Raw genomic sequence first — 113,465 nt, forward strand, 5'->3', positions numbered from 1 at the left:
CCCTGAGCCCGATCAGAATCTGTTCCAGCGAGGGCGCCAGTTGCCCCGCGCCGAGCAGCAGCGTGGCGGGCTTGTCGGAGAAGGTGTTGACGATGTCGGCGCCGTCGGCCAGCGCAAGCCGGTAATGCAGTGTGACATGGGAACCGGGCTTCACTTCGGATAGATCGATGATGCTCATGAATGACTCGTGTTCGTCGGCGCCCGAACTGGCCGAAAGGCCCGGCGCAAAGCCAATATTGTAAGTCACCTGAGCGCGCAAGGCTGAAAGTGCGACGACGTCGCGCACACGCACGCCGCCAATGGAGTTTCGATCATGCTGTCACCCTGCCCCGTCGCCCCGGCGACCGAATGTCGCGACACCGCCGAAGCCACGGCCGCTGCGGCCCGCCGTATCGGCACCGCCGAGCTGCCGCGCAAGCGCCGCCCGCGGAATTGGCGCCCCGACCTGCCGCGCGAGCGGCTGCTGGAGCGCGGCCCGGACTCGCTGACCGACGCCGAACTGATCGCGCTGCTGCTCGGCACCGGCGGCGGCGGCCGCGACGTGTTCGCCAGCGCCCGCGCGCTGCTCGCCCGGTTCGGCGGCTCGCTGCGCGACATGCTCGACGCGGAGCCGCACGTGTTCGCGACACACCCCGGCATCGGCGCGGCGCGCTCCGCGCTGCTGATCGCCGTGACCGAGATCGTGCGACGCGCGCTGGCCGAAAAGGCACGCACGCGCACGCTGATCGATTCGCCGGGCGCCGTCGAGGACTATCTGCGGCTGCGAATCGGCACGCGTCCGTACGAGGTGTTCGTCACGCTGTACCTGGATGCCCGTCACTGCCTCATCGACGTGGAAGAAAGCGCGCGCGGCTCGCTGACGCGCATGGCCGTCTATCCGCGCGAGATCGTGCGCCGCGCGCTCGCGCTGAATGCCGCCGCGCTGATCATCGCGCACAACCACCCGTCCGGTGCCGTACAGCCGAGTGCGGAAGACCGCCGCCTGACGCGCGCGCTGCACGACGCGCTCACGCTCGTCGACGCAAAGCTGCTCGATCACGTCGTCGTCGGCACAGCTGATACATTTTCGTTCGCACGCGCCGGTTGGTTGTAGACTGTGGCCCGGCACCCCACCCCGGGGGCGCCGCAACGACGAAGCGAAATTGGGTTTGATTTTTCGGAACTTTTTCTGCTAGAATCGTCGTCTGTCTTTTTTCCAACCAGTTCTAGCCATCGAAGGGCCTTGTCTGTAAAGGCTTCGGCGTTCTGAGTGCAGCCATGGATCACGTGGCGGTGCGATGGAACCTTCATCGGCGATCGAACCCCGAATTTAGCGTATTAGGAGTGCTCTCATGGCACGCGTATGCCAAGTAACTGGGAAAGCGCCGATGAGCGGCAACAACGTTTCCCACGCAAACAACAAGACGAAGCGCCGCTTCCTGCCGAACCTGCAAAACCGCCGGTTCTGGGTGGAGAGCGAAAACCGCTGGGTGCGCCTGCGCGTTTCGAACGCCGGCCTGCGCCTGATCGACAAGAACGGCATCGATTCCGTGCTCGCTGACCTGCGCGCACGCGGCGAAGCCTAAGCCCAAGGAGCATAATCATGGCAAAAGGCGCACGCGACAAGATCAAGCTCGAGTCGACCGCTGGTACGGGTCACTTCTACACGACCACGAAGAACAAGCGCAACATGCCGGAAAAGATGGCGATCAAGAAGTTCGATCCCGTCGTCCGCAAGCATGTGGAATACAAAGAAACCAAGATCAAGTAATCTCCGGTTTCTGCTAGCCTGACGGCGACCGAAAAGCCCCGCACATGCGGGGCTTTTTGTTTTGCGCGCACGCGCGAGCCCGACGCGGTATGCTCTCCCCTTTCCGCGGTCACGGCCGACGGAACGCACAAGATCTAAAGCGTAACGATGGAGATGCAGCATGAAATTCGACGTGGCGATCGTCGGCAGCGGCCTGGCAGGGCTGTCGGTCGCACTCAACCTGGCCAGCACGCGACGTGTCGCGCTGATCGCGAAACGTTCGATGATGGAGGGGGCGAGCGATAACGCGCAAGGCGGCATCGCGGCCGTCCTCGACTCGGCGGACAGCATCGAGAACCACGTCGACGACACGCTGGTCGCCGGCGGCGGACTGTGCGACGAAGGCGCGACGCGCTACATCGTCGAGCACGGCCGCGAAGCGATCGAATGGCTGATCTCGCAGGGCGTGCCGTTCACGAAGGACGATGCGGCCGAACTCGGCTTCCACCTGACGCGCGAAGGCGGCCACAGTCACCGCCGGATCATCCACGCGGCCGACGCGACCGGCCATGCGGTGCTCGCGACGCTGTCCGACCGCGCTCGCCAGCATCCGAACATCACGTTCTTCGAAAACCACCATGCGATCGACCTGATCACGTCGGATCGGCTCGGCCTGCCCGGCCGCCGCTGTCACGGGCTGTATGCGCTCGACGTCGACAACGACCGCACGATCACGATCGAAGCGCCGCACACGGTGCTCGCAACCGGCGGCGCCGGCAAGGTCTACCTGTACACGACGAACCCCGACACCGCGACCGGCGACGGCATCGCGATGGCGTGGCGCGCGGGCTGCCGCGTGTCGAACATGGAATTCATCCAGTTCCACCCGACCTGCCTGTTCCATCCGTATGCGAAATCGTTCCTGATTTCGGAAGCCGTACGCGGCGAAGGCGGCCTGCTGAAGCTGCCGGACGGCACGCGCTTCATGCCCGCGCACGATCCACGCGCGGAACTCGCACCGCGCGACATCGTCGCGCGCGCGATCGACTTCGAGATCAAGAAGCGCGGGATCGACTGCGTGTATCTCGACATCAGCCATCAGCCGGAAGCGTTCCTGCGCGAACACTTCCCGACGATCCATGCGCGCTGCCTCGAATTCGGCATCGACATCGCGAAGCAGCCGATTCCAGTCGTGCCGGCCGCGCACTACACGTGCGGCGGCGTCGTCACCGACCTCGCGGGGCGCACCGATCTCGCTGGCCTGTATGCGGTCGGCGAAACGTCGTACACGGGGCTGCACGGCGCGAACCGCCTCGCGAGCAACTCGCTGCTCGAATGCCTCGTGATCGGCCGCGCGGCCGCCGAGGCGATCGAAGCGGCCGGCTTCGACGCCGAAGCGCCGGCCACGCTGCCGGCGTGGGACGAAAGCCGCGTATCGGATGCGGACGAGGAAGTCGTCGTCGCGCACAACTGGGACGAACTGCGCCGGCTGATGTGGAACTACGTCGGCATCGTGCGTACCGACAAACGCCTCGAACGCGCGAAGCACCGGCTGTCGCTGCTGCGCGACGAGATCCACGAGTACTACGCGAATTTCCGCGTGACGCGCGACCTGCTCGAGCTGCGCAATCTCGTCGACGTCGCGACGCTGATCGTGAAGAGCGCATACTCGCGCCGCGAAAGCCGCGGACTGCACTACAGCCGCGACTGGCCGCACACGCTACCGAAGGCGCTGCCGAGCGTGCTCACGCCGCGCTTGCGCCGCCGCTGACCGGTACACCCTCCCCGGCTGCCACACACAGAAAAAAAGCCGTTGGCGGTTGCGCGCCAACGGCTTTTTCGTCAGACGGTATGACACGCGGTCAGTCGATGATCCGCATCGAATAGTCGGTCGCGCGCACGTCCTTCGTCAGCGCGCCGATCGAGATGCGGTCGACGCCCGTCTCCGCGAACGTGCGCACCGTATCGAAATTGACGCCGCCCGACACCTCGAGCACGGCCTTGCCGGCCGCGACGCGCACCGCTTCGCGCATCATGTCGAGCGTGAAGTTGTCGAGCAGCACCGACTGCGCGCCATGCGCGAGCGCCGTGTCGAGCTGCGCGAGCGTCTCGACTTCGACCTGCACCGGCACGCCCGAATCCAGCGCGAACGCCGCATCGAGCGCTTCGCCGACGCCGCCGGCTGCCGCGATGTGGTTTTCCTTGATCAGGATGCCGTCGTACAGCGCGAGACGCTGGTTCTCGCCGCCACCGACCCGCACCGCGTACTTCTGCGCGAGCCGCAGGCCCGGCAGCGTCTTGCGCGTATCGAGAATCTTCGCGCGCGTGCCTTCGACGCGATCGACGTAACGGCGCGTCGCGCTCGCGACACCCGACAGCAATTGCAGGAAATTCAGCCCGTTGCGCTCTGCCGTCAACAGCGCGCGCGCCGGCCCTTCGAGTTCGCAGACCGTCGAATCCGACGTCATCCGGTCGCCTTCGCGATAGTGCCATTGCACGGTGATCGACGGATCGATCCGCGCGATGACGGCCTCGAACCACGGCACGCCACACAGCACCGCTTCCTCGCGCACAATGATGCGCGCACGGCGCCGCTCGCCGGCCGGCACGAGGCGCCCGGTCTGGTCGCCGGTGCCGACGTCTTCGGCGATCGCATCGGCGACGTTGCGCGCGATCGCTTCGTCGAATGCAACGCCGTATTGTGCGCGGACGGCCTCGAACAACGGGGAGACTGCGCCAGTCATGCAGCCCCCACGTTCGCGAACAGTTGCTGGTCGCGCTGCAGATCGCCGCTCGCCTGCACGCGCTTCTTGTGCGCCGCTGCGAAATCGAGCATCCGGTCGATCGGCAGACGCGCGCGCACGCCGATCGCGGGATCGACGAAGATCTCGTTGTGACCGCGTTCGAGCACGTCGGCGAGGTTCGCGAGGCCGTTCATCGCCATCCACGGGCAATGCGCGCAGCTCTTGCAGGTCGCGCTGTTGCCGGCCGTCGGCGCGGCGATGAAGGTCTTGCCGGGCGCCGCGAGCTGCATCTTGTGCAGGATGCCGAGATCGGTCGCGACGATGAAGTGCGTCGCGTCGAACTTCACGGCTGCGTCGATCAGCTGCGTCGTCGAGCCGACGACGTCCGCCTGTGCGACGACGTTTTCCGGCGACTCGGGATGCACGAGCACCTTTGCGTCCGGGTATTCCGCGCGCAGCAGGTCGAGCTCGATGCCCTTGAATTCGTCGTGAACGAGGCACGAACCCTGCCACAGCAGCATGTCCGCGCCGGTTTTCTTCTGGATGTAGCTGCCGAGATGGCGATCGGGTGCCCAGATGATCTTCTCGCCGCGCGCGTGCAGGTCGGCGACGATCTCGAGGCCGATCGACGACGTGACCATCCAGTCCGCGCGTGCCTTCACGGCGGCGCTGGTGTTCGCGTAGACGACGACGGTGCGGTCGGGATGCGCATCGCAGAACGCGGAGAATTCGTCGACCGGGCAGCCGAGATCGAGCGAGCAGGTCGCATCGAGATCGGGCATCAGTACGCGTTTGCCGGGGCTCAGGATCTTCGCGGTTTCGCCCATGAAGCGCACGCCGGCGACGACGAGCGTCTGCGCGTCGTGGTCGCGGCCGAAGCGAGCCATTTCGAGCGAATCGGCGACGCAACCGCCGGTTTCGTCGGCCAGCTCCTGCAGTTCGGCATCCACGTAGTAGTGAGCGACGAGCACGGCCTTTTCACGGGCGAGCAGTGCCTTGATGCGCGCCTTCAGTGCGGCGCGTTCTTCGGCGGACGGTGCATCGGGCACTTTGGCCCACGCTTGCCCGACGCCACAGACGGTCCCTGCCGAGACCGGCCGGTCGTACTCGACGGATTTGATCGTCGATTGCATCTCCATATCTCCTGTCGACCAGAGTTAGCGCTTTAGCGCTTACTCTGGTCCCATGCTTCGCGGTCGACCAGAGTTGGCGCTTCCGCACCACCCCCAGCCCCATCCTCTACATTCGCCCCGGGGCGCCACGTCGACACGCCCCCAATCCTCACACGACTTCCGGCACCTCCGGCCGTCCTTCGAAAACCGGCCGCCCCAAAGAAAAAACCCCGCCAACGCGGGGTTTGTGACGTCCTGAGATTCTAATCGATTTCGAATCAGGCGTAGCGACGCAGGCGCGTCGCAAATTCCTGCAGCGACTTGATGCCGCTTTGTTCTGCGCGATGACACCAATCCTGCAATTGCGCGAGCAGCTGTTCGCGCGACGCGGTCGAGCGATCCCAGATCGCGGCCAGATCCTGGCGCAGCTGGAAGTACGTATGCAGCTTCTGGCTGTTCGCGAAGATCTCCGGCAGCAGCTTCTTCTGCGGCTCGTCGAGGCCGTCGGCATCCTTGTGGAACCACTTGCGCGCGCCGCGCATCAGCTGGTACTTCTCGCCGCCGATTTCCTTCAGGTGCGCGAGTTCCTGGCGGTACGCACGCTTCACGGCCTTGCCGTAGCGCGCCATCACTTCGTAGCGGTTCGACAGCACGGCCTGCAGCGTTTCCTGGTCGAGCACCGTCTTCGGCTTGTTCAGGCGCGGCGTCGGCGCGACCTTCTTCACCTTCGCGAGGCCAAATGCCGACATGATGCGGATGTACATCCAGCCGATGTCGAACTCGTACCACTTGTTCGACAGCTTCGCCGACGTCGCGAACGTGTGGTGGTTGTTGTGCAGCTCTTCGCCGCCGATCACGATGCCCCACGGGAACAGGTTCGTGCTCGCATCGGCCGAGTTGAAGTTGCGGTAGCCCCAGAAGTGGCCGAAGCCGTTCACGACACCGGCGGCCCAGAACGGAATCCAGACCATCTGCACGGCCCACACGGTCAGGCCGATCACGCCGAACAGCGCGACGTCGATTACCATCATCATGCTGATGCCGAGAATCGGATACTTCGAGTAGAGATTGCGTTCAAGCCAGTCGTTCGGCGTGCCGTGACCAAACTTGCGCATCGTCTCTTCGTTCTTCGCTTCCGCGCGATACAGTTCCGCGCCTTCGAGGAACACCTTCCAGATGCCGCGCGTCTGCGGGCTGTGCGGATCTTCCTCGGTCTCGCACTTCGCATGATGCTTGCGGTGAATCGCGGCCCACTGACCCGTCAGCATGCCGGTCGTCATCCACAGCCACAGGCGGAAGAAGTGGCTCGCGATCGGATGCAGCTCCAGCGCGCGGTGCGCCTGGCAGCGGTGCAGATAGACGGTCACGCCGATGATCGTCACGTGCGTGACGGCCAGCGCGAACAGCGCGACCTGCCACCACGAAAAATGCAGGAGCCCGTGGGAAAGAAAATCGAGCAGGGAATTCAACAAGGCAGTTACCTGTGATGAGAGCGACGCCGGCTCGCGCAGGCGTCAGAAAAATGAAAGCATACCGCGTGTAGACCGGAATTTTACTTCAACCGTTCCAAGTCTTTGTAAAAAATGAATATTTTCTTGTCTTGACGCAACGCGGACAGTCCATCGACGGACCCGGAAGGCTCCACGATCCGGTTCTGGCCGCCGAACTTGCCCGATTCGGGCTCGCGCGCCGTGCCTAAGCCGCCGACGCCTGCCCGTCCACCGGGCCGCCGCCGGCCACGGGCACGCCGTCGGCCACCACGCCGGTCGTGGCAAAGCCCTCCGGCAGGCCGACCACGCGCACTTCGCGCTGCGGAAACGGGATCGAGATCCCGTGCTCGCCGAAGAGCCGCCAGATGTTGCGGTTCACGGCCGAACGCACGCCCGACGTGCCCTTCGCCGAATCCTCGATCCAGAAGCCGAGCTCCAGATCGATCCCGTCGGCGCCGAAGCCGACCAGGTACGGGGTCGGCGCCGGCTCCGCGAGCACGCGCGGCACGCCCTCCGCGGCTTCCGCGAGCACCGACAGCGCCTGCTCGACGTCGCTCGTATAGGCAACCTGCACGGCGACCTTCGCGTAACCGCGCGTCAGGTACGACGACTGGTTCTGCACGACGTCGGTGATCAGCTTCTCGTTCGGGATCAGCGTCTCGTTGCCGTCGAGGCCGCGCACGACCGTATAGCGCGTGCGGATCTGCGTGACGACGCCCTGCAGCCCGCCTACGCTGATCGCATCGCCGAGCCGCAGCGAGCGATCGAGCAGGATGATGAAGCCCGACACGTAGTTGCTGGCGATCTTCTGCAACCCGAAGCCGAGGCCGACGCCCACCGCGCCGCCGAACACCCCGAGCACCGTCACGTCGATGCCGACGAGCGACAGCCCGATCAGGATCGCCGCGAACACCAGCAGCGCGCGGCCGACCCGCGACAGCACGACCTTCAGGTTCGCGTCGAGCGTGCTCGCGCGCGCGAGGCGCTCCTCGAACACCGAGCCGAGCCACATCGCGACCATCAGCGTCACGCACACCCACAGCGCGCCGGAGATCACCGACAGCAGCGTGAGATGCGCATTGGCAACGCGGAACTGCACGCTGTCGAGCCAGCCGAGCACGTCGCGCTGGATGCCGAGCACGGTCAGCACCATCGCGGCCCACACGACGGTCGACACGATCTTCTCGACGATCGACAGCCACGCATGCGAGTGTCCGTCGCGCGCGAACACACGCCGCGCAAAGAAGAACAGCACGTAGATCAGCCCGATGCCGAACAGCGGCACGAGCGCGAGCGACAGCAGCGACGTCGACATGAACGGGTCGAACGCGAGCTGCGCGACGCCGACGAAAATGCCGCCGAACAACGGGAACAGCGCGCGCTTCAGGCTTTGCGCACCCGCACCGGGCACGCGCCCGGCCGCCCTGCGGCGCGCATCGATCCGGCCGTGCACGAAGCGCGCCGCCACCCATGCGAAACACAGCGCGCCGACGAGGATCGCCGCCTGCCAGATCATCACCGGCTGGTGGAAATCGCGAATCACCGAGGCCAGCCGGTGCGACAGCAGGCGGCTTTGCAGACTCTCCATCGTCCGTCCGGGTCGCTGTTACTGCGCGCGCCGTTCCAGCACCGCGGCGAAGAAGCCGTCGGTCGCATGGCGGTGCGGCCAGAGCGACAGGTAGTCACCGGTCTCGATTTCGATGCGCTGGTCGGCCAGCACCTTCTGCGCGGGCACCAGCACGAAGTCCGGATGGTCGGCCAGGAACTGCTCGACGATCGCCTCGTTCTCCGCGTCGAGCACGCTGCAGGTCGCGTACACGAGCCGGCCGCCCTTCTTCACGAGACGCGCGGCGCTCGCGAGGATCGACGCCTGCTTCGGCGTGAGTTCCTCGATCGACGTGCGCGTCTGGCGCCACTTGAGGTCGGGGTTGCGGCGCAGCGTGCCGAGGCCACTGCACGGGGCGTCGACCAGCACGCGATCGATCTTGCCGGCAAGCCGCTTGATCTTCGCATCGTGCTCGCTGTCGATCAGCACCGGGTTCACGTTCGACAGCCCGCTGCGCGCAAGGCGCGGCTTCAGTTTCGTGAGTCGCTTCTCCGATACGTCGAACGCATACAGGCGCCCGGTCGAGCGCATCATCGCGCCGAGCGCGAGCGTCTTGCCGCCTGCGCCCGCGCAGAAATCGACGACCATCTCGCCGCGGCGCGGCGCGACCAGTGAGCACAGCAGCTGGCTGCCCTCGTCCTGCACTTCGATCTGACCCTCCTCGAACAGCTTCAGGCGCGTGAGCGCCGGCTTGCCGACGACGCGCACGCCTTGCGGCGCGAACGGCGTCTCGCCCGCATCGATCCCGTTCGCGCGCAGCGCGTCGATCACCTGGTCGCGCGTCGCCTTCTGCGCGTTGGCGCGCAGGTCAAGCGGCGCCGGGTAGTTCAGCGCGGCGGCGAGCTGCGCGAGTTCCTCGGCGTCGAAGCGGGCCGACAGCGCCTGGTAGATCCAGTCCGGCAGGTTGGTGCGCACGCGCACCGGCAGGCTCGCCGGATCGATCTTCGACACGTGCTCGAGCCACGCGGCCTCGGTGTCGGATACGAACGGCTTCAGCGCATTGCGGCCGAGCGTCTGCATCAGGCCGAGCAGCGTCAGGCGCCGCGCGGGGCTGCCCGTGCCGCTCTCGGCGAGGTGCGAAAACTCCATCTTCCGGCGCAGCACCGCGAACACCGCCTCGGCGATCACGCCGCGCTCGGCGTGGCCGAGCTTCGGGTGCGCGCGGAAGAACCGGCTCGTCGTCGCGTCCGCAGGGCCGGTGAACTTCAGCACCTCGGCCAGCAGGGTCTCGGTCTGGCCAATCAGGAATCCGTGCAGCTTCATACGCCCTCGCTCTTTTCGGTATGCGGTTGATCCGCGAAAATCCAGCGCGCCTCTTCCGGCGCCACCACTGCCCGGCCGTTCTCGAGGCGCAGGCGCCCCTCGACGAACCAACGCACCGCACGCGGATACAGCACGTGCTCGACCGTCAGCACGCGCTGCGCGAGCGCCGCCGCGTCGTCGCCCGCACGCACGGGCACGGCGCCCTGCGCGACGATCGCGCCGCTGTCGAGTTCGGGAATCACGAAATGCACGCTCGCGCCATGCAGCGCGACGCCGGCATCCAGCGCCTGCTGGTGCGTGTGGATGCCCTTGAAGCTCGGCAGCAGCGACGGGTGGATGTTCAGCAGCCGGCCCTCATATCGTCTGACGAAATCGGGCGTGAGGATGCGCATGAAGCCGGCGAGCACGACGAGATCGGGCGCGAAGCGGTCGATCTCGGCGGCGAGCGCCGCATCGAAGCTGTCGCGGCCGTCAAACGACCGATGGTCGACCACCGCGGTCGCCACCCCGTGCGACGCGGCAAAAGCCAGGCCGGCCGCGTCGGGCCGGTTGGCGATCACGGCGGCGACCTCGGCCGGCCAGCGTTCCTGCGCGCACGCGCGGACGATGGCCTCCATGTTGCTGCCGCGACCGGAAATCAGGATCACGAGTTTTTTCATCCGCGAATTTTACCATTCGCCCCCGCGTTTCCCCCCTTCTCGGCCGCCGGGCCGCCCGAACGTTTATAATCTTCTGCTTTGCGGCATCCCACCGCCCATTCCCCGACGCTGCATCCGCTATCGTGAAAGTCTTCCGCGGCCTGCCCAACGCCGAGAGCCGCGCGCCGTGCGCGCTGACGATCGGCAACTTCGACGGTGTCCATCGCGGCCACCAGGCACTGCTCGCGCGCGTGCGCGCGGCAGCGGACGCGCGCGGCCTGCCCGTGTGCGTGATGACCTTCGAGCCGCACCCGCGCGAATTCTTCAATCCGGCCGGCGCGCCGCCGCGCATCGCGATGCTGCGCGACAAGCTGGAAGCGCTGCGCGACCACGGGGTCGACCGCGTCGTCGTCGAGCACTTCAACCACACGTTCGCGAGCCAGTCGCCGCAGGCGTTCGTCGAGCGCACGCTGGTCGGCGGGCTGCACACGCGCTGGATGATGGTCGGTGACGATTTCTGCTACGGCGCGAAGCGCGCAGGCACCTTCGACACGCTGAAGGCGGCCGGCAAGCAGTACGGCTTCGAGGTCGAGCAGATGGGCACGGTCGCCGGCAGCGATGGCACGCGCATCTCGAGTTCGGGCGTACGCGCCGCGCTCGCCGCGGGCGATCTCGATGCGGCCGCGCAGGCGCTCGGCCACGGCTACGCGATCAGCGGCCACGTCGCGCACGGGCTGAAACTCGGCCGCGACCTCGGCTTCCCGACCCTGAACCTGCCGATCGCGCACAAGCGGCCGGCGCTCGCGGGCATCTTCGTCGTGCAGGTGCACGGCCTGGGCCCCGCCCCGCTGCCGGGCGTCGCGAGCCTCGGGCTGCGCCCGACCGTCGACGATTCCGGCCGCGTGCTGCTCGAAGTCCACCTGCTCGACTGGCACGGCGACGCGTACGGCAAGCTCATCCGCGTCGAATTCCTGAAGAAGCTGCGCGACGAAGCGAAGTTCGACGATCTCGAGGCGCTGTCGCGCGCGATCGCGCTGGACGTCGCGAATGCGCGCGCGTACTTCGTCGAGCGCGACCACGCGCCGGGCAGCCGCGCGACCGGCTTCTCGACATCGGCGACCGACCGAATTAGCTGATCCGGACGGCGGCGCCTGGCGCCGCACCCTCGCGCCGCCCACTCGCGCGCATCCCCGATTCACGACGCACGAGCGTCCCCCGATTTAGATAGCGATCCCATCATGAGCAACAAGAAAGCCGATTCGAAACCGCAGGCCAAGTATCCGGTCAACCTGCTCGACACGCCGTTCCCGATGCGCGGCGACCTGCCCAAGCGCGAACCGCAGTGGGTCAAGGAATGGGAAGAGCGCGGCATCTACGAGAAGATCCGCGCGGCCAGCGCAGGCCGGCCGAAGTTCATCCTGCACGACGGCCCGCCGTATGCGAACGGTGACATCCACCTCGGCCACGCGGTCAACAAGATCCTGAAGGACATCGTCGTCAAGTCGCGCAACATGGCCGGCTTCGACGCGCCGTACGTGCCCGGCTGGGATTGCCACGGGATGCCGATCGAGATCCAGATCGAGAAGCAGTTCGGCAAGTCGCTGCCGGCGGCCGAAGTGATGAGCAAGGCGCGCGCGTACGCCACCGAGCAGATCGAAAAGCAGAAGGTCGGCTTCAAGCGCCTCGGCGTGCTCGGCGACTGGGCGAATCCGTACAAGACGATGAACTTCGTCAACGAGGCGGAAGAGATCCGCGCGCTCGGCAAGATCATCGAGAAGGGCTACGTATATCGCGGGCTGAAGCCGGTGAACTGGTGCTTCGACTGCGGCTCGGCGCTCGCCGAGGCGGAAGTCGAGTACAAGGACCGCACCGACCCGACGATCGACGTGATGTTCGCGTTCGCCGAACCGGAAAGGACCGCGCAGGCGTTCGGCCTGCCGACGCTGCCGCGCGCCGAGGGCGGCATTGTGATCTGGACCACCACGCCGTGGACGATCCCCGCCAACCAGGCGCTGAACCTCCATCCGGAAATCGTCTATGCGCTGGTCGACACCGAGCGAGGGCTGCTGATCATCGCGGAAGAGCGCGTCGAAGCCTGCATGGCCGACTTCAAGCTGACCGGCCGCGTCGTCGCGACCGCGCCCGGCGTGAAGCTCGCGAACCTGCGCTTCCACCACCCGCTCGCGCCGGCCCACCCCGGCTACAAGCGCACCGCGCCCGTGTACCTCGGCGACTACGTGACGACCGACACGGGTACCGGCGTCGTGCACTCGTCGCCTGCTTACGGTATCGAAGACTTCCAGTCGTGCAAGGCGCACGGGATGACCGATTCGGACTTCATCAACCCGGTGATGGGCGATGGCCGCTACATCGAATCGCTACCGCTGTTCGGCGGCCTGTCGATCTGGGACGCGAACCCGAAGATCGTCGACGCGCTGAACGCCGCCGGCTCGCTGTTGCGCAGCGAGAAGTACACGCACAGCTACATGCACTGCTGGCGCCACAAGACGCCGATCATCTACCGCGCGACGTCGCAGTGGTTCGCCGGCATGGACGTGACGCCGCGCGACGGCGGCAAGACGCTGCGCGAAACGGCACTCGAAGGCGTCGACGCGACCGCGTTCTACCCGTCGTGGGGCAAGCAGCGCCTGTTCAGCATGATCGCGAACCGTCCCGACTGGACGCTGTCGCGCCAGCGCCAGTGGGGCGTGCCGATGGCGTTCTTCGTGCACAAGGAAACCGGCGAGCTGCATCCGCGCACGCTCGAGCTGCTCGAGGAAGTCGCGAAGCGCGTCGAGCAGTCGGGCATCGAGGCGTGGCAGTCGCTCGACCCGCGCGAGCTGATCGGCGACGACGCGAACATGTACGAAAAGAACCGCGATACGCTCGACGTGTGGTTCGACTCGGGCACGACGCACTGGCACGTGCTGCGCGGCTCGCACAAGGATCAGCTGCAGTTCCCGGCCGACCTGTACCTGGAAGGTTCGGACCAGCACCGCGGCTGGTTCCACTCGTCGTTGCTGACGGCGTCGATGATCGACGGCCGCGCGCCGTACAAGGGCCTGCTCACGCACGGCTTCACGGTCGACGGCGAAGGCCGCAAGATGAGCAAGTCGCTCGGCAACGGCGTCGACCCGCATGAGGTCGCGAACCGCCTCGGCGCGGAAATCATCCGCCTTTGGATCGCGTCGACCGACTATTCGGGCGAGCTCGCGATCTCCGAGGAAATCCTGAAGCGCGTGACGGAAGGCTATCGCCGCATCCGCAACACGCTGCGCTTCCTGCTCGCGAACCTGTCGGACTTCGACTTCGCGCAGCACGCGGTGCCGGTTGAAGAATGGCTGGAGATCGACCGCTATGCGGTCGCGTTCTCGCAGCAACTGCAAACGGAACTGCTCGGCCACTACGAGAAGTATGAATTCCACCCGGTCGTCGCAAAGCTGCAGACGTACTGCTCGGAAGATCTCGGCGGCTTCTACCTCGACGTGCTGAAGGACCGCCTGTACACCAGCGCGGCCGATTCGCGCGCACGCCGCTCTGCGCAGACGGCGCTGTACCACCTGACGCACGGCCTGCTGCGTGTGCTCGCGCCGTTCCTGTCGTTCACCGCGGAAGAGGCGTGGAAGGTGTTCCAGCCGGCCAGCGACACGATCTTCACGGAAACGTACTACGCGTATCCGGAAGTCGCCGGCTCGGCCGCGCTGATCGAGAAGTGGGCGTTGCTGCGCGACGTGCGCGGCAACGTGACGAAGGCGCTCGAGGAAGCACGCACCGCGAACCGCATCGGCTCGTCGCTGCAGGCCGAAGTGGCCGTGCATGCGAGCGGCGCGCGCTACGACGCGCTCACGAGCCTCGGCGAAGACCTGAAGTTCGTGCTGATCACGTCGGCGGCGACGGTCGTGAAGGTCGACGACGAAGCGCAGGAAAGCGTCGACGTCGCGGCGTCGAAGTACCAGAAGTGCGAACGCTGCTGGCACTACCGCGAGGACGTCGGCGCGCATGCCGATCATCCGACGCTGTGCGGCCGCTGCTTCTCGAACCTGTTTGAAAACGGCGAAATCCGGAGCGCTGCTTGAATATGGCGAAAACTGTGTCGAAGCCGGCCAGCGGCGCGCTCGCGCCCTGGCTCGGCATTTCGCTGATCGTGATCCTGTTCGACCAGTTGTCGAAGATCGCGATCCTGAAAACGTTCGCGTACGGCGCGCAGCATGCGCTGATCTCGTTCTTCAACCTCGTGCTGGTGTACAACCGCGGCGCCGCGTTCGGCTTCCTGTCGACCGCAGGCGGCTGGCAGCGCTGGGCGTTCACCGCGCTCGGCATCGGCGCGACGCTCGTGATCTGCTTCCTGCTGAAGCGTCACGGCCAGCAGCGGCTGTTCAGCCTGTCGCTCGCGCTAATCCTCGGCGGCGCGCTCGGCAACGTGATCGACCGGCTGATCTACGGTCACGTGATCGACTTTCTCGATTTCCACCTCGGCGCCTGGCACTTCCCGGCGTTCAATCTCGCCGATTCCGCGATCACGGTCGGCGCGGTGCTGCTGATCTACGACGAACTGCGTCGCGTGCGCGGCTCGCGCTGAGCGCGCATACTCGGTGTCGACGGCCGGCTTCTCGCCGGCCGTTCCGTTTGACCCCTGGAGACCTGAGTTGGCACACGCAGAACTCGCTGGAAAACACCTCGTTCTCGGCCTGACGGGCGGCATCGCCTGCTACAAGATCGCCGAGCTCACCCGGCTGCTGACGAAGGCAGGCGCGACCGTGCAGGTCGCGATGACCGAAGCCGCCACGCAGTTCATCACGCCCGTCACGATGCAGGCATTGTCCGGCCGGCCCGTCTACACGAGCCAGTGGGACACGCGCATCGACAACAACATGGCGCACATCGACCTGTCGCGCGAAGCCGACGCGATCGTGATCGCGCCCGCGTCGACGGATTTCCTCGCGAAGCTCGCACACGGGTTCGCGGACGACCTGCTGTCGACGCTGTGCGTCGCGCGCGACTGTCCGCTGCTCGTCGTGCCCGCGATGAACCGGCAGATGTGGCAGAACCCGGCCACGCAACGCAATGCCGCGCAACTGCGCGCCGACGGCGTGTCGGTGCTCGGCCCCGATTCGGGCGCGCAGGCCTGCGGCGAAGTCGGCGACGGTCGCATGCTCGAACCCGAGGCGATCTATGAAGCGATCGTCGCGCACTTCGCGCCGAAGGTGCTCGCGCACCGACGCGTCTTGATCACGGCCGGCCCGACGTTCGAGCCGCTCGATCCGGTGCGCGGCCTGACGAACCGCTCGAGCGGCAAGATGGGCTTCGCGCTTGCGCGCGCCGCCCAGCAGGCCGGCGCGGACGTGCACCTCGTCGCGGGGCCGGTCGCACTCGACACGCCGTGGGGCGTGTACCGCCACGACGTGCAGACTGCCCAGCAGATGTACGACGCGGTCATGCAGGCGGTATCCGACGCGGACATCTTCATCGCGGTGGCCGCGGTCGCCGACTGGCGCGTCGACCAGCCCGCCGAGCACAAGATGAAGAAGGCGGCCGACCGCAAGATGCCGGCGCTCGCGTTCGTCGAAAACCCGGACATCCTCGCGTCGGTCGCGGCACTGCCCGATCCGCCGTTCTGCGTCGGCTTCGCGGCCGAAAGCGGCGACCTCGACGTGCACGGCGACGAGAAGCGCAAGCGCAAGAACGTGCCGCTCCTGGTCGGCAACCTCGGCCCGCTGACGTTCGGCCGCGACGACAACGAAGTCGTGCTGTTCGAGGCAGCCGGCCTCACACGCCTGCCGCGCGCGCCGAAGGACGAGCTCGCGCACGCGCTCGTCGCCGAAATCGCGAAGCGCCTGCCCGACAACCGCCTGATCTGATCCCCTGCGCGGCGGCACGCGCCGCCGCGCCCTTCCCGACCGATTCGACGACCGCATGAAACTCGACCTGAAGATTCTCGACGCGCGCATGCGCGACTACCTGCCCGCCTACGCCACCACTGGCAGCGCGGGCCTCGACCTGCGCGCGTGCCTCGACGCCCCTGTCACGCTGCAGCCAGGCGAAACGACGCTGGTGCCGACCGGCCTCGCGATCCATCTCGCGGATCCCGGCTACGCGGCGCTGATCCTGCCGCGCTCGGGCCTCGGCCACAAGCACGGGATCGTGCTCGGCAACCTCGTCGGCCTGATCGACTCCGACTACCAGGGCCAGCTGATGGTGTCGACGTGGAACCGCGGCCAAACCGAGTTCGTGCTGAACCCGTTCGAGCGGCTCGCGCAACTCGTGATCGTGCCGGTCGTGCAGGCGCAGTTCAACATCGTCGACGACTTCGCGCAGAGCGATCGCGGCGAGGGCGGCTTCGGCAGCACCGGCCGTCACTGAACGGCGCAATACAAAAAGGGGCCTCGCGGCCCCTTTCCTTTTTAGGCTTCCGGTCACCGATCGGCCGTCTGCACGATCCGCGCGGGCACCAGCTCGCGTCGCCGCGCCTGCGCAACGCCGGCGTAGACCACCATCGCGACCAGCACCCCCAGCAGCACCGCCGACGAGCCGACCGTGCCGAGCGCGAGTCCGCCCTTGTCGACCGGCTTCGTCAGTAGGTCGCCGACCGTCGCCCCGAACGGGCGCGTGAGCACGAACGCGGCCCAGAACAGCAGCACGCCCGAGATCCGCGTGAAATAGTGCGCCAGCACGATCACCGCGAGCAACCCGCCGATCAGCAGCGCGCCGCGGCCGAAGCCTAGGCCCGAGCTGTCCGCGAGGAAATCGCCGAGCGCGGTGCCGAGCGTGTTCGAGAACAGGATCGCGATCCAGTACAGCAGCTCGACCTTGCGCGTGCGGATCAGGTCGACCGACAGCGATTCGCCACTCAGGCGCCACACCGCGAAGATCGCCAGCAGGATCGCGACCAGGATAGACGCGCCGGCCGCATAGCCGAGGCCGAGCGTGCGGTCCATGAAATCGGACATCGTCGTGCCGGCCGTACTGGTCGCAACGATCACGGCCCAGTAGATGGCCGGGCGATAGCCGGTCGTCCTGAGCTGCGCACCGAGCGTGACGAGAAAGAAACCGAACAGCAGGATCGAGCTCACCGCGTAGCCGACGTTCAGCGTCATCGATAGCAGGTCGCCGCCGGTTTCGCCGAGCGTCGTCGCGCAGATCTTCATGATCCAGAATGCGAGCGTGATCTGAGGAAGCTTGTTCATTCGAACCCCTTTTGCAGATGGCGACGGGCTGGCGTGCGCCAACCCGTATCGCGGACAGGTTCGAATGTAGCCGCCGCCGGCTTAACGGAACCTTAGCGGCCTTGCACCGCGTCGCCGCGCGCTTGCGCACGGCGCGCGCTCATGCGTCAACGCGCGTGCTGGTGCCGGTAGTGCAGCGCGTACGCGAGCGTCAGCAGCACGGCAAACACGACGCCGACCACCATCGTCATCCGGAATTCGCGCGTGAACGCGGTCGTGAGCAGAATCGCGCCGACGAGCCCCGCACCGAGCAGGCTGCCGAACGGGTGTCCCCACATCCGGAAGGCGAGCGCCGGGCCGCGATATCGCGCGCGAAAGCGCAGGTGCGTGACGAAGATCATCAGCCACGTGAACAGCGCGCCGAACATCGCGATCGCCATCATCACGGTGAATGCCGTGTCGGGCGACAGCGCGACCAGCACGGTCGCGACCGCGACGCCGCTCGTCGAGATCCACAGCGCCGCACGCGGTACGCCGTTGTTGCCGAGCCGGCCGAACACCGCCGGCGCGAGCCGCGCGCGCGACAGGCTGAACATCATCCGCGTCGTCACGTAGAGCTGGCTGTTCATCGCCGACAGCGCCGCGATCAGCAGCACGAAGTTGATCACGCCGGCCGCATACGGCACGTGCGTCGCGGCCATCACCTTCACGAACGGGCTTTCGTCCGTGCCGGCCTGCGTCCAGGGCACGATCGCGAGCATCAGCGACAGCGTCAGCAGGTAGAACAGCACGAGCCGGAACACCGTCGAACGGAATGCACGCGTGACCGCGTGCTGCGGATCGCGCGCTTCGCCCGCCGCGATCGCGACCGCCTCGATACTCATGTAGCTGAAGATCGCGACGATCACCGCGACCCAGGTACCCCACGGCCCCTTCGGCATGAAGCCGCCGTGCGCGGTGTAGTTCGCGAAGCCGATGCCCGAAGCCGGCGGTGCCGACCACACGAGATACGCGCCGAGCACGATGAACACGACGATCGCCGCGATCTTCAACAGCGAGAACGCATATTCGACCGAACCGTACAGCGTGACGCTCGCGAGGTTCACCGCGATCAGCAGCGCGGAAAAGCCAATCACCCAGTACCAGCCGGGTACGGCCGGGAACCAGTACTTCATGAACACGGCGATCGCGCTGATCTCGGTGCCGATCGCGAACACGACGGCGAACCAGTACGCATAGCGCACGAGAAAGCCCGCGAGCGGGCCGACGTAGTGCTCGGCATACGCGCCGAACGAACCGGCCGTCGGATGCGCGACCGTCATTTCCGCAAGCGCGCCCATCAGCAGCAGCGCGATCAGCGCGCCGATCGCATACGAGACCAGCACGCTCGGGCCCGCGAGCCCGATCGCGAACCCGCTGCCGAGGAACAGCCCCGTGCCGATCGCGCCGCCGATCGCGATCATCGCCATCTGCCCCGACGTCAGCGCATGGCGCAAACCCTGTTCGCGCGCGACGATGCTGTCGAACGACCGTTGTTGTTGTGTCACTGCGTTGCTACTCCCCTGCACCACCATTGCGCCACCGGCGCCAGATAAAACGAAACGGCGCGGAGAACTTCCCGCGCCGTTCGCATGAACAACGAATTATCGCTTACTCGACTTCGACCGTCTCTTCGTTCGGCTTGTGCGGCGGATTCGCCAGCTTGTCGAACGACAACTGCACCTTGTCGTTTTCGTCGACGTCGACCGTCACATGCCCGCCGTTGACGAGCTTGCCGAACAGCAGTTCGTCGGCCAGCGCTCGGCGGATCGTGTCCTGGATCAGCCGCTGCATCGGCCGCGCCCCCATCAGCGGGTCGAAGCCGTGCTTCGCGAGATGCTTGCGCAACGCGTCGGTAAAGAGCGCGTCGACCTTCTTCTCGTGCAGCTGCTCCTCGAGCTGGATCAGGAACTTGTCGACCACGCGCATGATGATTTCCTCATCGAGCGAGCGGAAGCTGATGATCGAATCCAGGCGGTTGCGGAACTCCGGCGTGAACAGGCGCTTGATGTCGGTCATCTCGTCGCCCGTCTCGCGGCGCGTCGTGAAGCCGATCGTCGCCTTCTGCATCGACTCGGCGCCCGCGTTCGTCGTCATGATGATGATGACGTTGCGGAAATCCGCCTTGCGGCCGTTGTTGTCGGTCAGCGTGCCGTGATCCATCACCTGCAGCAGCACGTTGAAGATGTCCGGGTGCGCCTTCTCGATTTCGTCCAGCAGCAGCACGCAATGCGGCTTCTTCGTGACGGCTTCAGTCAGGAGGCCGCCCTGGTCGAACCCGACGTAGCCCGGCGGCGCGCCGATCAGGCGGCTCACCGCGTGACGCTCCATGTATTCCGACATGTCGAAGCGGATCAGCTCGATACCGAGCGTGAACGCGAGCTGGCGCGCCACTTCGGTCTTGCCGACGCCCGTCGGGCCGGAGAACAGGAACGCGCCGATCGGCTTGTCCATCTTGCCGAGGCCCGCGCGCGCCATCTTGATCGATGCGGCGAGCGCGTCGATGGCCGGATCCTGGCCGAACACGACGCTCTTCAGGTCGCGATCGAGCGTCTGCAGCTTGCTGCGATCGTCCTGCGACACGCTCTGCGCCGGCACGCGCGCGATCTTCGAGATGATTTCCTCGATCTCGCTCTTGCCGATCGTCTTTTTCTGCTTTGACTTCGGCAGGATGCGCTGCGCGGCGCCGGCTTCGTCGATCACGTCGATCGCCTTGTCCGGCAAATGACGGTCGGTGATGAAGCGCGCCGACAGTTCGGCCGCGGCCGACAGAGCGCCCGACGAATACTTGACGCCGTGATGCTCCTCGAAGCGCGACTTCAGCCCGCGCAGGATCGCGACCGTCTGCTCGACCGTCGGCTCCGTCACGTCGACCTTCTGGAAGCGCCGTGACAGGGCCGCATCCTTCTCGAAGATGCCGCGATACTCGGTGAACGTGGTCGCGCCGATGCACTTGAGCGTGCCCGACGACAGCGCCGGCTTCAGCAGGTTCGACGCGTCGAGCGTGCCGCCCGATGCGGCGCCCGCGCCGATCAGCGTATGGATCTCGTCGATGAACAGGATCGCATGCGGACGCTCCTTCAGTTCCTTCAGCACCGTCTTCAGCCGCTGCTCGAAGTCGCCGCGATACTTGGTGCCCGCAAGCAGCGCGCCCATGTCGAGCGAATACACCTGCGCGTTGGCGAGGATGTCCGGCACTTCGCCGCGCGTGATGCGATAGGCGAGGCCTTCCGCGATCGCGGTCTTGCCGACACCGGCTTCACCGACGAGCAGCGGATTGTTCTTGCGGCGGCGGCACAGCACCTGCACGACGCGCTCGACCTCCGGCTCGCGCCCGATCAGCGGATCGATGCGGCCATCCTTCGCCATCTGGTTCAGGTTCTGCGTGAACTGTGCGAGCGGGGTTTCCTTCTGCGCGTTCGCGTCCTCGCTTTCCGCATTCGCGTCGGTCGACTTCGCGGCTTCGCCGCCGTTCGTCTTCGCGATGCCGTGCGAAATGAAGTTCACGACGTCCAGGCGCGTGACGCCCTGCTGCTGCAGGTAATAGACGGCATGCGAATCCTTCTCGCCGAAGATCGCGACCAGCACGTTCGCGCCGGTGACTTCCTTCTTGCCGTTCGACGTCGACTGGACGTGCATGATCGCGCGCTGGATCACGCGCTGGAAACCGAGCGTCGGCTGGGTATCGACATCGTCGGTGCCCGGGACGGTAGGTGTGTTGTCGTGGATGAAATTGCGCAGGTTCTGACGCAAGTCCTCGATGTTGGCCGCACACGCGCGCAACACCTCGGCTGCCGTCGGATTATCCAGCAGGGCCAGCAGCAGATGCTCGACCGTAATGAACTCATGGCGCGCCTGGCGTGCTTCCATGAACGCCATGTGCAGGCTGACTTCCAATTCCTGGGCAATCATGCTTCCTCCATCACGCACTGCAGCGGATGCCCGGCCTGCCGCGCATGGGTAACGACTTGCTCAACCTTGGTCGACGCGATGTCCCGCGTATAGACCCCACAAACCCCTCGCCCTTCGCGATGGACCTTCAGCATGATCTGCGTGGCCGTCTCGCGATCCTTCTTGAAATACTCCTGTACGACCATCACGACGAACTCCATCGGCGTGAAGTCGTCGTTCAGCAGCACCACCTTGTACATCGAAGGCGGCTTGAGCTTCTGCTGCTTGCGTTCCAGGACGGTGCTGTCCTGCTTGTCCGGGATAATCGCCATACACCCATTCTAAACAACTCGGACAGGCCCGCAATCCTGCCATTACCCGACCGACCGGCCGGCGCCCTCCCTGGTTCCCGACGACGCGCGATCGTCTTCGTGCCATACGAAAGCCGGCTGCGGTGCCGGCTTTCACGCATGGCGCGGAACACGAACCGTCAGGGGGAAACTGCACCGGACCGTCGCATCCGCATCCAGTATCCCACAAGCCGGGACGACTCGATCGCGTGTCACTCGAGCCTGGTATATGAGCTGATTATGCGACTTTTCAAGTCCACGCGCTCGGCGGCATGCTGCAAAGCAAAGCCGGAAAAACCCTGAAAATGGGTTCTTTACAACGGCCCTCTAACCGTCTAAAAATTCCACTTGACACTCAAATAAAGAGCGCCAACAATCAAGCTGGCACTTTTTTCAATTTGCCGCTTGGCGAAATGAAAGAGGCCGAAGGTGAGCTTGTGAGGGGGGAACGGCTGTATTTTTCCGGTCGTTTAGCTTTTCGAGCGTGCTCGTGGTAAGTAGCAGCGACTGTGTGACAGGGGAAGTAGGAAAATGGCAACTGGTATCGTTAAGTGGTTCAACGACGCGAAGGGCTTCGGTTTCATCACTCCCGACGAGGGCGGTGAAGATCTGTTTGCGCACTTCTCGGCCATCAACATGCAGGGCTTCAAGACCCTGAAGGAAGGCCAGAAGGTGAGCTTCGAGGTCGTTCAAGGGCCGAAGGGCAAGCAAGCGTCGAACATCCAGGCCGCGTAAGGCACCGGATATCGGACGAAGAAACCCGGCATTGCGCCGGGTTTCTTTTTTTCAGGCCGGCCACTCGTTAATTCGATTGGCCGGCCTTTTCGTTCAATCCCGATAATTGAACACACATTGTCTTGTTTCAAGCGCAGATCGAATGCCGTCATACGCGTGAAACATATTCGATACTCGTTACACGATCTTCAGCGTGCCCATCATGCCGAGATCCTCGTGTTCGAGAATATGGCAATGAAACATGCGCTCGCCGGGCATGTCTTGCGTGACGAGGATCGTCACGGTCTCGCCGCTGCGCACGTTCACGGTATCGCGCCACGCGCGGAACGGTTCGCTCGTGCGCGTGCCGTCGGATGCGCGCTCGATCACCTGGAATTGCGTGCCGTGCAAATGGAACGGGTGATCCATGTCAGTGGGGTTGCGGATCGTCCAGCGCTCGATGTCGCCGCGGCGGCTCGTCAACGTCGCACGGTGCGGCGCATAGGCCGCGCCGTTGATCGTGAAGCGCATCCCGGCCGGACGGCCATGCGCCGGGCCGTTCATCATCGCGTCCATGTCCATCTCTTCGCCGAACGCGACTTCCTTGTGCGCGACCGGTTCGCCGAGCGCCGGCACGGCGCGCAGCGTCGCCGGCAGCGCACGGGCGGCGGCCGGTGCGAACGCGACGTCGGCCAACGGTAGCGTCGGATCGGGCGGCAGGCTGGCGTGGCCGTCGTCGTGCGACATCGCCATCTTGCGGCGGTCATATTCGGCCGCCTGCAGCACGGCGCGCGACGCGCGCTCGCCGGCGCGCACCAGCAATTCCGCCCGCTCGCCCGGCGCGAGCAGCAGCGACGTCACGCGGCGCGGCGCCTCTAACAGCCCGCCGTCCGTGCCGACCTGCTCGAACGCGCGGCCGTCGTCGAACGCCACACGCAGGTAGCGTGCGCTGCACGCGTTCCACACGCGCCAGCGCTCGTCACTCGCGACGTCGATCCGCGGCCGGCGCGCACCGTTGACCAGCACGAACTGGCCTTCGCGGCCGTTCATCCAGTCCATCATGTCGTTCGGCGCAATCGTGCCGTCGCGCGCAAGCTTCAGGTCGGACACGAACAGGTTGCGCTCGGGCCAGCCGGCAAGCGGATCGTCGGCGGCACGCACCACGAACGGGCCCGCCAGCCCGCGGAACACCTGCTCGGCCGTCATCATGTGCGGATGCGGGTGATACCAGTAGGTGCCGGCACTCCCCTTCGGCAGCGTGAAGCGGTACACACGCGACGCGCCCGGCGCGACGGGGTCGGACGGGTTACCGTCCTGGTCGGGCGGCACCGGCAGGCCGTGCCAGTGGATCGTCGACGGTTGCGGCAGCTTGTTCACGAAGCGGATTTCGACCGTGTCGCCCTCGCGTACATCGATCAGCGGGCCGATCACCGGCCCCTGCGTGCCCGTGCCGAACTGCCAGAACATCGTCGGACGCGCCCTGTGCAGCATCGGACGTGCGACTGGCTGCGCGACCAGCGTCGTTCGGAACGTGCCGGGCTCGCGGCTTTCGTTCGCAAGCGTGCGCAGCGACGCGAGCGGCGCGCCGGCCGGTAGCGCATCGGCCGCCGCGAGCGCGGCCGGCGCCGGCTTCGCGTGCTGCGCGTGGCCCGCCATCCCTGACATGCCCGGCATGTCATCCATCTGATCCATGCCTGCCATGCCCGCGTGTCCGGCATGCTGCGCCCAGGCGGTGCGCGCAAACAGCGATGCGGCCGCGACACCGATGGCGTGCGACAGGAAGGTTCTCCGTATCACCAATCGTTCCTCGTTATTCGTGCTGCGTCGCGCGGCCGTCGCGACGCCCGCGCCGGCCAGTGCGGAAGCGTCCGTGCGCGACGCAAAACCTCAGGCCCGCGTCATCATAACCGCAGCCCACGACCGAAGCGCCGCGGCACCGCGCAAGCGGCGATACGCCGCAGTACGCGGCCGCGCCCGACGATCCGGGCACCGTTCGCGCGGCGCTTTCGACCATCGCCCGACGCCGCGACGCCCCGGCTCCATTTACGCCAACCGCCCCGGTCGGCGGCCTTCGCCGCCCGCTTTCTCCACGCCCGATCGAGGCAATTCGCACCAGTTGTTCATCCCGGCAGCCGCACGCCCCGCGCCTTCGACGCATGAACCCGTCAATTTTTCACGATGCGGAACAAGTCTCTGCGTTATAAAAATTCGTGGTGCACGGCACAAATTCGCCGTTTCGCGATGCCAAAAATCGTTCCACAATATAAAATTGTGCAAATAAATAATTGTTTTTAAACACAAATTTTTCTTTCTAGAAAGCACTCTACGCGCACCATCGGCTGCGGCCGCGGACGTAGACTTTGTTCCATGCACTGACGCTTCGCCACGACGTTCGATACGGAACCCGGCGCAGGCAACCAGTCGGGCCACAGCCGGAGGAGCCGGCGGGCGGCACAACAGAATCGCTTGTAATCAGAAAGGGAGAACGGAAATGAAGGGATTTCGCTTTGGTTCAGCGCTCGGGTCGTTCTACATCCTGCCGGGTAACGGCGGCTGGGAAGCGACGTTCGGCAACGCTCTGCTCGGCGCGTTCTCGTGCCCGGAAGTGGCGGCCGACCACATCTCCCGCGGCGACTGCGAGCAGCCGTCCGAGCTGGATACGGCCACGCTCGAAGTGCCGCACGAAATCGCCGAATGGGAAATCGTTCACGTCTGAATGGCACGCCTGCAACGAAAAACGCCCCGGGCGACCGGGGCGTTTTCATGTTCGGCGGAACGGCGAGCCGCAACGCCCGCCGCGTCGGCTGATGCCGCCGCCGTGGCGCGCGCGTTGGCGCGGCCGGCGTCAGGCGACTGCGTCGACGATGCCGTTCAGCGTTGCGCTCGGGCGCATCGCCTGGCTCGTCAGCTCGACGTTCGGACGGTAGTAGCCGCCGATCGCCTGCGCATTGCCCTGCGCGGCCGACAGTTCTTCCAGGATGCGCGCTTCGCTGTCGGACAGCGACTTCGCGACGCCTTCGAACTGCGCCTTCAGCGGGGCATCGTCGGTCTGCTCGGCCAGCGCCTGCGCCCAGTACAGGCACAGGTAGAAGTGGCTGCCGCGGTTGTCGAGGCCGCCGACCTTGCGTGCGGGCGACTTGTTCTCGTCCAGGAACTTGCCGGTCGCCTGGTCGAGCGTCTTCGCGAGCACGAGCGCCTTCGGGTTCTGGTATGCGTTGCCGAGGTGTTCGAGCGACGCGGCCAGTGCAAGGAATTCGCCGAGCGAATCCCAGCGCAGGAAGCCTTCCTCGACGAACTGCTGCACGTGCTTCGGTGCCGAGCCGCCCGCGCCCGTTTCGAACATCCCGCCGCCGGCCATCAGCGGCACGATCGACAGCATCTTCGCGCTGGTGCCGAGTTCCATGATCGGGAACAGGTCGGTCAGGTAGTCGCGCAGCACGTTGCCCGTGACCGAGATCGTGTCCTTGCCCGCACGGATGCGCTCGAGCGAGAAGCGCGTCGCGTCGACCGGCGTCATCACGCGGATGTCGAGGCCGTTCGTGTCGTGATCCTTCAGGTAGCGTTCGACCTTCGCGATGATCTGCGCGTCGTGCGCACGTGCCGGGTCGAGCCAGAACACGGCCGGCGCGCCGGTCGCGCGAGCGCGGTTCACCGCGAGCTTGACCCAGTCCTGCACCGGCGCGTCCTTCGTCTGGCACATGCGCCAGATGTCGCCCGACTCGACCGCGTGCTCGAGCAGCACGTTGCCGGCTTCGTCGGTGACGCGCACGACGCCGTCTGCCGGGATCAGGAACGTCTTGTCGTGCGAACCGTATTCTTCAGCCGCCTGCGCCATCAGGCCGACGTTCGGCACGCTACCCATCGTGACCGGATCGAATGCGCCGTGCTGCTTGCAGTCCTCGATCACGGCCTGGTAGACACCGGCGTAGCAGCGGTCCGGAATCACGGCCTTCGCGTCGTACAGCTGGCCGTCCGGGCCCCACATGCCGCCCGAATCGCGGATCATCGCCGGCATCGATGCGTCGACGATCACGTCGCTCGGCACGTGCAGGTTCGTGATGCCCTTGTCGGAGTTGACCATCGCGAGGCGCGGGCGCACGGCATATTCGGCCTTGACGTCGGCTTCGATCGCTTCGCGTGTGTCGGCCGGCAGGTCCTTCAGGCGCGCGTACAGGTCGCCGATCCCGTTGTTCGGGTTGAAGCCGGCCTGTACCAGCACGTCCGCGTGTTTCGCGAGCGCGTCGCGGTAGAACACCGACACGAAGTGACCGAACAGGATCGGGTCGGAGACCTTCATCATGGTCGCCTTCAGGTGCACCGAGAACAGCACGTCCTGCGCCTTCGCGTCGGCGATCTGCGCTTCGATGAAGCTACGCAGCGCCTTGCGGCTCATCACCGAAGCGTCGATCACTTCACCGACCTTCACGGCCGTCTTTTCCTTCAGCACCTTCTTCGCGCCGTCGGTCGTCGTGAGTTCGATCTTCACGCTGCCGGCATCGGCGATCAGCGCCGACTTCTCGCTGCCGTAGAAGTCGCCTTCGCTCATGTGCGCAACGTGCGACTTCGACGTGGCCTTCCACGCGCCCATCTTGTGCGGATGCTTGCGTGCATAGTTCTTGACCGACAGCGGCGCGCGGCGGTCGGAGTTGCCTTCGCGCAGCACCGGGTTCACCGCGCTGCCCTTGATCTTGTCGTAGCGGGCCTTGACCGCCTTCTCTTCGTCCGTCGACGGATCTTCCGGGTAGGCCGGCAGCTTGTAGCCCTGCGCCTGCAGTTCGGCGATCGCGGCCTTGAGCTGCGGCACCGATGCGCTGATGTTCGGCAGCTTGATGATGTTCGCTTCCGGCTTCAGCGTGAGCTGGCCCAGTTCGGCCAGATCGTCGGAACCCTTCTGCTCCTGCGGCAGGACGTCGGCAAATGCCGCGATGATGCGGCCGGCGAGCGAGATGTCGCGCGTTTCGACGGCGACGCCGGACGAGCGCGTGAAGGCCTTGACGATCGGCAGCAGCGAATAGGTCGCGAGCGCGGGCGCTTCGTCGGTGAGGGTGTAGATGATCTTGGGCGAAGTGGACATGGTCGATGCGTTGCTACGTGAAAATTTGGACTGAGAAGCGCCGGCGGTAACCGGCGGGGAGCGACCGGGTCGGTCGCGAAAGGGGCGCGCCGGCTCAGCCGGGCGGTGGTGTTGCGAGGGCCGTCATGTTCTACCTTGCAGGACATCCGGGCCGCATCGCGGCGCCGCGGCCCGCATGCCGGACCGCCCTGCCAACAAACCTGCCATCCACGAAACGCCCCGGCGCCGGCAGTAGGCGCCGGGGCGGCCGGCTACCCGCCGGCCCACCCCGGAAGGGGTTTTACATGTTCTCGATCAGCACTTCGCCGAAGCCCGAGCACGACACCTGCGTCGCACCTTCCATCAGGCGCGCGAAGTCGTACGTGACGCGCTTCTGCAGGATCGACTTTTCCATCGCGGCAATGATCGCGTCGGCCGCTTCCGTCCAGCCGAGGTGGCGCAGCATCATTTCCGCCGACAGGATCTCGGAACCGGGGTTCACGTAATCCTTGCCCGCGTACTTCGGCGCCGTGCCGTGCGTTGCCTCGAACATCGCGACCGAATCCGACAGGTTCGCGCCCGGCGCGATCCCGATGCCGCCGACCTGCGCGGCCAGTGCGTCGGAGATGTAGTCGCCGTTCAGGTTCAGCGTGGCGATCACGTCGTATTCGGCCGGACGCAGCAGGATCTGCTGCAGGAACGCGTCGGCGATCGAATCCTTAATCACGATCTCGTTGCCCGTCTTCGGGTTCTTCACGCGCATCCACGGGCCGCCGTCGATCAGCTCGCCGCCGAATTCCTTCTGTGCGAGCGCGTAGCCGGCGTCACGGAACAGACCTTCCGTGAACTTCATGATGTTGCCCTTGTGCACCAGCGTGACCGACTTGCGATCGTTGTCGATCGCGTACTGGATCGCCTTGCGCACGAGACGCTCGGTACCTTCGGTCGACACGGGCTTGACGCCGATCCCCGAGGTTTCCGGGAAGCGGATCTTCTTCACGCCCATCTCGTCCTGCAGGAACTTGATGACCTTCTTCGCCTGCTCGGAGCCCGCGGCCCATTCGATGCCCGCGTAGATGTCTTCCGAGTTCTCGCGGAAGATCACCATGTCGATCTTCTGCGGCTCGCGCACCGGCGACGGCACGCCCTTGAAATACTGGACCGGGCGCAGGCACACGTAGAGGTCGAGTTCCTGGCGCAGCGCGACGTTCAGCGAACGGATGCCGCCGCCGACCGGCGTCGTGAGCGGCCCCTTGATCGACACCACGTATTCCTTGAGCACCTGCAGCGTTTCGTCCGGCAGCCACACGTCCGGACCGTACACCTTCGTCGCCTTCTCGCCCGCGAAGATCTCCATCCAGTGGATCTTGCGCTTGCCCTTGTAGGCATGCGCGACCGCCGCGTCGACGACCTTGATCATGACCGGCGTGATATCGAAGCCCGTGCCGTCGCCTTCGATATAGGGAATGATTGGCTGATCGGAAACGTTGAGCGAGAAATCCTTGTTGACGGTGATCTTGTCACCGCCTTCCGGAACCTTGATGTGCTGATACGGCATGATCGACTCCAGTGACGTGGCTGAGCAGGTGATGCTGGTCGAAACTGCGCGCGGCGAGGTGGCCTTGCCACCTTCGTGACGGCAACAGCGAGCCGCTATTCTAGCGCCCCAACCGGGGCCGGCGGCACGAAGCGCGACGCTGCGTATCAAGTCTTCCCTTATGTCTTATATAAGACAGATGACTTGCCGTTCCGTATTATGCATTAAGATTCCGCCATTTGCCATAGACCGCCCGCCCCGCTTCCCCCGCGGCACGCCGGGCGGGCGCCCCGCCATGACCCTGATCGCCCTCAACAAGCCGTTCGGCACGATTTGCCAGTTTTCCGCGCACGAGACGCGGCCGTCGCTCGGCGACTGGGTAAAAACGCCCGGCGTCTACCCTGCCGGCCGGCTCGACGCGGACAGCGAGGGCCTGCTGCTGCTCACCGACGACGGCGCGCTGCAGGCGCGCATCGCGGAGCCGCGCCACAAGCTCGTCAAGCGCTACTGGGCGCAGGTCGACGGCGCGCCGGGCCCGGCCGACCTGAAGGCGCTCGCGCGCGGCGTCGATCTCGGCGACTACGTGACACGCCCGTGCCGCGCCGAATTCATCGAACCGCCCGACACGCTGTGGCCGCGCAATCCGCCGATCCGCTACCGCGCCGCGATCCCGACCACGTGGATCGAACTCGCGATCACCGAAGGCAAGAATCGGCAGGTGCGCCGGATGACGGCCGCGATCGGCTTCCCGACGTTGCGTCTCGTGCGTGTCGGCATCGGCGCGCTCGACATATTCGCGCTCGGCATTGCACCGGGTGAAACAATCGCGCTGCCGCCGCGGGCCCCGTGGGACGGTTTCGCACGCGACGCATGACCGCGTCGGCAACTTTCGATTTTTTTCGTCATCTTTTTCGTCAACCGCCGGCGAAGATCGCGCGTTAAACCACGCAGATGCCACCCTGAGCTATCCGGCATTGGCAGCCGAACCGATATTTCCGTGTTTGCGTCACGAAAGCGACGTTTTCTTCGAATACGATTCGGCGCCCGCAGCGCAATGAGAAATTTCTCGAAGCGTCTGTCAACCGAAAGGTGGATGGCACCGTTAGACGTCATGACTCCTATTGCCGGGTCATCTGGTTAATTAACTAAAGCTGAGGAACACAACATGAACAAACTGATCGCCGCTCTGGTCGCTGGTCTCTTCGCAACGGCTGCTTTCGCACAAGCTTCGGCTCCGGAAGCTGCTTCGGCTGCTGCTCCGGCAGCTGCTTCGGCACCGGCAAAGAAGGCCCACGCCAAGAAGCACCACGCTGCGAAGAAGCACCACGCAGCGAAAAAGGCTGCTAGCGAAGCCGAAGCTCCGGCAGCTGCTTCGAACTAAGCAAGCTGGTTGTAATAACGCAGTCAAGAACACGCAGTCTTGCCGTTCTTACGGCGTTGAAAGGCAGATCGCCGCGAGGCGATCTGCCTTTTTCTTTTTGTGCCCGCCGGCACGCTTCGCGTACCATGCGGGTCTCGTTTTCCCGATAGGAGCCCTGCTGTGCGATTCTCCCTGCGCTCGTCGCTCGGCCGCCTTGCGCGCGCCGCCGTGTTTCCCGCCGCGCTCGCCGTCCTCGCACTCGGCGTGCAGACCGCCCACGCGCAGATGCCGCCCGGCGCCAAGCAGCCGAGCGAGTTCCCGCGCGTGAAGCTGCGCGCCGGCATGTACGTGATCGACGCGGCCATCGCCGCGAACGATGCCGACCGCGAACAAGGGCTGATGTACCGGTCGCAGCTCGCGCCGAACGAAGGCATGCTGTTCGTGTTCAACGAGAACGCCGTGCACTGCTTCTGGATGAAGAACACGCTGATCCCGCTGTCGATCGCGTTCATCCGCGCGGACGGCACGATCACCGACATCGACGAGATGCGCGCCGAGACGACCGACAACCACTGCCCGCGCAACAACGGCGTCTATGCGCTCGAAATGAGCAAGGGCTGGTTCGCCGCGAAGGGCATCAAGCCGGGCATGAAGCTCGACGGGCTGCCCAAATCCCAGTAACGGCGTATGCCGCGGCGGTGCCGCGCATCGACCGAAGCCGGCCGCCCGTTGCGCGCCGGCTTTTTTTTCGCCCGCCGGCGACGGCGCCCGCCTTGATTCGGCAAACGCTGCCCGCATCTGCAAAAGCCACGGACAAGCGCTATGCTTTAAATCTCGCTAGTTCCAGCCCGGGCCGGCCCAGCCGGTCCGCTTACGATCCGAACCACCAGGAGGTTCACGTGCCCCGCAAAACCCCCATCGAGCGCTATCGCAACATCGGGATCAGCGCTCACATCGATGCCGGCAAGACCACGACGACCGAGCGCATCCTGTTTTACACCGGCGTGAGCCACAAGATCGGTGAAGTGCACGACGGCGCGGCCACGATGGACTGGATGGAGCAGGAGCAGGAACGCGGCATCACGATCACGTCGGCCGCGACCACGGCCTTCTGGAAGGGCATGGCCGGCAACTATCCGGAACACCGCATCAACATCATCGACACCCCCGGGCACGTCGACTTCACGATCGAGGTCGAGCGCTCGATGCGCGTGCTCGACGGCGCGTGCATGGTCTACGACTCGGTCGGCGGCGTGCAGCCGCAGTCGGAAACGGTGTGGCGCCAGGCAAACAAGTACAAGGTGCCGCGCATCGCGTTCGTCAACAAGATGGACCGCGTCGGCGCAGACTTTTTCCGCGTGCAGCGCCAGATCGGCGAGCGCCTGAAGGGTGTCGCCGTGCCGATCCAGATTCCGATCGGCGCGGAAGATCATTTCCAGGGCGTGGTCGATCTCGTCAAGATGAAGGCGATCGTCTGGGACGACGAAAGCCAGGGCGTGAAGTTCACCTACGAGGAAATCCCGGCGAATCTCGTCGAGCTTGCGCACGAGTGGCGCGAGAAGATGGTCGAGGCCGCTGCGGAAGCCAGCGAGGAACTGCTCGAGAAGTATCTGCACGACCATGAGTCGCTGACCGAGGACGAGATCAAGGCCGCGTTGCGCCAGCGCACGATCGCGAACGAGATCGTGCCGATGCTGTGCGGCAGCGCGTTCAAGAACAAGGGTGTGCAGGCGATGCTCGACGCGGTGATCGACTACCTGCCGTCGCCGGTCGATGTGCCGGCCATCCTCGGCCACGACTTCGCCGATCCGGAAAAGCCGGCGGAACGTCACCCGAGCGACGACGAGCCGTTCTCATCGCTCGCGTTCAAGATCATGACCGACCCGTTCGTCGGCCAGCTGATCTTCTTCCGCGTGTATTCGGGTGTCGTCGAATCGGGCGATACGGTGCTTAACGCGACGAAGGACAAGAAGGAGCGGCTCGGCCGGATCCTGCAGATGCACGCGAACGAACGCAAGGAAATCAAGGAAGTGCGCGCGGGCGACATCGCCGCGGCGGTCGGCCTGAAGGAAGCGACGACGGGCGACACGCTGTGCGACCCGGCCAAGCCGATCATCCTCGAGAAGATGGAATTCCCGGAGCCGGTGATCTCGCAGGCCGTCGAGCCGAAGACGAAGGCCGACCAGGAAAAGATGGGCCTCGCGCTGAACCGTCTCGCGCAGGAGGATCCGTCGTTCCGCGTGCAGACCGACGAGGAATCCGGCCAGACGATCATCTCGGGGATGGGCGAGCTGCACCTCGAAATCCTGGTCGACCGGATGAAGCGCGAGTTCGGCGTCGAGGCGACGGTCGGCAAGCCGCAGGTCGCATATCGCGAAACGGTGCGCACGACGGCGTCCGATGTCGAAGGCAAGTTCGTCAAACAGTCGGGCGGGCGCGGCCAGTACGGGCACGCGGTGATCACGCTGGAGCCGAACCCGGGCAAGGGTTATGAGTTCCTCGACGAGATCAAGGGCGGCGTGATTCCGCGCGAATTCATCCCGGCTGTCGACAAGGGCATCATCGAAACGCTGAAGAGCGGCGTGCTCGCGGGCTACCCGGTCGTCGACGTGAAGGTGCATCTGACGTTCGGCTCGTACCACGACGTCGACTCGAACGAAAACGCGTTCCGGATGGCCGGCTCGATGGCGTTCAAGGAAGCGATGCGCCGTGCGAAGCCCGTGCTGCTCGAGCCGATGATGGCCGTCGAGGTCGAGACGCCCGAGGAGTTCATGGGCAACGTGATGGGCGACCTGTCGAGCCGGCGCGGCATCGTGCAAGGGATGGAGGACATCGCGGGCGGCGGCGGCAAGCTCGTGCGCGCCGAAGTGCCGCTTGCCGAGATGTTCGGCTATTCGACGTCGCTGCGCTCGGCAACGCAAGGCCGTGCGACGTACACGATGGAGTTCAAGCAGTACGCGGAAACGCCGGCGAACGTGTCGGAAGCCGTGATCAATGCGAAAGTGAAGTAAGCGCGGGGCGCGTGCGCCCGGCGGCAAGCCGCAGGCCCGTCCGGTTCCGGACGGGCCTTTTTTTGATCCGTCGAATGCAGCGATGCGGGCAGCCGACGACGTTTTCGATCGGTACGGCGGGCATTTTTTTGGTTCTTCACGCTAATCCGTGAAGAACCATTTTTTTCGCATGCCACAATGCATCGCGATTCGTCCGACGGAACCCTCCCGATGCCACGCCCCCCTGCCCTGCGCCGCCTGCTGATGCTGTATGCCGGACTGATCGCCGCAAACGTCGCCGTCTGGCTGTGGGCGCTCGCGGTGCTGCGCGACCATCCGCTGCTGCTTGGCACCGCGGCGCTCGCGTACGGGCTCGGGCTGCGTCATGCGGTCGACGCCGATCACATCGCCGCGATCGACGTCGCGACGCGCAAGCTGATGCAGGACGGCCAGCGTCCGGTGACCGTCGGCCTGTTCTTCTCGCTCGGCCACTCGACGATCGTCATCGCCGCGACGCTCGGCATCGCGCTGACCGCGTTCGCGCTGCGCGACCGCTTCGACGCATTCCGCGAGATCGGCGGCACGATCGGCACGGCGGTGTCCGCAACCTTCCTGCTCGTGCTCGCATGCATGAACCTGGTGATCCTGCACGACGTGTGGCGGCGCTATCGCGGCGCACCGGACCATGCGCACGGCACTGCGCACACGCATCGCGCAGGCGGCCTCGTGTCGCGGCTGCTGCGCCCGCTGTTCCGGTTCGTGTCGAAAAGCTGGCACATGTATCCGGTCGGCGTGCTGTTCGGCCTGGGTTTCGATACTGCAACAGAAATCGCCCTGCTCGCGATCGCGGCCGCGCAGGCGAGCCACGCGCTGCCGCTCTATACGGTCATGCTGTTTCCCGCGCTGTTCGCGGCCGGCATGACACTGATCGACTCGACCGACAATGTGCTGATGATTCACGCGTACGGTTGGGCGATGGACGACCCGCAGCGCAAGCTGCTCTATAACGCGAGCATCACGCTGCTGTCCGCGGTCGTCGCGCTGGCCGTCGGCGGGGTCGAGGCTGCCGGCCTGCTCGCCGACAAACTGTCGCTGACGGGCCCCGTACGCGATGCGCTCGATACGCTCGGCGGCCACTTCGGCGCGATCGGCTATGGCATCGTCGCGCTGTTTCTGGTCGGCTGGATCGCGTCGATCCTGTGCCATCGCTGGCCGCGCGCTGCCGATACCGCTGCCGATACAACGGCGCGCTAACTTCGTCAGACGTTTCATTTCAGAAACAAAATACTCACAACGGTGTTTCACGCGCTGTCGTGCGATACGTGCACGCCTTGCGCCACGGGCATAGCGGGCCGATGGCACGGATCTCGCAGTTAGGGATTCGCACGGCGGGCCCGCGTGCCGATCCGTGTTCGCGGCTGGCCTCCGGCGCCGGCCCGACACGCATCGGCCGCCGAAACGACAACGCATCGTTGATGGTCCCCTGCATCACACGTTGATGGTCGCGCGTGACGAGGCATCGCGCGCATCGGGGAGATCGATGATGAGTAGAACGAAACAGCTATCCCGCGCTGTGGGGCGGTGCTATCACACGACCCTGCTGGCCGCAGCCGCGTTTGCGTGCTGCTGCTCGTATGCCGTGGCGCAGGACTCGATGTCCGACACCGCGCCCGATCCGATTGCCAGTGCGGACACCGTCATGATGCTGGCCGAGAACGCGGCGTCCTGCGCCGCCAATCCGGCTGCATGCGCGGTACACGTCTATGCCGGCCGTGGCGCGGAAGGTAGCGGTGCCGGCAGTACCACCGGCGGCGGGAGCCCGGGTAGCAACGGAAATGGCGGAAGCGGCGCCGTCGGGCCCGCAGGTGTCGGCGGAACCACAGGAGCGACATCCGGCGGCACGAGTGGCACGGGCCGTGGCGGCAACGCATCCGGCAACGGGGGTAATGGTGGTGGGACTTCGGGTGGTGGGACTTCAGGTGGCGGCACTTCGGGCGGTGGTACTTCTGGTGGCGGTACTTCTGGTGGTGGCACTTCGGGTGGCGGTACTTCGGGTGGCGGCACTTCGGGTGGTGGCACTTCTGGTGGCGGTACTTCTGGTGGCGGTACTTCGGGTGGCGGTACTTCGGGTGGCGGCACTTCGGGTGGCGGCACTTCGGGTGGCGGTACTTCGGGTGGCGGTACTTCGGGTGGCGGTACTTCGGGTGGCGGTACTTCGGGTGGCGGTACTTCGGGTGGTCATGGTGGTCATGGCGGTGGTGGCCATGGCGATGGTGGCGGCAATGGCGTAGGTAACGGTGGCGGTCACGGCGGTGGCAACGGCGGTGGTCACGGCGGTGGCAACGGCGGTGGTCACGGTGGCGGCAACGGCGGTGGCAACGGTGGCGGCAACGGCGGTGGTCACGGTGGCGGCAACGGCGGCGGCAACGGCGGTGGTCACGGCGGCGGCAACGGCGGCGGCAACGGTGGTGGCAATGGCGGTGGTCACGGTGGCGGCAACGGTGGCGGCAACGGTGGCGGCAACGGCGGCGGCAACGGCGGCGGCAACGGTGGCGGCAACGGCGGTGGTCACGGCGGTGGTCACGGCGGCGGCAACGGCGGCGGCAACGGCGGCGGCAACGGCGGTGGTCACGGCGGTGGTCACGGCGGCGGAAACGGCGGCGGAAACGGCGGCGGAAACGGCGGCGGAAACGGAAATGGCAATGGTGGTGCCGGCAATGGCGGCGCCAACGGCAATGGTGGTGGTAATGCCGGCGGCAACGGCGGTCACGGTAATGGCGGCAGCGGCGGTGCTGGCAACGGCAGTGGCAGTGGCGCTGGCGGCCAAGGAGTCGGCGGCCATGGCAATGGCGGTGGCAACGGTAATGGCAACGGCAGTGGTGGCGCCGGCAACGGCGGTGCCAACGGTGTTGGCAACGGCGGTGCCGGTGGCAATGGCGGTAACGGCGGATCAGCCGGCGGCCACGGCCACTGACCGAAGCATCGCCTGACCGGGTGCAGTCAGAGCATTTCGAGCGCGCGCTTGCTGCGCGGCGGACGGAAATAGCCGTCGAGCTGCGCGCGCTCGTCTTCGCTCAATACGAGATCGAGCGCCGCACGATTGTCGCGCACGTGCTCGATCCGCGACGCCTTCGGAATCGCGAACACGCCCCGTTGTGCGAGCACCCATGCAAGCGCGATGCGCGTCACCGACACGCCGCGCTGCCGCGCGATCTCGTCGAGCGGCGAGCGCTTCGGCAGCCGCCCATGATCGACCGGGCTGTAGGCCATCGCCGGCATCCGGTGGTCGGCGAGCCACGGCAGCAGGTCGAATTCGGGGCCCCGCCGTGCGATGTTGTAGAGGATCTGGTTGATCGCGCACGCGCCGCCGCCTGCGTCGTCGACGAGTTCGGCCATGTCGGCCGTATCGAAGTTGCTGACACCCCAGTGGCGGATCTTGCCCGCGCGCAGCAACGCCTCGAACCCCTCGACCGTCTCCTCGAGCGGCACCGAACCGCGCCAATGCAGCAGGTACAGGTCGAGACGATCGGTATGCAGACGCTTGAGGCTCGCCTCGCATGCGGCGACGACGCCGCGTCGGCTCGCGTGATGCGGATACACCTTGCTGACGAGGAACACGTCGTCGCGCAGACCCGTCAACGCCTCGCCGACGAGTTCCTCGGTCGCGCCGTCGCCGTACATCTCGGCGGTGTCGACCAGCGTCATCCCGAGCGCGATTCCCTCGCGCAATGCGGCGATCTCGTCGGCGCGGCGCGCGGGCCGCTCGCCCATTTCCCAGGTGCCTAGGCCGAGCTTCGGAATCGTCTCGCCGTCCGGCAGGACGACCGTGGCGATCGTGTCTGTCATGCGTTCCTCGCTGCAGATTCGTGGCCGCACACCGCGACCGAAGCATCAAATACGACGCATCAGTGTAGTCAATCGGTGCGGCGTTCACCTATTGCACGGCAAAAACCGGCTATAACGGCGCCGCATGATGACTTAGAATGGCCGGCAACCTGATCGATACCCATTCCATGAAGGCACCCACGGACGACCGCTGGCAGGACCTGCGCCCCGACCCCGACAACGACACGCCGCTCTACCTGCAGCTCACCCGCAAGCTCGGCGACGCGATCCACGACAATCGCTGGGCGGCCGGCGAGGCGCTACCGTCCGAGCGCGTGCTGTCCGAGGCGCTCGGCGTGTCGCGCATCACCGCACGCAAGGCGATCGCGCTGCTCGTCGAGCAGGGCCTGATTCGCCGCACGCAGGGCGCCGGCAACTTCATCCAGCCGCGTTACGAGGATCCGCTGTCGCGGCTGTCGAGCTTCAGCGAGATGCTCGAGCGCCGCGGCTTCAAGCCGAGCTCGCAATGGCTCGAGCGCGAGATCCAGCCGGCGAATCGCGACGAAGTGATTCAGCTCGGCCTGTCGCCGGCCGCATCGGTTACACGGCTGAAACGCCTGCGCCTCGCCGACGGCATCGTGATGGCCGTCGAGAACTCGACGTTCCCCGCCACGCTGATTCCCGATCCGCAGGCGATCGGCGGTTCGCTATACAGCTATCTCGAAGCGCGCGGCACGCCGATCGTGCGCGCGCTGCAGCACTTCCGCGCGGTCAACGCGACCGACGAGATCGCGCAACAGATGGGCATCGCGCCGCACGACGCGCTGCTGCTGATCACGCGGATCGGCTATACGGCCGACCAGCGTGCAATCGAGCTCACCGACACCTACTGCCGCAACGATTACTACGACTTCGTCGTCGAGCTGCGCAAGTAACGCGCACGACGCCACTCGCGCTCACAGCCAGCGCGCTTCGTCCGTGCCGAGCGGCACGGGCGGCCGAGTGAAACGCGGCGGCGTCGCCGACAGGCGTTCGGCCGGGCGCACCGCATCGATCGTGCCGAACGGCGACGCGCTCCGGTCGATCCGGTCGCGCACGTCGTCAGGCGCGAAATCCGGTGCGTGCAGGCCGTCCGGCACCACGCCGAACGATTGCAGCCAGCGCCCCGTCTGCGCGAGCGATAACCGCACGTGCCAGCTTCCCCCTTCCGTCGCCCGGCGCGCGAGCGCGATCATCGCGCCGAATGCCGCGAGATAACCCGTCGCATGGTCGAGCGCCTGGCACGGCAGATGGCGCGGGCCGTCCGTGTGCGCGGCGTGCTGCTCGCTCCATGCGATGCCGCTCGCCGACTGCACGAGGCTGTCGAAGCCGCGCCGCATCGACCACGGCCCCGCATGTCCGTACGCGGAAACCGACACGCAGACGATGCCGGGCCGCTGTTCCGCGAGCGCGTGAGGCGAGAACCCGCGCGCCGCCAGCGCGCCGGGGCGATAGGCCTGCAGGAATACGTCGGCATCGCGTGCAAGTGCGCGCAGCGTGGCGACGCCCGTCGTCTCGCGCAGGTCGATCCACGTCGAGCGCTTGCCGCGCCCGTTGTCGATCACGAGCGACGCGATGTTCGGCAGGTGCGGGCCGTTGACGAGCAGCGTCTGCGCGCCGTGCGACGCAAGCGTGCGGCCCGCGACCGGCCCCGCGATGATGCGCGTGAGATCGAGCACGCGCACGCCCGCGAGCGGCTGGTCGGGTTCACCGCGACCGATCGCCTCGACGGGCGCATCGCCGATCCGCTCGATCTCGAACAGCGGCAGCGACGCGAGCGCGCGTGCCTGGTCGTGCGCGACCCATTCGTCAGGGGTTCTGATCAATGCTGCGCACAGGCCGGCCTCGGCCAGTTCGGTATCGAGTGCCACGCCGTCCCACGTGCGGATCGCCGCGGCAACGTCGTCGCGCTGCGGGCCGCAGCCGAGCACGTCGAGAATCCCGTGCAGGTGATGCGCGAAGTTCGCATGCAGCTGGATCCAGCGTCCGTCGCGCGTGTCGTAAAAGCCCGTCACCGGATGACGCAGCTCGGGCGGCGGGCCTTCGTCCACGCGCAGGTAGCGTTCGCTGCGGAACGCGACGAGCGCGTCGTGCATCGACACGTCGACGCGCTGCGCGACGCCCGTGCGCAGCCGGTGGCATTCGACCGCAGCGAGCCCGGCTGCCGCGATCGTCGCCGCGGCGAGCGTACCGACGTGGAATGTCGACGGCAGCGTCGGATCCTGCCCCGTCACGGCCGCACGGGCCAGCGCGCCGGGTTCGCCGTGCGCGAGTTGCCACAAACGGGTCAATGCCAGTTCGGGTGTCATGGTGGAAGCGAACCGTTGAGGAGACGGAATCGAGTCTAGAATTCGCGACAGGCACGATCAATCTTGATTGCGCGAATCAATGCATAACGAATAGTTGTAGCCGGGCCGCGTTTCATGCGCCCCGGCAGGAGCGATCCGCATGACGTCCCTCAGCGCGCCGGAAGCCGCCGGCATCCTCGGTGTCAGCGTGAGCACTCTTTATGCGTATGTGAGCCGCGGCCTGCTGCGCTCGCTCCCCGACGGCGCGAGCAAGCGCCGCCGCTACGACGCGGACGAGGTGCGCCTGCTCGCGCGCCGCCGCGCCGATGCGAAACGGGCGGGCGGCGTCGCCGAACGTTCGCTCGACTGGGGTGTGCCCGTGCTCGAGTCGCGGATCACGCAGATCGCCGACGGCCGCCTGCGCTACCGCGGCGCCGACGCAATCGCGCTCGCGAACGATGCGACGCTCGAGGAAGCGGCCGCACGGTTGTGGGATTGTCCGCCCGCGCGGCTCGCCGCCGTATCGCTTGCGTCGACCGGTTTCGACGCCGCGCAATGGGACGACTGGGCTCGCCGCTGGACGCATCTCGCGCCGCTCGAACGCACGCTGGTCCTGCTTCCCGCCGCGGCCGCGTCGCTGCCGCGTCTGTGGGCACAGGGGCGCGACGCACAGTTCGACGCCGCCACGCTGCTACTGCGCGTGACGACGGCCGCGCTGGCCGGCAGCGCGCCAAATGACGCGCCCGTGCATCGGCAGCTCGCCGCCGCGTGGCGCATCCGGCGGCACGACGAAGCCGACCTGCTGCGCCGCGCGCTCGTGCTGTGCGCCGATCACGAACTGAACCCGTCGACCTTTGCGGTGCGCTGCATCGCGTCGACCGGCACCCATCTGTTCGGTGCGATCGCGGGCGGGCTCGCCGCGCTGTCGGGCCCGCGCCACGGTGGCGAGACGTTCCGCGCGGGTGCGCTGCTCGACGAAGCGGCCCGCGCCGCCGACCTCGACCGCTACCTCGCGCTGCGCGTCGCGCACGACGAACGCACGCATGGCGCGCGCACGGCGCTGTCCGGATTCGCGCACCCGCTCTATCCCGACGGCGATCCGCGTGCACGCGCGCTGCTCGACGCACTGCACGCGACGTTGCCCGACCGGGCACCGCTACAGGCGGCCCGCGCGCTCGCCGCCCGCGTCGAAGCGGCGACCGGCCTGCGGCCGGCGATCGATTTCGCGCTCGCGGTGCTGGAGCGCGCGCTTGCGCTGCCCGACGGCGCCGCGTTCACGCTGTTCGCGGCCGGCCGCACCGCGGGCTGGATCGCGCACGCGCTCGAACAGTATGCGGACGGCAAGCTGATCCGGCCCCGCGCGCGCTACGTCGGCAGCGATGCAACTGCCTGAGCGCGGCCGCCGCGCCATGCGGCGAACCGCCGCCACGCGATCGGCGCGGCCTGCACGGCCGGCGCCGCCTGCGGGCCAAAGGCGAACACCGCACCGCCCGCTGCCGCGCTGATCCATACGCGCATGCCGGGCAGCAGCGCCAGCGCCTCGCCGGCACGCAGCCAGTGATCGTCGGGCCGGCCCTCGATCGTCACCCACAAGCCGCCGTCCGCGACCTGCAGCGCGGTGCGATCGACGATCCGCCACCGTCCGGCCGGCTCGTTGCCATCCATCTCGTAAAGTCGCAGTTCGCGCATGGCCGCCTCCGGGTCGCGTGGGTTCGATGACACCAGTATTTCGGACAGTGGCAACACACGCACAGATACGCCTGCAGACGCTTCCGGCTGAACTGTACCGGTCCGCCGGCGGACGGCTGTCCGCCCGGTATCGTGCCGCGGCCGTCCGGCCCTCGCGCCCGGACCCATCCTGCGCGCCACGGCTGCTTTGCCTACAATGGCGGCTGTCCCGCGCCACCGCCCTGCCCCCATGTTCCAACGCCCGCCCGCCGCCGCTTCCGGCGAAAAGAACCTTACCGTGATGCTGTGGCTTGTCGCGACGGGCTTCTTCATGCAGACGCTCGATGCGACGATCGTCAACACGGCGCTGCCGTCGATGGCCGTGAGTCTCGGCGAATCGCCGCTGCGGATGCAGTCGGTCGTAATCGCATACTCGCTGACGATGGCGGTGATGATTCCCGTTTCGGGTTGGCTCGCGGACACGTTCGGCACGCGGCGCGTGTTCTTCAGCGCGATCCTGGTGTTCTCGCTCGGTTCGCTGCTGTGCGCGAACGCGCATACGCTGCAGCAGCTCGTCGTGTTCCGCGTCATACAGGGGGTGGGCGGTGCGATGCTGCTGCCGGTCGGTCGCCTCGCCGTGCTGCGCACGTTCCCGGCCGAGCGCTACCTGCCCGCGCTGTCGTTCGTCGCGATTCCCGGACTGATCGGGCCGCTGATCGGGCCGACGCTCGGCGGCTGGCTCGTGAAGATCGCGTCGTGGCACTGGATCTTCCTGATCAACGTACCGGTCGGCGTCGCCGGCTGCATCGCGACCTTCTACTCGATGCCCGACTCGCGCAACCCGGCCGTCGGCCGCTTCGACCTGAAGGGCTACCTGCTGCTGACGATCGGAATGGTCGCGATCTCGCTATCGCTCGACGGGCTCGCCGATCTCGGCATGCAGCACGCGGCCGTGCTCGTGCTGCTGATCCTGAGCCTCGCGTGCTTCGTCGCATACGGTCTGTACGCAGTGCGCGCGCCGCAGCCGATCTTCTCGCTCGAACTGTTCAAGATCCATACGTTCAGCGTCGGCCTGCTCGGCAACCTGTTCGCGCGGATCGGCAGCGGCGCGATGCCGTACCTGATCCCGCTGCTGCTGCAGGTGAGCCTCGGGTATTCGGCGTTCGAGGCCGGGCTGATGATGTTGCCGGTCGCGGCGGCCGGGATGTTCTCGAAACGGATCATCACGCGCCTGATCACCCGGCACGGCTACCGCAAGGTACTCCTCGCGAACACGATCATGGTCGGCGTGATGATGGCGAGCTTCGCGCTGATGCGCGACTCGGTGCCCGTGTGGGTGAAGGTCGTTCACCTCGCGCTGTTCGGCGGCTTCAACTCGATGCAGTTCACCGCGATGAACACGCTGACGCTGAAGGATCTCGGCACCGGCGGCGCGAGCAGCGGCAACAGCCTGTTCTCGCTCGTGCAGATGCTGTCGATGAGCCTCGGCGTGACCGTCGCGGGCGCGCTGCTCGCGACCTTCACCGGCATGCTGCGCACCGTCACGCCGAGCAACACGCTGCCCGCGTTCCATGCGACCTTCATCTGCGTCGGGATCATCACGGCTGCGTCCGCGTGGATCTTCGCGCAGCTCGCGCCCGAAATCCGCGGCCGCGCGCACAAGACCGATCCGTCCGAACGCGCGTAACGCACGGCTCACGCCGCCACAATCGCCACGACGGCGCGCCGCGCACCAAGTCGGTGCGCCAATGCCGCACCGCGCGGCAACCGGGGGCCGCGACAGGCCGCCGCATGGGGCGCGATGTCGTGCATGCTTCTTGCTCGCCTATTCTGTAGGTAAACTGGCAGTCTTCCTTCGGCCGACATCATGAGCATGATCGACATCGATCCACCCGGCTTCCAGCCGCCCCGCCCCGTCGCCGGCGACGACGGAAAGCGGCGCACCGTGCTGTACGGCGCGTACACCGTGTTCAGCGTGTTCCAGCCCGTTTTCTCGGTGTCGCACCGCCGCGCGATCGGCTATCACGCGTCGCTGCGCGCGCACGACGAGGAAAGCCGCCAGGTCGCGTCGCACGAGGTGTTCACGCAGGCGGCGCGGCGCGGCGACCTGCTCGAACTCGGCCGGCTCGCCGAATCGCTGCATCTCGGCAACTTCCACGCATTCGACAGCCACGACGAATGGCTCTTCCTGAGCCTGCATCCGGCCGCGCTGATGGACACCATCTACGGCGACGCGCTGCTCGCGAACCTGAAGGCGCTCGGCCTGCCGCCGCACCGCGTGGTGCTCGAGGTGCCCGAGCAGGCAGGCGGCGAGACGCCGCGCTACGCGGCGATCGTCGACGGGCTGCGCAAGGCCGGCTTCCTGATCGCGCTCGGCGGCTTCGGCGCGAAGCATTCGAACATCGACCGCGTGTGGCACCTGCACCCCGACATCGTCACGCTCGACCGCGGGATCCTCGCGCAGGCGAGCGAACATTCGCATCTCGAACGCGTGCTGCCGGGGCTCGTGTCGCTGCTGCACGAATCCGGGCAGCTCGTGCTGATGGGCGGGCTCTCGACCGAGCGCGACGCGCTGATCGCGCTCGAATGCGACGTCGATTTCGTGCAAGGGCAGTACTTCGCGGGGCCGAGCGTCGACCCCGTGCAACCGCAGGCCGCCGCCGGCTGCATGGACACGCTGTCGGCCGCATTGCGGTTGCGCGTCGCGCAGCGCGAGCGCACGCAGGCCGAGCGCCTTGCGCCGTATGTCGCCGCGCTGGAGGAAGCGAGCCAGAAGCTCGCCGCGGGCGAGCCGCTGATCGACGCGGCCGGCGCCGTGCTCGGGTTGCCGGAAACCGCGCGCTGCTTCCTGCTCGATGCATCGGGCCGCCAGATCGGCGACAACGTGCTCGCGCGCGGCAGCGTATCGCAGCGTGCGAAGCGCTTCCGGCCGCTGCTGCATTCCGAAGGCGCGAGCTGGGAGCGCCGCCCCTACTTCATCCACGCGATGCGTGCGCCGGGCCGCGTGCATCTGACGCCGCCGTACCTGTCGATCAACGAGGCGCACCTGTGCGTGACCGCATCGGTCGCCGCGACGACCGCGACCGGCATGCAGGTGCTGTGCGTGGACATCAACTGGGAAGCGGCGCTCAACCGCGAATGAGGGCGCGCGCCGCGCTCATGCGGCGCCGTCGACACCATCGACGCCCTCGGCGCGGCGCACGATCAGCCGGTGCACGCGCTTGCCGGACGACGCGCTGACCACCTCGTGCTCGTCGAGCACATGCATGCCAGCGCCGAGTGCCGCATGCATGCGCGCCGAATCGAGCGGTGTGTACAAGCGGCCGCGCTCGTCGCGCAGCGCACCGTTGCCGGCCACCCGCCAGCTCAGGTACAGCGTGCCGCCGGGCATCAGCAGCGCGGCCAGCCGCGCGGCCGCCGCGGCCGCATCCGCCTGTTCGAGGTGCATCACGACCGTCTCGCACAGTACGTTGCGGAACGCGCCGGACGGCACGCCGGCGAGCGCCGGCAGCGCAGCCAGCTCGAACGTCAGCGACGGGTGGCGCAGGCGCGCCTCGGCGAGCAACGCGGCGCTCGCATCGTAGCCGCGCACGTCGAATCCTTGCGACGCAAGCCATGCGGTGTCGCGCCCCGCGCCGCAGCCGACATCGGCCGTCGGCCCCGGCGAGAAATACTGCTCGAGCAGCGCATACATGTCGTCGGGGGCGGCCTGGTCGAGCCAGTCCTGCGCGTATTGAGCGGCATGGGCCTCGTAGGCATCGAGAGTCGGGCGATCCACCATGGCGATTGCTCCGCATACGCGTCCTGTCGTGCGACGCACCCCGCATCTTAGCCGTTGCGCATCACGCGTGGTGAGCTGCGTGGCAGGCGGCCCTATGCCGCTCGCACGTCGCCCGCGCGACACGTCGGCGCGGTCAGCTCGGCCCACAGCCATCGCCGCGCCAGGCCGGCCGCGATGCGGCCGTTTCCGCGTCGTGAACGAGCGCGCACAGCCGCGCGTTGACCTGCGCCTGCGCGCCGACGCGCGCGGCCAACGAGCGTCACCGGCGTACCGGCCGCCGCGAACTGGCCGCCGAGATTGCAGCCGACCGCGCCCGCGCCGAACACGCAGACCGGCGCGGCCGACGTGTCAGACATGCGAATGCGCGCCGCCGTGCACGGGCCCCGAACGCCGTTCGACTTCGCGGCGCACGTCGCCGCGCAGGCCCGCGAAGAACGCGACTTCGGCGACGACGAACAGCGGCCCGATCATCAAACCGACCAGGTCGTCGACAAACGCTGGCTTGCGCCCCTCGAACCAGTGCCCGACGAACTGCACGATCCAGCCAACGACGAACGCGCCGATGCCGATGCCGAGCCATTGCACGGTCGGCAGCAGTGCAAGCGTCTGCGCGGCCCACAGGCCGAGGGCGAACAGCGCGGTCATCACCACGCCGAAGCGCAGGTCGAGGCGCAGGTAGAACACCGCGAACGCCACGGCGAGCAGCAGCGCCGGCGACAGCGCGACGCCGGCCAGCATGCCGAGCACCGGCCGCGACAGCAACACCTCGACCGCGAACACGATCATCGGGATGCCGACCAGATGCGTCGCGATGTTGCGCGCGTCGCGATGGTAGGCCGCATACTGGGAAAGGTGGTCTTCGAGCGTCTTCACGGCGTCTCCTGAACGATCATTGAGCGCTATGATGCGCGTCACGCCCGAGAACCTCTGTCAGCTACCCGACATCGCATGCCCGTGCCCTCGTCGCTCGCCCCCTACCTGCCGCAGATCGAAGCGCACCCGTGGTTCGCCGCGCTGCCGCCCGCGTTGCGCGAAGACCTGCTCGCCCGCGCCGCACTGCGGCACCTGCCGGCCGGCCACGCACTGTTCCGCCGTGGCGACCCGCCGTGCGGGCTGTATGCGGTGCTGGCCGGCTCCCTCACCATAGGCGCGGTCGATCCGCAGGGCAAGGAAGCGCTGCTGACGGTTGCCGAACCCGTCACGTGGTTCGGCGAGATTGCGCTGTTCGACGGCCAGCCGCGCACGCACGACGCGATCGCGCTCGACGACACGCTGCTGCTGCACGTCCCGCAGGCCGCGCTGCTCGCGATTCTCGACGCGACGCCGCAATACTGGCGGCAGTTCGCGCTGCTGATGGCGCAAAAGCTCAGGCTGAGCTTCCTGACCGTCGAATCGATGAGCGTGATGCCGGCCGCGCAGCGGCTTGCCGTGCGGCTGCTGATGATCGCCGGCGGCTACGGCGGAATCAGCGCCGGCCGCACGCGCATCCGGTTGTCACAGGAAAAGCTCGCCGCGATGCTGTCGCTGACGCGCCAGACCACCAACCAGCTGCTGAAGGCGCTGCAGGCCGACGGCGTCGTGCGGCTCCATGTCGGCGAGATCGAACTCGTCGACGTCGATGCGTTGCGGCGCGCGAGCGGGCTGCCCGACGGCACGTACTGACACCGCCGCGCCAATCGCCGCAAGCGCCGCAACACCGCATTCCCGCCGTCATGGCATTGCGCTATCGTGGCGGCTCCCTCGCCTTCCCCGCATCCGCACTTGAACACGTCGACCGTCACCACCCCGTCCCGCCCCGCATGGCCCGTGTTCGTCGCGTTCCTGAGGCTCGGCCTCACGTCGTTCGGCGGCCCGGTCGCGCATCTCGGCTACTTCCGCGACGCGTTCGTCACGCGGCGCGGCTGGCTGACCGAGCGCGCCTATGCGGATCTCGTCGGGCTGTGCCAGTTCCTGCCGGGGCCCGCGAGCAGCCAGGTTGGAATGGCGATCGGCCTGTCGCGTGCGGGCTATGCGGGAATGTTCGCCGCATGGCTCGGCTTCACGCTGCCGTCGGCGCTGCTGATGATGCTGTTCGCGCTCGGCGTGCACGCGACGGGCATGCCGGTCGCCGCCGGCGCGCTGCACGGGCTGCGCATCGTGTCGGTCGCGGTGATCGCGCAGGCGGTGTGGGGCATGGCGCGCACGCTGTGCCCGGATGCGCGCCGCGGCACGCTGATGGCGATCGCGGCCTGCATCGCGCTGCTCGTGCCGACCGCGTGGCTGCAGGTGGCCGTGATCGTCGCGGCGGGGGCAGCCGGGCTCGTGCTGTTGCCGCAGCCCGAGCGCGGTGCCCACGATCCGTTGCCGCTGCATGTGTCGCACCGCGCGGGCGTGTTGTGGCTCGCGCTGTTCGCGGCACTCATCGTCGCGCTGCCGGTCGCGGCCCGCGCGGCCCATTCCAATGCGCTCGCCGTCGTCGACGCGTTCTTCCGCACCGGTGCGCTGGTGTTCGGCGGTGGCCACGTGGTGCTGCCGCTGCTGCAGGCCGCCGTGGTCGCGCCCGGCTGGGTCGGCGATTCGGCGTTCCTGGCAGGCTACGGTGTCGCACAGGCCGTGCCGGGGCCGCTCTTCACGTTCTCGGCCTTCCTCGGTGCGTCGTTGCGCGACGCGCCGAACGGCTGGCTCGGCGGGACGATCGCGCTCGTGTCGATCTTCGCGCCGTCGTTCCTGCTCGTCGCCGGCACCGCGCCGTTCTGGGAACGCCTGCGCCGCAGCACGCGCATGCAGGCAGCACTCGCGGGCGTGAACGCGGCCGTCGTCGGGCTGTTGCTCGCCGCGCTCTATCACCCGGTGTGGAGCGACACGATCGTGTCGCCACGCGATTTTGCGGCCGCGCTCGTCGCATTCGTCGCGCTTGCATTCTGGCGCGTGCCGCCATGGGCCGTCGTGATCGCGAGCGCGGCGCTCGGCTGGATGTCGACGATGATCGCGTGATCCGGTGAATCCCGCGCGCCGATTCACGCCCGACAAAAACAAAAAGCCCTCTTGACGAGGGCTTTTTTGAGGTGCCGCGCGCCGCAAGGACGCGCAGGACGCCTGGACTTACGCGAAGTTCTTCGCTGCGAAGTCCCAGTTCACGATGTTCCAGAACGCTTCGACGAACTTCGGACGTGCGTTGCGGTAGTCGATGTAGTACGCGTGTTCCCACACGTCGATCGTCAGCAGCGGCTTGTCGGCGGTCGTCAGCGGCGTTGCTGCGTTGCTCGTCGACACGATGTCGAGCGAACCGTCAGCCTTCTTCACGAGCCATGCCCAGCCCGAACCGAACGTGCCGACCGCGGCCTTCGTGAACGCTTCCTTGAACGCGTCGTACGAACCCCACTTCGCGTTGATCGCGTCGCCCAGCGCGCCCGACGGTGCGCCGCCGCCGTTCGGCGACAGGCTGTTCCAGAAGAACGTGTGGTTCCAGATTTGCGCGGCGTTGTTGAAGATGCCGCCCGACGACTTCTTCACGATCTCTTCCAGCGACAGGTTTTCGAATTCCGTGCCCGGGATCAGATTGTTCAGGTTCGTCACATATGCCTGATGGTGCTTGCCGTAGTGGTACTCGATCGTCTCTTTCGAGATGGTCGGCGCGAGTGCGTCTTCAGCGTACGGGAGCGGCGGGAGCGTATGAGCCATGGCGATTCCTTCGTTGAGTATGTAGGGAGGCTGTGTTGAATGCTGCCGAGCGTCCGATTGTAGGCGAGTCCGAATATCCCCGCAAACTCACGGGCATTTATCCGCGGTATGCAGAAAATCGGCGTTGGCGCTTCATCCGGCAGGACGAGACGACGAGGCGCAGCATCCGTTCCCGGCCGCGGCCCGGCGCACCCGGCACGCCGGACGCGCGACCTGCGTTTCGCTTACGCCGCGCGCGTCAGAACGTGTCGGTCAGCCGCGGCTGCACGTCGGCGAGCGACACGTCGGCCGAGCCTTCGGCGAGATGCACGGTCAGGCGCCGCTGCGGCTTCAGCGCATTGGGCGCGCGCACCGCGCGGCCGGTCTGCGCATCGATCAGCGCCGCGTAGCCGCGCTCGAGCGTGCGCTGCGGGCTCAGCACCTCGAGCCGCGCCGCACAGGCCGAGACCCGCGCGGTGTCGCGCTCGTGACGGCGCTGCAGCGCCACCGCAAGACGCTGCGACAGTCCCACGAGCGCATGGCGCGCCTGCGCCGGGTCGGGCCGCGCGCGCTGCCAGCGCAGTTGCGCGAGCGCGAAACGCGCACGCGCGTCGCGCACCGGCCGTGACGCCGCCGACGCAAGCCGCACGGCCAGTTGCTCGACGTGGATGCGCTGCCGCTGCAGCCGTTCGGCCGGACTGACGAGCCGGCGCGCGAGCCAGTCGAGCTGCTGCGCACGCTGCTCGAGCCCGCGTTCCAGGCTGCGCGCCAGCGCGCGCTGCCGGTCGGCGACCTCGCGCAGCAGCAACGCGCGCTGCGGACTCGCGAGCTCGGCCGCGCCGGTCGGCGTCGGCGCGCGCAGGTCGGCCGCGAAGTCCGCGATCGTGAAATCGGTTTCGTGGCCGACGCCACTCACGACCGGCAGTTCGCTCGCCGCGATCGCACGCGCAAGCGCTTCATCGTTGAACGACCACAGATCCTCGATCGAGCCGCCGCCGCGACAGACGAGCAGCACGTCGACCTCGCGCCGCGCGTTTGCGGCCTGCACGGCCGCGACGAGCTTCTCGGCCGATCCAGCCCCCTGCACGGGTGCCGGATAGACGATCACCGGGATGTGCGGCGCGCGGCGCGCGAGCGTGGTCAGCACGTCGCGCAGCGCGGCGGCCTGCAGCGACGTGACGATGCCGATCGCGCGCGGGTGTGCCGGCAGCGCGCGCTTGCGCTCCGGCGCGAACAGGCCTTCGGCCTCGAGCTGCGCCTTCAGCCGCAGGAACGCCTCGTACAGGCGGCCTTGCCCGGTGCGCCGCACGGCCTCGACATTGAGCTGCACTTCGCCGCGCGGCTCGTACATCGTGACGACCGCGCGCACCTCGATCCGGTCGCCTTCGCGCGGCGTGAATTCCGCATACTGCGCGCGACCGCGAAACATCACGCAGCGCATCTGCGCCTGTTGATCCTTGATCGAGAAATACCAGTGGCCGCTCGCGGCGCGCGTGAAATTCGACACTTCGCCCGAGATCCACAGCAGCGGAAACGAGCGCTCGAGCATCGTCGAAATCGCGCGATTGAGCGCCGAAACGGGAATCACTTCGTCGCCGCCGCGGGTGGCGCCGGGAGCGGAAAAAGAGGAGTCGGAAAGCATGGGCGATCGGATGAATGCTGGCGGCGACACGATAGTCCGACATGCGCGCGACGTCCAGCGCCGAGCGTCCGCGCCGCGACGCGCGAAAGGTGTCCACACTGTGGCAATCGTCCGCCCAAAACGCTTGAAAACCGCGGGAAAATCCAGACAATTTCAAGCAATGCATTGATTTTTATAGATTTTTCAACCTTGCGATTTTATTCGCCATCGATTCGATGTCCACCCGGCAGGCGATCGACGCAAACGGGCCGGGAGTTCTTCACAGAGTTATCCACAACCCGCCCCGATCCGGCCCCGTCGCGTGCGCCGCCCGGCCGCGCTTGCCGCGCCCACGTGCCGCGCGCTAGAGTGCCGCCTTCCGAAGACCTTGCGGCATACGCCGCCCAACGGAGAATCCGTCTTGACGAATCCGTCCCACGCCGCGGCGCACGACGCGCCGCGCCCGGCCCGATGAGCGCCCCTGGCGGCCCGCTCGCGCGGCTCGAAGCGCGCCTCACGCGCGAATGGCAACGCCGCGGCGTACTCGCCTGGGCGCTCACGCCGTTCGCGTGCGTGTTCGGCCTGTGCGCGGCTCTGCGTCGCACCGCCTACGCGCAGGGCTGGAAGCAACCGGTCGACGTCGGCGTGCCCGTCGTCGTGGTCGGCAACGTGACCGTCGGCGGCACCGGCAAGACGCCGACCGTGATCGCGCTCGTCGATGCGCTGCGCGCGGCCGGTTTCACGCCGGGCGTCGTGTCGCGCGGCTACGGCGCGAACGTGAAGGCGCCGACCGCGGTCACGCCCACGTCGCGCGCGAGCGCGGCCGGCGACGAACCGCTGCTGATCGCGCGCCGCACCGCCGCGCCCGTATGGGTATGCCCCGACCGCGTCGCGGCCGCGCAGGCGCTGCGCGCCGCGCATCCGGATGTCGACGTGATCGTCAGTGACGACGGTCTCCAGCACTACCGGCTCGCGCGCACGGTCGAGCTCGTCGTGTTCGACCACCGGCTCGGCGGCAACGGCTTCCTGCTGCCGGCCGGCCCGTTGCGCGAGCCGCTGTCGCGCCACCGCGACGCGACGCTCGTCAACGATCCATACAGCGGCGCGCTGCCGCCGTGGCCCGACACCTACGCGCTCGCGCTGACGCCGGGCGCCGCGTGGCACCTCGACCGGCCGGCGCTGCGCCGCCCGCTGTCGCAGTTCGCGAACGAGCGCGTGCTCGCCGCGGCCGGCATCGGCGCGCCGGAACGCTTCTTCGCGACGCTTCGCGCGGCCGGCCTCGCGCCGGCAACGCGTGCGCTGCCCGACCATTACGCGTTCGCCGACAATCCGTTCGTCGACGATGCGGTCGACGCGATCCTGATCACCGAGAAGGATGCAGTAAAATTGGGCGCTTCCTGGCGCGACGCTCGGCTGTGGGTCGTCCCCGTCGAAGCCGCGCTCGATCCTCGCCTCATTGCCCTCGTTGTGGAGAAACTCCGTGGACGCTCGCCTGCTTGAAATCCTTGTGTGCCCTATCTGCAAAGGCCCGCTCCACTATGACCGCGCCGCGCAGGAACTGATCTGCAACGCGGACAAGCTCGCCTACCCGATTCGCGACGGCATCCCCGTGATGCTCGTCGACGAAGCACGCCAGACCGTCGAAGGCACGCCAGTCGACCCCGCCGGCCGGGCCGGCAGCTGAACGCCACACCGCTGCACCGGCGCCCGGCCGCGATTCACCGCGGCCGCGTGCCGGACCCTGCCGGGCGGCCTGCTTTCGATGCGCCGCCCGCCCCAGCCCTTCTCACCGCCCAGCCCCGATGACTCATCCGCAGCCCTTCATCGCCGTCATTCCTGCCCGGCTCGCGTCGACGCGCCTGCCGAACAAGCCGCTCGCCGATCTCGGTGGCAAGCCGATGGTCGTGCGCGTCGCCGAGCGCGCGCGCGAAGCGGGCGCGCAGCAGGTGCTCGTCGCATCCGACGCGCAGAGCGTGCTCGACGCGGCACGCGATCACGGTTTCGAAGCGGTGCTGACGCGCGCCGACCATCCGTCCGGCACCGACCGGCTCGCGGAAGTCGCCGCGACGTTCGGGTGGAGCGACGACACCGTCGTCGTCAACGTGCAGGGCGACGAGCCGCTGATCGACCCGGTGCTCGTGCGCGACGTAGCGTCGCACCTCGCCGCGCATCCGGACTGCGCGATCGCGACCGCCGCGCACCCGATTCACGAAGCGGCCGACGTGTTCAACCCGAACATCGTGAAGGTCGCGCTCGACGCGCGCAACGTCGCGATGTACTTCTCGCGCGCGCCGATTCCGTGGAGCCGTGACGCGTATCTGATGCACTGGCCCGACGTCGCGGCCATGCCAGCGCCGGCGTTTCCGGTCTATCGGCATATCGGCCTCTACGCGTATCGCGCGCGCTTCCTGCGCACTTATCCGTCGCTCGCGCAGGCGCCGATCGAGCAGGCGGAACAGCTCGAACAGCTGCGCGCGATGTGGCACGGCGAGCGTATCGCGGTGCTGATGACGGAGCACGCGCCCGAAGCCGGAATCGACACGCCGGCCGATCTTGCACGCGTGCAGGCCCTTTTTCGGCCGAGTTCAAAATAACCCGTGGCATAATCAAGCGATTGTGCGAGCCGTCCGCGACCCGCGCGTTCTCGCTTGACCCCGCCACGGCCCGTCCCGGCAGCCGCGCGTCGCTTTTCGTCGACGCGCCGCGTCAGACCGGTCCGCCGCGCGCCAGGCAAGCACCGCGCACGCAGTCGTCGACACTTTTACGTCTCGCCATACGAATCTACATACTGGAGATATCACCATGCGTTTGATCCTGTTGGGCGCGCCCGGCGCGGGAAAGGGCACCCAGGCAAACTTCATCAAGGAAAAGTTCGGCATCCCGCAAATCTCGACGGGCGACATGCTGCGCGCGGCCGTCAAGGCCGGCTCGCCGCTCGGCGTCGAGGCGAAGGGCTACATGGACGCCGGCAAGCTCGTGCCGGACGCGCTGATCATCGGCCTCGTGAAGGAGCGCCTGAAGGAATCCGACTGCGCGAACGGCTACCTGTTCGACGGCTTCCCGCGCACGATCGCGCAGGCTGACGCGATGAAGGAAGCCGGCGTCGCGATCGACTACGTGCTCGAAATCGACGTCCCATTCTCGGAAATCGTCGAGCGCATGAGCGGCCGCCGCACGCACCCGGCGTCGGGCCGCACGTACCACGTGAAGTTCAACCCGCCGAAGGTCGAAGGCCATGACGACGTGACGGGCGAACCGCTGATCCAGCGCGACGACGACAAGGAAGAAACCGTCAAGAAGCGTCTCGAAGTGTACGAAGCGCAGACCAAGCCGCTGATCACGTACTACGGCGACTGGGCGCAGCGCGGCGAGGAAAACGGCCTGAAGGCCCCGCAGTATCGCAAGATCTCGGGCCTCGGCAGCGTGGACGAAATCCGCGAGCGTGCATTCGACGCACTGAAGTAAGCACCGCGTCGTGCACCTGCGAGCCGCCCTCCCCGGGCGGCTTTTTTTCGTCTGTTTCCTCCGTTTCGTCTGACCAGGATTCGCACGAGCGTGCCGGTCTCGCCGGCGCCCGGCAGCGCCCCGTACAATCGTTCAAGCACGTGCGCCGCGCGAACCGGCGCGCCGGTCCTTCCTCCGATCGAGCGGCATCGGACCCAACCAAGGAGACAATGATGGAGATTCGCGGCAACGTCTTTCTGATCACGGGTGGCGCATCGGGCCTCGGCGCCGGAACGGCCCGCATGCTCGCGCAAGCCGGCGGCAAAGTCGTGCTCGCCGACCTGAACGAGGCGGCCGGCACGGCGCTCGAGAACGAACTGGGCGGCGTATTCGTGCGCTGCGACGTGTCGAGCGAGGCCGATGCGCAGGCGGCCGTCGATGCCGCGACGCGCGCGGGCACGCTGCGCGGGCTCGTGAACTGCGCGGGCATCGCGCCCGCCGCGAAGACCGTCGGCAAGGACGGCGCGCACCCGCTCGACGTGTTCGCGAAGACGATCAACGTGAACCTGGTCGGCACCTTCAACATGATCCGGCTCGCGGCCGCCGCGATGGCCGCGACCGCGCCGAACGACGGCGGCGAGCGCGGCGTGATCGTCGGCACCGCATCGGTCGCCGCCTACGACGGGCAGATCGGCCAGGCCGCGTATGCAGCGTCGAAGGCCGGCGTCGCGGGCATGACGCTGCCGATCGCGCGCGACCTGTCGCGCCACGGCATCCGCGTGATGACGATCGCGCCCGGACTGTTCGAGACGCCGATGCTGCTCGGTATGCCGAAGGACGTGCAGGACGCGCTCGGCGCGATGGTGCCGTTCCCGCCGCGGCTCGGCAAACCGGACGAATACGCGATGCTGGTGCGCCAGATCGTCGAGAACCCGATGCTCAACGGCGAAGTGATCCGCCTCGACGGCGCGATCCGGATGCAGCCGAAGTAAGTGCCAGGCAACGGCAAACGTAAAACGCCCGCGATGCGGGCGTTTTTATGTTTCGGGTTCCGGCGATACCGCGACGGTTCAGTCGTCGCCGTCGCGCTGCATCCGCTGCCGCAACTCGGTCACCTGCGATTCGACGACGGTCGCGTCGTCCGCATCGGGCCGCTCGCCCAGATACTGCTCGAGATCCTCGAGCGCGGGACGCAGGTAATCGAGCCGCGCATACGCGAAGCCGCGGTCGCGCACCTCGTCGAGATGTTCGGGCAACAGGATCACGAGCCGCTGCTGCACCGCGAGCAGCCGCTGCCAGCGCTCCGTCTGCAGATAGATCGTCTTCAGGTTGCGCAGCATCCGCGCGATGATCTCGCGGCTCGTGGCCGGCTGCAGCAGCGCGCGCAACGCGCTGTCGACCGCACCCGCCGCTCGCGCGACGTACGGCTCGAGCATCTCGACCATCTCGGCTTCGGACAGCGAATGGCCGTTGGTCGGATCGATGATCAGGTCGCCGTCCGGCAGCGTCACGCGCAGCAGGAAGTGGCCGGGGAACGACACGCCGCGCGCCGGCACGCCGATCTGCTCGGCGAGCTCGAGGTACAGCACCGACAGCGAAATCGGAATCCCGCGCCGCCGCTTCAGCACCGCGTTCAGATGGCTGTTATCGGGGTCGTAGTAATCGTTGTGATTGCACGCGAAGCCGAGTTCGCGGAAGAAGAACTCGTTGAGCGCGGCAACGCGGTCCTTCAGGTCCGCATCGTCGGCGAGCCGGCGGCGCAGCCGCGCGGCCAGCATGTCGAGTTCGGCCAGCGTGCCCTGCAGGTCGAGGTCGGGATACGCGTCCTGCGCGAGCGACAGCGCGGTCTCCGTGACGGGCAGACTGTCGTCGTCCGCCACGAGCGTGCTGAAGTAGTCGAGGACGCGAGTCATTGCGGTCGTCACTTGGCGCGCCTTCTGAAGTAAGCGTATTTGAAGCCCATCACCCACAACATACCGAAATATAGTGCAGCGAACAGCACGAGGCACGCGGCCATCAGCGCAATCCGATCGAGCGGCTGCGCACGCATGCCGGTCCAGTCGAAGCTGATCGCGCACCAGTGCATCAGGCCTGCGAGCACGAGCGCCGCGCCGATCAGCTGCACGAAGAAGCGCATCCAGCCCGGCGACGGCTGGTAGATGCCGCGCTTGCGCAGCCCGAGGAACAGCAGCAGCGAGTTCAGGCACGCGCCGACGCCGATGCTCAGCGTGAGGCCCGCATGACCGATCAGCGGCACGAACACATAGTTCGAAATCTGCGTGACGACGAGCACGCCGATCGCGATCTTCACCGGCGTCTTGATGTCCTGCTTCGCATAGAAGCCCGGCGCGAGGATCTTGATCAGGATGATGCCGACGAGGCCGATCCCGTAGGTCGCGAGCGCGCGGGCGACCATCGTGACGGTATGCGCGTCGAACTTGCCGTAGTTGAACAGCGTCGCGGTAAGCGGCGTCGCGAAGAAGAACAGCGCGAGCGCGCTCGGCGCCGCGAGCAGGAACGTGACGCGCAGCCCCCAGTCGAGCAGCGCCGAATATTCATGCGAATCGGCGTCGACGTGCGCCTTCGACAGGCTCGGCAGCAGGATCGTGCCAAGCGCGACGCCGAGCAACGCGGTCGGGAATTCCATCAGCCGGTCGGCGTAGTTGATCCATGACACCGCGCCCTGCCCGAGCCGCGACGCGATGTTGGTGTTGATGATCAGCGACAGCTGCGCGACCGACACCGCGAACGTCGCGGGCACCATCTTCGCGAGCACGCGCTTCACGCCGCGGTGATGCAGCGCGCGCACCGGGTTGAGGCCGATCAGCGGCACCATGTCGATCTTCTTCAGGCCGGGCAGTTGCACGAGGAACTGCAGCACGCCGCCCGCGATCACGGCCCACGCGAGCGCGAACACCGGCACCTTCAGGTGCGGCGCGACGAATACGGCCGCGGCGATGAACGCGACGTTGAGCAGCACGGGCGCGAACGCCGGCAGCGAGAAGCTCTTGTAGGTGTTGAGCACGCCGGACGCGAGCGTCGTCAGCGAGATGAACACGATGTACGGAAACATGATCCGCGTCATCGTGACCGCGAGCGGGAATGCCTGCCCGTCGGTATGCAGGCCGGACGCGACCGCGAACACGACCCACGACGCGCCGGCGATCCCGAGGACCGACAGCACGGCGAGCGCCCACGCGAGCACGGTCGACATCGCGTCGACGAGCGCCTTGGTCGCATCGTGCCCCTGCTGGTTCTTGAACTCGGCCAGGATCGGCACGAACGCCTGCGAGAACGCGCCTTCGGCAGACAGGCGGCGCAGCAGGTTCGGAATGCGGAAAGCGACGTAGAACGCGTCGGTGTATTGACTGGCGCCGAACGCACGGGCGATCAGCGTCTCGCGGGCCAGTCCGGTCACGCGCGACAGCAGCGTGAAGCCGCTGACCGTCAGCAGGGCTCGGAATAGATTCATGGGGCGCTTATTATACGGACGTTGCGTGTCCCGGCACGGACGGATGCGGAAAAGCGCGCGCGTCGCCGGTGCCCCGCCCGGCCGATGTCACGTCGAACTTGCCACGCGCTTGATTTTGTTGCTATAATCGCCGGTTTCTGAGCCTGTTACATGCACGGCGCCTGTCGTTTTCATGTCTCGGCCTCGGTTAAAATCACCGTTTTTTTATGCGCCCCTGGGCAATCGTTCTCAGGGGACGGATCGAAAAGCAGCGCTTGGCCGTCAGGCTCCAAGCTCTGGAAACAGGACAGGATAAGGAACCGTCATGGCTAACTCCGCACAAGCACGCAAGCGCGCCCGCCAGGCCGCGAAGGCAAATTCGCACAACTCGGCGCTGCGCTCGAAATTCCGTACCGCGATCAAGTCGGTTCGCAAGGCTGTTGAAGCCGGCGATCAGGCTAAGGCTGCCGAGCTGTTCAAGGCTGCCGTGAAGACGATCGACACGATCGCCGACAAGAAGATCGTTCACAAAAACAAGGCCGCTCGCAGCAAGAGCCGCCTCGCCGCAGCCGTCAAGGGTCTGCAGGCAGCAGCGTAAATCCGGTGCGACCGGCGAGGGTGCCCGCTTCGGCGGGTGCTCCTGTTTCCTGCGATCGCAAAAAAGCCCGCCTAGGCGGGCTTTTTTGCTGTGCGTCGCCTGCGCATCGCGCCGGGCGACTGCCAGGCAGGGGCGCGGCATGCGCCCTCGCCCGCCGAACTCACTTCTTCTCGTTGTAGTCCGGCAGTTCGCACGCTTCGGTGACGACGAGGTTGTTGTCCTTCGCGAAATTCAGTACGAAATCGAACGCCATCGGCTCGATGTCGCGCAGCCGGGAATCGAGGATCACGCATTTCAGGTCGCCCAGCATCGTCGGGCGCACGTACAGCGAATATTTCAGGCGCGCGTTCGGCCCGCTTGCACCCGGCCCGAAGCAGGCCATCACGCCGGCCAGACGCTCCGACCAGTCGCTCGGGCGAAACTTTTTCCCGTCTTTCGTGATGCCCTGGATGAAGAATTCGGTCGGAGGGGTTTCAGCCATGTGGTTACCCAAGTGACGGCCCGGCGATGTCCAGGCGACGGCGCCTGGATACGCGAACACAAAGCTGGAGTGGACCGCGGCACACGCGCTCCGAATCCCGAAAACAGGCCGTCGATGCGTGCCGCCGGCGCGCCGCACCGGATTTGTGCAGCGCACGGCTTGTGTCCGGCAGAGCGCGAAAAGCCTTGCCTGCCGGGCTGGAGAAAACTTTTGAATTATACCGCAGCGCGCCATCGCGCGTCGTCCCGCCACCCCTCTTCCGACACGCTCCGTCGCCGGCCCGGATCGCTCCCCGCTTTTCTTCGCGGCTCGTCAAAGCACAGAAAATCCTTTATGCTGCTTTGAGTTATCCACACCCGACGGCGGCGCCGTCCGGCCCCGCTGCCGGTTCCAATCCGCCGTATTTCGTTTCATGACCGCCAAAACCATTCGTCACTACCTGCAGTTCAAGGATTTCTCGCTGGAAGACTACGAGTACGTGCTCGAACGCACGGGTATCCTGAAGCGCAAGTTCAAGAACTACGAGACCTATCACCCGCTGCACGACCGCACGCTCGCGATGATCTTCGAGAAGAGTTCGACGCGCACGCGCCTGTCGTTCGAGGCCGGCATCTTCCAGCTCGGCGGCCACGCGGTGTTCATGAGCACGCGCGACACGCAGCTCGGCCGCGGCGAGCCGGTCGAGGATTCCGCGCAAGTGATCTCGCGGATGGTCGACATCATCATGATCCGCACGTTCGAGCAGGACGTGATCACGCGCTTCGCGCAGAACTCCCGCGTGCCGGTGATCAACGGGCTGACCAACGAATACCACCCGTGCCAGGTGCTCGCCGACATCTTCACGTACTACGAGCACCGCGGCCCGATCGCCGGCAAGACGGTCGCGTGGGTCGGCGATGCGAACAACATGCTGTATACGTGGATCGAAGCCGCGCAGATCCTGGGCTTCAAGCTGCGCCTGTCGACGCCGCCGGGCTATGCGCTCGACATGAAGCTCGTGTCGCCGGACAGCGCGCCGTTCTACGAAGTGTTCGACGATCCGAACGAAGCGTGCAAGGGCGCCGATCTCGTGACGACCGACGTGTGGACGAGCATGGGCTTCGAAGCCGAAAACGAAGCGCGCATGCAGGCGTTTGCCGACTGGTGCGTCGACGAGGAAATGATGGGCCACGCGAACCCGGACGCGCTCTTCATGCACTGCCTGCCCGCACACCGCGGCGAGGAAGTGACGGCCGGCGTGATCGACGGCCCGCAGAGCGTCGTGTGGGACGAAGCGGAAAACCGCCTGCACGTGCAGAAGGCGCTGATGGAATTCCTGCTGCTCGGCCGCCTCAAGCACTGACCGCCGCACTCGCGCGCGGCCGGATTCCGGCCGCATGCAAAAAAGCGCCGATCGTCGATCGGCGCTTTTTGTTGGTACGGACGAAAGAGAACGAAACGCGCGGGTCGAACAACCGCGTTACAGGCACACCGGCTCGGGTTCGAGCTCGACACCGAACCGCTCGCGCACGTCGTCCTGGATCGCGCGCGCCAGCGCGAGCACGTCGGCGCCCGTCGCGCCGCCGCAATTGACCAGCACGAGCGCCTGCCGGTCGTGCACGGCCGCCGCGCCGAGCGCGCGCCCTTTCCAGCCGCAGCGGTCGATCAGCCAGCCGGCCGCGAGCTTCACCTGCCCGTCCGGCTGCGGATACGACACGACTTCGGGCGCGCGCGCGCGCAGCGCGTCGAACTGCGCGGCGTCGATCACCGGATTCTTGAAGAAACTACCCGCGTTGCCGAGCATCAGCGGATCGGGCAGCTTCGCGCGGCGGATCGCGACGACCGCGTCGAACACGTCGCGCGGCGTCGCGGCGTCCGGCGTGATGCCGCGCGCGTCGAGCTCGCGCGTGACGTCCGCATAGCCGAGCCGCGGCGTCCAGCGCTTGGGCAGCCGGAACGTCACCGATACGATCGCAAAGCGGCCGCGCCCTTCCCGCTTGAAGAAGCTGTCGCGATAGCCGAACGCGCAGCGCGCGGCGTCGAAGCGCTCGCTGCGCCCCGTCGCAAGTTCGACGGCGGCCAGCGAGTCGAAATACGTCTTCATCTCGAGGCCGTAAGCGCCGATGTTCTGGATCGGCGCGGCGCCGACGGTGCCCGGAATCAGCGCCAGGTTCTCGAGGCCCGGCATCCCGTGCTCGAGCGTCCACGCAACGAACGCGTGCCAGGTTTCGCCGCCGCCTGCCTCGACGTACCACGCGTCGTCGTCCTCGCGCACGACGCGGCGGCCGGCAATCTCGTCGAGCAGCACGACGCCGTCGAAATCGCGCGTGAACACGACGTTGCTGCCGCCGCCCAGCACGAGCTGCGGCAGGTGCGCGACGCGCGGGTCGCGATGCAGCGCCGCGAACTGCGCCGCATGCGTGATGCGGGCGGCGAAGCGGGCGGTCGCGGCGATGCCGAACGTATTGTGCACGGCGAGCGGATGGTCGGGGAGCAGCGACAGGGCGGAATCGTCAGGAGGCATCGGCATTCGCGGTCACGTCCGCCAGGGCGGGCACACGGCCGGCCTTGGGCAAACGGAGGGGCATCGGTAAAATGGCAAACAGTCCGCAATTATAGCGAGTGCCCGCGCGCGAGCCGGGCCTCGCATCTCAAGGGAGAATGCCATGCCATCGTTCGACGTCGTTTCCGAAGCGAACATGATCGAAGTGAAGAACGCCATCGAGCAGTCGAACAAGGAAATTTCGACACGCTTCGACTTCAAGGGCTCCGACGCGCGCGTCGAGCAGAAGGAGCGCGAGCTGACGCTGTTCGCCGACGACGATTTCAAGCTCGGCCAGGTCAAGGACGTGCTGATCAACAAGCTCGCGAAGCGCAACGTCGACGTACGCTTCCTCGACTACGGCAAGGTCGAGAAGATCGGCGGCGACAAGGTCAAGCAGATCGTCACCGTGAAGAAGGGCGTGACGGGCGACCTCGCGAAGAAGATCGTCAGGCTCGTGAAAGACAGCAAGATCAAGGTGCAGGCGAGCATCCAGGGCGACGCGGTGCGCGTGGCCGGCACGAAGCGCGACGACCTGCAGAACGTGATCGCGATGCTGCGCAAGGACGTGACCGACACCCCGCTCGACTTCAACAACTTCCGCGACTGATCGACGCCGTCGACCGGTCGTCCCGCGCCGCCGGGCCCCGCATGCGGGATGCCCCGGCGGGCGGCAGCAGCCCCCCTTCCTCAGGCCTTCCCGCCGCCCTGCGCGCCGCCGTCGGCCGCAGCCTTCTTCTTGTCGCCGATCCGGCTCTCCTGCCCCGCCAGCAGCTTCGAGATGTTGCCGCGGTGACGCCACACGAGCAGCACGCTCATCGCGAGCACGGCCCACGCGACCGGGTTGTGGCCCGTGCCGAACAGGAACACGTCGAACACCGGTGCGAACACGGCCGCCACCAGCGCCGCGAGCGACGAATAGCGGAAGAAGAACGCGACGATCAGCCAGGTCAGCGCGGTCGCGAGCCCGAGCACCGGGTGCACGGCGAGCAGCACGCCGGCCGCGGTCGCGACGCCCTTGCCGCCCTGGAAGCGGAAGAACACCGGATACAGGTGGCCGAGGAACACGGCGATCGCGACCCACGCAACGGCGACATCGGACAACCCGAAGTGCCGGGCGAGCCAGACGGCGAGCCAGCCCTTGAACGCGTCGCCGACGAGCGTCAGGATCGCGGCCTTCTTGTTGCCGCTGCGCAGCACGTTGGTCGCGCCGGGATTCTTCGACCCGTACGAACGGGGATCGGCCAGGCCCATCGCGGCGCTGACGACGACGGCAAACGACACCGAACCGATCAGGTAGGCAACTAGTGCGGCGAGCAGGATCTGCATGCGGAGAACTCTTCTTTCAACGTATCGGTAAAGGGACGGCCGGGCGCGCCCGGCCGAAACGGCGCCCATTCTACCGAACGAGCACGGCCTGCCACGAAGGTGAAACCCTCAGTCGACGCTCGCGCACTGCACGGGCGTCGCGCCGAGCAGCGTCGTGAGCACCGTCGGCGCAAGACTGACGAGATAGCCGCGGCGGCCGCCGTTCAGGTAGATCGTCGGCAGCTCGAGGATGGTCGACTCGACGTACACGGGCATCGTCTTGCGCGTGCCGAACGGCGACGTGCCGCCGACCAGATAGCCGGAATGGCGGTTCGCGACGTCGGGCTTGCACGGCTCGACGCGCTTCGCGCCGATCTGCCGGGCAAGGTTTTTGGTCGACACGGTGCGGTCGCCGTGCATCAGCACGATCAGCGGCTTCGCATGCTCGTCTTCCATCACGAGCGTCTTCACGACGCTGTGTTCGTCGACGCCGAGCTGGCGCGCCGACTCGCCGGTGCCGCCGTGCTCGACGTAATCGTACGGATGCTCGCCGAATGCAACGGCATGGCGGCGCAGCAGCTGGGTCGCGGGTGTCTCGGACACATGTCTGGATTTGCTCATGGCGGCATTTTAATGGCGAACGACCGGCGGGCGATCGCCATCGCACAATCGCGGCATCGCGTGTTCACGGCGCCGCGCCGCGCCCCGGCGGTATACTCGCGGCCCTTTTGTCCGGGGCGAGCGCGCCCGTCGCCGCAACGCGCCGTCATCATTGCGGACATCGCGAAGCGCTATTGCCCGATTGGCCGATTGTGGCCCGCCCGCCGTCATGGCACGATCGTTCGCAAAACTCGCCGTGCCGCCGCCCGGCCCTTCTCCTGGAGACGCCATGCCCTCGCCTGCCCGCCCATCCGCACAGCTCGACGTCGCGGCACTGCTCGCCGCGTTGCCAGGGCGCATCGCCGACGTGCCCGCCCGCTGGGCCGCGCGCGCGAGTGCGCATCCGGCGCTGATCGAGGACGCGCGACGCCTGTCGTACGGCGAGCTGTCGCAGGCCGTCGATGCCGCCGCCGAGCGGCTCGCGCGCCTCGGCGTGCGCGGCGGCGATCGCGTGATGATCGTCGCGGAAAACAGCGTCGCGCAGATCGTGCTGCTGTTCGCGGTCGCGCGCGTCGATGCGTGGGCGCTCGTGTCGAACGCGCGGCTGTCGGCCGGCGAGCTCGATGCGATCGCCGCGCACGCGCGCCCGAAGCTGATCGCATTCGCGACGGAAGCGTCGCCCGACGCGCGTGCGCACGCGGCGCGCTACGACGCGACGCCCGCCGACGCGCTGCCGGTCGACATCGGCGCATGGTCGTACCGCGTCGACACGAGCGCGCCCGACGAACCGGTGGCGGCCGACGGTGCCGCGCAATGCGCGGCGCTGATCTACACGACCGGCACGACGGGTGCGCCGAAAGGCGTGATGCTGTCGCATCGCAACCTGCTGTTCATCGCGGCGGTGTCGAGCACGCTGCGCCGCGTGTCGCCCGACGACGTCGTCTATACGGTGCTGCCGGTATCGCACGTGTACGGGCTCGCGTCGGTCTGCCTCGGCAGCCTGTACGCGGGCGCAACGCTGCGGCTCGCGCCGCGCTTCTCGCCGGAAGCCGTGCGCGTCGCGCTCGCCGACGAAGGCGTGACGATCTTCCAGGGCGTGCCCGCGATGCACGCGAAGCTGCTCGAGCACCTGCACACGCACGCACACCCATGGCACGCGCCGCGGCTGCGCTTCGCGTATTCGGGCGGCTCGCCGCTCGACGCCGACCTGAAGGCGCGCGTCGAGCGCGTGTACGGCGTGCCGCTGCACAACGGCTACGGGATGACCGAGAGCAGCCCGACAATCACGCAGACGCCGCTCGACGCACCGCGTACCGACTGCTCGGTCGGCGTGCCGATCCCGGGCGTCGAGATGCGGATCGTCGCACCGGACGGCACCGACGTGCCGCAAGGCGAAGTGGGGGAAATTCGCGTGCGCGGGCCGAACGTGATGCTCGGCTATTACCGCAACGCGGAGGCGACGCGCGCGGCCGTGTCGCCGGACGGCTGGCTCAGCACCGGCGATCTCGCACGCCAGGAAGCGGACGGCTCGGTGACGATCGCGGGCCGCAGCAAGGAACTGATCATCCGCTCGGGCTTCAACGTGTATCCGGTCGAGGTCGAACAGGTGCTGAACGCGCACCCGGACGTCGTGCAGGCGGCCGTCATCGGCCGGGCGGTCGAGGGCAACGAGGAAGTGCTCGCGTTCGTCGAGCTGGTGCCCGGCGCGACCGCGACCGAGGCAGCGCTCCAGGCGTGGTGCGCGCAGCGGCTCGCGCCTTACAAGCGCCCTGCGCGGATTCGCGTGCTCGACGCGCTGCCCGCCGCGTCGACCGGCAAGGTGCTGAAGTACAAGCTGCGCGAACTCGCGTAACGCACGGCGCCGCCCGCATCGCGCGCTGGCCGGTGCACGCGCCGCGCTAGCCGCGCGGATGGTGCTGCGCGTGCAGCGTCTTCAGCCGCTCGCGCGCGACGTGCGTGTAGATCTGCGTGGTCGAGATGTCGCTGTGGCCGAGCAGCAGCTGCACGACGCGCAGGTCGGCGCCGTGGTTCAGCAGGTGCGTCGCGAACGCGTGCCGCAGCGTATGCGGCGACAGGTGCGCGCGCACGTCGGCCTGCTGCGCGTGGCGCTTGATGATGTTCCAGAACTGCTGGCGCGTCATCCCGTCGCCGCGCGCGGTCACGAACAGCGCGTCGGCCGCGCGTGCGCCAAGCAGCGCCGGCCGCGCGTCGCGCAGGTAGCGCTCGATCCAGCCGTGCGCGACTTCTCCGAACGGCACGAGCCGTTCCTTCGAACCCTTGCCCATCACGCGCACGACGCCCTCGTTGAGACCGACCTCGACGGTCTTCAGCGTGACGAGCTCGCTCACGCGCAGCCCGCTCGCGTACATCAGCTCGAGCATCGTGCGATCGCGCAGGCCGAGCGGCGTGCCGATGTCGGGTGCGCCGAGCAGCGCCTCGACCTGTGCCTCCGACAGCGTCGACGGAAACCGCGCGGCCTGTTTCGCGGACGTGATCCGCAGCGTCGGATCGGCGTTCGCGCGATGCTCGCGCACGGCCCAGCCGTAATAGCGCCTGAACACGGACAACCGCCGGTTCGACGACGTCGCCTTGCCGTCGCTGCGCGCGGCGATGTAGTCCGTCACCATCGCTTCGTCGACCGAATCGAGCGGCGCGCCGTGCGTCGCGGCCAGCCATTGCGAAAACAGCACCAGATCGCGCCGGTACGCGTCGAGCGTGTTGCGCGCGAGCCCGTGCTCGAGCCACAGCGCATCGCAGAACACGTCGATCGACGCGCGACTCGCAAGCAGCGCGGGCGATGCGGCGGCGGCATCGCCGTCGGACGCGGAATCGGGGGAAAGCAGCGGTTCGCTCATCGGTACGGCACGCCCTCGTGCGCCAGCAGCCAGCGCTTCACTGTCTGGTAATAGCCATTGTCGTCGTGGTTCGCGAAGCCGCCGAGGCCGCCCTCGGCGACGACGCGATGGCACGGAATCACGAGCGGGAAATAGTTCGCGCCGCACGCCTGGCCGACCGCGCGCGGCGCGCTGCCGATCCGCTTCGCGACCTGGCCGTAGGTCAGCACCGTGCCCGGCGGAATGTCGCTGATCACGTTCCACACGCGATGCTGGAAGGCGCTGCCGACGTCGGCGAGCGGCAGGTCGAAGCGCGCCGATGCGCGCTCGAAATAACGTTCGATCTGCTTGACCGCGCGCTTCGCGAGCGGCGAGTCAGGCTCGACCGACTTGACCGACTCGGGCAGATAGACGATCTCGCGCACCACCGCGGCATCGGTGCGGATGCCGACCTTGCCGAACGGTGCGTCGATGACTGCGTTGAACATGAGTTTCTCCTCACCGGTGAAACGCGCGGCGCCGCCGCGCGCCGACGACACTTTACGCCGCCTTCATGCGGCACGCAGCGCCCACTCGACATGCTCGCGCACGATCGGCGACGGATCGTCGGCCCGTGCGCGCAACGCGGCGACGATCGCGTCGCGCGCATCGGGCGCGAGCCGGTCGGCCGGCGCGCGCAACGCATTGCCGAGCCCGACCGCGAGATTGCGCAGCCAGCTTTCATGGCCGATGCGCCGGATCGCGCTGCCCTGCATCCGCGTATCGAACGTGTCGGCGTCCCAGCCGAACAACTCGACGAGCGTCGCGCGGTCGAGCCCGTGCCGCACGTCGAAATCGGCGACGGGCGCGGCCTGCGCGAACTTGTTCCACGGACACACGAGCTGGCAGTCGTCGCAGCCGTACACGCGGTTGCCGATCATCGGCCGCAGCGGCTCCGGAATGCTGCCTTTCAGTTCGATCGTCAGGTACGAGATGCAGCGGCGCGCGTCGACGCGATACGGCTCGACGATCGCGCCGGTCGGGCATGCGCCGATGCAGCGCGTGCAGCTGCCGCAGTGCGCGCCGGGCGTCTCGGGCGCGACGTCGGGCGCCGTTTGCGCGTCGGTCGGCAGCGGAACGTCGACGTAGATCTCGCCGAGGAAGAACAGCGAACCCGCGTCGCGCTGCAGCAGCAGCGTGTGCTTGCCGCGCCAGCCGACGCCGGCCTTCTGCGCGAGCTCGACCTCGAGCACCGGCGCCGAATCGGTGAACACGCGGTAGCCGAATGCGCCGATCTCGCGCTCGATGCGCTCCGCGAGCGTCTGCAGCCGGTTGCGCAGCACCTTGTGATAGTCGCGGCCGCGTGCGTAGATCGACACGACGGCCGCCTGAGGATCGTCGAGACGCGCGCGCTCGCGTGCGCGCCAATCCTGCGGCGCGAGCGCGCCGGATGATGCATCGGGCGCGCCAGCGGCGAGCGTTTCGGCCGGCAGATAGGCGAGCCGCGCGGAGATCACGCGTCGCGTACCGGCCACAAGTTCGGCCGGCCGCGCGCGTTTCATCCCGTGTTTCGCCATATAATCCATTTCGCCGTGGTACCCGGCTTCCAGCCAGGCGGCGAGGCCTGCTTCGGCATCCGAGAGATCGGTATCGCTGATGCCGATCGCCCCGAAACCCAATTCGCGCCCCCACGCCCTGATGCGAGCGGCGAGCGCGGTCAACGTCGCATCATCGAGCGCGCACGGCGCCGCGCCTTCGGCACGAGTCGAAGGCCTGTCGGATGCGGCGAGTTCCGGTAATCGGTTCATCGCACTATTTTACGAGAATGCCAGCCACGTCCCATACGCCTCATGCCGACACGCTGCCCGCCCCGCTCGCGGAGCGCGTGATCGCACTCGCCGACGAAGCGGCGACCGAGGCCTTCGGCACCCGCTTCGCGCACGCGCTCGACGCGGCACGCAGCGAACTCGCCCACGCGCACGCGTTCGACGGGCTGCAGATCCAGTTGATCGGCGACCTCGGCGCGGGCAAGACGACCCTCGTGCGCGCGATCCTGCGCGGCCTCGGCCACCCGGGACGCGTACGCAGCCCGACCTACACACTCGTCGAACCCTATGCGTTCGCACGCGACGACGGGGAACTTGAGGTCTATCACTTCGATCTGTATCGATTCAACGATCCGGCCGAGTGGTCCGACGCAGGCTTTCGCGAATATTTCAATTCCAGCGCGATCTGTCTCGTCGAATGGCCGCAACAGGCGGGCACCCTGCTCGGCGTGCCCGATCTGGTTTTCTCGCTCGACGTGGATGGCGACGGCCGCGCCCTCACCGTCCGGGCGTACAGCGCTTCAGGAAAGGCATGTCTCGAAAGATGTTGATCAAACCGTTCCGCTCGATCGAATCGGCGGCCACCGCGACGCACAACTGGCGGCGCCGCCAGATCCTGTGCGCGGGCGCGTCGACGCTGGTGCTCGGTCTCGTCGCACCGCGGCTCGCGCACGCGTCGTCGGTGCTCGGCGTGCGCGTGTGGCCGGCGCGCGATTACACGCGCGTCACGATCGAATCCGACCAGCCGCTGCAGAATAGCCAACAGCTGTTGCAGGGGCCCGACCGGCTCGTCGTCGACCTGAACGGGCTCGATCTCGACCAGGCGCTGCGTGACCTCGTGTCGAAGATCGCGCCGAACGATCCGCAGATCCAGTCGGTGCGCGTCGGCCAGTACCAGCCGCACGTCGTGCGGATGGTGTTCGACCTGAAAGGCTCGGTGAAACCGCAGGTGTTCACGCTGCCGCCGGTGGGCACCTACAAGTACCGGCTCGTGTTTGACCTGTATCCGGCCGTCGCGCCCGATCCGCTGACCGACCTGATCGCGCAGACCGAACGCAAGGAACAGGCGCTCAACGACTCCGCGCGCGCGCAGCAGATGCAGCCGCCGACCGCGCTCGCGGGCCCGGCCACACCGCCGCCCGGCACGGGCGACAACAGCGACGCGTTCTTCCAGCGCTTCGCGCAGAATACGCCGGCCACGCCGCGCACGCCACCGGCCGCCACGACGCCTTCCACGCCCGCGAAGCCGGCCGTCAAGCCGCCGCCCGTCATCGCGCGCCGCGACGACAGCGAGGACGACGGCGACACCTACAAGTTCACCGCGCCGAAATCCGGCAAGGGCGGCACCGTGCGCCTGCTGACGGTCGCGATCGATCCGGGCCACGGCGGCGAGGATCCGGGCGCGATCGGCGGCGGCGGCACATACGAGAAGCACATCGCGCTCGACATCGCGAAGAAACTGCGCGCGAAGATCGACGGCGCGCCGAACATGCGCGCGATGATGACGCGCGACGCCGACTTCTTCGTGCCGCTGAACGTGCGCGTGCAGAAGGCACGCCGCGTCGGCGCGGATCTCTTCGTGTCGATCCACGCGGATGCGTTCACGACGCCGTCCGCGCGCGGCTCGTCGGTATTCGCGCTGTCCGACCACGGTGCGTCGAGCGCCGCCGCGCGCTGGCTCGCGAACAAGGAGAACTCGTCCGACCTGATCGGCGGCATCAACATCAAGACGCAGGACGCAGCCGTGAGCCGCGCGCTGTTCGACATGTCGACGACCGCGCAGATCCGCGATTCGCTGCGCTACGGCAACTACGTGCTGAAGGAAGTCGGCGGCATCAACAAGCTGCACAAGGGCTCGGTCGAGCAGGCCGGATTCGCGGTGCTGAAGGCGCCCGACATTCCGTCGATCCTCGTCGAGACCGCGTTCATCAGCAACCCGGACGAAGAGCGCAGGCTCAACGACGACAGCTATCGCGACGAGATGGCCGACGCGATCTTCCGCGGCATCAAGCGTTACTTTGCCGCGAATCCGCCGCTCGCGAAGAGCCGGATGGCCTGAAGCACGGCCGCTCCTCCCGCGCCGCCGGCACGCGCTGCGTGCCGGCGCGTCACGACGCCGCGAAGCGGCGCATCAGCTTCCCGCCGAACACGTTCACCGCAAGCCCGCCCATCACGAGCGCGGCGCCGATCAGCTGCGCCCGTGTCAGGTGCTCGTCGAGCAGCAGCGCCGACGACGCGAGCCCGACGATCGGCACCAGCAGCGAGAACTGCGCGACCTGCGCGGCCGGATAGCGCGACATCAGCCGGCTCCACAAGCCGTAGCCGACGAGCGTCGCGATGAACGCGAGATAGACGACCGCGAAGATCGACGCGCCGTCCAGCCCGACCAGCGCGGCCTCGATCCGCTGCGGCCCCTCGAACCACAGCGACAGCAGGAAGAACGGCACGGGCGGCACGAGGCTCGCCCACACGACGAGCGACACGAGGTTCGCACGGCCGACCTTCTTCGTGACGATGTTGCCGAACGCCCACATCGCGGCCGAGCAGATGGTCAGCAGGAAGCCTGCGAGCGTCATCGCGCCGCCGCCCTGCACCGCGATCACGACGAGCCCGGCCGCGGCGATCGCAAGCCCGATCAGGTTCTGCACGCGCAGCCGCTCGCCGAGGAACAGCATCGCGAACACCAGCGTGAAGAACGCCTGCGACTGCAGCACGAGCGACGCGAGGCCGGCCGGCATGCCGACGTACATGCCGGTGAACAGGAATACGAACTGGCCGAGCTGGATCGTCGCGCCGTACAGGATCAGCATGCGCCACGGAATCTGCGGCCGGCGTACGAAGAACACCGCGGGCACCGCCGCGAGCGTGAAGCGCAGCGCGCCGAGCAGCATCGGCGGCATCCCGTGCAGGCCGACCTTGATCACGACGAAGTTCACGCCCCACGCCAGGATCACGACCAGCGCGAGCAGCAAGTCCTTCGGGGCCATCATCGGCGTCTCCTCGATTTCGACGGGTCGTTCTGAAGCCGGTCAGTCTACCGGGTTTCGCCGCATGGCCCGATACCCGCACGGCGCGCATGGAATCGGCAACGTGTGGTGACTGAGCGGCAACTGAGCGGCAGCGGAAAACCGCAAAACCACATCGCGCGTGCCCGCCCCTGCACCGACACCGCCGGACTGCGCGCGCGTCACGGCCGTTGCGCGCTTCGCCGCGGCGACGCCAGTACAATGACCGGCATTCCAGCCGTTCCGCACGAGGCCCGTCATGACTGATCCGATCAAAGCCTTGCTGAAGCCGCACATCCGCGACATCGGCAACCTGCAGGTACGCCGCACGCTGCCCGCGCTCGCCGCGCGCCTCGTCGGACCGTTCATCTTCTTCGATCACATGGGGCCCGCGGCGCTGCCGGCCGGCACCGGGCTCGACGTGCGTCCGCACCCGCACATCGGGCTTGCCACCGTGACCTACCTGTTCGACGGCGCGATCCTGCACCGCGACAGCCTCGGCTCGCTGCAGGAGATCGTACCGGGCGACGTGAACTGGATGACGGCCGGCCGCGGCATCGTCCATTCGGAGCGCACGCCCGACGCGCAGCGCGCGAGCGGCCATACGGTGCACGGGATCCAGACCTGGGTCGCGCTGCCCGTCGCCCACGAGACCACCGAGCCGTCGTTCGAGCACCATGCGGCCGACACGCTGCCCAAGCGCAACGAAGACGGCGTGTCGCTGACGGTGATCGCCGGCGACGCGTTCGGCCTGCGCTCGCCCGTCACGACGTTCTCGCGCACGCTGTACGTCGCCGCCGAATTCGCGGCCGGCGGCCGCCTCGAACTCGACGCGTCGCACGCGGAACGCGCGGTCTACGTGGTCGACGGCGACCTGACGATCGACGGCACGCCGGTGCCGGCCGAGCAGATGGCCGTGCTCGCGCCGGGTGCAACCGTCACGCTCGCGAGCGTCAACGGTGCACGCGCGATGCTGCTGGGCGGCGACAAGATCGACGGCGAACGCTTCATCGAATGGAATTTCGTTGCCAGCAGCCGCGACGCGATCGAGCGCGCGAAAGTGGCCTGGACGAACCAGGAAATGGGCAAGGTGCCCGGCGAAACCGAGTGGATTCCGCTGCCCGAATCGAAGCCGCGTTGAAAAAAGGGCGCGCCGCCCCCATCCTGACGACATTCGAACGGAAGAGAACGACATGGACACCACGCTTGCCACTTTCGAGAAAGACGTCATCGAGGCGTCGCTGGACACGCCCGTGCTGGTCGACTTCTGGGCGCCGTGGTGCGGCCCCTGCAAGACGCTCGGTCCGCTGCTCGAAAAGCTCGAAGCCGACTACGAAGGCCGCTGGAAGCTCGTGAAGGTGAACGTCGACGAGAACCAGGAGCTCGCCGCGCACTTCCAGACGCGCAGCATCCCGCACGTGATCGCGTTTGCCGACGGGCGCCCGGTCGACCAGTTCGTCGGCGTGCTGCCGGAGGGCCAGTTGCGCGCATTCCTCGACCGGCTGCTGCCGGCGCCCGACGAAGCCGAACGCCGCGCCGCGCAATACGCGATCGCCGAGTCGCGCTACGACGATGCGCTCACCCACCTCGAAGCGGCGCTTGCGCTGAACCCCGGCTACGACGACGCACGGCTCGACCTGATCGAGCTGCTGCTCGCGAGCAACCAGGTGGAGGCCGCGCGCGCCGAGGCCGAGCGCCTGTCGCCGACCGTACAGGGTGCCGATCCGCGCTACCAGGCGATCAAGACCCGTTTCGATGCGCTCGACGCGACGGCCGACCTGCCGCCGACCGACGCGCTCGAAGCGCGCATCGCGGCGAACCCCGCCGATCTCGACGCACGCTTCGACCTCGCGCAGAGCCTGATCGCGCGACGCGCGTACGAAGGCGCGCTCGAGCAATTGCTGGAAATCGTGTTGCGCGATCGCGCGTATGGCGACGATCTCGGCCGCCGCACGATGATTTCGGTGTTCGAGCTGGCGGGCGATCGCCCCGAGCTCGTCGCCGCATGGCGGCGCAAGCTGAGCATGGCGCTCAACTGACGAACGGCCGGCCGGGCCGCCATGGCCCGGCTGCATCGTCGTCGCGCGCGGCTGGCCTGCCGCGCCGCAGCATGCCGTCGCGCGCCGATCGATTTGCGGATCAGCCCGCGGCCCGCGCCGCGATCGCCCGCAGCGCATACGCGGCGGCCGCGAAACCGAAGCTCGCGGTCACGCACACGCTCGAACCGAACCCCGCGCAATTGAGCCCCGCGACATGCGCGGCAGCAGACGGCTCCGCGCCGTCCTCGATGTCGCAAGCGGCCGCTTCCGGATAGATCAGCGGCTCGTCCGAATACACGGCGCTGATCTTGAAGCGCGCCTTCGGCCCGCGCGGAAAGCCGTGCTGCTTGCGCAGCTGCGCGCGCACCTTCGACAGCAGCGGATCCTGGATCGTCAGCGCGAGATCGTCGATGCGGATGCGCGTCGGGTCGAGCTGCCCGCCGGCACCGCCGACCGTGACGAGCGGCTGCCCTTTCGCAACGCACCACGCGATCAGCGCAACCTTCGTGCGCACGCTGTCGATTGCGTCGATCACGTAGTCGAAGCCGCCGCCGAGCAACGTGTCGAAGTTCTCGGGTTCCGCGAAGTCCTCGATCCGGTTCACGCGGCACGCGGGATCGATCAGCGCGATCCGCTCGGCCATCGCGTCGACCTTCGGCTTGCCGTAATTGCCGTCGAGCGCGTGGATCTGCCGGTTCGTATTGCTTTCGGCGACGTTGTCGAGATCGATCAGCGTCAGCGTGCCGATCGCGCTGCGCGCGAGCGCCTCGGCCGTCCACGATCCGACGCCGCCGATGCCGATCACGGCAACGTGCGCACCCTCGAACGCGGCGAGCGCAGGGGCGCCGTACAGCCGCGCGATGCCGCCGAAGCGGCGTTCGCGATCCACGTCAAGCTGGATTGTCGGGGTCGGGGTAAGATCAGAGGAACTGGGCGGGGCAGTGTCGGCAGCGGACATGGCAGCAAGGAAAACGTAAGTCGAGCAGCCCTCTATTTTGCCTGAACTCCCCGCCCGTACGCGCCACTGTGCACGCACGATTCTCGCGCGTTCGCTATACTGGCCCCAGATTGAAGCGTTTGCATAACATGACGACTCTCGCCGATCTCCGCATCAATTATTCGCGTGCTTCGCTCGACGAAGCCGATGCCGCCCCCGACCCCTTCGCCCAGTTCGATCGCTGGTTCAAGGAGGCGCTCGCCGCCAAGCTCCCCGAGCCGAACACGATGACGCTCGCCACCGTCGGCGATAACGGCCGGCCGTCGGCCCGAATTGTGCTCATCAAGGGCGTCGACGAACGCGGGTTCGTCTTCTTTACCAATTACGAAAGCCGCAAGGGGCGCGACCTCGCCGCCCATCCGCACGCGGCGTTGCTGTTCTACTGGATCGAGCTCGAGCGCCAGGTGCGCATCGAAGGCCGGATCGAGAAAACCAGTGCCGATGAAAGCGACCGCTATTTCGCGTCGCGCCCGCTCGGCTCGCGCATCGGTGCGTGGGCGTCCGAGCAGAGCGCGGTGATCGATAGCCGCGCGACGCTCGAAGCGCGCGAGAAGGATGTGGCCGCTCGCTACGGCGAGAACCCGCCGCGTCCACCGCACTGGGGCGGTTACCGCGTCGTGCCCGACGCGATCGAGTTCTGGCAAGGCCGCCCGTCGCGGCTGCACGACCGCCTGCTCTATACGCGCGACGCCGCGGCGGCATCCGGCTGGACGATCTCGCGCCTGTCGCCGTAAGCCGAACTGCGGCCGCGGTGCCGGCGCATGCCGGTCGTGTCTCGTGTTGCATCCGGGCACCCGCCTCGCGAGGGGCGGGCGCCGGTCAAGATACTTGGCTGTATTCGATTCAACGAACAAACGGAGATTCCAAATGTTCTGGGAAAAGAAGCTGGCACAGTGGGCGGACGAAGTACGGGCGAAGGCGAACATACCGGCGCGCCTCGTGCTGTGGAACGGCGATCAACTCGATTTCGGCACCTTCAACGCGCCACAGGTCACGCTGAAGGTCAACAGCGCGTCCGCGTTGCCGCTCCTGCTCGAACCGAGCCTCGACAATCTCGGCGAGGCGTACGTGAAGGGCAAGATCGACATCGAAGGCCGGCTGTCGGACATCATCAACATCAGCTACTCGCTCGCGCGCAGCACGGTCACCAGCGCAAGCAAGCTCGCGCGCGTGAAGCGCTACTTCAATCACACGAAGAACACCGACAAGAAGGCGATCCAGTATCACTACGACGTCTCGAACGAGTTCTACCAGCTGTGGCTCGACGAGAACATGGTGTATTCGTGCGCGTACTTCGAGAACGGCGACGAGGATCTCGCGACCGCGCAGATCAAGAAGATCGACCACATCCTGACCAAGATCCGGCTCGAGCCCGGCCAGCGGCTGCTCGACATCGGCTGCGGCTGGGGCGCGCTCGTGCTGCGCGCCGCGCAGAAGTTCGGCGCGACGTGCCTGGGCGTGACGCTGTCGCAGAACCAGTTCGATCTCGCGACCGCGCGCGTGAAGGCCGCCGGGCTCGAGGACAAGATCGAGATCCGCCTGCAGGACTACCGCGAGATCGAGGGCCAGTTCGACCGCATCACGAGCGTCGGGATGTTCGAGCACGTCGGCCGCAAGAACCTGCCGCTCTATTTCTCGCGCTTGCACGACCTGCTGACCGACGAAGGCATCGCGATGAACCACGGGATCACGTCGACCGACGCGGAAAGCGGCGAGACGGCCCTCGGCGGCGGCGAATTCATCGACCGCTACGTGTTCCCGGACGGCGAGCTGCCGCACATCAGCCTCGCGCTCGAAGCGGCGCAGCGCGGCGGGCTCGAGGCGATTGACGTCGAAAGCCTGCGGCGGCACTATGCGCGCACGCTCGAGATCTGGACCGAGAACTTCGAGGCGAAGGCGGATGAGGCGCGCTCGCTCGTCGACGACGAAAAATTTCGCATCTGGCGCGTGTACCTCGCCGGTTGCGCGTATGCGTTCGAGCACGACGACGTGTCGATCTTCCAGATCGTGTGCCGCAAGGCCGGACGCAGCGCGAAAACGCTGCCGTGGTCGCGGCGCTACATGTACGAACACACGCTGCCGCGCTAGGCGGCACTTCACGCTGGGCAGGCATGGGTGACGGCAGGACGCGGCGCAACACGCCGCCGCAACGACAGCAGCGCGACGCACCGGACGGGTCGCACGCCGACGGGCAGTTCGACCTGTTCGGCGGGCCACCCGACGACGCGCGCGCGGCTGCGCCCGCGGATGACGACGACCCTGCCGGCCCCGGCGAACGCGTGACGCCGCACGAGCACGACGCGGCGCGGCCGGCAAGGCCGCCTGCGCACGCCAGCCGTGCATCGCCCCGCCCTTCCTCCGACGAGGAACCGGAACCGCCTCCCGCCTCCGGCCTGCTGTGGGACGAACCGTCCCCGCCGGCCGCGCCGCCGAAGAAGGGCCAGCGCCGGCGCGGCGTGCCGCCCGCGCCGGTTTCCGCGGACGTCGCCGAAGCGGCCGCCGCCCTGCCGCCGAATGTGCGGCTCGGCACGTCGTCGTGGTATTTCCCCGGCTGGGACGGCATCGTCTATGACGGCGATTTCGCGCAGACGAAACTGTCGCGCGAGGGACTCGAGGCGTACGGCGCGCATCCGCTGCTGAAGAGCGTGAGTCTCGACCGGTCGTTCTACGGCCCGCTGTCGGTGGCCGACTACCTGCGCTACGCGCAGCAGGTGCCGGACGACTTCCGCTTCGTCGTGAAGGCGCCGGCGTCCGTCACCGACGCGGTCGTGCGCGGCCGGCGCGGCGAACCGTCGGGCCCGAACCCGACCTTTCTCGACGCGCTGCTCGCCACCCGGGAATTCGTGCAGCCGTGCCTCGAAGGGCTCGGCAGGAAGGCCGGCGTGCTGGTGTTCCAGTTTTCGCCGATGCCCGATCAACTGCTCGCCGAACCGGCCGCGCTGATCGACCGGCTGTCGGCGTTCTTCGCGGCGCTGCCGCCGCTGCCGCCGGACGCCGACGGCACGCGCTACGCGATCGAGATCCGCGACGCGAGCCTGCTCACGCCGCGCTTCATCCGCGCGCTCGCGGCGCTGGGTGTGCGCTACTGCGTCGGCCTGCATGCGCGGATGCCGGACCCGCTGCGCCAGGCCGCCGCGCTCGCGCTGCTCGACGGCGATGCGCCGGGCCCGCTGATCGTGCGCTGGAGCCTGCATGGCGGGTTCAAGTACGAACAGGCGAAAGCGAAGTACGAGCCGTTCGACAAGCTCGTCGACGAGGATCCGGCCACGCGCTCCGCGCTCGCCGAGCTGGCCGCGCGCTACGCGCTGGCCGGACAGCCGGTGATCATCACGATCAACAACAAGGCGGAAGGCTCCGCGCCGCTGTCGTGCCTCGCGCTTGCACGCGAGATCGCCGCCGCGTGCGCGCACTGGCGCAGCGAGGCGGCGTAGGGGTCGGCGGCGGTAGGGTGCCGGCGCCGCTTGCGGGCTTGCGGGCTTGCGGGCTTGCGGGCTTGCGGGCTTGCGGGCTTGCGGGCTTGCAGGCTTGCAGGCTTGCAGGCTTGCAGGCTTGCAGGCTTGCGGGCCGATTACGCGCCGCCGCGCAGCGACTTCAGCCGGTGCGAGAACTTCTGGCGGAATTTCGCGAGCTTCGGCCCGATCACGACCGAGCAGTAGCCCTGCCCCGGATTGCGTGCGTAATAGTTCTGGTGATAGTCCTCGGCCGGCCAGTAGTTGCCGTCGAGCGGCACGACCTGCGTGACGATCGGCTGCCTGAACACGTGCTCGCGCTCCAGTTCGCGGATCACGTCGAGCGCGATGTCGCGCTGCTCGTCCGAATGCGTGAACACGACCGAACGGTACTGCGTGCCGACGTCGTTTCCTTGCCGGTTCAGCTGGGTCGGATCGTGCGTCGCGAAGAAGATCTCGAGGATCTCGCGATAACCGATGCGCGCCGGATCGAACGTCACGTTCACGACCTCCGCGTGACCGGTGTCGCCGTCGCACACATCGCGATAGCCGGGATTGCGCGTATGGCCGCCCGCATAGCCCGACTGGACGGCCGTCACGCCGTCGACGTCGAGAAACACGGCCTCCGTGCACCAGAAGCACCCGCCGCCCACGGTCGCGGTTTCAAGCATCTCGTTCACCATGAAATCATTACCTCGTTGATGACGGCGGCCCGCACGCAGGCACGCGCCGGCGCCGCCGGTCCGTATCGCCGCCGCGCCGGTTGCCCGGCGCGAAGCGGCACGCGTTCAAGTATCTCACTCGCGCACGAATCCGGCAGAAACGCACGCGCGCCGCGCACCACCGGCTGCCCGTTTCTCGACTACACTTAGGCACGCTTCGCCGCGACGGCACACCGTCCGGCTGCACGCAGCGTCCGATGCATGCCCGCCCTGATGCCAACATCATCTGCCGGAACATCGATATGCATGCCTTCGCAGATACCGTCCACCTTGCGGGCCCGACGACCGGCGCCCCGCGCGCCATCGCTTCCACCGCACCATTGCGTCGCGATGTGTCCGTTGCGCCGCATGCGCGGCGATCCGCTGCACCACGCTTCCCCGCTGTCCCGACCTGATGCACTGCACCGCGCGTCCTCCAACGCAGGCGGCCGCCGGCGCATTCGCATCTCGCAACCGTTCGACCCGCACGCCCGCAGCGAACGGCCATGCGTCCGTGATCCGATACAACCGAGAGAGGCACTACGATGAGCATGCGGCCTGACCCGACATTTCACGCTTCGCCGGAACTCGCGATGCAGGCGCCGGCGGAAGAATTTGCCTATACGTTGTTGCTGAGCCCCGATTTTTCCAGACCCGACGCGCTCGCCGTGATCGACGTGAAGCCCGGCTCGGCGACCTACGGCAAGATCGTGCACACGGTGACGATGCCGAACACCGGCGACGAGTTTCACCACTTCGGCTGGAATGCGTGTTCGTCGTCGCTGTCGCCGCTTACCGGCCATGCGTTTCTCGAGCGTCGCTTCCTGATCATCCCCGGCCTGCGCTCGTCGCGCATCTACGTGATCGACACGAAGCCGCACCCGACGCAGGCGCGCATCCACAAGATCATCGAGCCCGACGAGATCTTCGCGAAGACCGGCTATTCGCGCCCGCATACGGTCCATTGCGGCCCCGAGGGCATCTACGTGAGCACGCTCGGCGGCGCGGGCAAGGACGGCACCGACGGTGCGCCCGGTATCTTCATCATGGACTGCGAGACCTTCGACGTGCTCGGCCGCTGGGAAATCGACCGCGGCCCGCAGGACAAGCATTACGACTTCTGGTGGAACCTGCCGCGCGACTACATGGTGTCGAGCGAATGGGCGCTGCCGCCGCAATTCGAGAACGGCATCGTGCCGGAAGACCTGCTCGCGAACCGCTATGGCCACCGGCTGCATTTCTGGGATCTGCGCGCGCGGCGCAACGTGCAGACGATCGATCTCGGCGCGCAGCACCAGATGGCGCTCGAGGTGCGGCCCGCGCACGATCCGGTGCGCGAATACGGGTTCGTCGGCGTCGTGGTCGACACGACCAATCTCGAAGGATCGATCTGGACCTGGTGGCGCGAGGACGGCCAGTTCCATGTGAAGAAGACCGCAACGATCCCGCCCGAGCCGGCCGCGGCCGACGAATTGCCGCCGCTGCTGAAAGGGTTCGGCGCGGTGCCGCCGCTCGTGACCGACATCGACCTGTCGCTCGACGACCGTTTCCTGTACGTGTCGTGCTGGGGCACGGGCGAGATGCGCCAGTACGACGTGTCGGATCCGCATCACCCGGTGCTCGCGGGGTCGGTACGCATCGGCGGGATCGTGCACCGCGCGCCGCACACGAACGGCCGCGCATTCGCGGGCGGCCCGCAGATGGTCGAGATCAGCCGCGACGGCCGGCGCGTGTACTGGACCAACTCGCTCTACTCGACGTGGGACGACCAGTTCTATCCGGACGGCGTGCCAGCCGCACAGGTGCTCGCGCATGCGGGGCCGGACGGCGGGCTGACGCTCGCCGACAACTACTGGGTCGACTTCCCCGACGGCTATCGCGCGCACCAGATCCGGCTCGAAGGCGGCGACTGCTCGACCGACTCGTTCTGCTATCCGTCGGTCAAGCGTTGAGCACCGGCCTCTCCGCGCCGCTCGCGCTGTGGGCGGCCGTGCTCGCGAGCGGCGTCTATCACGGGCTCAATCCGGCGATGGGCTGGCCGCTCGCGGTGTCGAACGCGCTGATGACGCGCCGCATCGGCGCGCTCGTCGCGGCGCTCGGCTATCTCGCGCTCGGTCATGCGCTCGCGGTATTCATGGTGATGCTGCCGTTCGGGCTGCTCGCCGCGTTGCTCGCGTGGCAGTCGGCGATCCGGATCGGCGCGAGCGCGCTCGTGATCGGCTTCGGCGCCGTGCTGCTGATCCGGCGGCGCCATCCGCGTGCGCTCGCGCGGATTCCGCCCGCGCGGCTCGGGCTGTGGTCGTTCGCGGTCGCACTCGCGCACGGCGCGGGCCTGATGCTGGTGCCGATCTATCTCGGGCTCTGCGGGCTCGACCGGGACGCCGGCCATCGCGCGGCGGCCACGCTCGTCGACGCGCATCTCGGCATGGCGCTCGTCGTCGCGGCCGTGCACGCCGCCGCGATGATCGGCGCGGGCGGCGTGCTCGCGTGGCTCGTGTACCGCTATCTCGGGCTGAAGTTCGTTGCGCGGAGCTGGTTCAACCTCGACGCGGTGTGGGCGTCGAGCCTGATCCTGACGGGCGCGCTGTCGCTCGGGCTGGCGGCGGCGCGGTAGCGTCCGGCGTGCGGCGCCCGGCACGGCCGCGGATGGCGCATGGCAAAACGCGACGGAACGGCCGTTCCGCGGCAATTGCAGCGCCGCACGGCAGTGTTCGCTACCGCACGCTCGCCCCGCAATGCGCCGTCCGCACGGGCCCGGCGGTCGCGATTCCGCTAAAATCGGGCCATGCGCACCACTTCCCAACCGACCGCCCCGGCCTTGCCGCCTTTCGTCCGCCGCGCCCGTTGCATCCGCCGCGCGCCGCGCCCGTCCGTTTCGTTCCGGATGGCCGCCCGATGAACCACGCCACCCCGCCGGATTTCGATGCGGCCGCATTCCGCCAGGCGCTCGGCCAGTTCGCGACGGGCGTGACCGTCATCACGACGCAAGCGCCGTCCGGGCAACTGATCGGCATCACCGCGAGCTCGTTCAACTCGGTGTCGCTCGATCCGCCGCTCGTGCTGTGGAGCCTCGCGCACAAATCGGCGTCGACACCTGTGTTCCGCAGCAACAGCCATTACGTGGTGAACGTGCTCGCGGCATCGCAGCTCGACCTGTGCAAGCGCTTCTCGACCTACAAGGGCGACCGCTTCGAGGGAATCGCGCATGCGGCCGGCAACTCGGGCATGCCGGTGCTCGACGGTGCGCTCGCATGGTTCGAATGTCACAACCGCAGCCGCTACGACGAAGGCGATCACGTGATCTTCGTCGGCGAAGTGGAACGCTGCGGCGTGCGCGCCGTGTCGGACACCGCGCCGCCGCTCGTGTTCCACGGCGGCGGCTTCCACGGCCTCACACCGCTTTGATCGCCCCGGTGCGCGCCAGCCCGACCGGCGCGCCCGCTTCGTCCTTCAGCGTCTGCAGCACGATGTTCGAACGGATGTCCATCACGCCCGGCGCCTTGTAGAGCCGGTTCAGCACGAAATCCGAATAGTGCTTGAGGTTGTGCGCGAGCACGCGCAGCAGATAGTGGCTCTCGCCCGTCACGACGAACGCGCCGACCACCTCCGGCCATTCGCGCAGCGCTTCCGCGAAGCGCTCGTGCCATTGATTCTCTTCGTTGCGCATCGACACCTGCACGAACGCCTCGAGCTCGAAGCCGAGCTTCTCGCGGCTCAGGCACGCGCGATAGTGCTCGATTACGCCCTGCTCCTCGAGCAGGCGCATCCGGCGCAGGCAGGCCGACGGCGAAAGCGAGATGCGTTCGGCCAGGTCGAGATTGCTGATTCTGCCCTCCTCCTGCAGTACCGCCAGAATCCGGCAGTCGGTGGCATCGAGCGTGATCGCGTGCATTTTTGATCCCCGTTTTCCGTCTGATTCGAATTATCTGCCAATCCAGCGGATTGTCCATGTTTATTTCGCAAGCACTTTCTGCGAGCGTCCACCTATCATTCGAAGCATCGATTCACCGATTCGACATGCCATGGACACACTCTGGGACATCTCGCCGCCCGTCAGCCCCGCCACCCCCGTGTGGCCGGGCGATACGCCGGTTTCCGTCGAACGCGTGTGGCGGATGGAGGCCGGCTCGCCGGTCAACGTCGCGCGCCTGACGCTGTCGCCGCACACGGGCGCGCACTGCGACGCGCCGCTGCACTACGACGCCGACGGCGCGCCGATCGGCGCGGTGCCGCTCGACACCTATCTCGGCCCGTGCCGCGTGATCCACTGCATCGGCGCGTCGCCGCTCGTGCGCCCGGCCGACATCGAGGCCGCGCTCGACGGCGTGCCGCCGCGCGTGCTGCTGCGCACCTATGCGCGCGCCAGCATCGAGCAATGGGACAGCGGCTTCTGCGCGGTCGCGCCCGAGACCGTCGACCTGCTCGCCGAGCACGGCGTGAAGCTGATCGGCATCGACACGCCGTCGCTCGATCCGCAGGAATCGAAGACCATGGACGCGCATCACCGCGTGCGCGCCCACCGGATGGCGATCCTCGAAGGGATCGTGCTCGACGACGTGCCGCCCGGCGACTACGAGCTGATCGCGCTGCCGCTGAAGCTCGCGACGCTCGACGCGAGCCCCGTGCGTGCGGTGCTGCGCGCGCTGCCCGGCCACTCATCCTGATTACCCGAACCACTTACCCGACAGACATCATGATCAAGACCCGTGAAGACGCGCTCGCCCTCGATCGCGACGACTCGCTCGCCGCACTGCGCGACCAGTTCGCGCTGCCCGACGGCGTGATCTACCTCGACGGCAACTCGCTCGGCGCGCAGCCGCGCGCATCGGCCGCCCGCGCGCAACAGGTAATCGGCGCCGAATGGGGCGAAGGCCTGATCCGCAGCTGGAACACCGCCGGCTGGTTCGCGCTGCCGCGCCGCCTCGGCGACAAGCTCGCGACGTTGATCGGCGGCGCACCCGGCGAGACCGTCGTGACCGACACCATCTCGATCAACCTGTTCAAGCTGCTGTCGGCGATGGTGCGCCACCAGGCCGAGCGCGCGCCGGAGCGCCGCGTGATCGTGTCGGAGCGCTCGAACTTCCCGACCGACCTGTACATCGCGCAAGGACTGATCGAACAGCTCGGCGGCGGCTACGAGCTGCGCCTGATCGACGATCCGGCGGACCTGCCCGGCGCGCTCGGCGCGGACACGGCCGTCGCGATGATCACGCACGTGAACTACCGTACCGGCTACATGCACGACATGCCGGCCGTCACGCAGCTCGTGCACGACGCGGGCGCGCTGATGCTGTGGGATCTCGCTCACTCGGCCGGCGCGGTGCCGGTCGACCTGAACGCCGCGCATGCGGACGGCGCGGTCGGCTGCACGTACAAGTACCTGAACGGCGGCCCCGGTTCGCCAGCGTTCGTGTGGGTGCCGCGACGCCATCACGCACATTTCTCGCAGCCGCTGTCGGGCTGGTGGGGCCACCGCGCACCGTTCGCGATGCAGCCGGGCTTCGCGCCCGATCCGGGCATCGCGCGCTTCCTGTGCGGCACGCAGCCGATCGTGTCGATGTCGATGGTCGAATGCGGGCTCGACGTGTTCCTGCAGACCGACATGCACGCGATCCGCCGCAAGTCGCTCGCGCTGACCGACGCGTTCATCGCGCTCGTCGAGCAACGCTGCGCGGGGTTGTCGCTGAAGCTCGTCACGCCGCGCGCGCATCACCAGCGCGGCTCGCAGGCGAGCTTCGAGCATCCGCACGGCTACGAGGTGATGCAGGCGCTGATCGCGCGCGGCGTGATCGGCGACTACCGAGAGCCGTACGTGCTGCGCTTCGGCTTCACGCCGCTCTATACGCGCTTCGTCGACGTGTGGGATGCCGTCGAGACGCTGCGCGACATCCTCGCCACCGATGCGTGGAAGGCACCCGAGTTCGCCGAGCGCGGCGCGGTGACCTGATCGACATCGCCCGGCGCGCGCAGGCCGCGCGCCGCACCCCCGTCATTCAAATCTGGAGAGAGTCGTGAATTCTGGTCATATGCAGCTACCCGGCGACGATGCGCCGGCGGGCTGCCCGTTCTCGGGCGCACGCGCGGCCCAACCCGCTCATGAAGCGCCGCACGTGCCGGGCGATGCCGCGGGCGAAGCCGGCTGGCACAACGCGCAGCTCGATTTTTCGAAGTCGATGAGCTATGGCGACTACCTGTCGCTGAACGCGATCCTCGATGCACAGCATCCGCTGTCGCCCGATCACAACGAGATGCTGTTCATCATCCAGCATCAGACGAGCGAGCTGTGGATGAAGCTCGCCCTCTTCGAGCTGCGCGGCGCGCTCGACGCGGTGCGCGGCGACGCGCTGCCGCCCGCGTTCAAGATGCTCGCGCGCGTGTCGCGGATTCTCGAGCAGCTCGTGCAGGCGTGGAACGTGCTGTCGACGATGACGCCTTCCGAGTATTCGGCAATGCGGCCGTACCTCGGCCAGTCGTCGGGCTTCCAGTCGTACCAGTACCGGCAGCTCGAATTCCTGCTCGGCAACAAGAACGTGCAGATGCTGCAGCCGCATGCGCACCGGCCCGACATCCTCGAGCAGGTGCGCGCGACGCTCGAGGCGCCGTCGTTCTACGACGAGGTCGTGCGCCTGCTCGCGCGGCGCGGCTTCCCGATCGCGCCCGAGCGGCTCGAGCGCGACTGGACGCAGCCGATGCGGCATGACGAAACGGTCGAAGCCGCGTGGCTCGAGGTCTATCGTCATCCGCAGCAGCACTGGGAGCTTTACGAGATGGCCGAGGAACTCGTCGATCTCGAGGATGCGTTCCGCCAGTGGCGCTTCCGTCACGTGACGACCGTCGAGCGCATCATCGGCTTCAAGCAGGGCACGGGCGGCACCAGCGGCGCGCCGTATCTGCGCAAGATGCTTGACGTCGTGCTGTTCCCCGAGCTGTGGCACGTGCGCACCACGCTGTAACGCGCTATTCGCCCCGAGCCTGCCCGCCGTCATGACGACGTGCGGGCCGGTTCTTCCCCTTTGCGCGGCAATGCCCGTTCGCCGTCGGCCGTCATCATGCGGATCGTGCCGGCACCGTGCGAGCGCACGGGCCCGGCCCCGACGAGATCGTCGCGATTCCGGCGCGCCGCTGGGAAGATCGCAGCCATATCGTTGCGGCACCGCACCATCCATTGCGCGCGCTCAGCGCGTTCCGGCGCCGCCACGGGATCCTGCCGGTGCCGGCCGGCGAGCAGCTCGACGAACTCGTCACGCTGACACGCGATGAGCGCGAAGGATGCTCACGCCTCCCCGCCTGTCCCGACTGCCCCGACTGCTTCCGCGCAACGCACCCGGCGCCGCAGCGCACCATCGAAATGCCGTGTCGCCACCTTGACTTTCGCCCGCCCGAATACGATCATTCGCTCACATGAAGAGCAAATGATCGTATTCGACAGCGCGGATCGCGAGTGCTGAAGCCAGGCCGAGCGCGATCCGATCGCGACAGGAGACACCGGATGACCGAATCGCCCTCCGAACGCACGCCCGTGCTGCTGCACATCGGCGCAGGCTCGTTCCACCGCGCGCACCAGGCGTGGTATCTGCATCGCGTGAACGCGGCCGTGCCGGCCGGCGAACGCTGGTCGCTGACCGTCGGCAACATCCGCGACGACATGCACGCGACGATGGACGCGCTCGCCGCGCAGCACGGCGCATACACGCTCGAAACCGTCACGCCGCAAGGCGAGCGCGCGTACGAGACGATCCGTGCGATCTCGCGCGTGCTGCCGTGGTCGATCGACCTCGCTGCGCTGATCGACGCCGGTGCCGACCCGGCGTGCCGGATCGTATCGTTCACCGTCACCGAAGGCGGCTACTACCTCGACGAGCACAACCGGCTCGACCTCGCGAACACGGATCTCGCAGCCGACCTGCAGGGCGCGCGCACGACGCTGTACGGCGCGCTCGCGGCGCTGCTCGCCGAACGCGTGACGCGCGGCGCGGGCCCGCTCACGCTGCAGAGCTGCGACAACCTGCGCAACAACGGCGCGCGCTTTCGCGCGGGGATGCGCGAATTCCTCGAACGGCGCGGCGAAACGGATCTGCTCGCGTGGTTCGATGCGAACGTCGCGACACCCAGCGCGATGGTCGACCGCATCACGCCGCGCCCGACCGCCGACGTGCGCGAACGCGTGCGCGCGGCCACCGGCATCGACGACGCGTGCCCGGTGATGGGCGAATCGTTCATCCAGTGGGTGATCGAAGACCGCTTCGCGGCCGGCCGGCCGCGCTGGGAGCTGGCCGGCGCGGAACTGGTCGACGACGTGCACCCGTACGAGGAAGCGAAGATCCGCGTCCTCAACGCGACGCACAGCTGCATCGCATGGGCCGGCACGCTCGCGGGCTACACGTACATCCACGAAGGCACGCACGACGCGGCGATCCGCCGCTTCGCGCACGACTACGTGACGCAGGACGTGATCCCGTGCCTCAGCCCGAGCCCGCTCGACCTCGAACGCTATCGCGACGTCGTGCTCGAACGCTTCGGCAACCCGTACGTGCTCGACACGAACCAGCGCGTCGCGGCCGACGGCTTCTCGAAGATTCCCGGCTTCATCGCGCCGACGCTCGTCGAATCGTTCGCGCGCGGCGCGGCGCCGGTCGCCACCGCCGTGTTGCCGGCGCTGTTCCTGCGTTTTCTCGAGCGCTGGGCGCGCGGCTTGCTGCCGTATGCGTACCAGGACGGCGTGATGGACGACGGCGCCGCACGGGCGATCGTCGAGGCCGACGACCCGGTCGTCGCGCTGTGCGCGAGCCGCGCGCTGTGGGGCTCGCTCGCCGGCAACGCGGCGCTGTTCGACGCGCTGCGCGCCGGGCTCGCCCGCGTCGACGCATGGCTCACGCAGCGCTGATGCGCTGCCCCGGGCCGGGCCCGGCGGCCGGCCGCTCGCAAGCGGCCGCGCATCCGGGCGAACCTGCGTTGGCATGCGCGCGTGCGTGCGGCTAAAGTAGCGGCTCCTCACTGACGGAACGGATCGCTCATGTATCTCGGCATCGACCTCGGCACCTCGGAAGTGAAGGTGCTGCTGCTGGCCCCGGACGGCACCGTGGTCGGCACCGCGGGCACGCCGTTCAACGTGTCGCGGCCGCACCCGCGCTGGGCGGAACAGCATCCGGACGACTGGTGGCAAGGCACGCTCGCCGCGCTGGCGGCGCTGCGCGAACGGCACCGCCAAGCGTTCGCGCAGGTGCGCGGAATCGGCCTGTCGGGCCAGATGCATGGCGCAGTGCTGCTCGGCCGCGACGATCGCGTGCTGCGCCCCGCGATCCTGTGGAACGACATGCGCAGCGCCGACGAATGCGCGCTGCTCACCGAGCGCGCACCCGATCTGCACGCGCTGGCCGGCAACCTCGCGATGCCCGGCTTCACCGCGCCGAAACTGCTGTGGGTCGCGAAGCACGAACCCGACGTGTTCGCCGCGACCGCGTGCGTGCTGATGCCGAAAGACTACCTGCGCTTCCGGCTCACCGGCGCGAAAGTCTCCGACCCGTCCGATGCGGCCGGCACGCTGTGGCTCGACGTCGCGCGCCGCGACTGGTCCGACGCGCTGCTCGCCGCATGCGACATGACGCGCGACCAGATGCCGCGCATCGTCGAAGGCAACGCGCCGTCCGGCACGCTGCGCGCGGACGTCGCGCGCGCACTCGGGCTGTCGGAGGCCGTCGTGGTGGCGGGCGGCGGCGGCGACAACGCGACGAGCGCGCTCGGCATCGGCGCGATCCACGCGGGCGACGGCTTCGTATCGCTCGGCACGTCGGGCGTGCTGAGCGTGGTCGGCGACCGCTTCATGCCGAATCCCGCATCGGCCGTGCACGCGTTCTGTCATGCGATCCCCGATCGCTGGCAACTGATGAGCGTCGTGCTGTCGGCCGCGAGTTGCCTGCGCTGGGTCTGCAAGCTGACCGGCACCGACGAGCCGGCGCTGCTCGCCGAAATCGAGGCACTCGACGCGGACGCGCTCGCGACGGCGCCGCTGTTCCTGCCCTACCTGTCCGGCGAACGCACGCCGCACAACGATCCGTATGCGCAGGGCGTGTTCTTCGGAATGACGCATGCGACCGAGCGCGCGCATCTCGGCTATGCGGTGCTCGAAGGCGTGACGCTCGGCCTCGCCGACGGCCTCGACGCGCTGCACACGGCCGGCGTCGAAACCGACCGGCTGTCGCTGATCGGCGGCGGCGCGCGCAGCGCGTTCTGGGCGCAGCTGATCGCCGACGCGCTGAACGTGCGCACGCGCCAGCACGGCGGCGGCGAAACCGGTGCGGCGCTCGGCGCGGCGCGCCTGGGCTGGCTCGCCGTGGGCGGCGATCCGCATGCGGTGCTGACCAAGCCGCCGGTGCGCGCCGAATACGCGCCCGACGCCGCGCGCCACGCGCTGCTGCGCGAGCGCCTCGACGCGTTTCGCGCGCTGTATCGCCACGTGCGCCCGCTTTACGAACCGTCGCGCGCGCGGCTCGCGTAAGCGCCCCGCAGCGGCGTGCAGCGGCCGTCGGCCGCGCGCCCGGCATGCGTTACAGTGGATGCCGTGGCGCCACCTGACGGCCGGCCCAGATCCGAACCGAACCGCTATCGTGTCCAAGTCCTCAGAAAAACTCGATCTCGCCACGCGTGCCGCGTGGCTTTACTACGTCGCGGGCGACACGCAGAACGAAATCGCCGAGAAGCTCCAGGTGTCGCGCCCGGTCGCGCAGCGCCTCGTCGCGTTCGCGGTCGAGAAGAACCTGATCCGCGTGCGCGTCGATCACCAGCTCGCCGACTGCCTCGATCTCGGCGCGCAATTGTCGAAACGCTACGGGCTCGCGATGTGCGAAGTCGTGCCGGTCGATGCCGACGCACCCGAAGCGATCGACCGCAAGCTCGCGGTCGCCGGCGCGCAGGTGATGGAGCGCTACCTGAACGAAACGCGGCCGATGGTGATCGCGGTCAGCAGCGGCCGGACGCTGAAGGCGGCGGTCGCGCAGATCGCGCAGATCGAGCGGCCGCAGCACCGGCTCGTGTCGATGGTCGGCGCGATCGCGGCCGACGGCTCGTCGAACCGCTACGACGTCGCGCAATACATCTCCGAGAAGACGGGCAGCAAGCACTTCCTGCTGCCCGCGCCGCTGTTCGCCGACAGCGACGCCGAGCGCGCCCAATGGTGCAATCACCGTCTGTACCGGATCGTCGATGCGCTGTCGGCGCATGCCGACGTCGCGTTCGTCGGGATCGGCAACATCGGCCCGCATTGCCCGCTCTACGAGGACGGCTTCATCACCGAACAGGAGCGCGACGAGATGACCACGCTCGGCGCGGTGGCCGAGCTGCTCGGCGTGCCGATCGATGCGCAGGGCAAACGGATCGACGTGTCGACGAGCGCGCGCGTGACGAGCGTCGCGCTCGACACGCCGCCGAAGCGTCCGACGATCGCGTTCGCGGGCGGCCCGAAGAAGCGCGACGCGGTGATCGCCGCGCTGCGCGGCGGATGGCTGTCGGGGCTCGTCACCGACGAGACCTGCGCGCGCGCGGCGCTCGAAGCGAAGGCGGCCTGACGCCACCGAACGCTCGGACACGCACGGCGCGCGGCGCGAGCGTCGCCCCCCATCCTGCCGCACCCGGCAGGCGCGACGAGCGCGCGCACTGCCGGGCGCTCATACGTCACGCCGCCTTCGCGTGCGCACTCAGCCGCCGGAACGCCTGACCCTGCTCGTCGAACAAGTGGCAGTGCTCGGCCTGCGCATGCACGTGCAGCGCTTCGCCGGTGCGGTACGTGTCGAGCGGCGGAATCCGCGCGATCAGCCCGTCCGGTGCGACCGCCGACTCCGCATACAGATACGCGGCATCGCCGAGCGATTCGACGGCCATCGTCCGTGCGGCGACGCCGGTCGCCGCCGGCTCCACCAGCAGATGCTCGGGCCGCACGCCGACGGTCACGACCGCGCCGCGCTGCAGCCCCGCCGCATCGACCGCGACGCGCTGCGTCTCGCCGCTGCCGAAGCGCACCAGCACGCCGGTCGCATCGGCCGACTCGACCGTGCCTGTCAGGAAGTTCATCTTCGGCGAGCCGATGAAGCCCGCGACGAACTGGTTCGCCGGCGCGTGATACAGCGCGTTCGGCGTGCCGACCTGCTGCACCGCGCCGCCCGACAGCACGACGATCTTGTCGGCGAGCGTCATCGCCTCGACCTGGTCGTGCGTCACGTAGATCATCGTCGTCTTCAGCTCGTCGTGCAGCCGCGCGAATTCCAGCCGCATCTTCACGCGCAGTGCCGCGTCGAGGTTCGACAACGGTTCGTCGAACAGGAACACCTTCGGCTTGCGCGTGATCGCGCGGCCGATCGCGACGCGCTGCCGCTGGCCGCCCGATAGCTGCTTCGGCTTGCGGTCGAGCAGGTGGTCGATGTGCAGGATCTTCGCGGCCTGCTTCACCGCCTGGTCGATCTCGGGCTTCTTCGCGCCGGCGAGCTTCAGGCCGAACGCCATGTTGTCATACAGCGTCATGTGCGGGTACAGCGCATACGACTGGAACACCATCGCGATGCCGCGCTTCGCGCTCGGCACGTCGTTGACTTTCGCGCCGTCGATCAGCAGGTCGCCGCTCGAGATGTCCTCGAGCCCGGCGATCATCCGCATCAGCGTGGATTTGCCGCAGCCGCTCGGCCCGACGAACACGACGAATTCGCCGTCGGCGATGTCGAGGTTCACGTTGCGCAGCACTTCGGTGTCGTCGTAGCGCTTCGCGATGTTGCGCAGGAGCACGCTTGCCATGGTCTGTCTCCGTTCGTTCGTGATGCGCCGCGTTCGACGCGGCGCGCAATCGTTGCTAGTTCGGCAGCACGGCGCCCGTCGCCTGCCAGCGCGCGACGTAGCCGGGCAGCTCGTGCATGTCGTCGAATACGTGACGCGCGCCGATCCCGCGCAGCGCGTCGATCTGCGCGGCCGATGCGTGCCCGCCGCCAACGAAGCCGAGCACGGTCATGCCGGCCGCGGCGGCCGCGGTGATGCCGGTCGCGCTGTCCTCGACGACGAGGCATTGCGCGGGCACCGCGCCGAGCGCGTGGGCGGCCGCGAGATACACGTCGGGCGCGGGCTTCGGCCGCGCGACGGCATCCGCGCAGAACAGCCGGTCGCCGAAGAAGCGCGCGAGGCCGGTGCGCGCGAGCGCCGCCTCGACGTACGCGCGATAGCTGTTGCTCGCGCATGCCGTCGTCAGGCCGATCGCCGCGAGTGCCGTGTCGATGCCGTCGACCATCGGCGCGTTGACGGCCGCCGCCTCGACCGCGCGGCGGATCGCGTCGACGTCGTCGGCCGACAGCGCGCGGCCGACGGCCTCGCCCGCGCCGGCCAGCACCCGCTCGATGCGCAGCCCGAGCAGCGGCATCACGGCCGGCCGCGCGTCGACGCCCGGCCAGCGCGTGTCGAGCTCGCGCACGATCACGTCGGCGGCGACGGCCTCGCTGTCGATCAGTACCCCGTCGCAATCGCAGATCAGCACGTTCAAGCCGTGGCCCACCACCGCACCTTTGCCGGCCGCCCTCATTTGACCGCCCCGAACGTGAGCCCGCGCACGAGCTGCTTCTGCGACAGCCAGCCGACGATCAGGATCGGCGCGACCGCGAGCAGCGAAGCAGCGGACAGCTTTGCCCAGAACAACCCTTCCGGACTCGAGTACGACGCGATGAACACGGTCAGCGGCGCAGCGTTCGAGCTCGACAGGTTGATGCTCCAGAACGCCTCGTTCCACGACAGGATCACGAGCAGCAGCGCGGTGGACGCGAGCCCCGGCAGCGCCATCGGCATCAGCAGGTAGACGATCTCCTGCCACGTCGACGCGCCGTCGATGCGCCCCGCTTCGAGAATGTCCTTCGGAATCTCGTTGAAGTACGTGAAGGTCATCCACACCGCGATCGGCAGGTTGATCAGCGTGTACACGATCACGAGGCCCGACACGGTATCGAGCAGCCCCGCGTTCTTCCACAGCAGGTAGATCGGCACGAGCACGCCGACCGACGGCATCATCTTGGTCGACAGCATCCACAGCAGCACCTTCTGCGTGCGGTGGTTCGGGAAGAACGCCATCGCGTAGGCGGCCGGCACCGCAAGCAGCAGCGAGATCACCGTGACGCCGGCCGAGATCAGCACCGAGTTCCACGCGAACGCGAAGTAGTTGCTGCGCGCGAACACCTCGCGGAAGCTGTCGAGCGTCGGCACGAAGAACAGCGTCGACGCATACGCCTGCTGCTCGGTCTTGAACGCGGTGATCGCCATCCAGAAGATCGGGAAGAACAGCAGCAGCGCGATCAGCCACGCCAGCGCGCCGGGCAGCGCGCGCCGCGCGAGGTCGAACGGGGCCGGCGCACGCCGGCCTTCGAAAGTCAGGTCGCTCATTTTTCGTACTCTCCCTTCAGGTTGCGCGCGAGCATCCGCACGAGGAAGAACGACACGACGTTCGCGACCACGACGGCGATGATGCCGCCCGCGGATGCGAGGCCGACGTCGAACTGCTGCAGGCCGAGCGCGTAGATCAGGTACGACAGGTTGGTCGTCGCATCGCCCGGGCCGCCGCCCGTCGTCGTGTAGATCTCCGCGAAGATCGACAGCAGGAAGATCGTCTCCATCATCACGACCACCGCGATCGCGCGCTTCAGGTGCGGCAGCGTGATGTAGAAGAACATCGCGATCGGGCCGGCGCCGTCGATGCGCGCGGCTTCCTTCTGCTCCTGGTCGAGCGACTGGATCGCGGTGAACAGGATCAGGAACGCGAACGGCAGCCACTGCCACGCGACGATCATGATCACGGCGGTGAGCGGGTAATCGGCGAACCAATCGACCGGCGTCATCCCGAACGCGCGCATCGCGTTCGCGACGAGCCCGTACACCGGATGCAGGATCATGTTCTTCCAGATCAGCGCGGCGACCGTCGGCATCACGAAGAACGGCGCGATCGCGAGCAGGCGCGCCACGCCCTGCCCGTAGAACTTGCGGTCGAACAGCACGGCCATCAGCACGCCGCCGACCACCGTGATCGCGAGCACCGCGCCGATCAGCACGAGCGTGTGCCAGATCGCGGGCAGGAACGACGGATCGGTCGCGAGGAAGCGGTAGTTGTCGAGGCCCGCGAAGCCCTTCACGTCCGGGTTCAGCAGGTTGTAGCGCGAGAACGAATACCAGATCGTCATCGCGAGCGGGATCGACATCCACAGCAGCAGCACCGCGACGGACGGCGACACGAGCCAGCTCGCGCCGCCGCGCGCGCGGCGCGGCGCGCCCGGCGGCGACGACGCGTCGCCGACCGACGACGCGTGGCTCAGGGGAAGACGTAAATGACGCATGATCGGAGTCCCTCCGGTTGAGGCGCGGGCGCGAACGGCCGGCCCGCCTTTCAGCTTCGGCAACGCGCACCGTGCGCCAGCGCACGGTGCGGGCCGCGTTATTTCTTGTAGCCGGCCTGCCGGACCGCGCGGTCGGCGGCGGCCTGCCCGGCGGCGAGCGCCTGGTCGACCGTCATCTGGCCGGCCACCGCGCCCGCGATCGCCTGGCCGACCACCGTGCCGAACGACTGGAATTCAGGAATCCCGACGTACTGCACGCCCGTGTACGGCACCTTCTTCAGCGACGGATCGTTCGGGTCGGCCGTCTCGATCGCCTTCAGCACGAAGTCCGAGAACGGCGCGGCGGCCTTGTACTCGGGGCGCTGGTAGGTCGACGTGCGCGTGCCCGGTGGCACCGACGCCCAGCCCTCGTCCTTGCCGACCATCTCGATGTACTGCTTGGAGGTCGCCCATGCGATGAACTTGCGCGCGGCGTCCTGCTGCTTCGACGTCTTCGGCACGGCCAGCGCCCACGCCCACAGCCAGTGCGAGCCCTTCGGCGTGGCGGCGACCGGCGCGGCCGCGAAACCGATCTTGTCGGCCACCTGCGACTGCTGTTTGTTATAGAGCATGCCGGCCGCGACCGTCGCGTCGATCCACATCGCGCACTTGCCCGATGCGGTCAGGGTCAGGTTCTCGTTGAAGCCGTTCGAGCTCGCTCCCGGCGGGCCGTCCTTCTTCAGCAGGTTCACGTAGAACGTGATCGCCTTCTTCCATTCCGGCGACGTCAGCTGCGCGTTCCAGTTTTCGTCGAACCAGCGCCCGCCGAACGTGTTCACGACCGTCGACACGTACGCCATGTTCTCGCCCCACCCGGCCTTGCCGCGCAGGCAGATCCCGTAGGTACCCTTCGCCTTGTCGGTGAGCTTGTCCGCGAACTCGGCGATCTGGTCGTAGGTCGGCTGGTCGGGCATCTTGAGCCCCTTCGCCGCGAACAGGTCCTTGCGATAGAACGTCATCGAGCTTTCGACGTAGAACGGCAGCGCATACAGCTGGCCGTTGTACGACAGGCTGTCGCGCGCGGTCTTCACGATGTCGTTCAGGTCGTAGTCGGCGGGCAGCCCCGTCATCGGCGCGAGCCAGCCGCGCTTGCCCCACTGCGGCGTCTCGTAGGTGCCGATCGCCATCACGTCGAACTGGCCGCTGCCGGTCGTGATGTCGGTGGTCGCGCGCTGGCGCAGCACGTTTTCCTCGAGGATCACCCAGTTCAGCTTGATGTCGGGGTTCGCCTTCTCGAACGCCGGCGACAGCTTCTTCAACTCGATCATGTCCGGGTTGTTCAGCGTCGCGATCGTCAGCGTGCCGGCGGACGCCGCGCACGCGGCCGTCGCGAGCGCGGCTCCGGCGAAGCAGCGTACGGCGGCATCGAGCATCTTTCGTTGCATGGCATGTCTCCTGTGATTGTTCGAACTGTCGTCGGTGTTGCGTAATGCGTATGGCGTATTGCGTGTGTCGTGTTGCTCCGTTTCCCTCGCGGCCCGTCACGCCGGCCGCTGCATGCCGCACGCGCGCGCATAGTGCGCGATCACGTCGCGTATCCGGTGGCGCACCCATGCGCGCGGCGCCTTCGCGAGCCCGCCCGCGCGGCACGCCGCGTACACGTCCGGCAGCCACTGCGCGACGAGCGTCTCGGGCACCGGCTGCCGCGCGAGGTTGTCGAACAGCTGCTCGACCGCCGCCGCGACGGCCGGCTGCAGCCAGTAGTAGCGGATCCGGTCGCTGTAGCTGAACTGACGCGCGAGCCGCTGCTCGGTTTCGTCGCCGCGGTAGTACGGCGCCCAGTGCTCGGGCTGCGCGCGCATCGCGGCGTCGACCACATCGCGCAAGCGCGAGCGTTGTGCGACGTCGTCGATCAGCGCGTCCTCGATGAAGGTGAGCGCGAACAGCGCCTCGCGCAACGCGAAAGTCAGCGCGGGGCCGACCTTCAGCACCGCGAAATGGTCGCGCACGAGCGCGGCGAGCGCGCCTTCGGTCTGGTAGTCGGTCGAATGCGCTTCGAACACGAGGCGCGGCGTGCGCAGGATGCTCGCGCCGAGCGACGCGGCCTTCGCGCTGTCGTAGTCGAGCACGCGGCGATCGTCGAAGTCGACGCCCGGCTGCGCGACGATCGCGACCACGCGCGTCCATGCAGCGTCGAGCCCGGCCGCCGCGAATGCGCCGCGGTGCGCATCGAGCGTCGCGGCGATGCTGTCGCTACGCGTGACCGCGATCCGCGCGATCGCGTCGCCACCTCCATCGCCGGCCACTTCGCCGCCCGGCGTCGGCACCTCGGTGCCGATCACGTAGACAGGCGCGACACCAGCGTGCGCCGCCGCGTCTTCGGCCGCGCGACAGAGTTCGGCCGCACGCGCGGCGATCGTCCGGTCGTCGAGCCGCACCGGATCGTCCGCGCACGCCATGCTGGCATCGAGGTGGATCTTCTCGAACCCGGCTTCGACATAGGCGGCGACCATCGCGGCCGCTTCGCGCATCGCGTCGGCCGCGCGGCGGTGCCGCCACGGGTTCGGGCCCAGGTGGTCGCCGCCGAGCACCAGCGCCGACGGCGCGAGCCCGCAGCGTTGCGCGATCGCATCGACGTCGCGCCGGAAATCGGCCGGCGTCATGCCCGTATAGCCACCGAGATGGTTCACCTGGTTGCAGGTCGCCTCGATCAGGAGCGGCGAGCCGTCCGCGCGCGCGGCTTCGCACGCGGCCTCCAGCACGAGCCGGTGCGCGCTGCAGATCGAATAGATGCCGCGCTGCGCATCGGCGCGGTTCGCGTCGAAGATCATCCGCAACACGGTTTGCGCGTGCGCGGTGCGCGGACGCTCGGCAGTCGTCGTCAGGCCGGACATGCGACACCTCGTTCGGTCAGGAAACCATCGATCTCGGCCGCGCTGCTGTTGCCCTCCATCGGGCCGCGCCGCGTGACCGCGATCGCACCGGCCGCGTTCGCGCGGCGCAACGCGACCTCGATCGGCATGCCGGCGACGAGGCTCGCGACCAGCGTGCCGCCGAAGCAGTCGCCGGCGCCGGTCGGGTCGACCTCGTCGACCTGAAACGCCGGCGCTTCGGCACGGTTCGCACGGTCGAACGCGACGCTGCCTTGCGCGCCGCGCTTCAGCACGACGCGCTCGAGCAGCGGATGCGTCGCGAGCAGTCCAGCGATTGCGCGCTCGGCCGGCTGCGGCCCGCAGAAGAACGGCAGGTCGGCTTCGCTCGGCAGAAACAGATGGCACGCGGCGAGCATCTCGTCGAGTGCCGCCCGCATCGGGCGAAAGCTCAGCATTTCGGGACGCACGTTCGGGTCGAACGACACCTTCGCGCCGACGCGCGCCGCTTCGATCACGCCGCGCTGCACCGCCGCGATCGCCGATTCGCTGGTCAGCGACGAGCCCATCACGTGGAAATAGCGGCAGCCGTCGAACATCGCGGTATCGACGTCGGATGCGTCGACGCACGCGGCCGCGCTGGTGGACAGGCTGAAGACGAAGCTGCGCGCGCCGTCGTCGCGATACGCGACGAACGCGGTGCCGGTCGGGCGCGCGACGCGACGGATGCGCGCGACGTCGACGCCATCATGCGCGAGCCGCGCGACGATCGCGTCGCCGAACGCATCGCGGCCGACGCAGCCCGCATACGCGACGCCCGCGCCGAGCCGCGCGGCCTGGTCGGCGAAGATCGCCGGCGCGCCGCTCGGAAACGGGCCGGCGAACAAGCCCGGCGTGTCGAAACCCTGGCCGCGCTCGGCGGCGACGAATTCGGCCAGCAGTTCGCCGGCGACGACGATCTCGGCCATCAGGCGTGCCCTCCTCGTTCGACGGCAGTCGCGACGTGCGGCGCTGCCGCTGCGTCGCGGGCCGGCCGGCTGGTTGCACATGCGAGCGGCGCCATCAGCTCATCCAGTTGCCGCCGTCGACGTTCAGCGTCTGGGCGGTGATGTAGTCGGCGTCGGACGACGCGAGGAACAGCGCGGCACCCGTCAGGTCGCCCGGCACGCCCATCCGACCGAGCGGCACGGCTTCGCCGACGAGCCGCTTCTTCTCGCCGGGCGGGCGATGCTCGTAGCGCGCGAACAGCGCATCGACCTGCTCCCACATCGGCGTGTCGACCACGCCCGGCGCGATGCCGTTCACGTTGATCCGGTGCGGCGCGAGCGCGAGCGCGGCCGACTGCGTATAGCTGATCACCGCGGCCTTGGTCGCGCAGTAGTGCGAAACGAGCGCCTCGCCGCGACGCCCGGCCTGCGACGACATGTTGACGATCTTGCCGCCGCGGCCCTGCTCGACCATCCGCTGCGCGACGGCCTGCATCAGGAAGAACAGCCCTTTCACGTTGACCGCGAACAGCCGGTCGAACACGTCCCAGGATTCGTCGAGGATCGGGCGCATGTCGAACAGCGCCGCATTGTTGAACAGGATGTCGACGCCGCCGAAGCGCTCGACGGCGGTCGCGACGATCCGCTCGATGTCGTCGCGGCGCGTGACGTCCGCGGTGACGGCCACCGCGCGGCCGGGACTGGCCTCGATCAGCCGTGCGAGCGAACCGGCCGCCGGCTTCACGTCGACCAGCACGCAGCGCGCGCCTTCGTCCAGATAGCGTTGCGCGACCGCTTCGCCGATGCCGCTTGCCGCGCCCGTCAGGATCGCGACCTTGTCTTCCAGTCTCACTGGTTGTCTCTGGTTCGTTCTGCTGCTCGAAGGTCGCAAGGTGAGCGAACGCTCGCTGACCGATCAATTGCTCTGTTGTTGATCGAATGATCGGCCACGCGATTCGCGCTGTCAAGGCGACACGGCGGCTTTCGATGATGCGCTGCGGCACGGCGGCACCGCGCACGGCCCCGCGCGCCAAGCCTGATAAGGCATGGCACGCGGAGTGCAGCGCGGCTGAAACATCGATGAAGGGGACGAAGCGTGTGTGGGGAGCGGAATTCGGGCTGCACGGCGGAGGAGATACGTTATATCATCGCCATACTTCGTTTCATTGCCTGCTTCACGCCATGGCTACCTCATCACCCATCGACGCCCGGTTGTCCCGGGCCGACGCATTCGCCGCCGAGCATGGGCTCGCGTGGACGCCGCTGCGCCGCCAGGTCTACGAACGCGTGCTGGCCGCGCAGCGCCCGATCGGCGCGTACGACCTGCTCGCCGAGCTCGAACCGCAGCGCGGCCGCGTGCCGCCCACGACCGTCTATCGCGCGCTGGATTTCCTCGTCGAGCACGGCTTCATCCACCGGATCGAATCGAAGAACGCGTTCTTCGCATGCTGCGAGATCGGCGTGCCGCATGAAGGCCAGTTCCTGATCTGCGATTCGTGCGGCGAGACCGTCGAGATTCCGGGCAGCGACCTCGCGAAGCAGTTGTCCGCGAGCGAGCCTGCGCACGGGTTCGAAGTCCACCACCAGGTCGTCGAGCTGAACGGCCTGTGCGGGCACTGCAAGGGCAAGCCCGCGCAACGCTGACACCGCATCGGGCGGCGTGCAGCGCCGCCCCTTCCAACGAGGAGTTCCATGCCCATTGCCCTGAAGCGCGCGCCGCGGCGCGCCCTGCCGTTTGCCCGCCTGCTGGCCGCCGCGGCTGCCGTGCTGTCGATCGCGGCGCCCGCATTCGCGCAGGCCGCGACCGTCAACGTCGTCGCCGCCGAGAATTTCTATGGCGATGTCGCGTCGCAGATCGGCGGCCGCCATGTCGCGGTCACCAGCATCCTCAGCAATCCCGACCAGGATCCGCACCTGTTCGAAGCGAGCCCAAAGACCGCGCGCGCGCTGCAGCACGCGCAGGTCGTGATCTACAACGGCGCGGACTACGATCCGTGGATGGGCAAGCTGCTCGGCGCGTCGAAGCAGGCGAAGCGCGCGACGATCGTCGTCGCCGATCTCGTCGGCAGGAAGGCCGGCGGCAACCCGCACCTGTGGTACGACCCGGCGACCATGCCGGCCGCCGCGCGCGCGATCGCGGCCGAGCTCGGCCGTGCCGACCCTGCGAACAAGGCCGACTACGACGCGAACCTGCAGAAGTTCGTCGCGTCGCTGAAGCCCGTTGACGACAAGGTCGCCGCGCTGCGCGCGCAGTACAAGGGCGTGCCCGTGACGGCCACCGAGCCGGTGTTCGGCTACATGTCCGACGCGATCGGCCTCGACATGCGCAACCAGCGCTTCCAGCTCGCGACGATGAACGACACCGAAGCCAGCGCGCAGGACGTCGCCGCGTTCGAGAACGACCTGCGCAAGAAGCAGGTGCGCGTGCTGATCTACAACAGCCAGGCCGAAGCGCCGATGACCAAGCGCCTGCTGAAGGTCGCGCGCGACGGCGGCGTGCCGAGCGTGAGCGTCACCGAGACGCAGCCTGCCGGCAAGACTTTCCAGCAATGGATGGCCGGCCAGCTCGACGCGCTCGCGGCCGCGCTTTCCACCAGCAAGAAATGACCCACGCAACGACATGACCGCCACTCCTCACGCACTCGCACTCGATCGCGTCACGCTCGAACTGGGCGACCGCACGATCCTGCGCGACGTCAGCTTCTCGATCGAACCCGGCGAATTCGTCGGCGTGCTCGGGCCGAACGGCGCGGGCAAGACGACGCTGATGCGCGCGGTGCTCGGCCTCGTGCCGGTCACGGGCGGCACGCTGTCGGTCGGCGGCGTGCCGGTCGTACGCGGCAACGCGTCGATCGGCTACATGCCGCAGATCCGAAGCGGCCTCGCGAATCGCCGGATGCGCGGCTACGACTTCGTCGCGATGGCCGCCGACGGCCATCGCTGGGGGCTGCCGCACACGAACGCCGCAACGCGGCGCGACGTCGACCGCGTGCTCGACCTCGTCGGCGGCCCGACGCTCGCGCGCCGGCCGCTGTCGGAACTGTCGGGCGGCGAGCGGCAGCGCCTGCTGCTCGCGCAATGCCTGCTCGGCAGCCCGAAGCTGCTGCTGCTCGACGAGCCGCTGATCAGCCTCGACCCGAACCACCAGCGCGGCGTCGTCGAACTCGTGCGCAACGTGCAGCGCGAGCTCGGCATCACCGTGCTGTTTTCCGCGCACGAACTGAATCCGCTCCTGAACGCACTCGACCGCGTGCTGTATCTCGGCAACGGCGTCGCGGCGCTCGGCACCGTCGACGAGGTGATCACGAAGCCCGTGCTGTCGCGGCTCTACGGCTCGCCGATCGACGTGATGCGCGTGAACGGCAAGATCTTCGTGATGTCGGGCGACGTCGAAATCGAAAAGCACGATCACGAACACGAGGACGACGACGGCCACTCGCACGGCGGTGGCAATGGCGGCGGCCACGGTCACCACCACCACGGACACGCTCATCCCGGGCATTCGCACGATGTTTGAATACGACTTCATGATCAACGCGTTCGCCGCGTCGGGGATCGTCGCGGTGCTCGCGGGCATCGTCGGCTACTTCCTGGTGCTGCGCGGACAAACCTTCGCCGGCCACGCGCTGTCGCACGTCGGCTTCACCGGTGCGACCGGCGCGGTGCTGCTCGGCATCTCGCCGATCTGGGGGATGGTCGGCTTCACGCTGGCGGCCGGGATCGGGATGGGCGCGCTCGGCGAACGGCTCGCGGGCCGCGACGTCGCGATCGGCGTGATCCTGTCGGGCGCGCTCGGCTTCGGGCTGCTGTTCCTGCACTTCTACACGTCGTTCGCGACGCAGGTCACGGCGCTGCTGTTCGGCAACGTGCTCGCGGTCAGCCACGACACGCTCGCGGTGCTGGCCGGCATCGGCGCGGTGAGCCTCATCGCGCTCGCGCTAATCGCGCGGCCGCTGCTGTTCGCGTCGCTGCAGCCCGAACTGGCCGAAGCCAAGGGCGTGTCGCTGCGCACGGTGTCGATGCTGTTCCTCGCGGTGTGCGCGCTCGCGGTGGCTGCGGCGACGCAGATCGTCGGCGTGCTGCTGGTGTTCACGCTGCTGGTCGGGCCGGCCGCGGCCGCACAGAACGTGTCGACGCGGCTGTCGACCGGCGTGCTGCTCGCCGCGCTGTTCGCGCTGTTCGAGGCGTGGGTCGGGATCGCGCTCGCGTATCACACCGACTGGCCGACGAGCTTCTGGATCACCGCGCTGTCGGCGCTGGTGTATGGGGCAAGTCTGTTGCGGCGTCACACATGACACATACGGCACGGTTACAGTCAGATGAGGCGAGTCGTGTACCGAGCCGCAGTAACCGCATGGGTACTTGTAGCGTCAGTGCCGCTTGCAAGGCTGTGCCTTACTCACGAGTCGTTCGCACTACCGATACCTGAGCGTGCGTGGGCTTGGCTCGTCACGCACGTTCCCGGGTTCTGGGACGGCGAGGCCGGCGACGATCTCGTGATCGTCGTGCATTTGCTGATAGCACTGGCGGTCGTGATGTCTGTGACATGGCTCGCCTTGCGCATGCTGCGAAAGGCGAAGCACCACGCCACCCGATGATGCGAAATGGCGTGGCCAGTTTGTCGCACTAACGCGCCAGCACACGCGCATGATGCGCGATGTGATCGGCGATGAACGTCGAGATGAAGTAATACCCGTGGTCGTAGCCTGCATGACGGCGCAGCGTCAGCGGTTGCCCGGCCTTCTCGCACGCGGCTTCGAACACGTCCGGATTCAGCTGGTTCGCGAGGAACTGATCGGCGAGGCCCTGGTCGACCAGGATGCCGTCCGCGAACTTCGGCGCATCCGCGCGCGCAACGAGCTCGCTCGCGTCGTGCTGCTTCCACGCGTCGCGGTCCGCGCCCAGGTAGCCCGAGAACGCCTTCTCGCCCCACGGGCAGCGCGTCGGCGCGGCGATCGGCGCGAACGCCGATACCGACCGGTACAGGTCGGGATGACGCAGCGCGAGCGTCAGCGCGCCATGCCCGCCCATCGAGTGACCGAAGATCCCGAGCCGCGCACCGTCGATCGGCAGCTCGGCCGCGACGAGTTCGCGCAGCTCGCCCGTCACGTATGACTCCATCCGATAATGCGTCGACCACGGCGCTTGCGTCGCGTCGACATAGAAGCCCGCGCCGACGCCGAAATCCCACGCGTCGCTCTCGCCCGGCACACCCGCACCGCGCGGGCTCGTATCGGGCATCACGAGCGCGAGACCGTGCTGCGCCGCATACTGCTGCGCGCCGCCCTTGATCGCGAACGTCTCCTCGGTGCATGTGAGCCCCGCGAGGTAGAACAGCGCCGGCACGCGGCCGTGCGCCGCCTGCGGCGGCAGGTACACCGAGAACTTCATCGACAGGCCGATGGCCTTCGAATCGTGGCGATAGAAGCGTTGCTCGCCACCATGGCAAGCATGAGAAGAAACGAGTTCGAGCATGGAGTTCCCTTCCGTTCAATGCAGCACGATCGGGCGAATCGATTCGCCCGACTTCATCGGGTCGCAGCCGTCGCCGAGCGTCTCGAGCGGCAGCGTGTTCGGACCAGGCGCCGGCTTTCACCTTCGCCGCGTCACCCGTATACAAGCACGTGCCGTGCGGCGTCGCATGCGGCACGGCGAAACCGTATCGTGCTCGCCATGATCGCCGATCACGCTACCCGCCGCGCGCGCGAAACAGCCGCCGGCTTGCCGGGACGCGTCATCGCTGACGCAAAACGACAAGTGCCCGAGTTTAAACGCCGGTCGTGAACCACGCATCCGTGCGCGCATACAGATCGACGAAACGCGCATGACGGGCGGCCAGCGCGCGATCGTCGCGCGGCGCGGCGACCGGTGACGCAGCCGGTGCCAGCGTGCGCAGCGCATCTTCGCGCCAGTGTCCGATCGCGACGCCCGCGAGCAGCGCGGCGCCGCGCGTCGCGGCGTTCGGGCAATCGACTGCGTCGAGCGACGCGCCGAGCGCATCCGCGAGCAACTGGCGCCAACGCGGATCGACCGAGCCGCCGCCGGCGAGACGCAGCGTCGTCACCGGATCGGCCCGGTTCGCGTCGCGGATCGCATCGAGCCCCGCGCGCAGCGCGAACGCGACACCTTCGAATGCGGCGCGCATCATCGCGCCGCGCGTGTCGCCGAGCCCGAGGCCGAGCCAGCCGCCGCGCGCATCGGGATTCATCCACGGCGAGCGCTCGCCCGTCAGGTACGGCAGAAAGCAGAGCCGCTCGGACGCCGGCTGCACGAACGCGTCGTCGTACGCTTCCGGCCAGCCCGAATAGCCGAGCCAGCCGCGCACGGCTTCGAGCGCGATCCCGACGTTCTGCATCGCGGCCATCGTGTAATAGCCGTCGCCGGCCGCCGTGCGATAGCGATGCAGCCCGCGCCGGGCAGGCGGCAACGCATCCGCGAGCACGACGATCTGGCCGCCGCTGCCGGTGGTCAGCAGCGCATCGCCGGCCGCGACGAGCCCGCTGCCGAGCGCCGCGCACGCGGTATCGGCCGCGCCCGTCGCAAGCGGCACGCCGGCCGGCAGCCCGAGCACCGCCGCCGCCTTCGCAGCGAGCACGCCGCAGCGTGCGCCCGACGCCTGCACCGGTGCGAACCGGTCGGCAGGCAGGCCCAGCGAGTCGATCAGCGCCGTATCCCACGCGCCGTCCGGTGTTGCGAGCGCGGTCGCGCACGCATCGCTCGGATCGGCCGCGACCTCACCGCCCAGCGCGATGCGCAGCCAGTCCTTCGGCTGCACGGCACGGTGCGCGGCCCGCAGCGCCTGCGGTTCATGCGCGGCCAGCCAGCGCAACAGCGGGCCCGCCATGCCGGGCGCGACGGGATTCGGCGCATCCTGCCAACCGGCCTCGTCCGCTTCGCGCACCGCGCGCGTATCGGGCCACAGCAGCGCAGGACGCACCGGTTGCCCGGCAGCGTCGATCAGCACGACGCCGTGCATCTGGCCGGAGAAGCCGATCGCGGCGACTTGCTCGCGCTCGTCGGCCGGCAGCCGCGCAGCGGCGCGCACGAGCGCCTGCCACCAGATGTCGGGGGCGATTTCGGCCCAGCCGGGCCGCGGCGACGACAACGCATAGGGTTCGCTCGCAACCGCGCGCTCGACGCCATCGGCATCGAGCGTGACGAGTTTGACGGAGCCGGTACCGAGATCGATTCCGAGCAGGCGCATGACGGGATGGTGTATTCGAGTAGACGAATACCGATGATAGCGGGATCGCGACCCGCGCCCCGATCGATGCGGTGTTTTTGCCGCCGCGGCGGCGCGAAAACGCGGCCGTGCGCGGGCAGTATCACCCGGCTGCACCTCGCGGGCAAAAACAGCCTCTCGCGGGTTAACCCGGCGCGATTTCTCGCAGGTCGTTTTTGCCAATATGCCGCCACTGCGATACACACCATAAAGCCACCTATATTTGACACGGGGGCCCGCACTATTTTGAAGGGCTATAAAACCGGGAAACCTCACTCCAGCGGCAGTTTCCCGATGATCGTCCCCCTGTTCCAGGCCGAAACGGCATATCGAACCAGCAAAGAACGGAATAGAACCCAGCGCTCTTGTTGCGATGGTGCATTCCGCATAACTTCGTATCACCCCGAAAACAAGATCATGGAGTGAGACAGATGCAATCGAACACGGTCCATCCGTGCGATGAGGTGCTGCCGACCGGCAAGCTTGTAACGCTTGGTCTCCAGCACGTCCTCGTCATGTACGCCGGCGCCGTCGCCGTGCCGCTTATCGTCGGCGGCGCGCTGAAGCTGCCGAAAGACCAGATCGCGTTCCTGATCAGCGCCGATCTCTTTTCGTGCGGCATTGCCACGCTGATCCAGACGCTCGGCCTGTGGATCTTCGGAATCCGCCTGCCCGTCATCATGGGCTGCACGTTCGCGGCAGTCGGCCCGATGATCGCGATCGGCACCAACCCCGGCCTCGGCATTCTCGACATCTTCGGCTCGACCATCGCGGCCGGCATCATCGGCATCGTGCTCGCGCCGATGATCGGCAAGCTGTTGCGGTTCTTCCCGCCCGTCGTGGTCGGCACCGTGATCGCGGTGATCGGGCTGTCGCTGATGGAAGTCGGGATCAACTGGGCAGCCGGCGGCGTCGGCAACCCGGAATACGGCAGCCCCGTCTACCTCGGCCTGTCGCTGCTCGTGCTCACGCTGATCCTGCTGATCAACAAGTACGGCCGCGGCTTCCTCGCGAACATCTCGGTGCTGCTCGGCATCGTCGCCGGCTTCGTGATCGCGTTCGCGATCGGCCGCGTGAATACCGACGGCGTGGCGCACGCACCGTGGGTCGGCTTCGTGATGCCGTTCCACTTCGGCCTGCCGCACTTCGACCCGCTGTCGATCGCGACGATGGTCACGGTGATGTTCGTCACGTTCATCGAATCGACCGGCATGTTCCTCGCGGTCGGCGACATGGTCGATCGTCCGGTCAACCAGGAGCGCCTCGTGCGCGGCCTGCGCGTCGACGGCCTCGGCACGCTGATCGGCGGCATCTTCAATTCGTTCCCGCATACGTCGTTCTCGCAGAACGTCGGCCTGATCGGCGTGACGGGCGTGAAGAGCCGGTTCGTCTGCGCGACGGGCGGCGTGATCCTGGTGCTGCTCGGCCTGTTCCCGAAGATGGCGCAGGTCGTCGCGTCGGTGCCGCCGTTCGTGCTCGGCGGCGCGGGCATCGTGATGTTCGGGATGGTGGCGGCCAACGGCATCAAGGTGCTGTCGAAGGTCGACTTCGTGAACAACACGCACAACCTGTTCATCGTCGCCGTGAGCGTCGGCATGGGCCTCGTGCCTGTCGTGTCGCCGCACTTCTTCTCGAAGCTGCCGCCCGCGCTCGCGCCGATCCTGCACAGCGGCATCCTGCTCGCGTCGGCCACGGCCGTGATCCTGAACATCGTGTTCAACGGCGTGAAGGGCGAGAAGGACGCGCGTTGCGACATCCGCCGCGCAGGGCATGACTTCGACGGGCGCCCGGCCGACGTGCATCACTGATCGGCCTGCGCCGGACGCGCCGGAACGCGGCGCGAGACGGTCAATGGAAAACGCCACGGCTTGCCGTGGCGTTTTGCTTTGTGGTGGGCGCAGGACCGACGTTGACGGCGATGGGATGATGTTCGTGCCGTCACGTGATGCGCCGGTGCGCTGGCGCGGCGGCCGATGGCGGGTCGCAACAACCCCACCGATCGAATGACCGGGCATCCAGGCGGGATCGCAGCGTGTGTCGTCGATCGGTTTCGTCGAGCAACCTGCGTGAACCGAAGAACGACGGTCGGCTCGAACTCGCCACATACCTCACCGCGCACCCTCGACCCACGCGACAAACCTGCCGCACAAAAAAAACGCCACGGATTGTCGTCCGTGGCGTTGTCGCATCGCGGGGACCGCGGCGTCGGCGAACCGGAGCGGTCGCCCGCCCCTGCCCGCCGTCGGGCTTATCCGTTCGTCGCCGCTGCCGACGCAGGCGCCGGTGCGGCCGCCTTGTCGTAGTCGACCGTCTGGTCCGGCGCGCGCGGCGTCTCGCCCGCGTGCTGGATCCAGCCGCCGCCCAGCGCGCGATACAGATCGACGAGGTTCGTCCAGCGCGCCAGACGCGCGTTGATCAGCGACTGCTGCGCGGTGTACAGATCGGTTTGCGCGGTCAGCACCGACAGGTAGCTGTCGACGCCGTTCTTGTAGCGCAGGTCCGACAGATCGAAACGACGCTGCTGCGCGTGCTCGTTGCGCTCGAGCGCGGCGATCTGCTGGTCGTACGTGCCGCGTGCGGCCAGCCCGTCGGACACTTCGCGGAATGCCGACTGGATCGCCTTCTCGTAGTTGGCGATCTCGATGCGCTTCTGCACGTTCGCGAGGTTCAGGTTCGCGATGTTCTGCCCGCCTTCGAAGATCGGCATCGTGATCTGCGGCGCGAACGACCACGCCGCCGTGCCGGCCTTGAACAGGCCGCCGAGCGTCGGGCTCGCGGTACCGAACGCGCCAGTCAGCGAGATGCGCGGGAAGAACGCCGCGCGCGCCGCACCGATGTTCGCGTTCGCGGCGAGGAGCGTCTGCTCGGCCTGCATCACGTCCGGACGGCGCGTGAGCAGGTCCGACGGCAGACCGGCCGGCACGTCGGTCAGCAGGTTCTGCGCGTCGAGCGGCATGCCCGCCGGCAGATCGTCCGGCAGCGGCTCGCCGATCAGCAGCACCAGCGCGTTCAGCGCCTGCGCGCGCGCGCGCGCCTGCGCCTGCTGGTTGGACAGCGCCTGCTCGACCACCGTCTGCGCCTGACGCAGCTCGAGCTCGGAGCCCGTGCCGTTGTCGAACTGCAGCTTCGTCAGGTCGTACGACGCCTGCGCGGTCTTCAGCGTGTTTTCCGTGACCTTCAGCAGGTCGTCGGTCGACAGCAGCGTCAGGTATTGATCCGCGACCTGCGACACGAGCGAGATCTCGGTGCCCTGCCGCGCGTACGACGTCGACAGGTATTGCGCGAGCGCCTGGTCCTTCAGGCTCTGGATCCGGCCGAACAAGTCGAGCTCCCACGACGCGGACAGGCCGACGTTGTAGGTGGTCGTGATGTTGCGGCCCGGCACCGCCGTCAGCGAATTCGGCAACCGCTGACGATTGCCGGTGCCCGTCGCATCGAGCGTCGGGAACAGCCCGGCGCGCGTGATCTGGTACTGCGCGCGCGCCGCCTCGATGTTCAGCACTGCCACGCGCAGGTCGCGGTTGTTCTTCAGCGCGATCTCGATCAGCCGCTGCAGGCGCGGATCGACGAAGAATTCGCGCCAGCCGATGGCGGTCGCCGCCTGGCCGTTCGCGCTGCGCGCGCCGGCAGCACCCGGCTGCGTCGCATAGACGCCGCCGGCCGGGTACGCCTGCGCGACGGGCGCATCGGGCCGCGTGTAATGCGGCGCCAGCGTGCAGCCCGTGGCCAGGAGCGCGACCGCGATTGCAGTCAAAGCGTGTTTTTGCATCATCACTGTCCCTTGTTGCCTTCGTCACCGTTGTCCGGCGTCTCTTCGTGGTGCGAGTGCTCCTGAGCCAGGCGCAGCGCCGCGTCGACGTCTTCCTTCTCGCCGCTGAAGATCGCACGGATCTTCACGAAGAACATCGGGATCATGAAGATCGCGAGGAACGTCGCCGTGATCATCCCGCCGATCACGCCGGTACCGATCGCGTGCTGGCTGGCCGAGCCCGCGCCGTTGCTGATCGCGAGCGGCATCACGCCGAGAATGAACGCGAGCGACGTCATCAGGATCGGACGCAGCCGCAGGCGCGCCGCTTCCAGCGCGGCCTCGATCGGCCCCATCTTCTCCGTCTGCTGCAGTTCGCGCGCGAACTCGACGATCAGGATCGCGTTCTTCGCGGACAAGCCCACCGTGGTCAACAGGCCGACCTGGAAGAACACGTCGTTCTCGAGACCACGCATCGTCGCCGCCAGCAGTGCGCCGATCACGCCGAGCGGCACCACCATGATCACCGAGAACGGGATCGACCAGCTTTCATACAGTGCCGCCAGACACAGGAACACGACCAGGATCGAGATCGCGTACAGGATCGGCGCCTGCGAGCCCGACTGGATTTCCTGGAACGACAGGCCGGTCCACGAATAGCCGATACCGACCGGCAGCTTCTTCGCGAGCCCTTCCATCGCGGTCATCGCCTGACCGGTCGACTTGCCCGGCGCGGCCTGACCCTGGATTTCCATCGCGGACACGCCGTTGTAGCGCTCGAGCTTCGGCGAACCATACGTCCAGTGACCGGTCGCGAACGAACTGAACGGCACCATCCCGCCCGACCCGTTGCGCACGTACCAGATGTTCAGGTCTTCCGGCGTCATCCGGAACGGCGCGTCCGACTGCACGTACACCTTCTTGATCCGGCCGTCGGTATCGAGGAAGTTGTTCACGTACTTCGACGCCCACGCGATCGAGAACGTCTGGTCGATCGCATCCGCCGTCACGCCGAGCGCGTTCGCCTTCTCGCGATCGATGTCGACCTTGTACTGCGGCGTATCGTTCAGCCCGTTCGGACGCACGCCCTGCAGCGTCGGCTCCTTCGCGGCCATCCCGAGCAGCTGGTTACGCGCGGCCATCAGCGCGTCGTGGCCGAGACCGGCGTTGTCCGTCAGCTCGAAGTCGAAGCCGGCGGCGGTACCGAGCTCCGGAATCGACGGCGGGTTGAACGGGATCACGATCGCGTCCTTGTAGCCCGAATAGCGGCCGAACATCCGGCCGATCAGCGCCTGGACCTTCTGGTTCGCGTGCTGACGCTGCGAGTAGTCCTTCAGCTTCACGAACACGAGACCGGAGTTCTGGCCGCGGCCGGCGAAGCTGAAGCCGTTGACCGTGAACGCCGACTCGACGATTTCCTTCTCGTCCTTCAGCAGGTAGTCGGAAATGTTCGCGAGCGTCTTCGCGGTCGTTTCCTGCGTCGAACCCGACGGCGTCTGCACGATCACGAACATCAGGCCCTGGTCTTCATCGGGCAGGAACGACTTCGGCAGGCGCACGAACAGCAGCCCGACCGCGACGATCACGACCAGATAGATGATGAGCCAGCGGCCCGAGCGCTTGATCACGTGGTGCACGCCGACGTGGTACTTGTCGCGGCTGTTGTTGAACGTGCGGTTGAACCAGCCGAAGAAGCCCTTCTTCTCTTCGTGATGGCCCTGCGGGATCGGCTTGAGGATCGTCGCGCACAGCGCGGGCGTCAGAATCAACGCGACCAGCACCGACAGCACCATCGCCGACACGATCGTCAGCGAGAACTGGCGATAGATCGCGCCGACCGAACCGCCGGAGAACGCGACCGGCACGAACACCGCCGACAGCACGAGCGCCACGCCGACGAGTGCGCCGGTGATCTGGCCCATCGCCTTGCGGGTCGCCTCCTTCGGCGACAGCCCCTCTTCCGCCATCACGCGCTCGACGTTCTCCACCACCACGATCGCATCGTCCACCAGCAGGCCGATCGCGAGCACGAGGCCGAACATCGACAGCGTATTGATCGAGAAGCCAACCAGCGACATGATCGCGAACGTGCCGAGCAGCACCACCGGCACCGCGATCGTCGGGATGATCGTCGCCCGCAGGTTCTGCAGGAACAGATACATCACGAGGAACACGAGCACGATACCTTCGAGCAGCGTCTTGACCACTTCCTCGATCGACAGCTTCACGAACGGCGTCGTGTCGTACGGATACTTCACGACGAGGCCATGCGGGAAGAACGGTGCGAGCTCGTCGATCTTCGCGCGCACGGCCTTCGCGGTCGCGAGCGCGTTCGCGTTGGTCGCGAGCTGGATACCGAGTGCCGCGGTCGGCTGACCGTTATACTTCGTGTCGAAGTTGTAGTTTTCGCCGCCGAGGCCGATCTGCGCGACGTCCTTCAGGCGAACCTGCGAGCCGTCCTGGTTGACCTTCAGCAGGATGTTGCCGAACTGCTCGGGCGTCTGCAGCAGCGTCGATTCGGTGATCGTCGCCTGCAGCACGGTGCCCGGCTTGGCCGGCGTGCCGCCGATCTGGCCGCCCGCGACCTGCACGTTCTGCGCGGTGATCGCGCTCGTCACGTCGACCGGCGTGAGGCCGTAGTTCGTCAGGCGGGTCGGGTCGAGCCAGATCCGCATCGCGTACTGCGAGCCGAACAGCGTGACGGTGCCGACGCCGTTCAACCGGCTGATCGGATCCTTCACGTGCGACGCCACGAAGTTCGCGAGGTCGTACTTGTTCATGCTGCCGTCTTCGGAGTTGAAGGCGAGCACCAGCAGGAAGCTGCTGCTCGACTTCGTCACCGACAGGCCCAGCTGCTGCACGACCTGCGGCAGAACCGGCGTCGCGAGCGACAGCTTGTTCTGCACCTGGACCTGCGCGATGTCCGCGTTGGTGCCCGGCGCGAACGTCAGCGTGATCGTCGCGTTGCCCGAGTCGTCACTGGTCGACGACATGTACAGGAAGTGGTCGAGACCGCTCATCTGCTGCTCGATCACCTGCGTCACCGTGTCTTCCACCGTCTTTGCGGAAGCGCCCGGGTAGTTCGCGGTGATCTGGATCGATGGCGGCGCGATCGTCGGATACTGCGAGATCGGCAGCGTGAAGATCGCCGCAACCCCGGCCAGCATCAGGATGATGGCGATCACCCACGCGAAGATCGGGCGATCGATAAAAAACTTTGCCATGAAACAGGCTCCCTGTTATTGCGCGCTCGAAGCAGCGGCGGCACTCGCCGGCGCTGCGCCCGATGCGGCGGCACCCGATGCGGCATTGGCGGCCGGCAGCTGCGCCGCGACCGACTTCACGGTCGCGCCCGGACGAACCTTGTCGACGCCCTGCACGACCACGCGGTCGCCCGCCTGCAGGCCACCTTCGACGACCCAGTTCTGACCCTGCATGCCGGTCGTCTTCAGCGGACGCGGCTCGACCTTGTTGCTCGCGTTCACGACCATCGCGATCGCCTGGCCCTTCTGGTCATGCGTGACGCCGATCTGCGGCACCAGGAACGCGTTCTCGTTCACGCCTTCCTCGATCCGTGCGCGCACGAACATCCCCGGCAGCAGCACGCGGCCCGGGTTCGGGAACACCGCGCGGATCGTCACCGAGCCGGTGGTCTGGTCGACCGTCACGTCCGAGAACTGCAGCTTGCCGGCGTCCGAATAGGTCTTGCCGTCTTCGAGGATCAGCGACACCTTCGCCGCGCCCGGGCCGCTCGTCTTCAGGCGGCCGCTCTGCACGTCCTGGCGCAGCTTGAGCCCGTCGAGGCTCGACTGCGTGAGGTCGACGTAGACCGGATCGAGCTGCTGCACCGTCGACATCAGCGTTGCCTGGCTCGCCTGCACGTAGGCGCCCGGCGTCACTTGCGAAATGCCGACGCGGCCGGTGATCGGCGACACGACGTCCGTATAGCCGAGGTTGATCTGCGCGGTGTCGACCGCTGCCTTGCCGGCCGCGACATCCGCCGCGGCCTGCCCTTGAGTGGCCACCGCGTTGTCGTAGTCCTGCTTGCTGACCGCGTTCGCGGCCACCAGCACCTTGTAGCGCGCGAGCAGCGCGTTCTGCGTGGCGAGGTTCGCCTGCGCCTTCGCGAGCGTCGCCTTCGCGCTGTTCAGGGCGGCGACGTACGGCGCCGGGTCGATCTTGTAGAGGCGCTGGCCGGCCTTGACGTCGCTGCCTTCGGTGAATTCACGGCGCAGCACGATGCCGTCGACCCGTGCGCGGACCTGCGCGACCAGGAACGCGCTGGTGCGGCCCGGCAGTTCGGTGAAGACCGCTACGGATTGCGGCTGGACGGTGACGACGCCGACTTCCGGCGTTTGCGGCGGCGGTGCCGATTCTTTTTTCCCGCACGCGGCCAGGAAAACGGCGGCCGTCGCGACAGTGAGTAAGCGGTATGGAACCCGTTCGACGCGCATGGAGCGACCTCTGTGTATAACCATTGGAATGAGTGCGGCGCCCGAACGGAGCGCCACACGGATGCGCCTCGCGGCGCAGATCGAACACCTGAATTGCTGGACTACTGGATACAGCAAGTCGGCACGAGACCTCCATGCCGACGAGATGCCGCGAACTGCGGACTGGTACTTTGGCGGGAATCAGCAGAGTGGGATATTAACTGATTGCCACTTTGGCCATTCGATCGTAGGGTGGTATTGTATATACATTCACGAATGTATGTAAAAAGCCCGCTCGCCCGCCGCCGACCGTCAAGTCTTACGAATTATTACCAGTCGCAAGCATAGCGACTCCTCGCAACGGCGACGAGGGTTACAGACCCTATATTCACCTACGATCGATCCATTCAGGCCTGCACATGGTCAGACGCACCAAGGAGGAGGCACTCGAGACGCGCAACCGCATTCTCGACGCTGCCGAACACGTGTTCTTCGAGAAGGGCGTGTCGCACACGTCGCTCGCGGACATCGCCCAGCACGCCGGCGTGACGCGCGGCGCGATCTACTGGCATTTCGCGAACAAGAGCGAGCTGTTCGATGCGATGTTCGACCGCGTGTTCCTGCCGATCGACGAGCTCAAGCGAATGCCGCTCGATGCACCGGGCGGCAATCCGCTCGAGAAGATCCGCAAGATCCTGATCTGGTGCCTGCTCGGGGTGCAGCGCGACTCGCAGTTGCGGCGCGTGTTCAGCATCCTGTTCATGAAGTGCGAATACGTCGCGGACATGGAGCCGCTGCTGCAACGCAACCGCGCGGGAATGAGCGAGGCGCTGCATGCGATCGATGCCGATCTCGCGGGCGCCGTGCGGCTCAAGCTGCTGCCCGAGCGGCTCGACACGTGGCGCGCGACGCTGATGCTGCACACGCTCGTCAGCGGCTTCGTGCGCGACATGCTGATGCTGCCCGACGAGATCGATGCCGAGCAGCATGCGGAACAGCTCGTCGACGGCTGCTTCGACATGATGCGCTACAGCCCGGCGATGCTGAAAACGGGCGACTGACCGGCGCTTCCCCTCACGGCGTGATGCGCGCCTTCATCGTCATCGGCTGCCG

General features: G+C 67.6%; 103 protein-coding genes and 2 pseudogenes (1 of these 105 running past the window's edge). 57 read left to right on the forward strand and 48 right to left on the reverse strand.

Features of this window, described 5'->3' with window-relative positions; translation table 11 throughout:
- A protein-coding gene (locus AC1Z3W_RS32770) for an FKBP-type peptidyl-prolyl cis-trans isomerase (RefSeq protein WP_057926067.1) crosses the window boundary here: on the reverse strand, positions 1–178 show its beginning. Its footprint begins 278 nt before the window's first position; 178 of the gene's 456 nt are visible here — the first part of the coding sequence; the start codon lies at positions 176–178; its stop codon lies off the left edge, out of view.
- A 135-nt stretch (positions 179–313) separates the two neighbouring features.
- Between AC1Z3W_RS32770 and radC the strand changes: the two genes are divergently transcribed.
- The 4 genes from radC (at position 314) to nadB (ending at position 3,500) form a co-directional block, all read left to right on the forward strand.
- Positions 314–1,093: a RadC family protein gene (radC, locus tag AC1Z3W_RS32775; protein WP_124834454.1), complete on the forward strand. Its 780-nt coding sequence runs from the start codon at positions 314–316 to the stop codon at positions 1,091–1,093.
- Positions 1,094–1,331: 238 nt separating this feature from the next.
- Positions 1,332–1,565 (forward strand): 50S ribosomal protein L28, encoded by a 234-nt coding sequence (rpmB, locus tag AC1Z3W_RS32780; protein ID WP_004186391.1) that lies wholly within the window; start codon positions 1,332–1,334, stop codon positions 1,563–1,565.
- A 17-nt stretch (positions 1,566–1,582) separates the two neighbouring features.
- Complete coding sequence (gene rpmG, locus AC1Z3W_RS32785; protein WP_006478046.1) at positions 1,583–1,750, forward strand: 50S ribosomal protein L33; 168 nt, start codon at positions 1,583–1,585, stop codon at positions 1,748–1,750.
- A 160-nt stretch (positions 1,751–1,910) separates the two neighbouring features.
- The gene (gene nadB / locus AC1Z3W_RS32790; protein WP_057926069.1) at positions 1,911–3,500 is read left to right on the forward strand and encodes an L-aspartate oxidase; all 1,590 of its coding nucleotides are present in this window, start codon (positions 1,911–1,913) and stop codon (positions 3,498–3,500) included.
- 91 nt (positions 3,501–3,591) lie between these two features.
- On the opposite strand, the gene nadC is transcribed toward nadB, so the two are convergent.
- The 6 genes from nadC to purN form a co-directional block, all read right to left on the reverse strand.
- Entirely contained in the window at positions 3,592–4,473 is an 882-nt protein-coding gene (nadC, locus tag AC1Z3W_RS32795; RefSeq protein ID WP_057926070.1) for a carboxylating nicotinate-nucleotide diphosphorylase, read from the reverse strand.
- Complete coding sequence (gene nadA, locus AC1Z3W_RS32800) at positions 4,470–5,606, reverse strand: quinolinate synthase NadA (protein WP_057926213.1); 1,137 nt, start codon at positions 5,604–5,606, stop codon at positions 4,470–4,472. The genes nadC and nadA overlap by 4 nt, the downstream gene beginning before the upstream one ends.
- 257 nt (positions 5,607–5,863) lie before the next feature.
- On the reverse strand, positions 5,864–7,057 hold the full coding sequence (locus AC1Z3W_RS32805; RefSeq protein ID WP_057926071.1) for a DesA family fatty acid desaturase: 1,194 nt from the start codon (positions 7,055–7,057) through the stop codon (positions 5,864–5,866).
- 223 nt (positions 7,058–7,280) lie between these two features.
- Positions 7,281–8,663 (reverse strand): mechanosensitive ion channel domain-containing protein, encoded by a 1,383-nt coding sequence (locus AC1Z3W_RS32810; RefSeq protein WP_175825067.1) that lies wholly within the window; start codon positions 8,661–8,663, stop codon positions 7,281–7,283.
- Between the two features lie 18 nt (positions 8,664–8,681).
- Positions 8,682–9,944: an RsmB/NOP family class I SAM-dependent RNA methyltransferase gene (locus AC1Z3W_RS32815; protein WP_057926073.1), complete on the reverse strand. Its 1,263-nt coding sequence runs from the start codon at positions 9,942–9,944 to the stop codon at positions 8,682–8,684.
- Positions 9,941–10,603, reverse strand: a complete 663-nt coding sequence (purN, locus tag AC1Z3W_RS32820) for a phosphoribosylglycinamide formyltransferase (RefSeq protein ID WP_057926074.1) — start codon at positions 10,601–10,603, stop codon at positions 9,941–9,943. Before purN ends, AC1Z3W_RS32815 begins: the two co-directional genes overlap by 4 nt.
- A 122-nt stretch (positions 10,604–10,725) precedes the next feature.
- Between purN and AC1Z3W_RS32825 the strand changes: the two genes are divergently transcribed.
- The 5 genes from AC1Z3W_RS32825 to dut all read left to right on the forward strand — a co-directional run bounded on the left by AC1Z3W_RS32825 (position 10,726) and on the right by dut (position 16,942).
- Complete coding sequence (locus AC1Z3W_RS32825; protein WP_057926075.1) at positions 10,726–11,718, forward strand: bifunctional riboflavin kinase/FAD synthetase; 993 nt, start codon at positions 10,726–10,728, stop codon at positions 11,716–11,718.
- 102 nt (positions 11,719–11,820) lie between these two features.
- Entirely contained in the window at positions 11,821–14,658 is a 2,838-nt protein-coding gene (ileS, locus tag AC1Z3W_RS32830; RefSeq protein ID WP_124834456.1) for an isoleucine--tRNA ligase, read from the forward strand.
- A 2-nt stretch (positions 14,659–14,660) separates the two neighbouring features.
- Entirely contained in the window at positions 14,661–15,161 is a 501-nt protein-coding gene (lspA, locus tag AC1Z3W_RS32835; RefSeq protein WP_124834457.1) for a signal peptidase II, read from the forward strand.
- A 67-nt stretch (positions 15,162–15,228) separates the two neighbouring features.
- Entirely contained in the window at positions 15,229–16,440 is a 1,212-nt protein-coding gene (gene coaBC / locus AC1Z3W_RS32840; RefSeq protein WP_483509315.1) for a bifunctional phosphopantothenoylcysteine decarboxylase/phosphopantothenate--cysteine ligase CoaBC, read from the forward strand.
- Positions 16,441–16,495: 55 nt separating this feature from the next.
- Complete coding sequence (dut, locus tag AC1Z3W_RS32845) at positions 16,496–16,942, forward strand: dUTP diphosphatase (RefSeq protein ID WP_057926079.1); 447 nt, start codon at positions 16,496–16,498, stop codon at positions 16,940–16,942.
- 53 nt (positions 16,943–16,995) lie between these two features.
- On the opposite strand, the gene AC1Z3W_RS32850 is transcribed toward dut, so the two are convergent.
- The 4 genes from AC1Z3W_RS32850 to clpS form a co-directional block, all read right to left on the reverse strand.
- Positions 16,996–17,766, reverse strand: coding sequence for a COG4705 family protein (locus tag AC1Z3W_RS32850; RefSeq protein WP_124834459.1), 771 nt, complete (start codon positions 17,764–17,766; stop codon positions 16,996–16,998).
- Between the two features lie 146 nt (positions 17,767–17,912).
- Entirely contained in the window at positions 17,913–19,292 is a 1,380-nt protein-coding gene (locus AC1Z3W_RS32855; protein ID WP_057926214.1) for an amino acid permease, read from the reverse strand.
- A 103-nt stretch (positions 19,293–19,395) separates the two neighbouring features.
- Positions 19,396–21,696: an ATP-dependent Clp protease ATP-binding subunit ClpA gene (gene clpA / locus AC1Z3W_RS32860; protein WP_057926081.1), complete on the reverse strand. Its 2,301-nt coding sequence runs from the start codon at positions 21,694–21,696 to the stop codon at positions 19,396–19,398.
- Positions 21,693–22,007 (reverse strand): ATP-dependent Clp protease adapter ClpS, encoded by a 315-nt coding sequence (gene clpS, locus AC1Z3W_RS32865; protein WP_006398529.1) that lies wholly within the window; start codon positions 22,005–22,007, stop codon positions 21,693–21,695. The genes clpA and clpS overlap by 4 nt, the downstream gene beginning before the upstream one ends.
- Positions 22,008–22,297: 290 nt before the next feature.
- Here clpS and AC1Z3W_RS32870 point away from each other — a divergent pair, with 290 nt between their 5' ends.
- Complete coding sequence (locus AC1Z3W_RS32870; protein ID WP_160327445.1) at positions 22,298–22,522, forward strand: hypothetical protein; 225 nt, start codon at positions 22,298–22,300, stop codon at positions 22,520–22,522.
- Between the two features lie 34 nt (positions 22,523–22,556).
- On the forward strand, positions 22,557–22,760 hold the full coding sequence (locus AC1Z3W_RS32875) for a cold-shock protein (RefSeq protein ID WP_004196460.1): 204 nt from the start codon (positions 22,557–22,559) through the stop codon (positions 22,758–22,760).
- A 177-nt stretch (positions 22,761–22,937) separates the two neighbouring features.
- Here the strand turns inward: AC1Z3W_RS32875 and AC1Z3W_RS32880 are convergent, their stop codons facing one another.
- Positions 22,938–24,536 carry a multicopper oxidase family protein gene (locus tag AC1Z3W_RS32880; protein WP_124834460.1) on the reverse strand — a complete coding sequence of 533 codons (1,599 nt, stop codon included), beginning with the start codon at positions 24,534–24,536 and terminating at the stop codon, positions 22,938–22,940.
- Between the two features lie 694 nt (positions 24,537–25,230).
- Between AC1Z3W_RS32880 and AC1Z3W_RS32885 the strand changes: the two genes are divergently transcribed.
- A complete protein-coding gene (locus tag AC1Z3W_RS32885) occupies positions 25,231–25,455 on the forward strand; it encodes a hypothetical protein (RefSeq protein WP_043190017.1) in 225 nt (74 codons plus the stop codon).
- A gap of 129 nt (positions 25,456–25,584) precedes the next feature.
- Here AC1Z3W_RS32885 and AC1Z3W_RS32890 read toward each other — a convergent pair whose 3' ends face one another.
- Complete coding sequence (locus AC1Z3W_RS32890) at positions 25,585–27,813, reverse strand: NADP-dependent isocitrate dehydrogenase (RefSeq protein ID WP_124834461.1); 2,229 nt, start codon at positions 27,811–27,813, stop codon at positions 25,585–25,587.
- Between the two features lie 280 nt (positions 27,814–28,093).
- Positions 28,094–29,350 carry an NADP-dependent isocitrate dehydrogenase gene (icd, locus tag AC1Z3W_RS32895; protein ID WP_057926085.1) on the reverse strand — a complete coding sequence of 419 codons (1,257 nt, stop codon included), beginning with the start codon at positions 29,348–29,350 and terminating at the stop codon, positions 28,094–28,096.
- A gap of 274 nt (positions 29,351–29,624) precedes the next feature.
- On the opposite strand from icd, the gene AC1Z3W_RS32900 reads away from it, so the two are divergent.
- From AC1Z3W_RS32900 to AC1Z3W_RS32930, 7 genes are all read left to right on the forward strand, one after another.
- Positions 29,625–30,203, forward strand: coding sequence for a pseudouridine synthase (locus tag AC1Z3W_RS32900; RefSeq protein ID WP_057926086.1), 579 nt, complete (start codon positions 29,625–29,627; stop codon positions 30,201–30,203).
- 291 nt (positions 30,204–30,494) lie between these two features.
- The gene (locus AC1Z3W_RS32905; protein ID WP_080599357.1) at positions 30,495–30,710 is read left to right on the forward strand and encodes a hypothetical protein; all 216 of its coding nucleotides are present in this window, start codon (positions 30,495–30,497) and stop codon (positions 30,708–30,710) included.
- A 159-nt stretch (positions 30,711–30,869) separates the two neighbouring features.
- Positions 30,870–31,370, forward strand: a complete 501-nt coding sequence (locus AC1Z3W_RS32910) for a DUF192 domain-containing protein (RefSeq protein WP_057926087.1) — start codon at positions 30,870–30,872, stop codon at positions 31,368–31,370.
- A 218-nt stretch (positions 31,371–31,588) separates the two neighbouring features.
- Complete coding sequence (gene fusA, locus AC1Z3W_RS32915) at positions 31,589–33,700, forward strand: elongation factor G (RefSeq protein ID WP_057926088.1); 2,112 nt, start codon at positions 31,589–31,591, stop codon at positions 33,698–33,700.
- Positions 33,701–33,910: 210 nt separating this feature from the next.
- On the forward strand, positions 33,911–34,933 hold the full coding sequence (locus AC1Z3W_RS32920; protein WP_483509316.1) for a HoxN/HupN/NixA family nickel/cobalt transporter: 1,023 nt from the start codon (positions 33,911–33,913) through the stop codon (positions 34,931–34,933).
- A gap of 692 nt (positions 34,934–35,625) precedes the next feature.
- The gene (locus tag AC1Z3W_RS32925; RefSeq protein ID WP_483509317.1) at positions 35,626–35,970 is read left to right on the forward strand and encodes a hypothetical protein; all 345 of its coding nucleotides are present in this window, start codon (positions 35,626–35,628) and stop codon (positions 35,968–35,970) included.
- 6 nt (positions 35,971–35,976) lie between these two features.
- Positions 35,977–36,669: a hypothetical protein gene (locus AC1Z3W_RS32930; RefSeq protein WP_483509318.1), complete on the forward strand. Its 693-nt coding sequence runs from the start codon at positions 35,977–35,979 to the stop codon at positions 36,667–36,669.
- 10 nt (positions 36,670–36,679) lie between these two features.
- Here the strand turns inward: AC1Z3W_RS32930 and AC1Z3W_RS32935 are convergent, their stop codons facing one another.
- A complete protein-coding gene (locus tag AC1Z3W_RS32935; protein WP_057926092.1) occupies positions 36,680–37,525 on the reverse strand; it encodes an aldo/keto reductase in 846 nt (281 codons plus the stop codon).
- Positions 37,526–37,692: 167 nt separating this feature from the next.
- On the opposite strand from AC1Z3W_RS32935, the gene AC1Z3W_RS32940 reads away from it, so the two are divergent.
- Positions 37,693–38,439: a GntR family transcriptional regulator gene (locus tag AC1Z3W_RS32940; RefSeq protein ID WP_057926215.1), complete on the forward strand. Its 747-nt coding sequence runs from the start codon at positions 37,693–37,695 to the stop codon at positions 38,437–38,439.
- Between the two features lie 21 nt (positions 38,440–38,460).
- On the opposite strand, the gene AC1Z3W_RS32945 is transcribed toward AC1Z3W_RS32940, so the two are convergent.
- Entirely contained in the window at positions 38,461–39,852 is a 1,392-nt protein-coding gene (locus AC1Z3W_RS32945; RefSeq protein ID WP_057926093.1) for a CoA transferase, read from the reverse strand.
- Between the two features lie 139 nt (positions 39,853–39,991).
- Here AC1Z3W_RS32945 and AC1Z3W_RS32950 point away from each other — a divergent pair, with 139 nt between their 5' ends.
- Positions 39,992–41,224, forward strand: coding sequence for a citrate/2-methylcitrate synthase (locus tag AC1Z3W_RS32950; RefSeq protein WP_057926094.1), 1,233 nt, complete (start codon positions 39,992–39,994; stop codon positions 41,222–41,224).
- On the opposite strand, the gene AC1Z3W_RS32955 is transcribed toward AC1Z3W_RS32950, so the two are convergent.
- Positions 41,197–41,520, reverse strand: coding sequence for a DUF2917 domain-containing protein (locus AC1Z3W_RS32955; protein ID WP_483509319.1), 324 nt, complete (start codon positions 41,518–41,520; stop codon positions 41,197–41,199). The genes AC1Z3W_RS32950 and AC1Z3W_RS32955 overlap by 28 nt on opposite strands.
- A gap of 229 nt (positions 41,521–41,749) precedes the next feature.
- Between AC1Z3W_RS32955 and mdtD the strand changes: the two genes are divergently transcribed.
- Together mdtD and AC1Z3W_RS32965 are read left to right on the forward strand one after the other, a co-directional pair.
- A complete protein-coding gene (gene mdtD / locus AC1Z3W_RS32960; RefSeq protein ID WP_057926096.1) occupies positions 41,750–43,186 on the forward strand; it encodes a multidrug transporter subunit MdtD in 1,437 nt (478 codons plus the stop codon).
- A 180-nt stretch (positions 43,187–43,366) separates the two neighbouring features.
- Positions 43,367–44,641, forward strand: coding sequence for an EAL domain-containing protein (locus tag AC1Z3W_RS32965; RefSeq protein WP_124833697.1), 1,275 nt, complete (start codon positions 43,367–43,369; stop codon positions 44,639–44,641).
- A gap of 15 nt (positions 44,642–44,656) precedes the next feature.
- Here the strand turns inward: AC1Z3W_RS32965 and AC1Z3W_RS32970 are convergent, their stop codons facing one another.
- The 3 genes and pseudogenes from AC1Z3W_RS32970 to AC1Z3W_RS32980 all read right to left on the reverse strand — a co-directional run bounded on the left by AC1Z3W_RS32970 (position 44,657) and on the right by AC1Z3W_RS32980 (position 46,153).
- Entirely contained in the window at positions 44,657–45,280 is a 624-nt protein-coding gene (locus AC1Z3W_RS32970; RefSeq protein ID WP_057926098.1) for a class I SAM-dependent methyltransferase, read from the reverse strand.
- Positions 45,281–45,519: 239 nt separating this feature from the next.
- Positions 45,520–45,636, reverse strand: a pseudogene (locus AC1Z3W_RS32975) (2-dehydropantoate 2-reductase N-terminal domain-containing protein); the annotation flags it as partial.
- Positions 45,629–46,153, reverse strand: coding sequence for an Mpo1 family 2-hydroxy fatty acid dioxygenase (locus tag AC1Z3W_RS32980; protein WP_124833696.1), 525 nt, complete (start codon positions 46,151–46,153; stop codon positions 45,629–45,631). The gene AC1Z3W_RS32980 and the pseudogene AC1Z3W_RS32975, both read right to left, overlap by 8 nt.
- A gap of 81 nt (positions 46,154–46,234) precedes the next feature.
- Between AC1Z3W_RS32980 and AC1Z3W_RS32985 the strand changes: the two genes are divergently transcribed.
- Positions 46,235–46,942 (forward strand): Crp/Fnr family transcriptional regulator, encoded by a 708-nt coding sequence (locus AC1Z3W_RS32985; protein ID WP_057926216.1) that lies wholly within the window; start codon positions 46,235–46,237, stop codon positions 46,940–46,942.
- 99 nt (positions 46,943–47,041) lie between these two features.
- Complete coding sequence (gene chrA, locus AC1Z3W_RS32990) at positions 47,042–48,253, forward strand: chromate efflux transporter (RefSeq protein WP_483509320.1); 1,212 nt, start codon at positions 47,042–47,044, stop codon at positions 48,251–48,253.
- Positions 48,254–48,361: 108 nt separating this feature from the next.
- Here the strand turns inward: chrA and sodB are convergent, their stop codons facing one another.
- A complete protein-coding gene (gene sodB / locus AC1Z3W_RS32995) occupies positions 48,362–48,940 on the reverse strand; it encodes a superoxide dismutase [Fe] (RefSeq protein WP_044848579.1) in 579 nt (192 codons plus the stop codon).
- Between the two features lie 238 nt (positions 48,941–49,178).
- Positions 49,179–50,561, reverse strand: a complete 1,383-nt coding sequence (gene xseA, locus AC1Z3W_RS33000; protein ID WP_057926102.1) for an exodeoxyribonuclease VII large subunit — start codon at positions 50,559–50,561, stop codon at positions 49,179–49,181.
- Between the two features lie 450 nt (positions 50,562–51,011).
- On the opposite strand from xseA, the gene lpxK reads away from it, so the two are divergent.
- From lpxK to AC1Z3W_RS33025, 5 genes are all read left to right on the forward strand, one after another.
- On the forward strand, positions 51,012–52,040 hold the full coding sequence (lpxK, locus tag AC1Z3W_RS33005) for a tetraacyldisaccharide 4'-kinase (protein WP_175825060.1): 1,029 nt from the start codon (positions 51,012–51,014) through the stop codon (positions 52,038–52,040).
- Positions 52,021–52,224: a Trm112 family protein gene (locus AC1Z3W_RS33010; RefSeq protein ID WP_483509321.1), complete on the forward strand. Its 204-nt coding sequence runs from the start codon at positions 52,021–52,023 to the stop codon at positions 52,222–52,224. Before lpxK ends, AC1Z3W_RS33010 begins: the two co-directional genes overlap by 20 nt.
- A gap of 118 nt (positions 52,225–52,342) precedes the next feature.
- A complete protein-coding gene (gene kdsB / locus AC1Z3W_RS33015; RefSeq protein WP_057926104.1) occupies positions 52,343–53,134 on the forward strand; it encodes a 3-deoxy-manno-octulosonate cytidylyltransferase in 792 nt (263 codons plus the stop codon).
- Between the two features lie 208 nt (positions 53,135–53,342).
- Positions 53,343–54,005 (forward strand): adenylate kinase, encoded by a 663-nt coding sequence (gene adk / locus AC1Z3W_RS33020; protein WP_057926105.1) that lies wholly within the window; start codon positions 53,343–53,345, stop codon positions 54,003–54,005.
- Between the two features lie 212 nt (positions 54,006–54,217).
- Positions 54,218–54,976 carry an SDR family NAD(P)-dependent oxidoreductase gene (locus tag AC1Z3W_RS33025; RefSeq protein ID WP_483509635.1) on the forward strand — a complete coding sequence of 253 codons (759 nt, stop codon included), beginning with the start codon at positions 54,218–54,220 and terminating at the stop codon, positions 54,974–54,976.
- Between the two features lie 78 nt (positions 54,977–55,054).
- Here the strand turns inward: AC1Z3W_RS33025 and AC1Z3W_RS33030 are convergent, their stop codons facing one another.
- Positions 55,055–55,897 carry a SirB1 family protein gene (locus AC1Z3W_RS33030; protein WP_057926217.1) on the reverse strand — a complete coding sequence of 281 codons (843 nt, stop codon included), beginning with the start codon at positions 55,895–55,897 and terminating at the stop codon, positions 55,055–55,057.
- 8 nt (positions 55,898–55,905) lie between these two features.
- A complete protein-coding gene (murJ, locus tag AC1Z3W_RS33035) occupies positions 55,906–57,456 on the reverse strand; it encodes a murein biosynthesis integral membrane protein MurJ (RefSeq protein WP_057926107.1) in 1,551 nt (516 codons plus the stop codon).
- A 304-nt stretch (positions 57,457–57,760) separates the two neighbouring features.
- Between murJ and rpsT the strand changes: the two genes are divergently transcribed.
- Positions 57,761–58,033 (forward strand): 30S ribosomal protein S20, encoded by a 273-nt coding sequence (rpsT, locus tag AC1Z3W_RS33040; protein ID WP_006482211.1) that lies wholly within the window; start codon positions 57,761–57,763, stop codon positions 58,031–58,033.
- Between the two features lie 160 nt (positions 58,034–58,193).
- On the opposite strand, the gene AC1Z3W_RS33045 is transcribed toward rpsT, so the two are convergent.
- Positions 58,194–58,514: a DUF3579 domain-containing protein gene (locus AC1Z3W_RS33045; protein WP_006762342.1), complete on the reverse strand. Its 321-nt coding sequence runs from the start codon at positions 58,512–58,514 to the stop codon at positions 58,194–58,196.
- Between the two features lie 412 nt (positions 58,515–58,926).
- On the opposite strand from AC1Z3W_RS33045, the gene argF reads away from it, so the two are divergent.
- The gene (argF, locus tag AC1Z3W_RS33050) at positions 58,927–59,856 is read left to right on the forward strand and encodes an ornithine carbamoyltransferase (protein WP_057926108.1); all 930 of its coding nucleotides are present in this window, start codon (positions 58,927–58,929) and stop codon (positions 59,854–59,856) included.
- Between the two features lie 117 nt (positions 59,857–59,973).
- Here argF and murB read toward each other — a convergent pair whose 3' ends face one another.
- On the reverse strand, positions 59,974–61,023 hold the full coding sequence (murB, locus tag AC1Z3W_RS33055) for a UDP-N-acetylmuramate dehydrogenase (protein ID WP_057926109.1): 1,050 nt from the start codon (positions 61,021–61,023) through the stop codon (positions 59,974–59,976).
- A gap of 136 nt (positions 61,024–61,159) precedes the next feature.
- Between murB and AC1Z3W_RS33060 the strand changes: the two genes are divergently transcribed.
- Entirely contained in the window at positions 61,160–61,645 is a 486-nt protein-coding gene (locus tag AC1Z3W_RS33060; protein WP_057926110.1) for a YajQ family cyclic di-GMP-binding protein, read from the forward strand.
- Between the two features lie 80 nt (positions 61,646–61,725).
- Here the strand turns inward: AC1Z3W_RS33060 and plsY are convergent, their stop codons facing one another.
- Both plsY and ybaK read right to left on the reverse strand, forming a co-directional pair.
- Positions 61,726–62,364, reverse strand: coding sequence for a glycerol-3-phosphate 1-O-acyltransferase PlsY (gene plsY / locus AC1Z3W_RS33065; RefSeq protein WP_057926111.1), 639 nt, complete (start codon positions 62,362–62,364; stop codon positions 61,726–61,728).
- 108 nt (positions 62,365–62,472) lie between these two features.
- On the reverse strand, positions 62,473–62,964 hold the full coding sequence (gene ybaK / locus AC1Z3W_RS33070) for a Cys-tRNA(Pro) deacylase (RefSeq protein ID WP_057926112.1): 492 nt from the start codon (positions 62,962–62,964) through the stop codon (positions 62,473–62,475).
- Positions 62,965–63,232: 268 nt separating this feature from the next.
- Here ybaK and AC1Z3W_RS33075 point away from each other — a divergent pair, with 268 nt between their 5' ends.
- Positions 63,233–64,795, forward strand: a complete 1,563-nt coding sequence (locus AC1Z3W_RS33075; protein ID WP_057926113.1) for a class I adenylate-forming enzyme family protein — start codon at positions 63,233–63,235, stop codon at positions 64,793–64,795.
- Between the two features lie 46 nt (positions 64,796–64,841).
- Here the strand turns inward: AC1Z3W_RS33075 and xerD are convergent, their stop codons facing one another.
- From xerD to queG, 3 genes are all read right to left on the reverse strand, one after another.
- Positions 64,842–65,798, reverse strand: coding sequence for a site-specific tyrosine recombinase XerD (gene xerD, locus AC1Z3W_RS33080; protein ID WP_057929259.1), 957 nt, complete (start codon positions 65,796–65,798; stop codon positions 64,842–64,844).
- A complete protein-coding gene (locus AC1Z3W_RS33085; RefSeq protein WP_483509322.1) occupies positions 65,795–66,265 on the reverse strand; it encodes a methylated-DNA--[protein]-cysteine S-methyltransferase in 471 nt (156 codons plus the stop codon). The genes xerD and AC1Z3W_RS33085 overlap by 4 nt, the downstream gene beginning before the upstream one ends.
- A 63-nt stretch (positions 66,266–66,328) precedes the next feature.
- A complete protein-coding gene (queG, locus tag AC1Z3W_RS33090) occupies positions 66,329–67,564 on the reverse strand; it encodes a tRNA epoxyqueuosine(34) reductase QueG (RefSeq protein WP_483509323.1) in 1,236 nt (411 codons plus the stop codon).
- Positions 67,565–67,581: 17 nt separating this feature from the next.
- On the opposite strand from queG, the gene tsaE reads away from it, so the two are divergent.
- Both tsaE and AC1Z3W_RS33100 read left to right on the forward strand, forming a co-directional pair.
- Positions 67,582–68,133 (forward strand): tRNA (adenosine(37)-N6)-threonylcarbamoyltransferase complex ATPase subunit type 1 TsaE, encoded by a 552-nt coding sequence (tsaE, locus tag AC1Z3W_RS33095; protein ID WP_057929261.1) that lies wholly within the window; start codon positions 67,582–67,584, stop codon positions 68,131–68,133.
- Entirely contained in the window at positions 68,115–69,641 is a 1,527-nt protein-coding gene (locus AC1Z3W_RS33100) for an N-acetylmuramoyl-L-alanine amidase (protein WP_057929262.1), read from the forward strand. Before tsaE ends, AC1Z3W_RS33100 begins: the two co-directional genes overlap by 19 nt.
- 49 nt (positions 69,642–69,690) lie before the next feature.
- Here AC1Z3W_RS33100 and AC1Z3W_RS33105 read toward each other — a convergent pair whose 3' ends face one another.
- Positions 69,691–70,569: an EamA family transporter gene (locus tag AC1Z3W_RS33105; RefSeq protein ID WP_173938516.1), complete on the reverse strand. Its 879-nt coding sequence runs from the start codon at positions 70,567–70,569 to the stop codon at positions 69,691–69,693.
- Between the two features lie 277 nt (positions 70,570–70,846).
- On the opposite strand from AC1Z3W_RS33105, the gene AC1Z3W_RS33110 reads away from it, so the two are divergent.
- Positions 70,847–71,728 carry a pirin family protein gene (locus AC1Z3W_RS33110; protein ID WP_057929264.1) on the forward strand — a complete coding sequence of 294 codons (882 nt, stop codon included), beginning with the start codon at positions 70,847–70,849 and terminating at the stop codon, positions 71,726–71,728.
- A gap of 52 nt (positions 71,729–71,780) precedes the next feature.
- Positions 71,781–72,626 (forward strand): thioredoxin, encoded by an 846-nt coding sequence (trxA, locus tag AC1Z3W_RS33115; RefSeq protein WP_057929265.1) that lies wholly within the window; start codon positions 71,781–71,783, stop codon positions 72,624–72,626.
- Between the two features lie 100 nt (positions 72,627–72,726).
- On the opposite strand, the gene AC1Z3W_RS33120 is transcribed toward trxA, so the two are convergent.
- Positions 72,727–73,584: a tRNA threonylcarbamoyladenosine dehydratase gene (locus tag AC1Z3W_RS33120; RefSeq protein ID WP_057929266.1), complete on the reverse strand. Its 858-nt coding sequence runs from the start codon at positions 73,582–73,584 to the stop codon at positions 72,727–72,729.
- 128 nt (positions 73,585–73,712) lie between these two features.
- Here AC1Z3W_RS33120 and pdxH point away from each other — a divergent pair, with 128 nt between their 5' ends.
- The 3 genes from pdxH to AC1Z3W_RS33135 all read left to right on the forward strand — a co-directional run bounded on the left by pdxH (position 73,713) and on the right by AC1Z3W_RS33135 (position 77,054).
- Entirely contained in the window at positions 73,713–74,357 is a 645-nt protein-coding gene (pdxH, locus tag AC1Z3W_RS33125; RefSeq protein ID WP_057929267.1) for a pyridoxamine 5'-phosphate oxidase, read from the forward strand.
- A 133-nt stretch (positions 74,358–74,490) separates the two neighbouring features.
- Complete coding sequence (locus AC1Z3W_RS33130; protein WP_483509324.1) at positions 74,491–75,711, forward strand: class I SAM-dependent methyltransferase; 1,221 nt, start codon at positions 74,491–74,493, stop codon at positions 75,709–75,711.
- Positions 75,712–75,734: 23 nt separating this feature from the next.
- The gene (locus tag AC1Z3W_RS33135) at positions 75,735–77,054 is read left to right on the forward strand and encodes a DUF72 domain-containing protein (protein WP_483509325.1); all 1,320 of its coding nucleotides are present in this window, start codon (positions 75,735–75,737) and stop codon (positions 77,052–77,054) included.
- A gap of 137 nt (positions 77,055–77,191) precedes the next feature.
- On the opposite strand, the gene msrA is transcribed toward AC1Z3W_RS33135, so the two are convergent.
- On the reverse strand, positions 77,192–77,755 hold the full coding sequence (gene msrA / locus AC1Z3W_RS33140) for a peptide-methionine (S)-S-oxide reductase MsrA (protein WP_175825057.1): 564 nt from the start codon (positions 77,753–77,755) through the stop codon (positions 77,192–77,194).
- A 563-nt stretch (positions 77,756–78,318) separates the two neighbouring features.
- On the opposite strand from msrA, the gene AC1Z3W_RS33145 reads away from it, so the two are divergent.
- From AC1Z3W_RS33145 to AC1Z3W_RS33155, 3 genes are all read left to right on the forward strand, one after another.
- Entirely contained in the window at positions 78,319–79,725 is a 1,407-nt protein-coding gene (locus AC1Z3W_RS33145) for a selenium-binding protein SBP56-related protein (RefSeq protein WP_483509326.1), read from the forward strand.
- Positions 79,722–80,387 carry a hypothetical protein gene (locus AC1Z3W_RS33150; RefSeq protein ID WP_124833684.1) on the forward strand — a complete coding sequence of 222 codons (666 nt, stop codon included), beginning with the start codon at positions 79,722–79,724 and terminating at the stop codon, positions 80,385–80,387. Before AC1Z3W_RS33145 ends, AC1Z3W_RS33150 begins: the two co-directional genes overlap by 4 nt.
- Before the next feature lie 281 nt (positions 80,388–80,668).
- Positions 80,669–81,178 carry a flavin reductase family protein gene (locus AC1Z3W_RS33155; protein WP_483509327.1) on the forward strand — a complete coding sequence of 170 codons (510 nt, stop codon included), beginning with the start codon at positions 80,669–80,671 and terminating at the stop codon, positions 81,176–81,178.
- Here AC1Z3W_RS33155 and AC1Z3W_RS33160 read toward each other — a convergent pair.
- The gene (locus tag AC1Z3W_RS33160; RefSeq protein WP_006477992.1) at positions 81,165–81,665 is read right to left on the reverse strand and encodes an Lrp/AsnC family transcriptional regulator; all 501 of its coding nucleotides are present in this window, start codon (positions 81,663–81,665) and stop codon (positions 81,165–81,167) included. The genes AC1Z3W_RS33155 and AC1Z3W_RS33160 overlap by 14 nt on opposite strands.
- A gap of 130 nt (positions 81,666–81,795) precedes the next feature.
- Here AC1Z3W_RS33160 and kynB point away from each other — a divergent pair, with 130 nt between their 5' ends.
- From kynB to AC1Z3W_RS33195, 7 genes and pseudogenes are all read left to right on the forward strand, one after another.
- Positions 81,796–82,437 carry an arylformamidase gene (gene kynB / locus AC1Z3W_RS33165; RefSeq protein WP_483509328.1) on the forward strand — a complete coding sequence of 214 codons (642 nt, stop codon included), beginning with the start codon at positions 81,796–81,798 and terminating at the stop codon, positions 82,435–82,437.
- Positions 82,438–82,466: 29 nt separating this feature from the next.
- The gene (gene kynU, locus AC1Z3W_RS33170) at positions 82,467–83,720 is read left to right on the forward strand and encodes a kynureninase (RefSeq protein ID WP_057929273.1); all 1,254 of its coding nucleotides are present in this window, start codon (positions 82,467–82,469) and stop codon (positions 83,718–83,720) included.
- Positions 83,721–83,799: 79 nt separating this feature from the next.
- The gene (kynA, locus tag AC1Z3W_RS33175; protein ID WP_057929274.1) at positions 83,800–84,726 is read left to right on the forward strand and encodes a tryptophan 2,3-dioxygenase; all 927 of its coding nucleotides are present in this window, start codon (positions 83,800–83,802) and stop codon (positions 84,724–84,726) included.
- Positions 84,727–84,815: 89 nt separating this feature from the next.
- Positions 84,816–85,178 (forward strand): annotated as a pseudogene (locus AC1Z3W_RS33180) (hypothetical protein); the annotation flags it as partial.
- An 84-nt stretch (positions 85,179–85,262) separates the two neighbouring features.
- Positions 85,263–86,657 (forward strand): D-arabinitol 4-dehydrogenase, encoded by a 1,395-nt coding sequence (gene dalD / locus AC1Z3W_RS33185; RefSeq protein ID WP_483509329.1) that lies wholly within the window; start codon positions 85,263–85,265, stop codon positions 86,655–86,657.
- Between the two features lie 129 nt (positions 86,658–86,786).
- Positions 86,787–88,268 (forward strand): xylulokinase, encoded by a 1,482-nt coding sequence (xylB, locus tag AC1Z3W_RS33190; protein ID WP_057929277.1) that lies wholly within the window; start codon positions 86,787–86,789, stop codon positions 88,266–88,268.
- 58 nt (positions 88,269–88,326) lie between these two features.
- Positions 88,327–89,334: a sugar-binding transcriptional regulator gene (locus tag AC1Z3W_RS33195; protein WP_057929278.1), complete on the forward strand. Its 1,008-nt coding sequence runs from the start codon at positions 88,327–88,329 to the stop codon at positions 89,332–89,334.
- Positions 89,335–89,440: 106 nt separating this feature from the next.
- On the opposite strand, the gene AC1Z3W_RS33200 is transcribed toward AC1Z3W_RS33195, so the two are convergent.
- The 8 genes from AC1Z3W_RS33200 to AC1Z3W_RS33235 all read right to left on the reverse strand — a co-directional run bounded on the left by AC1Z3W_RS33200 (position 89,441) and on the right by AC1Z3W_RS33235 (position 97,802).
- Complete coding sequence (locus tag AC1Z3W_RS33200) at positions 89,441–90,550, reverse strand: ABC transporter ATP-binding protein (protein ID WP_057929279.1); 1,110 nt, start codon at positions 90,548–90,550, stop codon at positions 89,441–89,443.
- 55 nt (positions 90,551–90,605) lie between these two features.
- Entirely contained in the window at positions 90,606–91,322 is a 717-nt protein-coding gene (locus AC1Z3W_RS33205) for an HAD family hydrolase (protein WP_057929280.1), read from the reverse strand.
- A complete protein-coding gene (locus AC1Z3W_RS33210) occupies positions 91,319–92,170 on the reverse strand; it encodes a carbohydrate ABC transporter permease (protein ID WP_057929281.1) in 852 nt (283 codons plus the stop codon). The genes AC1Z3W_RS33205 and AC1Z3W_RS33210 overlap by 4 nt, the downstream gene beginning before the upstream one ends.
- Positions 92,167–93,114, reverse strand: a complete 948-nt coding sequence (locus AC1Z3W_RS33215) for a carbohydrate ABC transporter permease (protein ID WP_057929282.1) — start codon at positions 93,112–93,114, stop codon at positions 92,167–92,169. Before AC1Z3W_RS33215 ends, AC1Z3W_RS33210 begins: the two co-directional genes overlap by 4 nt.
- A 98-nt stretch (positions 93,115–93,212) precedes the next feature.
- Positions 93,213–94,538: an ABC transporter substrate-binding protein gene (locus AC1Z3W_RS33220; protein WP_057929283.1), complete on the reverse strand. Its 1,326-nt coding sequence runs from the start codon at positions 94,536–94,538 to the stop codon at positions 93,213–93,215.
- A 96-nt stretch (positions 94,539–94,634) separates the two neighbouring features.
- On the reverse strand, positions 94,635–95,987 hold the full coding sequence (locus AC1Z3W_RS33225) for a D-tagatose-bisphosphate aldolase, class II, non-catalytic subunit (RefSeq protein ID WP_057929284.1): 1,353 nt from the start codon (positions 95,985–95,987) through the stop codon (positions 94,635–94,637).
- Positions 95,975–96,931: a sugar kinase gene (locus tag AC1Z3W_RS33230; protein WP_057929285.1), complete on the reverse strand. Its 957-nt coding sequence runs from the start codon at positions 96,929–96,931 to the stop codon at positions 95,975–95,977. The genes AC1Z3W_RS33225 and AC1Z3W_RS33230 overlap by 13 nt, the downstream gene beginning before the upstream one ends.
- Positions 96,932–97,025: 94 nt before the next feature.
- The gene (locus AC1Z3W_RS33235; RefSeq protein ID WP_057929286.1) at positions 97,026–97,802 is read right to left on the reverse strand and encodes an L-iditol 2-dehydrogenase; all 777 of its coding nucleotides are present in this window, start codon (positions 97,800–97,802) and stop codon (positions 97,026–97,028) included.
- Positions 97,803–98,131: 329 nt separating this feature from the next.
- On the opposite strand from AC1Z3W_RS33235, the gene AC1Z3W_RS33240 reads away from it, so the two are divergent.
- Genes AC1Z3W_RS33240 through AC1Z3W_RS33255 form a run of 4 tightly spaced genes read left to right on the forward strand, consistent with a single transcriptional unit; the run spans position 98,132 to position 101,244 of the window.
- The gene (locus AC1Z3W_RS33240) at positions 98,132–98,593 is read left to right on the forward strand and encodes a Fur family transcriptional regulator (protein WP_014896195.1); all 462 of its coding nucleotides are present in this window, start codon (positions 98,132–98,134) and stop codon (positions 98,591–98,593) included.
- Positions 98,594–98,641: 48 nt separating this feature from the next.
- Entirely contained in the window at positions 98,642–99,556 is a 915-nt protein-coding gene (locus tag AC1Z3W_RS33245; protein WP_483509330.1) for a metal ABC transporter solute-binding protein, Zn/Mn family, read from the forward strand.
- Positions 99,557–99,569: 13 nt separating this feature from the next.
- On the forward strand, positions 99,570–100,466 hold the full coding sequence (locus AC1Z3W_RS33250) for an ABC transporter ATP-binding protein (RefSeq protein ID WP_175825047.1): 897 nt from the start codon (positions 99,570–99,572) through the stop codon (positions 100,464–100,466).
- Positions 100,459–101,244 carry a metal ABC transporter permease gene (locus tag AC1Z3W_RS33255; RefSeq protein ID WP_124833676.1) on the forward strand — a complete coding sequence of 262 codons (786 nt, stop codon included), beginning with the start codon at positions 100,459–100,461 and terminating at the stop codon, positions 101,242–101,244. The genes AC1Z3W_RS33250 and AC1Z3W_RS33255 overlap by 8 nt, the downstream gene beginning before the upstream one ends.
- Positions 101,245–101,575: 331 nt before the next feature.
- On the opposite strand, the gene fghA is transcribed toward AC1Z3W_RS33255, so the two are convergent.
- Together fghA and AC1Z3W_RS33265 are read right to left on the reverse strand one after the other, a co-directional pair.
- Positions 101,576–102,424 (reverse strand): S-formylglutathione hydrolase, encoded by an 849-nt coding sequence (fghA, locus tag AC1Z3W_RS33260; protein ID WP_483509331.1) that lies wholly within the window; start codon positions 102,422–102,424, stop codon positions 101,576–101,578.
- A gap of 292 nt (positions 102,425–102,716) precedes the next feature.
- Entirely contained in the window at positions 102,717–104,153 is a 1,437-nt protein-coding gene (locus AC1Z3W_RS33265; protein ID WP_483509332.1) for a xylulokinase, read from the reverse strand.
- 449 nt (positions 104,154–104,602) lie between these two features.
- Between AC1Z3W_RS33265 and AC1Z3W_RS33270 the strand changes: the two genes are divergently transcribed.
- Positions 104,603–105,979, forward strand: a complete 1,377-nt coding sequence (locus AC1Z3W_RS33270; protein WP_057929293.1) for a nucleobase:cation symporter-2 family protein — start codon at positions 104,603–104,605, stop codon at positions 105,977–105,979.
- Between the two features lie 440 nt (positions 105,980–106,419).
- Here AC1Z3W_RS33270 and AC1Z3W_RS33275 read toward each other — a convergent pair whose 3' ends face one another.
- Genes AC1Z3W_RS33275 through AC1Z3W_RS33285 form a run of 3 tightly spaced genes read right to left on the reverse strand, consistent with a single transcriptional unit; the run spans position 106,420 to position 112,373 of the window.
- Positions 106,420–107,943: an efflux transporter outer membrane subunit gene (locus AC1Z3W_RS33275; protein WP_057929294.1), complete on the reverse strand. Its 1,524-nt coding sequence runs from the start codon at positions 107,941–107,943 to the stop codon at positions 106,420–106,422.
- A complete protein-coding gene (bpeB, locus tag AC1Z3W_RS33280; RefSeq protein ID WP_483509333.1) occupies positions 107,943–111,143 on the reverse strand; it encodes an efflux RND transporter permease BpeB in 3,201 nt (1,066 codons plus the stop codon). Before bpeB ends, AC1Z3W_RS33275 begins: the two co-directional genes overlap by 1 nt.
- A gap of 15 nt (positions 111,144–111,158) precedes the next feature.
- Entirely contained in the window at positions 111,159–112,373 is a 1,215-nt protein-coding gene (locus tag AC1Z3W_RS33285; protein ID WP_175825045.1) for an efflux RND transporter periplasmic adaptor subunit, read from the reverse strand.
- A 398-nt stretch (positions 112,374–112,771) separates the two neighbouring features.
- Here AC1Z3W_RS33285 and AC1Z3W_RS33290 point away from each other — a divergent pair, with 398 nt between their 5' ends.
- Positions 112,772–113,413 carry a TetR family transcriptional regulator gene (locus AC1Z3W_RS33290; protein WP_057929297.1) on the forward strand — a complete coding sequence of 214 codons (642 nt, stop codon included), beginning with the start codon at positions 112,772–112,774 and terminating at the stop codon, positions 113,411–113,413.
- Positions 113,414–113,465: the final 52 nt, after the last annotated feature.

The organism is Burkholderia sp. 10_S31, assembly GCF_056930375.1.

Coding starts and splice junctions, on each gene's coding strand:
- radC (WP_124834454.1), top strand. CDS start 314: ATGCTGTCACCCTGCCCCGTCGCCCCGGCGACCGAATGTCGCGACACC.
- rpmB (WP_004186391.1), top strand. CDS start 1,332: ATGGCACGCGTATGCCAAGTAACTGGGAAAGCGCCGATGAGCGGCAAC.
- rpmG (WP_006478046.1), top strand. CDS start 1,583: ATGGCAAAAGGCGCACGCGACAAGATCAAGCTCGAGTCGACCGCTGGT.
- nadB (WP_057926069.1), top strand. CDS start 1,911: ATGAAATTCGACGTGGCGATCGTCGGCAGCGGCCTGGCAGGGCTGTCG.
- nadC (WP_057926070.1), bottom strand. CDS start 4,473: ATGACTGGCGCAGTCTCCCCGTTGTTCGAGGCCGTCCGCGCACAATAC.
- nadA (WP_057926213.1), bottom strand. CDS start 5,606: ATGCAATCGACGATCAAATCCGTCGAGTACGACCGGCCGGTCTCGGCA.
- AC1Z3W_RS32810 (WP_175825067.1), bottom strand. CDS start 8,663: ATGGAGAGTCTGCAAAGCCGCCTGCTGTCGCACCGGCTGGCCTCGGTG.
- AC1Z3W_RS32815 (WP_057926073.1), bottom strand. CDS start 9,944: ATGAAGCTGCACGGATTCCTGATTGGCCAGACCGAGACCCTGCTGGCC.
- purN (WP_057926074.1), bottom strand. CDS start 10,603: ATGAAAAAACTCGTGATCCTGATTTCCGGTCGCGGCAGCAACATGGAG.
- ileS (WP_124834456.1), top strand. CDS start 11,821: ATGAGCAACAAGAAAGCCGATTCGAAACCGCAGGCCAAGTATCCGGTC.
- lspA (WP_124834457.1), top strand. CDS start 14,661: ATGGCGAAAACTGTGTCGAAGCCGGCCAGCGGCGCGCTCGCGCCCTGG.
- dut (WP_057926079.1), top strand. CDS start 16,496: ATGAAACTCGACCTGAAGATTCTCGACGCGCGCATGCGCGACTACCTG.
- AC1Z3W_RS32850 (WP_124834459.1), bottom strand. CDS start 17,766: ATGAACAAGCTTCCTCAGATCACGCTCGCATTCTGGATCATGAAGATC.
- clpA (WP_057926081.1), bottom strand. CDS start 21,696: ATGATTGCCCAGGAATTGGAAGTCAGCCTGCACATGGCGTTCATGGAA.
- clpS (WP_006398529.1), bottom strand. CDS start 22,007: ATGGCGATTATCCCGGACAAGCAGGACAGCACCGTCCTGGAACGCAAG.
- AC1Z3W_RS32870 (WP_160327445.1), top strand. CDS start 22,298: ATGCTGCAAAGCAAAGCCGGAAAAACCCTGAAAATGGGTTCTTTACAA.
- AC1Z3W_RS32875 (WP_004196460.1), top strand. CDS start 22,557: ATGGCAACTGGTATCGTTAAGTGGTTCAACGACGCGAAGGGCTTCGGT.
- AC1Z3W_RS32885 (WP_043190017.1), top strand. CDS start 25,231: ATGAAGGGATTTCGCTTTGGTTCAGCGCTCGGGTCGTTCTACATCCTG.
- AC1Z3W_RS32890 (WP_124834461.1), bottom strand. CDS start 27,813: ATGTCCACTTCGCCCAAGATCATCTACACCCTCACCGACGAAGCGCCC.
- icd (WP_057926085.1), bottom strand. CDS start 29,350: ATGCCGTATCAGCACATCAAGGTTCCGGAAGGCGGTGACAAGATCACC.
- AC1Z3W_RS32900 (WP_057926086.1), top strand. CDS start 29,625: ATGACCCTGATCGCCCTCAACAAGCCGTTCGGCACGATTTGCCAGTTT.
- AC1Z3W_RS32905 (WP_080599357.1), top strand. CDS start 30,495: ATGAACAAACTGATCGCCGCTCTGGTCGCTGGTCTCTTCGCAACGGCT.
- AC1Z3W_RS32920 (WP_483509316.1), top strand. CDS start 33,911: ATGCCACGCCCCCCTGCCCTGCGCCGCCTGCTGATGCTGTATGCCGGA.
- AC1Z3W_RS32925 (WP_483509317.1), top strand. CDS start 35,626: ATGGTGGTGGGACTTCGGGTGGTGGGACTTCAGGTGGCGGCACTTCGG.
- AC1Z3W_RS32935 (WP_057926092.1), bottom strand. CDS start 37,525: ATGACAGACACGATCGCCACGGTCGTCCTGCCGGACGGCGAGACGATT.
- AC1Z3W_RS32940 (WP_057926215.1), top strand. CDS start 37,693: ATGAAGGCACCCACGGACGACCGCTGGCAGGACCTGCGCCCCGACCCC.
- AC1Z3W_RS32945 (WP_057926093.1), bottom strand. CDS start 39,852: ATGACACCCGAACTGGCATTGACCCGTTTGTGGCAACTCGCGCACGGC.
- AC1Z3W_RS32950 (WP_057926094.1), top strand. CDS start 39,992: ATGACGTCCCTCAGCGCGCCGGAAGCCGCCGGCATCCTCGGTGTCAGC.
- AC1Z3W_RS32955 (WP_483509319.1), bottom strand. CDS start 41,520: ATGCGCGAACTGCGACTTTACGAGATGGATGGCAACGAGCCGGCCGGA.
- mdtD (WP_057926096.1), top strand. CDS start 41,750: ATGTTCCAACGCCCGCCCGCCGCCGCTTCCGGCGAAAAGAACCTTACC.
- AC1Z3W_RS32965 (WP_124833697.1), top strand. CDS start 43,367: ATGAGCATGATCGACATCGATCCACCCGGCTTCCAGCCGCCCCGCCCC.
- AC1Z3W_RS32970 (WP_057926098.1), bottom strand. CDS start 45,280: ATGGTGGATCGCCCGACTCTCGATGCCTACGAGGCCCATGCCGCTCAA.
- sodB (WP_044848579.1), bottom strand. CDS start 48,940: ATGGCTCATACGCTCCCGCCGCTCCCGTACGCTGAAGACGCACTCGCG.
- xseA (WP_057926102.1), bottom strand. CDS start 50,561: ATGCTTTCCGACTCCTCTTTTTCCGCTCCCGGCGCCACCCGCGGCGGC.
- lpxK (WP_175825060.1), top strand. CDS start 51,012: ATGAGCGCCCCTGGCGGCCCGCTCGCGCGGCTCGAAGCGCGCCTCACG.
- kdsB (WP_057926104.1), top strand. CDS start 52,343: ATGACTCATCCGCAGCCCTTCATCGCCGTCATTCCTGCCCGGCTCGCG.
- adk (WP_057926105.1), top strand. CDS start 53,343: ATGCGTTTGATCCTGTTGGGCGCGCCCGGCGCGGGAAAGGGCACCCAG.
- AC1Z3W_RS33025 (WP_483509635.1), top strand. CDS start 54,218: ATGGAGATTCGCGGCAACGTCTTTCTGATCACGGGTGGCGCATCGGGC.
- AC1Z3W_RS33030 (WP_057926217.1), bottom strand. CDS start 55,897: ATGACTCGCGTCCTCGACTACTTCAGCACGCTCGTGGCGGACGACGAC.
- murJ (WP_057926107.1), bottom strand. CDS start 57,456: ATGAATCTATTCCGAGCCCTGCTGACGGTCAGCGGCTTCACGCTGCTG.
- rpsT (WP_006482211.1), top strand. CDS start 57,761: ATGGCTAACTCCGCACAAGCACGCAAGCGCGCCCGCCAGGCCGCGAAG.
- AC1Z3W_RS33045 (WP_006762342.1), bottom strand. CDS start 58,514: ATGGCTGAAACCCCTCCGACCGAATTCTTCATCCAGGGCATCACGAAA.
- argF (WP_057926108.1), top strand. CDS start 58,927: ATGACCGCCAAAACCATTCGTCACTACCTGCAGTTCAAGGATTTCTCG.
- murB (WP_057926109.1), bottom strand. CDS start 61,023: ATGCCGATGCCTCCTGACGATTCCGCCCTGTCGCTGCTCCCCGACCAT.
- AC1Z3W_RS33060 (WP_057926110.1), top strand. CDS start 61,160: ATGCCATCGTTCGACGTCGTTTCCGAAGCGAACATGATCGAAGTGAAG.
- plsY (WP_057926111.1), bottom strand. CDS start 62,364: ATGCAGATCCTGCTCGCCGCACTAGTTGCCTACCTGATCGGTTCGGTG.
- ybaK (WP_057926112.1), bottom strand. CDS start 62,964: ATGAGCAAATCCAGACATGTGTCCGAGACACCCGCGACCCAGCTGCTG.
- AC1Z3W_RS33075 (WP_057926113.1), top strand. CDS start 63,233: ATGCCCTCGCCTGCCCGCCCATCCGCACAGCTCGACGTCGCGGCACTG.
- xerD (WP_057929259.1), bottom strand. CDS start 65,798: ATGAGCGAACCGCTGCTTTCCCCCGATTCCGCGTCCGACGGCGATGCC.
- AC1Z3W_RS33085 (WP_483509322.1), bottom strand. CDS start 66,265: ATGTTCAACGCAGTCATCGACGCACCGTTCGGCAAGGTCGGCATCCGC.
- queG (WP_483509323.1), bottom strand. CDS start 67,564: ATGAACCGATTACCGGAACTCGCCGCATCCGACAGGCCTTCGACTCGT.
- tsaE (WP_057929261.1), top strand. CDS start 67,582: ATGCCAGCCACGTCCCATACGCCTCATGCCGACACGCTGCCCGCCCCG.
- AC1Z3W_RS33100 (WP_057929262.1), top strand. CDS start 68,115: ATGTCTCGAAAGATGTTGATCAAACCGTTCCGCTCGATCGAATCGGCG.
- AC1Z3W_RS33105 (WP_173938516.1), bottom strand. CDS start 70,569: ATGGCCCCGAAGGACTTGCTGCTCGCGCTGGTCGTGATCCTGGCGTGG.
- AC1Z3W_RS33110 (WP_057929264.1), top strand. CDS start 70,847: ATGACTGATCCGATCAAAGCCTTGCTGAAGCCGCACATCCGCGACATC.
- trxA (WP_057929265.1), top strand. CDS start 71,781: ATGGACACCACGCTTGCCACTTTCGAGAAAGACGTCATCGAGGCGTCG.
- AC1Z3W_RS33120 (WP_057929266.1), bottom strand. CDS start 73,584: ATGTCCGCTGCCGACACTGCCCCGCCCAGTTCCTCTGATCTTACCCCG.
- pdxH (WP_057929267.1), top strand. CDS start 73,713: ATGACGACTCTCGCCGATCTCCGCATCAATTATTCGCGTGCTTCGCTC.
- AC1Z3W_RS33130 (WP_483509324.1), top strand. CDS start 74,491: ATGTTCTGGGAAAAGAAGCTGGCACAGTGGGCGGACGAAGTACGGGCG.
- AC1Z3W_RS33135 (WP_483509325.1), top strand. CDS start 75,735: ATGGGTGACGGCAGGACGCGGCGCAACACGCCGCCGCAACGACAGCAG.
- msrA (WP_175825057.1), bottom strand. CDS start 77,755: ATGGTGAACGAGATGCTTGAAACCGCGACCGTGGGCGGCGGGTGCTTC.
- AC1Z3W_RS33145 (WP_483509326.1), top strand. CDS start 78,319: ATGAGCATGCGGCCTGACCCGACATTTCACGCTTCGCCGGAACTCGCG.
- AC1Z3W_RS33155 (WP_483509327.1), top strand. CDS start 80,669: ATGAACCACGCCACCCCGCCGGATTTCGATGCGGCCGCATTCCGCCAG.
- AC1Z3W_RS33160 (WP_006477992.1), bottom strand. CDS start 81,665: ATGCACGCGATCACGCTCGATGCCACCGACTGCCGGATTCTGGCGGTA.
- kynB (WP_483509328.1), top strand. CDS start 81,796: ATGGACACACTCTGGGACATCTCGCCGCCCGTCAGCCCCGCCACCCCC.
- kynU (WP_057929273.1), top strand. CDS start 82,467: ATGATCAAGACCCGTGAAGACGCGCTCGCCCTCGATCGCGACGACTCG.
- kynA (WP_057929274.1), top strand. CDS start 83,800: ATGCAGCTACCCGGCGACGATGCGCCGGCGGGCTGCCCGTTCTCGGGC.
- dalD (WP_483509329.1), top strand. CDS start 85,263: ATGACCGAATCGCCCTCCGAACGCACGCCCGTGCTGCTGCACATCGGC.
- xylB (WP_057929277.1), top strand. CDS start 86,787: ATGTATCTCGGCATCGACCTCGGCACCTCGGAAGTGAAGGTGCTGCTG.
- AC1Z3W_RS33195 (WP_057929278.1), top strand. CDS start 88,327: ATGCCGTGGCGCCACCTGACGGCCGGCCCAGATCCGAACCGAACCGCT.
- AC1Z3W_RS33200 (WP_057929279.1), bottom strand. CDS start 90,550: ATGGCAAGCGTGCTCCTGCGCAACATCGCGAAGCGCTACGACGACACC.
- AC1Z3W_RS33205 (WP_057929280.1), bottom strand. CDS start 91,322: ATGAGGGCGGCCGGCAAAGGTGCGGTGGTGGGCCACGGCTTGAACGTG.
- AC1Z3W_RS33210 (WP_057929281.1), bottom strand. CDS start 92,170: ATGAGCGACCTGACTTTCGAAGGCCGGCGTGCGCCGGCCCCGTTCGAC.
- AC1Z3W_RS33215 (WP_057929282.1), bottom strand. CDS start 93,114: ATGCGTCATTTACGTCTTCCCCTGAGCCACGCGTCGTCGGTCGGCGAC.
- AC1Z3W_RS33220 (WP_057929283.1), bottom strand. CDS start 94,538: ATGCAACGAAAGATGCTCGATGCCGCCGTACGCTGCTTCGCCGGAGCC.
- AC1Z3W_RS33225 (WP_057929284.1), bottom strand. CDS start 95,987: ATGTCCGGCCTGACGACGACTGCCGAGCGTCCGCGCACCGCGCACGCG.
- AC1Z3W_RS33230 (WP_057929285.1), bottom strand. CDS start 96,931: ATGGCCGAGATCGTCGTCGCCGGCGAACTGCTGGCCGAATTCGTCGCC.
- AC1Z3W_RS33240 (WP_014896195.1), top strand. CDS start 98,132: ATGGCTACCTCATCACCCATCGACGCCCGGTTGTCCCGGGCCGACGCA.
- AC1Z3W_RS33245 (WP_483509330.1), top strand. CDS start 98,642: ATGCCCATTGCCCTGAAGCGCGCGCCGCGGCGCGCCCTGCCGTTTGCC.
- AC1Z3W_RS33250 (WP_175825047.1), top strand. CDS start 99,570: ATGACCGCCACTCCTCACGCACTCGCACTCGATCGCGTCACGCTCGAA.
- AC1Z3W_RS33255 (WP_124833676.1), top strand. CDS start 100,459: ATGTTTGAATACGACTTCATGATCAACGCGTTCGCCGCGTCGGGGATC.
- fghA (WP_483509331.1), bottom strand. CDS start 102,424: ATGCTCGAACTCGTTTCTTCTCATGCTTGCCATGGTGGCGAGCAACGC.
- AC1Z3W_RS33265 (WP_483509332.1), bottom strand. CDS start 104,153: ATGCGCCTGCTCGGAATCGATCTCGGTACCGGCTCCGTCAAACTCGTC.
- AC1Z3W_RS33270 (WP_057929293.1), top strand. CDS start 104,603: ATGCAATCGAACACGGTCCATCCGTGCGATGAGGTGCTGCCGACCGGC.
- AC1Z3W_RS33275 (WP_057929294.1), bottom strand. CDS start 107,943: ATGATGCAAAAACACGCTTTGACTGCAATCGCGGTCGCGCTCCTGGCC.
- bpeB (WP_483509333.1), bottom strand. CDS start 111,143: ATGGCAAAGTTTTTTATCGATCGCCCGATCTTCGCGTGGGTGATCGCC.
- AC1Z3W_RS33285 (WP_175825045.1), bottom strand. CDS start 112,373: ATGCGCGTCGAACGGGTTCCATACCGCTTACTCACTGTCGCGACGGCC.
- AC1Z3W_RS33290 (WP_057929297.1), top strand. CDS start 112,772: ATGGTCAGACGCACCAAGGAGGAGGCACTCGAGACGCGCAACCGCATT.